This window comes from Stenotrophomonas sp., assembly GCF_032066555.1.
Lineage (GTDB): Bacteria > Pseudomonadota > Gammaproteobacteria > Xanthomonadales > Xanthomonadaceae > Stenotrophomonas.
The window spans coordinates 1-115343 of sequence record NZ_DAMBKV010000006.1; the positions used below are offsets into that span (position 1 = coordinate 1).

88 protein-coding genes, 1 other RNA gene, 1 pseudogene and 1 riboswitch (1 of these 91 running past the window's edge) are annotated in these 115343 nt (G+C 64.7%); of the genes and pseudogenes, 16 read left to right on the forward strand and 74 right to left on the reverse strand.

Annotated elements, in window-relative coordinates; all coding sequences use genetic code 11:
• A pseudogene (locus RT131_RS09355) lies at positions 1–282 on the reverse strand (M23 family peptidase); the annotation flags it as partial.
• A 12-nt stretch (positions 283–294) separates the two neighbouring features.
• On the opposite strand from RT131_RS09355, the gene RT131_RS09360 reads away from it, so the two are divergent.
• Positions 295–729, forward strand: a complete 435-nt coding sequence (locus tag RT131_RS09360) for a DciA family protein (protein WP_313172309.1) — start codon at positions 295–297, stop codon at positions 727–729.
• 225 nt (positions 730–954) lie between these two features.
• Here the strand turns inward: RT131_RS09360 and lpxC are convergent, their stop codons facing one another.
• From lpxC to mraZ, 14 genes are all read right to left on the reverse strand, one after another.
• Entirely contained in the window at positions 955–1866 is a 912-nt protein-coding gene (gene lpxC / locus RT131_RS09365; RefSeq protein ID WP_313172311.1) for a UDP-3-O-acyl-N-acetylglucosamine deacetylase, read from the reverse strand.
• Positions 1867–2148: 282 nt separating this feature from the next.
• Entirely contained in the window at positions 2149–3375 is a 1227-nt protein-coding gene (gene ftsZ / locus RT131_RS09370) for a cell division protein FtsZ (protein WP_313172313.1), read from the reverse strand.
• A gap of 217 nt (positions 3376–3592) precedes the next feature.
• On the reverse strand, positions 3593–4828 hold the full coding sequence (gene ftsA, locus RT131_RS09375; RefSeq protein WP_282266374.1) for a cell division protein FtsA: 1236 nt from the start codon (positions 4826–4828) through the stop codon (positions 3593–3595).
• On the reverse strand, positions 4825–5553 hold the full coding sequence (locus RT131_RS09380; protein WP_313172315.1) for a cell division protein FtsQ/DivIB: 729 nt from the start codon (positions 5551–5553) through the stop codon (positions 4825–4827). Before RT131_RS09380 ends, ftsA begins: the two co-directional genes overlap by 4 nt.
• Positions 5554–5644: 91 nt before the next feature.
• Positions 5645–7081 (reverse strand): UDP-N-acetylmuramate--L-alanine ligase, encoded by a 1437-nt coding sequence (murC, locus tag RT131_RS09385; protein ID WP_313172317.1) that lies wholly within the window; start codon positions 7079–7081, stop codon positions 5645–5647.
• 43 nt (positions 7082–7124) lie between these two features.
• A complete protein-coding gene (murG, locus tag RT131_RS09390) occupies positions 7125–8222 on the reverse strand; it encodes an undecaprenyldiphospho-muramoylpentapeptide beta-N-acetylglucosaminyltransferase (RefSeq protein WP_313172319.1) in 1098 nt (365 codons plus the stop codon).
• On the reverse strand, positions 8222–9541 hold the full coding sequence (ftsW, locus tag RT131_RS09395; protein ID WP_313172321.1) for a putative lipid II flippase FtsW: 1320 nt from the start codon (positions 9539–9541) through the stop codon (positions 8222–8224). Before ftsW ends, murG begins: the two co-directional genes overlap by 1 nt.
• A complete protein-coding gene (gene mraY, locus RT131_RS09400) occupies positions 9541–10626 on the reverse strand; it encodes a phospho-N-acetylmuramoyl-pentapeptide-transferase (protein ID WP_282266363.1) in 1086 nt (361 codons plus the stop codon). Before mraY ends, ftsW begins: the two co-directional genes overlap by 1 nt.
• On the reverse strand, positions 10616–11998 hold the full coding sequence (gene murF, locus RT131_RS09405; protein ID WP_313172323.1) for a UDP-N-acetylmuramoyl-tripeptide--D-alanyl-D-alanine ligase: 1383 nt from the start codon (positions 11996–11998) through the stop codon (positions 10616–10618). The genes mraY and murF overlap by 11 nt, the downstream gene beginning before the upstream one ends.
• Positions 11995–13473, reverse strand: a complete 1479-nt coding sequence (locus tag RT131_RS09410) for a UDP-N-acetylmuramoyl-L-alanyl-D-glutamate--2,6-diaminopimelate ligase (RefSeq protein WP_313172325.1) — start codon at positions 13471–13473, stop codon at positions 11995–11997. Before RT131_RS09410 ends, murF begins: the two co-directional genes overlap by 4 nt.
• Positions 13474–13481: 8 nt before the next feature.
• Entirely contained in the window at positions 13482–15344 is a 1863-nt protein-coding gene (locus RT131_RS09415) for a penicillin-binding transpeptidase domain-containing protein (RefSeq protein ID WP_313172327.1), read from the reverse strand.
• On the reverse strand, positions 15341–15604 hold the full coding sequence (gene ftsL / locus RT131_RS09420; RefSeq protein ID WP_057633384.1) for a cell division protein FtsL: 264 nt from the start codon (positions 15602–15604) through the stop codon (positions 15341–15343). The genes RT131_RS09415 and ftsL overlap by 4 nt, the downstream gene beginning before the upstream one ends.
• A complete protein-coding gene (gene rsmH / locus RT131_RS09425) occupies positions 15601–16569 on the reverse strand; it encodes a 16S rRNA (cytosine(1402)-N(4))-methyltransferase RsmH (protein WP_313172648.1) in 969 nt (322 codons plus the stop codon). The genes ftsL and rsmH overlap by 4 nt, the downstream gene beginning before the upstream one ends.
• Before the next feature lie 14 nt (positions 16570–16583).
• Entirely contained in the window at positions 16584–17030 is a 447-nt protein-coding gene (gene mraZ / locus RT131_RS09430) for a division/cell wall cluster transcriptional repressor MraZ (protein WP_057627453.1), read from the reverse strand.
• Positions 17031–17358: 328 nt separating this feature from the next.
• Between mraZ and RT131_RS09435 the strand changes: the two genes are divergently transcribed.
• Positions 17359–18135: an NRDE family protein gene (locus tag RT131_RS09435; RefSeq protein WP_313172331.1), complete on the forward strand. Its 777-nt coding sequence runs from the start codon at positions 17359–17361 to the stop codon at positions 18133–18135.
• A gap of 75 nt (positions 18136–18210) precedes the next feature.
• Here the strand turns inward: RT131_RS09435 and RT131_RS09440 are convergent, their stop codons facing one another.
• From RT131_RS09440 to rsmI, 4 genes are all read right to left on the reverse strand, one after another.
• The gene (locus RT131_RS09440) at positions 18211–18432 is read right to left on the reverse strand and encodes a hypothetical protein (protein WP_313172333.1); all 222 of its coding nucleotides are present in this window, start codon (positions 18430–18432) and stop codon (positions 18211–18213) included.
• 179 nt (positions 18433–18611) lie between these two features.
• An RNA gene (rnpB, locus tag RT131_RS09445) (RNase P RNA component class A) lies at positions 18612–18962 on the reverse strand.
• Positions 18963–19007: 45 nt separating this feature from the next.
• Positions 19008–19772, reverse strand: a complete 765-nt coding sequence (locus RT131_RS09450) for a hypothetical protein (RefSeq protein ID WP_313172335.1) — start codon at positions 19770–19772, stop codon at positions 19008–19010.
• Complete coding sequence (gene rsmI / locus RT131_RS09455; RefSeq protein WP_313172336.1) at positions 19750–20586, reverse strand: 16S rRNA (cytidine(1402)-2'-O)-methyltransferase; 837 nt, start codon at positions 20584–20586, stop codon at positions 19750–19752. Before rsmI ends, RT131_RS09450 begins: the two co-directional genes overlap by 23 nt.
• An 82-nt stretch (positions 20587–20668) precedes the next feature.
• On the opposite strand from rsmI, the gene RT131_RS09460 reads away from it, so the two are divergent.
• From RT131_RS09460 to RT131_RS09475, 4 genes are read left to right on the forward strand one after another with little or no spacing between them, the layout of a single operon-like run.
• Positions 20669–22393: a penicillin-binding protein activator gene (locus tag RT131_RS09460; RefSeq protein ID WP_313172338.1), complete on the forward strand. Its 1725-nt coding sequence runs from the start codon at positions 20669–20671 to the stop codon at positions 22391–22393.
• Positions 22383–22757, forward strand: a complete 375-nt coding sequence (locus RT131_RS09465; protein ID WP_313172340.1) for a YraN family protein — start codon at positions 22383–22385, stop codon at positions 22755–22757. Before RT131_RS09460 ends, RT131_RS09465 begins: the two co-directional genes overlap by 11 nt.
• Positions 22757–23299 (forward strand): metal-dependent hydrolase, encoded by a 543-nt coding sequence (locus tag RT131_RS09470; protein WP_313172341.1) that lies wholly within the window; start codon positions 22757–22759, stop codon positions 23297–23299. Before RT131_RS09465 ends, RT131_RS09470 begins: the two co-directional genes overlap by 1 nt.
• Positions 23296–24675, forward strand: coding sequence for an FAD-linked oxidase C-terminal domain-containing protein (locus RT131_RS09475; protein WP_313172343.1), 1380 nt, complete (start codon positions 23296–23298; stop codon positions 24673–24675). Before RT131_RS09470 ends, RT131_RS09475 begins: the two co-directional genes overlap by 4 nt.
• Before the next feature lie 115 nt (positions 24676–24790).
• On the opposite strand, the gene RT131_RS09480 is transcribed toward RT131_RS09475, so the two are convergent.
• The 9 genes from RT131_RS09480 to RT131_RS09520 all read right to left on the reverse strand — a co-directional run bounded on the left by RT131_RS09480 (position 24791) and on the right by RT131_RS09520 (position 31408).
• Positions 24791–25345, reverse strand: a complete 555-nt coding sequence (locus tag RT131_RS09480) for a GTPase (protein WP_313172650.1) — start codon at positions 25343–25345, stop codon at positions 24791–24793.
• Positions 25342–26298, reverse strand: a complete 957-nt coding sequence (locus RT131_RS09485; protein WP_313172346.1) for a hypothetical protein — start codon at positions 26296–26298, stop codon at positions 25342–25344. Before RT131_RS09485 ends, RT131_RS09480 begins: the two co-directional genes overlap by 4 nt.
• A 77-nt stretch (positions 26299–26375) precedes the next feature.
• Complete coding sequence (locus RT131_RS09490; RefSeq protein ID WP_313172347.1) at positions 26376–26738, reverse strand: roadblock/LC7 domain-containing protein; 363 nt, start codon at positions 26736–26738, stop codon at positions 26376–26378.
• A 163-nt stretch (positions 26739–26901) separates the two neighbouring features.
• On the reverse strand, positions 26902–27300 hold the full coding sequence (locus RT131_RS09495; RefSeq protein ID WP_313172349.1) for a roadblock/LC7 domain-containing protein: 399 nt from the start codon (positions 27298–27300) through the stop codon (positions 26902–26904).
• 179 nt (positions 27301–27479) lie between these two features.
• Positions 27480–28472, reverse strand: coding sequence for a thiamine-phosphate kinase (thiL, locus tag RT131_RS09500; protein WP_313172351.1), 993 nt, complete (start codon positions 28470–28472; stop codon positions 27480–27482).
• A gap of 91 nt (positions 28473–28563) precedes the next feature.
• Complete coding sequence (gene nusB, locus RT131_RS09505) at positions 28564–29043, reverse strand: transcription antitermination factor NusB (protein WP_313172353.1); 480 nt, start codon at positions 29041–29043, stop codon at positions 28564–28566.
• Positions 29040–29507 carry a 6,7-dimethyl-8-ribityllumazine synthase gene (gene ribH / locus RT131_RS09510; protein ID WP_313172355.1) on the reverse strand — a complete coding sequence of 156 codons (468 nt, stop codon included), beginning with the start codon at positions 29505–29507 and terminating at the stop codon, positions 29040–29042. Before ribH ends, nusB begins: the two co-directional genes overlap by 4 nt.
• A 201-nt stretch (positions 29508–29708) precedes the next feature.
• Entirely contained in the window at positions 29709–30809 is a 1101-nt protein-coding gene (gene ribB, locus RT131_RS09515; RefSeq protein ID WP_313172358.1) for a 3,4-dihydroxy-2-butanone-4-phosphate synthase, read from the reverse strand.
• Positions 30806–31408: a riboflavin synthase gene (locus RT131_RS09520; RefSeq protein WP_313172360.1), complete on the reverse strand. Its 603-nt coding sequence runs from the start codon at positions 31406–31408 to the stop codon at positions 30806–30808. The genes ribB and RT131_RS09520 overlap by 4 nt, the downstream gene beginning before the upstream one ends.
• A 75-nt stretch (positions 31409–31483) precedes the next feature.
• Positions 31484–31666: riboswitch (FMN riboswitch) on the reverse strand.
• 455 nt (positions 31667–32121) lie between these two features.
• On the opposite strand from RT131_RS09520, the gene RT131_RS09525 reads away from it, so the two are divergent.
• The gene (locus RT131_RS09525) at positions 32122–32745 is read left to right on the forward strand and encodes an outer membrane beta-barrel protein (RefSeq protein WP_313172362.1); all 624 of its coding nucleotides are present in this window, start codon (positions 32122–32124) and stop codon (positions 32743–32745) included.
• 451 nt (positions 32746–33196) lie between these two features.
• Here the strand turns inward: RT131_RS09525 and ribD are convergent, their stop codons facing one another.
• From ribD to RT131_RS09560, 7 genes are all read right to left on the reverse strand, one after another.
• Positions 33197–34294 carry a bifunctional diaminohydroxyphosphoribosylaminopyrimidine deaminase/5-amino-6-(5-phosphoribosylamino)uracil reductase RibD gene (gene ribD, locus RT131_RS09530; RefSeq protein WP_313172364.1) on the reverse strand — a complete coding sequence of 366 codons (1098 nt, stop codon included), beginning with the start codon at positions 34292–34294 and terminating at the stop codon, positions 33197–33199.
• A gap of 93 nt (positions 34295–34387) precedes the next feature.
• Positions 34388–34855 carry a GNAT family N-acetyltransferase gene (locus tag RT131_RS09535; protein ID WP_313172366.1) on the reverse strand — a complete coding sequence of 156 codons (468 nt, stop codon included), beginning with the start codon at positions 34853–34855 and terminating at the stop codon, positions 34388–34390.
• 48 nt (positions 34856–34903) lie between these two features.
• Entirely contained in the window at positions 34904–35830 is a 927-nt protein-coding gene (locus tag RT131_RS09540) for a hypothetical protein (RefSeq protein WP_313172368.1), read from the reverse strand.
• Positions 35831–35863: 33 nt separating this feature from the next.
• Positions 35864–36397, reverse strand: coding sequence for a transcriptional regulator NrdR (gene nrdR / locus RT131_RS09545; RefSeq protein ID WP_313172370.1), 534 nt, complete (start codon positions 36395–36397; stop codon positions 35864–35866).
• 7 nt (positions 36398–36404) lie between these two features.
• Positions 36405–36965 carry a hypothetical protein gene (locus RT131_RS09550; protein ID WP_313172372.1) on the reverse strand — a complete coding sequence of 187 codons (561 nt, stop codon included), beginning with the start codon at positions 36963–36965 and terminating at the stop codon, positions 36405–36407.
• Between the two features lie 16 nt (positions 36966–36981).
• Positions 36982–38235 (reverse strand): serine hydroxymethyltransferase, encoded by a 1254-nt coding sequence (gene glyA, locus RT131_RS09555; protein WP_313172374.1) that lies wholly within the window; start codon positions 38233–38235, stop codon positions 36982–36984.
• Positions 38236–38404: 169 nt separating this feature from the next.
• On the reverse strand, positions 38405–38875 hold the full coding sequence (locus RT131_RS09560) for an RcnB family protein (RefSeq protein ID WP_313172376.1): 471 nt from the start codon (positions 38873–38875) through the stop codon (positions 38405–38407).
• Positions 38876–39092: 217 nt separating this feature from the next.
• Between RT131_RS09560 and ettA the strand changes: the two genes are divergently transcribed.
• A complete protein-coding gene (gene ettA, locus RT131_RS09565; protein ID WP_192286702.1) occupies positions 39093–40757 on the forward strand; it encodes an energy-dependent translational throttle protein EttA in 1665 nt (554 codons plus the stop codon).
• 348 nt (positions 40758–41105) lie between these two features.
• Entirely contained in the window at positions 41106–42422 is a 1317-nt protein-coding gene (locus RT131_RS09570) for an NCS2 family permease (RefSeq protein ID WP_313172379.1), read from the forward strand.
• 33 nt (positions 42423–42455) lie between these two features.
• Here the strand turns inward: RT131_RS09570 and RT131_RS09575 are convergent, their stop codons facing one another.
• From RT131_RS09575 to RT131_RS09595, 5 genes are all read right to left on the reverse strand, one after another.
• Positions 42456–43241 carry a DUF3667 domain-containing protein gene (locus tag RT131_RS09575; RefSeq protein ID WP_313172381.1) on the reverse strand — a complete coding sequence of 262 codons (786 nt, stop codon included), beginning with the start codon at positions 43239–43241 and terminating at the stop codon, positions 42456–42458.
• 160 nt (positions 43242–43401) lie between these two features.
• A complete protein-coding gene (locus RT131_RS09580) occupies positions 43402–44433 on the reverse strand; it encodes a fimbrial protein (protein WP_313172383.1) in 1032 nt (343 codons plus the stop codon).
• The gene (locus RT131_RS09585; protein ID WP_313172385.1) at positions 44424–47054 is read right to left on the reverse strand and encodes a fimbria/pilus outer membrane usher protein; all 2631 of its coding nucleotides are present in this window, start codon (positions 47052–47054) and stop codon (positions 44424–44426) included. The genes RT131_RS09580 and RT131_RS09585 overlap by 10 nt, the downstream gene beginning before the upstream one ends.
• Positions 47055–47123: 69 nt before the next feature.
• Positions 47124–47822, reverse strand: coding sequence for a molecular chaperone (locus tag RT131_RS09590; protein ID WP_313172652.1), 699 nt, complete (start codon positions 47820–47822; stop codon positions 47124–47126).
• An 85-nt stretch (positions 47823–47907) separates the two neighbouring features.
• Entirely contained in the window at positions 47908–48447 is a 540-nt protein-coding gene (locus tag RT131_RS09595) for a fimbrial protein (RefSeq protein WP_313172387.1), read from the reverse strand.
• A gap of 438 nt (positions 48448–48885) precedes the next feature.
• Here RT131_RS09595 and RT131_RS09600 point away from each other — a divergent pair, with 438 nt between their 5' ends.
• Positions 48886–49248, forward strand: coding sequence for a hypothetical protein (locus RT131_RS09600; RefSeq protein ID WP_313172390.1), 363 nt, complete (start codon positions 48886–48888; stop codon positions 49246–49248).
• A 68-nt stretch (positions 49249–49316) separates the two neighbouring features.
• On the opposite strand, the gene RT131_RS09605 is transcribed toward RT131_RS09600, so the two are convergent.
• The 30 genes from RT131_RS09605 to purL all read right to left on the reverse strand — a co-directional run bounded on the left by RT131_RS09605 (position 49317) and on the right by purL (position 104153).
• Positions 49317–50747, reverse strand: a complete 1431-nt coding sequence (locus RT131_RS09605; RefSeq protein ID WP_313172392.1) for a lipid II flippase MurJ — start codon at positions 50745–50747, stop codon at positions 49317–49319.
• A 3-nt stretch (positions 50748–50750) separates the two neighbouring features.
• Positions 50751–51572, reverse strand: a complete 822-nt coding sequence (locus RT131_RS09610) for an acyltransferase (protein ID WP_313172394.1) — start codon at positions 51570–51572, stop codon at positions 50751–50753.
• Positions 51569–52966, reverse strand: a complete 1398-nt coding sequence (locus RT131_RS09615; RefSeq protein ID WP_313172396.1) for an O-antigen ligase family protein — start codon at positions 52964–52966, stop codon at positions 51569–51571. Before RT131_RS09615 ends, RT131_RS09610 begins: the two co-directional genes overlap by 4 nt.
• Positions 52963–54066 carry a glycosyltransferase family 1 protein gene (locus tag RT131_RS09620; protein WP_313172398.1) on the reverse strand — a complete coding sequence of 368 codons (1104 nt, stop codon included), beginning with the start codon at positions 54064–54066 and terminating at the stop codon, positions 52963–52965. The genes RT131_RS09615 and RT131_RS09620 overlap by 4 nt, the downstream gene beginning before the upstream one ends.
• Positions 54057–55259 (reverse strand): glycosyltransferase family 4 protein, encoded by a 1203-nt coding sequence (locus RT131_RS09625; protein WP_313172400.1) that lies wholly within the window; start codon positions 55257–55259, stop codon positions 54057–54059. The genes RT131_RS09620 and RT131_RS09625 overlap by 10 nt, the downstream gene beginning before the upstream one ends.
• Complete coding sequence (locus RT131_RS09630; RefSeq protein ID WP_313172402.1) at positions 55259–56608, reverse strand: beta-galactosidase; 1350 nt, start codon at positions 56606–56608, stop codon at positions 55259–55261. Before RT131_RS09630 ends, RT131_RS09625 begins: the two co-directional genes overlap by 1 nt.
• Positions 56605–57771 carry a glycosyltransferase gene (locus RT131_RS09635; RefSeq protein WP_313172403.1) on the reverse strand — a complete coding sequence of 389 codons (1167 nt, stop codon included), beginning with the start codon at positions 57769–57771 and terminating at the stop codon, positions 56605–56607. The genes RT131_RS09630 and RT131_RS09635 overlap by 4 nt, the downstream gene beginning before the upstream one ends.
• On the reverse strand, positions 57772–59754 hold the full coding sequence (locus RT131_RS09640; protein WP_313172405.1) for a hypothetical protein: 1983 nt from the start codon (positions 59752–59754) through the stop codon (positions 57772–57774).
• Entirely contained in the window at positions 59751–60536 is a 786-nt protein-coding gene (locus RT131_RS09645; protein ID WP_313172407.1) for a polysaccharide biosynthesis/export family protein, read from the reverse strand. Before RT131_RS09645 ends, RT131_RS09640 begins: the two co-directional genes overlap by 4 nt.
• Positions 60533–61459, reverse strand: coding sequence for a glycosyltransferase (locus RT131_RS09650; RefSeq protein WP_313172409.1), 927 nt, complete (start codon positions 61457–61459; stop codon positions 60533–60535). The genes RT131_RS09645 and RT131_RS09650 overlap by 4 nt, the downstream gene beginning before the upstream one ends.
• Positions 61459–62829, reverse strand: a complete 1371-nt coding sequence (locus tag RT131_RS09655; protein ID WP_313172411.1) for an undecaprenyl-phosphate glucose phosphotransferase — start codon at positions 62827–62829, stop codon at positions 61459–61461. The genes RT131_RS09650 and RT131_RS09655 overlap by 1 nt, the downstream gene beginning before the upstream one ends.
• A gap of 357 nt (positions 62830–63186) precedes the next feature.
• On the reverse strand, positions 63187–64356 hold the full coding sequence (gene pncB / locus RT131_RS09660) for a nicotinate phosphoribosyltransferase (protein WP_313172413.1): 1170 nt from the start codon (positions 64354–64356) through the stop codon (positions 63187–63189).
• 244 nt (positions 64357–64600) lie between these two features.
• Positions 64601–65434: a glycosyltransferase family 2 protein gene (locus RT131_RS09665; RefSeq protein WP_313172415.1), complete on the reverse strand. Its 834-nt coding sequence runs from the start codon at positions 65432–65434 to the stop codon at positions 64601–64603.
• On the reverse strand, positions 65431–66300 hold the full coding sequence (locus RT131_RS09670) for a glycosyltransferase (RefSeq protein ID WP_313172654.1): 870 nt from the start codon (positions 66298–66300) through the stop codon (positions 65431–65433). Before RT131_RS09670 ends, RT131_RS09665 begins: the two co-directional genes overlap by 4 nt.
• Positions 66297–68534: a type II secretion system secretin GspD gene (gene gspD / locus RT131_RS09675; RefSeq protein WP_313172417.1), complete on the reverse strand. Its 2238-nt coding sequence runs from the start codon at positions 68532–68534 to the stop codon at positions 66297–66299. Before gspD ends, RT131_RS09670 begins: the two co-directional genes overlap by 4 nt.
• Positions 68535–68543: 9 nt before the next feature.
• Positions 68544–69221, reverse strand: a complete 678-nt coding sequence (locus RT131_RS09680) for a hypothetical protein (protein ID WP_313172419.1) — start codon at positions 69219–69221, stop codon at positions 68544–68546.
• Positions 69211–69819, reverse strand: a complete 609-nt coding sequence (gspM, locus tag RT131_RS09685; protein ID WP_313172421.1) for a type II secretion system protein GspM — start codon at positions 69817–69819, stop codon at positions 69211–69213. Before gspM ends, RT131_RS09680 begins: the two co-directional genes overlap by 11 nt.
• Complete coding sequence (locus tag RT131_RS09690; RefSeq protein WP_313172423.1) at positions 69794–70921, reverse strand: PilN domain-containing protein; 1128 nt, start codon at positions 70919–70921, stop codon at positions 69794–69796. The genes gspM and RT131_RS09690 overlap by 26 nt, the downstream gene beginning before the upstream one ends.
• Positions 70918–71772 carry a type II secretion system protein GspK gene (locus RT131_RS09695; RefSeq protein WP_313172425.1) on the reverse strand — a complete coding sequence of 285 codons (855 nt, stop codon included), beginning with the start codon at positions 71770–71772 and terminating at the stop codon, positions 70918–70920. The genes RT131_RS09690 and RT131_RS09695 overlap by 4 nt, the downstream gene beginning before the upstream one ends.
• Positions 71769–72398 carry a prepilin-type N-terminal cleavage/methylation domain-containing protein gene (locus RT131_RS09700; protein ID WP_313172656.1) on the reverse strand — a complete coding sequence of 210 codons (630 nt, stop codon included), beginning with the start codon at positions 72396–72398 and terminating at the stop codon, positions 71769–71771. Before RT131_RS09700 ends, RT131_RS09695 begins: the two co-directional genes overlap by 4 nt.
• A gap of 17 nt (positions 72399–72415) precedes the next feature.
• The gene (locus RT131_RS09705) at positions 72416–72808 is read right to left on the reverse strand and encodes a prepilin-type N-terminal cleavage/methylation domain-containing protein (RefSeq protein ID WP_313172427.1); all 393 of its coding nucleotides are present in this window, start codon (positions 72806–72808) and stop codon (positions 72416–72418) included.
• Complete coding sequence (locus RT131_RS09710) at positions 72805–73251, reverse strand: GspH/FimT family pseudopilin (RefSeq protein WP_313172658.1); 447 nt, start codon at positions 73249–73251, stop codon at positions 72805–72807. The genes RT131_RS09705 and RT131_RS09710 overlap by 4 nt, the downstream gene beginning before the upstream one ends.
• 72 nt (positions 73252–73323) lie before the next feature.
• Complete coding sequence (gspG, locus tag RT131_RS09715) at positions 73324–73752, reverse strand: type II secretion system major pseudopilin GspG (protein ID WP_313172429.1); 429 nt, start codon at positions 73750–73752, stop codon at positions 73324–73326.
• A gap of 27 nt (positions 73753–73779) precedes the next feature.
• Positions 73780–74997: a type II secretion system F family protein gene (locus RT131_RS09720; protein ID WP_313172431.1), complete on the reverse strand. Its 1218-nt coding sequence runs from the start codon at positions 74995–74997 to the stop codon at positions 73780–73782.
• Between the two features lie 31 nt (positions 74998–75028).
• Positions 75029–76756, reverse strand: coding sequence for a type II secretion system ATPase GspE (gene gspE / locus RT131_RS09725; RefSeq protein ID WP_313172435.1), 1728 nt, complete (start codon positions 76754–76756; stop codon positions 75029–75031).
• A 123-nt stretch (positions 76757–76879) separates the two neighbouring features.
• Positions 76880–78763, reverse strand: a complete 1884-nt coding sequence (locus RT131_RS09730) for a S8 family peptidase (protein ID WP_313172437.1) — start codon at positions 78761–78763, stop codon at positions 76880–76882.
• A gap of 155 nt (positions 78764–78918) precedes the next feature.
• Positions 78919–87300, reverse strand: a complete 8382-nt coding sequence (locus tag RT131_RS09735) for an ESPR-type extended signal peptide-containing protein (RefSeq protein ID WP_313172439.1) — start codon at positions 87298–87300, stop codon at positions 78919–78921.
• Between the two features lie 1904 nt (positions 87301–89204).
• Complete coding sequence (locus tag RT131_RS09740; RefSeq protein WP_313172441.1) at positions 89205–91082, reverse strand: S8 family serine peptidase; 1878 nt, start codon at positions 91080–91082, stop codon at positions 89205–89207.
• Between the two features lie 127 nt (positions 91083–91209).
• Complete coding sequence (locus tag RT131_RS09745; protein WP_313172443.1) at positions 91210–99831, reverse strand: ESPR-type extended signal peptide-containing protein; 8622 nt, start codon at positions 99829–99831, stop codon at positions 91210–91212.
• Positions 99832–100271: 440 nt separating this feature from the next.
• On the reverse strand, positions 100272–104153 hold the full coding sequence (purL, locus tag RT131_RS09750; RefSeq protein ID WP_313172445.1) for a phosphoribosylformylglycinamidine synthase: 3882 nt from the start codon (positions 104151–104153) through the stop codon (positions 100272–100274).
• Positions 104154–104472: 319 nt separating this feature from the next.
• On the opposite strand from purL, the gene RT131_RS09755 reads away from it, so the two are divergent.
• The gene (locus RT131_RS09755) at positions 104473–106626 is read left to right on the forward strand and encodes a glycosyl hydrolase family 18 protein (RefSeq protein WP_313172448.1); all 2154 of its coding nucleotides are present in this window, start codon (positions 104473–104475) and stop codon (positions 106624–106626) included.
• Between the two features lie 76 nt (positions 106627–106702).
• Here RT131_RS09755 and RT131_RS09760 read toward each other — a convergent pair whose 3' ends face one another.
• Positions 106703–107482 carry a DsbC family protein gene (locus tag RT131_RS09760; RefSeq protein WP_313172450.1) on the reverse strand — a complete coding sequence of 260 codons (780 nt, stop codon included), beginning with the start codon at positions 107480–107482 and terminating at the stop codon, positions 106703–106705.
• 174 nt (positions 107483–107656) lie between these two features.
• Positions 107657–108634 (reverse strand): site-specific tyrosine recombinase XerD, encoded by a 978-nt coding sequence (xerD, locus tag RT131_RS09765; RefSeq protein WP_313172452.1) that lies wholly within the window; start codon positions 108632–108634, stop codon positions 107657–107659.
• Between the two features lie 70 nt (positions 108635–108704).
• Here xerD and RT131_RS09770 point away from each other — a divergent pair, with 70 nt between their 5' ends.
• On the forward strand, positions 108705–109166 hold the full coding sequence (locus RT131_RS09770; protein ID WP_313172454.1) for an RDD family protein: 462 nt from the start codon (positions 108705–108707) through the stop codon (positions 109164–109166).
• Positions 109167–109337: 171 nt separating this feature from the next.
• Here RT131_RS09770 and lptG read toward each other — a convergent pair whose 3' ends face one another.
• Complete coding sequence (lptG, locus tag RT131_RS09775) at positions 109338–110444, reverse strand: LPS export ABC transporter permease LptG (RefSeq protein WP_313172456.1); 1107 nt, start codon at positions 110442–110444, stop codon at positions 109338–109340.
• Positions 110441–111526, reverse strand: coding sequence for an LPS export ABC transporter permease LptF (lptF, locus tag RT131_RS09780; RefSeq protein WP_313172458.1), 1086 nt, complete (start codon positions 111524–111526; stop codon positions 110441–110443). The genes lptG and lptF overlap by 4 nt, the downstream gene beginning before the upstream one ends.
• Before the next feature lie 105 nt (positions 111527–111631).
• Here lptF and RT131_RS09785 point away from each other — a divergent pair, with 105 nt between their 5' ends.
• The 4 genes from RT131_RS09785 to RT131_RS09800 form a co-directional block, all read left to right on the forward strand.
• Positions 111632–113104 carry a leucyl aminopeptidase gene (locus RT131_RS09785; protein ID WP_313172460.1) on the forward strand — a complete coding sequence of 491 codons (1473 nt, stop codon included), beginning with the start codon at positions 111632–111634 and terminating at the stop codon, positions 113102–113104.
• Between the two features lie 100 nt (positions 113105–113204).
• On the forward strand, positions 113205–113630 hold the full coding sequence (locus RT131_RS09790) for a DNA polymerase III subunit chi (RefSeq protein WP_313172661.1): 426 nt from the start codon (positions 113205–113207) through the stop codon (positions 113628–113630).
• Positions 113631–113642: 12 nt separating this feature from the next.
• Entirely contained in the window at positions 113643–113831 is a 189-nt protein-coding gene (locus RT131_RS09795; protein WP_313172462.1) for a YqaE/Pmp3 family membrane protein, read from the forward strand.
• Between the two features lie 33 nt (positions 113832–113864).
• Positions 113865–115343, forward strand: the 5' portion of a protein-coding gene (locus RT131_RS09800) for a valine--tRNA ligase (protein WP_313172464.1). Its footprint extends 1377 nt past the window's final position; the window shows 1479 of its 2856 coding nt (coding positions 1–1479); the start codon lies at positions 113865–113867; its stop codon lies off the right edge, out of view.

Genomic DNA, 115343 nt, shown 5'->3' on the forward strand with positions numbered 1-115343 from the left:
CGCCTGCAGCTCGCCGAGGCGGGCAGCCAGCGCGTTGACCTGGGTCTGCGCATCGGCGCGGACCTTGGCCAGTTCCTGCTGCTGGTGGTCGACCTTGGACTGCAGCGCCGCGTCGCCGGCCATGCCGATGGCGAAGCTCAGCGCCACACCCATCAGGCAGCCCAGGCCAAGTACGCTACCCAGCAAGGCTTGAGGACGATCCTCGAAGAACATCTGAACACGTGATAACGGCGTCTTGGCCTTCTGTTCACGCGTTTTGATTACGATCTTTTTAAATGTCATTGAAGAATTCTTATGTCAGAGCCGAAATCCAGTGTTCGTTCCCGTTCCGCGCCCAAACAGGCGCTGGAAGCGGCAATGGCGGACAAAGCAGGAAATCCGCTGCGCCGGGCCCTGTGGCTCGATGCGATGGACCGGCAATTGCGCCCCCATTTGCCGCCGGCGCTGGCTAACCGTTGCCGGTTGGCCAATGTGGACGGCGAACACCTCGTTTTTCTCGTCGAATCACCGGTGTGGCACGCCAAAGTGAGGCTTGCCGAAGACCAGTTGCTCGACGCGGCCCGATCCATCGGGCTGAAGGCCACCCGGGTGACCGTCAAGACTGCGACCGCGTCCGCGCACTCCCCAGTGCGTAACGACCAACGCAGTACCGCAGTAAGCCAAGCCACGCATAAAGGACTGCGCGACGCCTTGGCAGCCCTGCAGGATGTGAAATCCACAAAATCCTGAAGGCCACCGGGAACCTGATCGGCCCCGGTCTCCACCTGGCCGTCTTGCGGGCCGGATTGGAGGCAGCAGGAATCCTAGCCGCGGAATGCAGCGAAGGAGTTAGTCTTTTGTTAATTAATAGTTAAATTCAGACTGGAACCCGGATCGGGTTCACACAATGACGACAATTAGGACTAGTCGTAGTTTGTGAAGGCCGTGTCTCTTACGACCTGACCAATATTTAACTTAGGCGTAGGCCGGGACGCCGTACAGCACCGGCTCCGCTGCCACCGGCGAGTCGTAACTGGCCCATTCCCAGGCACTCTGGTCAGCCAGCAAGGCACGCACCAGCTTGTTGTTGAGCGCGTGGCCGGACTTGAAACCCTCATAGGCACCGAGCACCTGGCCGCCGGCCAGGTACAGGTCACCGATGGCGTCCAGGATCTTGTGGCGGACGAATTCGTCGGTGTAGCGCAGGCCGTCATCATTCAATACGCGGAACTCGTCGAGCACGATGGCATTGTCCATCGAGCCGCCCAGGCCCAGGTTGCGCTCACGCATGTATTCGAGGTCACGCATGAAGCCGAAGGTACGGGCGCGCGAGATTTCCTTGATATAGGCCGCAGAGGAGAACTCGATCTCCACCCGCGACTGCTTGGCCGGGATCATCGGGTGGTCGAACTGGATGGTGAAACCCAGCTTGTAGCCTTCGTACGGCTCGAACCGGGCGATCTTGTCGCCGTCGCGCACTTCCACCGTCTTGAGGATGCGCAGGAAACGCTTGGCCGCGCCCTGCTCGACGATGCCCGCCGACTGCAGCAGGAACACGAACGGACCCGACGAACCGTCCATGATCGGCAGTTCGGCCGAAGACAGTTCGACGATGACGTTGTCCACGCCGAGACCGGCCAGGGCCGACATCAGGTGTTCGACGGTCTGGATCTTGGCGCCTTCACAGGTCAAACCGGTGCACAGGGTGACTTCGGTGACCAGATCGGCACGGGCCGGGACTTCCACCACCGGATCCAGGTCCACCCGTCGGAACACGATGCCATGGTCAACCGGTGCCGGGCGCAGGGTCATATAGACCTTGTCACCGCTGTGCAGGCCGACGCCGGTGGCGCGGATCGTGTTCTTGAGAGTGCGTTGCTGGATCATGTGTGTAAGGCCGGAGGGGCCGCGCAGGCGCAGCCAGGGGGACAAACAAGAATAACACGCGTTAACACGCGCCCTTCGCGGTGCAAAAACCGCCCGTCAGCTGCCGTCCAGTACCGAAAATATCGCCGGGCCGGCCTTGGCCCGGCGATAAAGGACATGGTCTTTCCATCGGGGTGGACAGCCCCGACGTATCAGCTCTGCATCCAGAGGCCGACCAGTCCGACCCGCGGCGCCGTTGCCGGCGCAAGCGCTGATCGGGCCTGGATGGCCCCTGCTACCGCATCAGTCGGCCTGGCGGCGCAGGAACGCCGGGATGTCCAGGTAGTCATTCGGCAGCTCTGCAGCCGCCGGCGACGCCGACGCGGTGGAAGCAGACACGGTGTCCGAGCTCGGACGACGCAGGCCCATGCCCATGGTGTGACCCACGGCCTTGGCCACGGCATCGGCCGGGCTCTCGTACTCGTCGAACTCGGCCTGGCCGGTGGTGGCGTTGCGCACCAGCTTGATCGGGCCGCGCTCACCCGGGCGCTGCGCGTTCTTGGCAACGGCACGGTTCAGGCCGGTGGCAACCACGGTCACCTTGATCTCGTCACCCAGATCCGGATCGATCACGGTGCCGATCACAACAGTGGCGTCTTCCGAAGCGAAGGCATGCACGGTGCGGCCGATTTCGTCGAACTCGCTCATGGTGATGTCGGTGCCAGCGCTGATGTTGACCAGCACGCCATTGGCGCCGGCCAGGTTCACGTCGTCCAGCAGCGGGTTCTGGATCGCGGCTTCGGCAGCGGCCTGGGCGCGGTCATCACCACGTGCGGTGCCGGTGCCCATCATCGCCAGGCCCATTTCCGACATCACGGTACGCACGTCGGCGAAGTCGACGTTGATCAGGCCCGGACGCACGATCAGATCGGCGATGCCCTGCACGGCGCCTTGCAGCACGTCATTGGCAGCACGGAAAGCCTGCACCATGGTGGCGTTGCGGCCGAGCACGGTGATCAGCTTTTCGTTCGGGATGGTGATCAGCGAATCGACGTGCTGGCTCAGCTCCTCGATGCCCTTCAGCGCCACCTGCATGCGGCGACGGCCTTCGAACGGGAACGGCTTGGTGACCACGGCCACGGTCAGGATGCCCATTTCCTTGGCCAGCTGTGCCACCACCGGTGCCGCACCGGTGCCGGTGCCGCCACCCATGCCGGCGGTGATGAACACCATGTCCGCACCCTGCAGGGCGTCCATGATGCGCTCACGGTCTTCCAGTGCGGCCTGGCGGCCGACTTCCGGGTTGGCGCCTGCGCCCAGACCCTTGGTTACGTTGGTGCCCAGCTGCAGCTGCAGCTTGGCGCCACAATTCTTGATGGCCTGCGAGTCGGTGTTGGCGGTGATGAATTCCACGCCATCCACGCTGCTGTTGACCATGTGCGCCACGGCGTTACCACCGCCGCCGCCCACGCCAACGACCTTGATCACCGCGTTCGGTGCCATCTTTTCAATCAGTTCGAAATGCGCCATGTCCATGTCCTCTCTATTGCCGTGATTGGTTCGGGCATCCGGGAAGAATCCTTCTCCTTCTGCGCCCGCCCGCACCGGCGAGTTGTTTTAGGTGTACCGCATCGGGTTGCCCCTGCGCGGTGGTTGTTGCTTGCTTCAATGACTGCGTTACTGCACTTCGTCTTGCCTTACTGCTTGCCCTTCTGACTGCCTCACTGCCCTACCACCGGTGCCGCGCTCAGAACTCGCCGCGGAACCAATTCTTCAACTTGTTGAACATGCTGCCGGCGCGCCCGGTGGGCAGCGACGGGCGGCGCGGGTGTTCGATCTGGCTGCCCATCAGCAGCAGGCCCACGCCGGTGGCATGCACCGGATTGCCGACCACTTCGCCCAGGCCGGTGACGTGCTGCGGAATGCCCACACGTACCGGCATCTGCAGCATTTCCTCGGCCAGCTCGACCACGCCTTCCATCTTCGAGGCGCCACCGCTGAGCACCAGGCCGGCACGCACCATTTCCTCGAAGCCCGAGCGGCGCAGTTCGGCCTGCACCATCTCGAAGATTTCCTCGTAACGCCCCTGCACCGCCTGCGCCAGCGAATGACGCGGCATGCGACGCGGCGGACGGTCGCCGACCGACGGCACCTGGATGCTTTCCTCGGCGGTCGCCATCTGCGCCAACGCGCAGGCGTAACGCACCTTGATCTGCTCCGCTTCCGGGGTCGGCGTGCGCAGCATGTGGGCAATGTCGTTGGTGACGTGGTCACCGGCGATCGGCAGCGAGGCGGTGTGGCAGATCGCGCCCTGCACGAACACCGCGATATCGGTGGTGCCGGCGCCGATGTCGACCATCACCACGCCGAGCTCGCGCTCGTCGGCGGTCAGCACTGCCACGCTGGAAGCCAGCGAGGACAGCACCAGGTCGTCGACCTGCAGGCCGCAGCGCTGCACGCACTTGCTGACATTGGCGGCGGCCGACTGCGCGCACACCACCAGGTGCGCATGCACTTCCAGGCGCACGCCGGTCATGCCGACCGGGTTGCGGATGCCTTCCTGCGAATCATCCAGCACATATTCGCGCGGGATCGCATGCAGGATCTTCTGGTCGGCGGGGATGGCCACGGCCTTGGCCGCCTCCAGCACGCGGTCCAGGTCGCCCCAGCTCACCTCGCCTTCGCGGATCGGGGTGATGCCCTGCGAATTGCGGCACTGCACGTGGTTGCCGGAGATCGAGGCGTACACCGAACGGATCTCGCAGCCGGCCATCAGTTCGGCTTCTTCGATGGCGCGCTGGATCGACTGCACGGTGGATTCGATGTCCACCACCACGCCGCGCTTGAGACCGCGCGACTCGTGCGAGCCAATGCCGATGACCTCGATCGGGCTACCCGGCGAGTACTCGCCGACCAACGCCACCACCTTGGAGGTGCCGATATCCAGGCCAACGATCAGTGATTTGTCTCCCTTGCGGTTCATGTCCTGTCCTGCGTCTGCTTTGTTGCCGGCGGCGGGGTTCCCCAGCTCAGCGTGAATCCATTGGTATAGCGAAGGTCGGCGCGCACGATCGGCACCTGGGTGCGGGTCAGCTGCGGCAACACGCGCACGAAGCGACTCAGGCGTGAGCGTGCATCGTTGCGGCCGATGACCACTTCGGTGCCGTTGTCCAGTGCCAGCGACCAGCTGCCGCGCGCGTCCATCGCGACTTTGCGTACGTCCACACCGGCCGGTGCGAACAGTGCGCGTGAATCGTTGTACAGCTCCACCACTTCGGTGGTCATGCCATCGGGGCCATCGAGTTCGGGCAGCGGCGCGTTCTCCAGACCGTGCGGCACCGCGAACAAGCGGCCTTGCTCGGACAGCAGGCGATCCTTGCCCCAGCGTGCAAACGGACGGTGCTCGACGATGCTCACCTCCAGCACATCCGGCCACTGCTTGCGGACCTGCGCGCTTTCCACCCACGGCAGCTTTTCCACTGCCGCCTGCGCGTCCTGCAACTTCACTGCGAAGAAGCCGGAGCGTGCATAGGGCAGCAAGGTCTTCTGCAGTTCTTCCGCCGGCACCCGCTTGAACTCGCCGTGCACGCGCAGCTTGGCCAACGGCCAGCGTTCGGCACCGACCCAACCGTTGACCACGGCCACGACCGGCAACACCACCAAGGCGATGGCCAGCAGCCAGGCAAGCATGCGCAGGAGGGCATTCATCGCGCGCCCTCCCCTGCAGCGCGGCCGCAGGCAGCCGTCGCAGCCCGCATCGCGGTTGCGTGGGTACGGCGCAGCAGCAGCGCGGCAAACATCATTCGCCCTTGCTCTCCTTGAAGCCCTCGGTGATCACCTGCTGGGCAACGGCACCGATGTCGCCGGCGCCCATCATCAGCAGCAGATCGCCGTCCTGCAGTACGTCCGGCAGCACCGAGCCCAGGTCGGCGGCATGCCCCACCACCACCGGCTCACTGCGGCCGCGCGCGCGGATGGCACGTGCCAACGACTTGGAATCGGCACCGGGAATCGGCGCTTCGCCGGCCGGATAGACTTCGCTCAGCACCAGTGCGTCCACTTCCGACAACACGGCAGCGAACGCATCGAACTGATCGCGGGTACGGCTGTAACGGTGCGGCTGGAAAGCCACCACCAGGCGCTTGTCCGGCCAGCCGCCACGGGCAGCGGCGAACACCGCTTCCAGCTCACGTGGGTGGTGACCATAGTCGTCGATCACGCGCACCTTGGCGCCCTTGTGGGTGGTGACTTCGCCAAGATCGTTGAAGCGACGACCAACGCCTTCGAACTTCTCCAGCGCGGTGGCGATGTCTTCCGGCGACACGCCCAACTGCCAGGCAACCGCAGCAGCGGCCAGCGCATTGAGCACGTTGTGCTTGCCCGGCAGTGCCAGCGTGACCGGCACGCTGGTGCCTTCCGGCAGGCGCAGGGTGAAGCGCATGCGCGGACCATCCTGCACCACGTCTTCGGCGCGTACGTCGGCATTGCTGCTCAGGCCGTAGCTCATCACGTGACGTGGGGTCTTGGCGGCCAGCGCAGCCACTTCCGGATCATCGATGCACAGCACCGCCAGACCATAGAACGGCAAGCGCTGCAGGAACTCGGCGAACGCTGCCTGCACACGGGCGAAGTCGTTGCCGTAGTTCTCAAGATGGTCGGCGTCGATGTTGGTGATCACCGCCACCAGCGGGTTCAGGCGCAGGAAGCTGCCGTCGCTTTCATCGGCCTCGGCCACCAGCCACTGGCCGCCACCGAGCTTGGCATTGGCACCGGCCGCCAGCAGCTGGCCGCCAATCACGAAGGTCGGGTCCAGCTTGCCTTCGCTCAGGATGGCGGCGGTCAGCGAGGTGGTGGTGGTCTTGCCATGGGTACCGGCGACGGCGATGCCGCGACGGAAACGCATCAGTTCAGCCAGCATCGCCGCGCGCGGCATGATCGGAATGCGCTGGCTGCGCGCTTCCATCAGCTCGGGGTTGTCTTCGCGGATGGCACTGGAGACCACGATGCAATCGGTGCCCAGCACGTTGGCCGCGGAATGGCCGCGCATGACGCGCGCGCCCAACCGCGCCAGTCGGCGGGTGGCTGCGTTGTCGGCGTTGTCGGAACCGGAGACTTCATAGCCCAGGGTCAGCATCACTTCGGCGATGCCGCTCATTCCGGTGCCGCCGATGCCGACGAAATGCACGCGCGGGAAGGCGCGAACCAGGTCGGTGGTGTCGTTGAGGCGGCGGATCATGCCTGGCCTCCGGTGTGGCTGGCGCGGGTGCGCGGTGCCGTGTTCATGCTGCTTCCTCAAGAATGATGTCTGCGATGCGTTCGGCCGCATCGACCTTGGCCAACCCACGCGCGGCTTGCGCCATCTGCATGCGGTGGCCGGGATTGTTTGCCAGCGTGCGCAGCACGCCTTCCAGGTTGGTTGCCAATGCGTCGTCCTGCTTGAGCAGTTCGGCGGCACCGCGCTCGACCAGGTATTCGGCATTGCGGGTCTGGTGGTCGTCGACCGCAGCGGCGAACGGCACCAGCACGCTGCCGATACCGACCGCGCACAACTCGCCCAGGGTCGAAGCGCCGGAACGGCACACCACCAGATCGGCCCAGCTGTAGGCGGCGGCCATGTCCTTGATGAACATGTCGACGCGACCTTCCACGCCAGCGGCACGGTAGGCCTGCAGCGCTTCTTCGTGCAGCTTCTCGCCGCACTGGTGCCAGACCTCGATGGCGACGTTGTCGCCCAGCGCGGCCAGGGCCTTGGGCATGGCATTGTTCAACGCGCGAGCGCCCTGGCTACCGCCCAGCACCAACACCCGCATCGGGCCACTACGACCGGCCAGACGCTGCTCGGGTGCCGGCAATGCGGCGATCTCGGCACGTACCGGGTTGCCAACCACTTCTTCCTTGCCACCGGCGAAGCTGCCCGGGAAACCGGACAGCACACGGCGCGCAAAGCGCGACAGGATGCGGTTGGTCATGCCTGGCGCGCGGTTCTGTTCGTGCACCAGCAGCGGCAGGCCAAGCAGGCGCGCGGCCATGCCACCGGGGCCAGAGGCGAAGCCACCAAAGGCCACCACTGCGCGTGGCTTGCGATCACGCAGCACATAGCCGGCACTACGGATCGCCCGCATCACCCGGATCGGCGCGCCCAGCAAGGCCAGTTTGCCCTTGCCGCGCAGGCCGGAGATGGCCAGCGTATCGACGTGGATGTCATGCTGCGGCACCAGACGGGTTTCCATCGCGCCATCGGCTCCCAGCCAGGTGACCGGGATGCCGCGCTCACGCAGCACCTTGGCCACGGCCAGGCCCGGGAAGATATGGCCGCCGGTACCACCGGCCATGATCATCACCGGACGCAGGTCCTTGTTGCTGTTCGCCAAGGCCATTACGCGATCCTCCCGAAGGTCGGCTCGACGCGCTGCTGCATGCGGCTGGTGCCACGTGCGGCACTGCTCTGCGCTGCTGCGGCAACCGCGGTGGCGGTGTCCATGCGCGGCTCGGCCGGTGCGGCATCACGCACTTCGACCACATCCAGTTCGGCGCCCTCGAGGTCCTCGCGCACTTCCTGGCGGCGCACCGCACGGTTGTATTCGTAGGACACGCGCAGCAGCAGGCCCATTGCCACGCAGGTCATCATCACACTGGAGCCACCGGAGGAAATCAGCGGCAGGGTCAGGCCCTTGGTCGGCAGCATGCCCAGGTTCACGCCAATCGAGACGAAGGTCTGCAGGCTGATCCACAGGGCGATGCCGAAGGCGATGTAGCCGGCAAAATGGCGGCGCATCTCGATGCAGCGCAGGCCCAGCCAGAACGCACGGCCGACCAGCAGCACGTACAGGCTGATGATGCCGCACACGCCAAGGAAACCCAGCTCTTCGGCAATCACCGAGAAGATGAAGTCGGTATGCGATTCGGGCAGGTAGTTGAGCTTCTGGATCGATGCACCCAGACCCACGCCGGTCCACTCACCGCGGCCGATCGCCATCAGCGCATTGGACAGCTGGTAGCCCGAACCCAGCTGGTCCTGCCACGGATCCATGAACGAGGTGACACGGCGCATGCGGTAGGGCTCGAAGATCACCAGCGCGACCAGGCCCGGCAGCAGCAACAGCACCGGCAGGATGATGCGCTTGATCTGCGCACCACCCAACACCAGCATGCAGGTGGTGATGCCCAGCAGCAGCATCGACGAACCAAAATCAGGCTGCAGCAGCAGCAGCACGACCAGCACGCCGACCACGCCGACCGGCTTGAGCATGGCCTGCCAGGTGGCATTGACCTCGTCGCGGAAACGCACCAGGTAACTGGACAACCAGACGATGTACAGCACCTTGACCGCTTCCACGGTCTGGAACTTGGAGAAGCCCAGGTTGATCCAGCGCTGTGCGCCGTTGACGCTGCTGCCCAGGCCCGGCACGAACACCACGATCAGCAGGGCGAAACAGCCCAGCAACAGCAGCTGGTTGTACTTCTCGATTTCCTTGAGCTCCACCCGCATCGTCACCGCGGCGAGGATCACGCCGATGGCGATGAACACCAGGTGGCGGGTGAGGTAGTAGAACGGACTCTGCGTCAGCGCGATGGAGCTGGAAGCCACCATCACGATCCCGATCGAAGCCAGCGCCACGGCGGCGCCGAGCAGCCACTTGTCGTAGCTGCCACCAATGGCTTCAAGCCGGGTTGCCTGACGCGAGTAGTCGTCCATCAGCGCACCTTGAGGGTTGCCAGGCCGATCAGCACCAGCACCACCGAGATGATCCAGAAGCGCACGATCACGCGCGGCTCCGGCCAGCCCTTCAGCTCGAAGTGGTGATGGATCGGCGCCATCCGGAACACGCGCTTGCCGGTGAGCTTGAACGACGCCACCTGGATCATCACCGACAGGGTTTCGATCACGAACACGCCGCCCATGATCACCAGCACCAGTTCCTGGCGCACGATCACCGCGATGGTGCCGAGCACCGCGCCCAGCGCCAGCGCGCCGACGTCGCCCATGAACACCATGGCCGGATAGGTGTTGAACCAGAGGAAGCCCAGGCCCGCACCGGCAATCGCCGCGCAGATGATGACCAGTTCACCGGCACCGGGAATCTGCGGGATCTGCAGGTAGCTGGAAAACACCGCGTTGCCCGAGGCATAGGCGAACACGCCCAGCGCACAGGCCACCAGCACCGTCGGCATGATCGCCAGACCGTCCAGACCATCGGTCAGGTTGACCGCATTGGAGAAGCCGACGATCCAGAAGTAGGCAATCGCGACGAAGCTGATGCCCGCCAGCGGCAAGGCGATCGACTTGAACATCGGGATGTAGAAGGTCAATTCGGCCGGCACCACCGCGGTCTTGTACAGGAACAGACCAGCCGCCAGGCCGAAGATCGACTGCAGCAGGTACTTCCAGCGCGACTTCAGGCCATTCGGGTCGCGCTTGGCGATCTTCAACCAGTCGTCGTACCAGCCGATCGCACCGAAGCACAGCATCACCACCAGCACCAGCCACACGTAGCGGTTGCGCAGGTCACCCCACAGCAGCACCGACACCAGTACCGTGGTCAGGATCAAGCCGCCGCCCATGGTCGGCGTGCCGGCCTTGGAGAAATGCGACTGCGGGCCGTCCTTGCGGATCGGCTGGCCGCCCTTGAGCTGGGCCAGGCGGCGGATCGCCATCGGGCCCAACCACAACGACAGCGACAAGGCAGTCAGCGCGGCGAGGATGCCGCGGAAGGTGATGTAGTTGAACAACCGGAACAGGCCGTCCAACTGCTGTAGCCATCGGGCCAATTCAAGCAACATGTGTAGTGTCCTCGCCGCGCTTCAACAGCGCGGTCACGATCTTGTCCATGGCGCTGCCGCGCGAGCCTTTGACCAGGCAACGCACACCAGCATGAAGTTCGGTTTCCAGTGCAGCGGCCAGCGCGGCATGGGAGTCGAAATGGCGCCCTCCTTCGCCGAACGCCGCCGATGCCGCTGCGCTCAGCGGACCCAGCGAATACAGTCGCTTCAGCCCCGCCTCACGGGCGCGCTTACCAGCCTGCGCGTGCAGCGACTGTGCGTCCGGGCCCAGCTCACGCATATCACCCAGCACCAGCCAGCCTTCACCCTTGCCAGCGGCCAGCGCGGTGATCGCCGCAGCCAGTGAACCCGGGTTGGCGTTGTAGCTGTCGTCGATCAGCACCGCGCCATTGTCCAGCACGTGGGCGACCTGGCGGCCGGCGACCGGGCGCGCCTGCGCCAGGCCTTCGACCACCAGCGGCAACGCAATACCGGCGGCCAGTGCCATCGAGGCGGCGGCCAGTGCGTTCAGTACGTTGTGCCGACCCGGCAACTGCAGCGCGACCTCCGCATCGCCCTGCGGCGTCCGCAACTGGAAGCGCGAACCCGCCTCGTCCAGCACGATGCCGGTCGCGGTGACGTCGGCGCTGACGTCCAGACCGAAGCGGATCACCTGATGGTCACCAGCACGCGCAGCGAAGTAGGGAGAGAACGCGTCGTCGGCGTTGACCACCGCAACACCGCCATCGCGCAGATCGTCGTAGACGGCTGCCTTGGTATTGGCGATCTCCAGCAGGCTGCCCATGCGCTCCAGGTGCGCCGGGGCGACATTGTTGACGATGGACACGTCCGGTGCGGCGATGGCGGTCAGGTAGGCGATATCGCCCGGCTTGCCGGTACCCATCTCATAGATGGCGAAGTCGGCATCTTCCGGCGCATCGATCACCGCCAGCGGCAGGCCGATCTCGTTGTTGCGATTGCCCGGCGTGGCGTAGACATGCTGGCCCAGCACCGCAGCAGCGTGCTGCATCACGGCCAACAGCAGGTTCTTCACGCTGGTCTTGCCGTTGCTGCCGGTGATGGCGAACACGCGGGTAGCGCGCTGCGCCTGCATCGCCGCGGCAATCTTTGCCAGCGCCAGCTCGGTGTTGGCAACCACGATCTGCGGCACTTCCAGCGGCAACAGGCGATCCACCAACAAGGCGCTTGCGCCCTGCTCGACCGCGTTGGCGGCAAAGTCGTGTCCGTCGAAGCGCTCGCCGCGCAGGGCGACATACAGGCTGCCCACTGCCAGCGTACGCGTGTCGTTGCTGACCACATCGATGCTGGCGTCGTCGCCATGGATTTCGCCACCGGCCCAATGGGCAATCAGCGACAACGGCGTGCGCTTCATGGACGCACCTCCGCAGCAGCGGAACGGCGCGCCTGCAGCGCACGCGATGCCACATCGGTGTCATCGAAAGGATGTTTGATACCTGCAATCTCCTGGTAGGGCTCATGGCCCTTGCCGGCGATCAACACGATGTCGCCAGCCCCTGCCTGTGCGACCGCGGCGTCGATGGCGCGGGCGCGATCGCGCACCACGTTCACCTGCGCAGGCGTCACGAACCCGGCCATGATGTCGGCGACGATCACGTCGCCATTCTCGCCGCGCGGATTGTCGTCAGTGACGAACACCACGTCGGCCAATTCCTCGGCAATTGCCGCCATCTGCGGGCGCTTGCCGGTGTCACGCTCGCCACCGCAGCCGAACACGCACAGCAGGCGGCCATCCAGATGGCCGTGCAGGCTGCGCAGCGCCTGTTCCAGCGCGTCGGGCGTGTGCGCGTAATCGATGACCACGGTCGGTTCACCCTGACCGCCGAGGCGGTTCATGCGACCCCGGATCGGCTGCAGCTGACCCAGCACCTTGGCGATGCTGGCGCTGGTTTCGCCCAGGCCATGCAGCGCACCGGCCACGGCCAGCAGGTTGTCGACGTTGAAGCGGCCCAGCAGCGGCGAGCGCAGCGCGTGGCGTTCATCACCGATGACCAGATCGAAACCCAGGCCCTGCCCGTCCAGCACCAGCTTCTCGGCGCGGATGGTGGCGCCAGCCTGGCCGGTCGAGCTCAGGCCAATCCCCTGCACGTCGGCTGCCAGCGTGGTGATCAGCTCGCGGCCAAACGCATCGTCCAGATTGATCGCCGCTGCCTTCAGGCCCGGACGGTGGAACAACTTGGCCTTGGCCGCGCCATAGGCCTGCATGTCGCCGTGGTAATCAAGATGGTCACGGGTGAGGTTGGTAAACACCGCCACGTCGTAGTGCACGGCATCAACGCGGCCCTGGTCCAGTGCGTGCGAGCTGACTTCCATCGCCACCGCCTTGGCGCCGCCATCGCGCAGCTGGGCCAGCACTTCATGCATCTGCAGCACCAGCGGCGTGGTGAAGCCGGTCGGCACCACATCGCCGTACAGGCCAACACCCAGCGTGCCGATCGAGCCACTGGGCTTGCCCAGCAGATGCCAGGCCTGACCAAGCAACTGCACGGTCGAGGTCTTGCCGTTGGTGCCGGTGACGCCAACCATGGTCATCGCCCGCGACGGCTGGCCGTGGAACTGGTCGGCCATCGCGCCCATGCGCGAACGCAGACCGGGCACGGCGATGGCATCGACCGGTGCCGGCAGCTCCGCCGGAGCCGGCGGATCAAACAGGATTGCGGCCGCGCCGGCAGCCTTGGCCTGCTCGACAAAGCCCAGGCCATGCGCGCCAAAGCCGGCGATTGCGACGAACGCATCACCGGCGCGCACATGCCGTGAATCCAGAACCAGGCCGCCGATCTGCGGATCCTGCGGCAGGACCAGATCCGGCAGCAGCTGTGACAATTTCATTGTGTGGCTCACTGGCGCACCTCCGTGGCGGCAGGCGTCGGAGCGACGGCCGTCGGCAGTGCGGCATCAAATTCGGCCGTGGCATTGGGCGCCTCGTCCGGGTCCTGCGGAATCGGCAGCGGCGCAGCACTGCTGCCCGGCTTGCCGCCCACCTTGCCTGCGGCCTGCGCGGCCAGCCACGACTGAATGTCGTCCGGCGGCACGTCCATCAAACGCAGCGTGCCTTCCATCACGTGATGGAACACCGGTGCGGAGACCAGGCCGCCGTACTGCAGCGAGCCCTGCGGGTCGTTGACCACGATCACCGCGGCGTAGCGCGGGTTGGTTGCCGGCACCACACCCGCGAACAGCAGGTTGTAGTGGCCGCGCTCGTAACCATTGGGGCCGTTCTTGCGCGCGGTGCCGGTCTTGCCGGCTACGTGATAGCCGAGGATCGCCGCCTGCTTGGCACCGCCATTGGTGACCACGGTTTCCATCATGCGCACGACCTCGCGCGCCACTTCCGGGTCGATGACCTGGCGCGCTTCGTTGCGCTGGCCCTTGATGAAGGTCGGCTGGATCACCTGCCCGCCATTGGCCAGCGCCGAGTACGCCTGGGCGATCTGCAGCGGCGTCACCGACAAGCCGTAGCCGTAGGACATGGTGGTCTTGGTGGTGCCATACCAGCTCGGGCTGCCCGGGCGCGCGACCACACCCGACGATTCGCCAGGGAAGCCGCTGTTCGGGGCGACGCCGTAGCCGAAGCCACGCACCGAGTCATAGAAGGTCTGGTCCGGGATGCGCGCCACGATCTTGGCCGCGCCGATGTTCGAGCTGCGGGTGATCACGCCGGTGACATTCAGCACACCGTTGTTACGCGGTACGTCACGGATGGTGTAGCGGCCCAGCGACATATAACCCGGGTTGGTATCGATGATCGTGTCCGGGGTGACCACATGGTTCTGCAACGCAGTGGCAATGGTCAGCGGCTTCATCGTCGAGCCGGGCTCGACCAGATCGGTGACCGCGCGGTTGCGGCGGGTGTCCGGGGTCGCGCCACTGACCGAATTCGGGTTGTAGGTCGGCAGGTTGGCCATGGCCATCACTTCGCCGGTGGCCACGTCCATGATCACGATGGAGCCACCGGCCGCCTTGTTGGTGGTGACCGCATTGCGCAGCTCGCGCATCGCCAGGAACTGGATGCGGCGGTCGATGCTCAGGGTCAGGTCCTTGCCCGGCTCGGCAGGACGCACCAGATCGATGCTCTCGACGATCGCGCCCTTGCGGTCGCGGATGACGCGCTTGGCACCGGGCTTGCCACGCAGCCATTCGTCGAAGGCCAGCTCCAGCCCTTCCTGGCCGAGATCATCGATGTTGGTGAAGCCGAGCACGTGTGCCATCGCCTCACCCTGCGGGTAATAGCGACGGAACTCGCGCTGCGAGAACACGCCCGGAATCTTCAGCGCGACCACCTGCTCGGCCACGTCCGGATTGATCCGGCGGCGCAGGTACATGAATTCCTTGTCGGCCTTCTGGGTCAGCTTGGTGGTCAGCTCATCCACCGGCAGCGACAGCGCGCGCGCCAACTCAGGAATACGCTCCGGCGCGCGCAGCAGTTCCTGCGGATTGACCCAGATCGATGCCACCGGCGTGGACACCGCCACCGGCTCGCCATTGCGGTCGGTGATCATGCCGCGCGAGGTCGGGATCGGCACATCGCGCAGGAAGCGGGCTTCGCCCTCGCGCTGGTAGAAATCGTTGTTGATCAGCTGCACGTAAGCCGCACGACCGACCAGCGTCACCGCACACAGACCCAGCCCCACGCCAACCATCAGCATGCGGTTACGCAGGTTGAACTGCGTGCGGGTACGGTTGCGGCTGGGCTTGTTCATGGCCGGATCACCACGATGTCAGCAGCCTCGGGGAACTTCATGCCGAGGCGGCCACGGGCTTCCTGGTCCACGCGCGTGGCCTGGGCCAGGGTGGCCTGTTCCAGTTGCAGGCGGCCGAACTCGATGTTGAGTTCGTCACGCGCGTGCTCCAGCTTGGACAGCTCGACGAACAGCTGGCGGTGGCGGTGGCGCATGAACACCACGCCGATTGCCGAGGCAATCGTGCATGCCAGCAGGACAATCAACAGCAGGCGGCTCATCCGGCCACCTCGCACTTCTGCGCCACGCGCAGCACGGCGCTGCGCGAGCGCGGGTTCATCGCCAGCTCGTCGTCATCGGCCTTGATGGCGCCGCCGATCAGTTCCAGCGTCGGCACGAAGACCTGCAGTTCCGGCAGCCGGCGATTGGTCGGCGGCGCCTTGGCATGGCGGTTCATGAACTGCTTGACGATGCGGTCTTCCAGCGAGTGGAAGCTGATCACGGCCAGACGGCCACCGGGCTTGAGCCGAGCCATCGCCGCGTCGAGACCGGCTTCAAGGTCGGCCAGCTCGCGGTTGATGTGGATGCGGATGGCCTGGAAGCTGCGCGTCGCCGGATGGATCTTGTCCTTGCCACGCGGCATCACCGAGGCGATCAGCTCGGCCAGTTCAGCGGTACGTGTGAACGGCTGCTTCTCACGACGGGCAACGATGGCGCGGGCGATGCGACGGCTCTGCCGCTCATCGCCATAGGTGAACAGCACGTCGGCGATTTCGCGGTCTTCGGCGCGGTTCAACCAATCCGCAGCGCTTTCACCCGAGTCCGGGTCCATGCGCATGTCCAGCGGGCCGTCCTTGCCGAAGCTGAAACCACGCTCGGCCACATCCAGCTGGGGCGAGGACACACCCAGGTCGAACAGAACGCCATCCAGACCGGCAGCGGTCTCGCTCCAGTCCAGCAGATCGGCAAAGCTGCCGCGATAGATCGAGACACGGCCGTCCGGCGCGAAATCGCGCTGGGCCACGGCAATGGCCTCGGGGTCCTTGTCCATCACCAGCAGGCGCCCTTCCGGGCCGAGTTGGCGCAGCACGCCGCCAGCGTGACCGCCACGACCGAACGTGCCATCCAGATAAGTACCGTTTTCGATCACCCTCAGGCCGTCAAGGACCTGGGTGTACAGCACCGGCAGGTGAGCCGCCGGCGGCTGCGACACCGGAGGGTGACCGGCCTGCGCTTCACCGCGCACCCGGGCACCCCGGCTCACAACTTCAGATCGAGAAGCCCATCGCCCAGATCCTCGTCAGACAACGTCTGCTGGATCAGTGCGCGATGCGCTTGCTCGCTCCACAATTCGAACTTCTCACCCATGCCCATCAGCACTGCTTTCTTCTCGATGCCCACCGCGCTGCGGTGACTGGACGGCAGGCTGATACGGCCATTGCCATCCAGTTCCAGATGGGCGGCCGAGCCGACAAGCTTCTGCTGCAGGGTGCGTACTACACGCTGGGTATTGGGCTTTGCCATTACGTCGTCCCGCACCCGCTCCCACTCCTGCTCTGAGTACAACCACAGGCAACCGGCTTCGAACGGGTTGTAGGTCAGCACAAGGCGATTACCACTGGCGCGCGCAACCAGGTCGCGGTAGGCGGTTGGCACCGCCATGCGTCCCTTGTCGTCAACCGTGATGGCAGTCTCACCCTGAAACACGCCTGAGGCACCCGTTCGTTCGTTTTGCTTGGGAAGTCATTGAACCACGAAAAACCACAAAAAACCCGGTTTTCCCTCTGATGCCCACCTTAGCAGCGACCTTAGGGTTGTCAACAACTTTCCGCGCACAAAATCACGTGCCGCATCAATGGTTTGCGCCAATGTTTAGAGAGTTGTTCAAGGTTTATCCACAAGTTACTGTTTCGTCTCAAATTTTGAGATTTGTATGAAATTCAGTGGTGTAGAGGCCGCGTGAAAAGCGGGCCATGGCCCAGCCGCCATTCAGCCGCTGATGGCTGACACGCGCGCAAAACGGCACACTCCGTGCATGTGTCTCGTCGCCCTCGCCTGGAAAACCCACCCGCACTGGCGCCTGTTCATGGTCGGCAACCGTGACGAGTTCCATGCCCGCCCCACCGCCCCCTTGCAGCGCTGGCCTCCCCCTCACGACAACGTGATTGCCGGCCGCGACCTGCGTTCGGGCGGCAGTTGGATGGGGGTGAATCTGCGCGGGCAAGCCGCCGTGGTCACCAATGTGCGTGACCCGGGCGCAGCTACAGGCGGACCTTCGCGCGGCGAACTGATCGCCAGCTACCTGGCTGGCGGACAGGGGGCCAAGGACTATGCCGACAACCTGGCCAGCCGGGCGCCAGCGTTTGCCCCCTTCAATCTATTGGTTGCCGACGCCGGGAATTGCAGCTATCTGGGCAACCACCCGTCCGCCCGGCAGGACCTGCCTCCGGGTGTGCATGGCATGTCCAACGGCGCCCTGGATGCACCCTGGCCCAAGACCCGCCGCCTGATGGGCGTGCTTGAGGGTTGGCTGGCTGCAGGCAGTGACAACCTGGAGCCGCTTTGGCTGGCGCTGGCCGATGAGCAACAGGCAGCGGACGCACAACTACCGGCTACCGGCGTTCCACTGGAGTTGGAGCGATTGCTATCGAGCGCCTTCATACGCGGAACCGACTACGGCACCCGCGCCAGCACCATCGTGGCGATCGGCCAGGATGGTGGCGGTTTCATCCACGAACGCCGTTTCGGCCCGGATGGTGTGTATCTGGGGGAGACACGCATGGAGATTGGGAAAGAAGGCTTTGGCTCCTAGTCCCCTCCCTTTCGCCGCAGGCGAAGGGGAGGGTTAGGGAGGGGTGCTTTGGCTTGACCCACAGCCAAAGCAACATCAAAAGCTCCCCCCATCCGCCCTTCGGGCACCTTCCCCCGCAGGCGGGAGAAGGGAAAGAAAAAACAGCAAGGCAAGAGCAACAGCCAAAGCCGCAACAAAAGCCAAAGCCAGCGCCAAAGCCAAAGCCAAAGCCAGCGCCAGCGCCAGAGCCAGAGCCAGAGCAAAAGCAAAAGCCACAATCAGAGCCAGAGCAGGAGCGGAAACCAGAGCAAAAGCCACAGCCACGCTCCTCCCCACCACGATGCGCAGCGAGCCAAGCACTAAATCCGAAGAGCAACAGCCCCCTTTAGTAAAGGGGGCGCGCCGACAGGCGCAGGGAATTGGAGGGCAGAGGCCCGGGGCCCAAAGTTTTGCGCTGCAAAACTTTGGGGCTTTCATCGCCCGCCAGGCGATGAAAGCGGCGGAGCCGGCCGATAAGCCGGGTTTTGTCGTGGACAGTCATTCCTCTAGGCGCTACGTCACCGCAACGCTCAAGCAACCTACCCGGACCCGACGCGGGCCACGCCATTAGGTCCCTATTTGGTCTTGCTCCAGGTGGGGTTTGCCGTACCGGTCTGTTGCCAGACTCGCGGTGCGCTCTTACCGCACCATTTCACCCTTACCACGCACCCGAAGGCCGTTCGGCGGTATCTTTCTGTTGCACTTTCCGTCGGCTCGCGCCGCCCAGGCGTTACCTGGCACCTTGCCCTGTGGAGCCCGGACTTTCCTCGGCATTCCCGAAGGAATGACGCGACTGTCTGGCCGACTCCGCCGCGCGCATTGTCGCACGTCCAGCAGCTGACCGGCCGATCATTTCATTCAGCTGCATCCAGTTGGTAACGCAACGGTCGTACCCCCGCCTCTGTAAAAGAGAGGAGCCAGCCTTCATGCAGGATATCGACCTGTTGGAAGTCAGCATGCGCGCCGCCCTCCTGCAGTTGCCGCGACAGTTCATCCAGGGCCGCCAGCGCCCAACTGCGCAACACCGCTGGATCGGCATCTTCAACAAAGGCCACCCGCGGCAACGGCCAGTTGTCGTACAACAGCAACACATTGCGCGACTGCCGCGCGAAGCCAGGCTTGTGCAGCACCTGACGCTTCTTCTCCACCGCCCAGCGCATCACATCCACCCATAACCGCTCCGGCTCATCCCCCGACCACGGGCTGCCCTCATAGGTGTCGGCCAGCAACTGACGCAGCAGCGGGCTGTCCCACTCAGCCCGCGCCTCCTCGGCGCGCCGCTGCGGTACCGGCCGCACCCAACCAGAATTGACGCCGTGCAACTTGGCCTGTACCTGCTTGAAGGCCTCGGGTACCACCTCCATGCATTCCACGCCGACCCGGACATCGCCGGCGTCCACCATGAAGTCAGGGCTTTCGCGCTTGGCCACCCGTAGCGGATAAACCAGCTCCGACGCCCAGGCATTCAACCAGCGCACCATCATCCAGCGTTCGCGCTGGACCTTGATCTCACCGCCGGTCCCGCCCGCCAGCGGGTGCTCGCGCAGGTCCAGTTGCTGGCGCAGGCTGGCAGCATCGGCCGCCGCCCACATCGCCTCAGTCGTTGCTGCCCTGTCCATACAAGGCCTTGCGCGGCGCGCCGCTCAGTTCGGCCGCCAGCTTGGCGGCAGTGGAAGGCGGCAGGTGCTCGTTCAATTTGGCGTAAAGGCGACGGCCTTCGGCAATCCTGGCCTGCTCATCGTCGCCAGCACCCTGCACCATCACCACGAACTCGCCCTTGCGCTGGTTGTCATCGGCCAGCACCTTGGCCAGCAATTGCTCCAGGCTGCCATCGAGCACGGTCTCGAACAGCTTGGTCAGCTCACGCGCCACCACCGCCGGCCGCTCGGCACCGAACGCAGCCACCATGTCGGCCAGCGATTCGGCGATTCGGTGCGAGGACTCGTAGAACACCAGGGTGCCGGTCTCGGCCGCCAGTTTGTTGAGACGCTCGCGGCGGGCCGCGCCCTTGGCCGGCAGGAAGCCTTCAAATACGAAGCGATCGCTGGGCAATCCGGCCACACTCAAGGCAGCAATTGCCGCGCAGGCACCTGGGATTGGACTGACTCTGACCCCCGCCGCACGCGCCGCACGCACCAGGCGAAAGCCCGGGTCGCTGACCAGCGGCGTGCCGGCATCGCTGACCACCGCCAACGACTCGCCGCCCAGCAGGCGTGCCACGACACGTTCGGCCATCGCCTCTTCGTTGTGGTCATGCAGGGCCACCAAGGGTTTGCTGATGCCGAAATGCGAGAGCAACTGACCGGTATGGCGGGTGTCTTCCGCGCAGATGGCGGCCACCGAACGCAGCACCTCCTGCGCGCGCGGGCTCAGATCGGCAAGGTTGCCGATCGGCGTGGCAACGACATACAAGGTGGCAGCAGCAGTACTCATCATCGGTATTTCCGTGGGCCAAGGGTAGAATCGTACCGTTTCCCCCGCCCGGCACTGCCGCGCCCTGTCGAACGGACCTTAAATGAACAAGCCAGTCGCACGGATTTCCGCCCTGTCATTGTCGATGCTGCTGTTCGTCGGCTGCGCCACCACCAGCGTTGCCCCGACCAGCTCGCCCGCCCAGCAGGCAGCCATCGCCCTGCTCGAGCAGGGCAAACCGCGCGATGCCGCGCAGCAACTCGAAGCCCAGGCAGCACTGGTACGCGGTGCCGGCAAGAGCCCATTGCTGGCCGACGCCGCCTTTGCCTGGCACGAAGCCGGTGACAGCGCCCGCGCACGGATGCTGATGGCACAGGTGCAACCGCGCCAGCTGTCCGCTGCGACCCGCCAGCGCTTCAACCTGCTGCAGGCCGAGCTGGCGCTGGGCGACAAGCAGCCGGCCACGGTGCTGCAGGTACTGACCGAGAACCCGGCATCGCTGCCGGCACCCTTGCAGGCGCGCTGGTACCTGGCCCGGGCGCAGGCACTGGAAACCACGGGCGATGCCTTTGCCGCGGCTGCCGAGCGCGCCCGTGCCGGCACCCTGCTCAATGGCACCGAGCGCAATGACAACCAGCGCGCCATCACCCGCCTACTGGCCGGCCTGAACGACGCCACCCTCAGCAGCCGTGCTGCTGCGCTGCCAGTCGGCGATCCGCTCTACAACCACGCCGGTCGCGCCATGATCGGCCGCGGCTTGCCGCTGCCGCGGCCGTTCGACCGCGATAGCGCCGCGCAGCTGGATACCAGCAAGCGCCCGGCCGCCGATCCCGATGGCTATCGTCCGCCGGTGAAGATGGCGGTACTGCTGCCGCTCAGCGGCAACCTGGCCGCTGCCGGTGCCTCGGTCCGTGACGGCCTGCTGGCCGGCTACTACGGCGAAAGCCGTCGTCGCCCGCCCATCGACTTCATCGATACCAAGGGCACGGCCAGCGGTGCTGGCGCGGCCTACGACAAGGCGGTCGGCAACGGTGTCGACTTCATTGTCGGCCCACTCGGCCGCGACGAGGTGGATGCGCTGTTCCACCGCAGCGAACTGCCGGTGCCACTGCTGGCCCTGAATCGCGGCAAGGACGCGCCGCCGCCAGGCAACGCCGCCTTCTCGCTGGCACCCGAGGACGATGGCCTGATGGCCGCCGAGTACCTGCTCGGTCGCGAGCGCCGCAACGTGCTGGTGATCGCCAGCAGTGACGATGCGGGGCGTCGCTCGAGTGGTGCCTTCAAGGAACGCTTCAGCGAGCGTGGCGGCAAGATCGCAACCACCATCACTGTCGGCGACGTGCCTGCCGACATCACCGCGCAGCTGCGCCAGGCAACCGGCGTCGACGCGATCCTGCTCGCAGTCAAGGGCAACCAGGCGCGCGTACTGGCGCCGCAGTTGGCCTTGGCCGGATTGGCCGGCGTCAGCCGTGTCGGCACCTCGCAGTTGACCGCAGGCACTGGCAAGGCCGAAGACGACGTCGCCCTGGATGGCATCGCCTTCCCGACCGAAGCCTGGAACAGCCGTGGCGTGGCCGGCCTGCCGGCCGCTGCCAGCGTCGCCACCACCCTGCCAACCGCACGCGGCGGTGCGGGTCGCCTGTTCGCCTTCGGCTACGACGCCTGGAAGATCACCGCTTATATGGAAAAGCTGGCCACCAGCACCAGTGGCGGCCTCAGCGGTGCCACCGGCACCCTGCATCTGGACGGTTTCGGCAACGTGTTGCGCACGCCGGCCTGGTCCACCTTCAGTGCCGGCCGCCCGGTCGCTATCGGTGATGGCCGCTGAGCAGAGTGAACGCGGCGCAGCGGTGGAAGCCGCTGCCCGTGTGCTGCTGGAGAACGCTGGCCTGCAGTGGCGGGCCAGCAACGTTCGCTTTCGCGGCGGCGAGCTCGACCTGGTGATGTACGACCGCAGCACCGCCAGCCTGGTTTTTGTCGAAGTGCGCTATCGGCGCTCGCTCGGCTTTGGCGGCGGCGCAGCCTCCGTCGACATCAACAAACGCCGCAAGCTGATTCGCGCCGCGCAGCTTTACCTGAGCCAACACCCTGCACTGGCCAACAGCCCCTGCCGCTTCGATGTGGTCGAAGCCAGCGGCGAGCCTCCCCGCCTGAACTGGATACGCGACGCCTTCCGCGCCGACGACTGTTGATGCCAAGCATATTCACCCACGCCGCGGTCCCGCTTGCACTGTGGTGCGCCAGCGAACGCGGACGTATTTCCACCCGGCTGCTGGTCACCGGCGTTGTCGCAGCGATGCTGCCCGATGCCGATGTACTGGCCTTCGCCCTGCATGTCCCCTATGCCGATGCCTTTGGTCATCGCGGCGCCAGTCACTCACTGTTGTTCGCCACGCTGTTGGCGGCCTTGGCAACCGCCTTTGCCAGCACGCTGCGCGCAAGCCGCCTGCAGGCTGCCGCGTTCGTCTTCATCTGCGCGTTGTCGCACCCGTTGCTGGATGCGTTGACGTCGGGCGGCCTTGGTGTCGCGCTGTGGTGGCCATGGAATGATCAACGCCTGTTCGCGCCTTGGCGGCCCATCCGCGTGTCACCGTTCGCCAACAACTTCTTCAGCGCCCGTGGCCTGCAGACCGTGCTGTCGGAACTGCGCTGGGTGTGGCTACCACTGCTGGTCGCCGTCATCGGCTGGCGCTCGATCCAGCACCGTACCTCCGAGGCACGCCAAACCCCATGACCCTCCTGCCCACGGCTTTCGCACAAACCCTGTCGCAACTGCTCGGTGACGACTGGCGCACCGACGCCGCAGCGCTGAAAGCGCACGCGCAGGACAACTCCTGGCGGCACGCCTTGCCACAGGGCGTAGCCATGCCCAGCACGCGCGAACAGGTGCAGGCCATCGTCCGCGCCTGTCGCGCGCACGGGGTGCCGTTGGTCGGACGCGGCACCGGCACCGGCACCACCGGTGCCGCGGTAGCCACGGCCGGCGGCATCGTGTTGTCGTTCGCGCGCATGAACCGCATCGTCGCGATACGGCCGGGTGATCGCTGCGCGGTGGTCGAGCCCGGCGTGCTCAATGGCGACCTGCAACACGCCCTGATGCCGCATGGCCTGTTCTGGCCCCCGGACCCGTCCAGCGCCGACATCTGCAGCATCGGCGGCAACCTGGCCTGCAATGCCGGCGGCCCGCGCGCGGTGAAGTACGGCACCAGCCGCGACAATGTACTGGGGCTGGTCGCGGTTACCGGTACCGGCGAGTTGATCCACTGCGGCGGACCCTATACCAAGGACTCGACCGGCTACGACCTCACCCACCTGCTGGTGGGCAGCGAAGGCACGCTGGCGCTGATCGTCGAAGCCACACTCAAGCTCACTCCCCGCCCACGCAGCCAAGCCGGCCTGCGCGTGCTGTATCGCGACGCGGAGGCGGCGGCCGCAGCGGTATCACGGGTGATGGCGCAACCGGTGACGCCAACCACATTGGAGTTCATGGACGCACGCAGCCTGCAGCTGCTGCGCCACAACGGCGCACAGGTGCCCGACGCCGGCGCGATGCTGCTGATCGATGCCGACGGCGATGAGGACACCCTGCCCTACCTGCTCAATGCACTGGCCGAAGCCGCCGAAGGCGACGGCATGCTGGCGCTGGATGTGGCCACCGATGGCAGTGCACGTGACAAGCTGTGGGCGGCACGGCGTGCACTGTCGCCAGCGCTGAAGACCATCGCGCCGGGCAAGATCAACGAAGACGTGGTGGTGCCGGTATCGCAGATTCCCGCCCTGGTGGAAGGCGTGCAGCAATTGTCGGCACAGGCCCGGCTGCCGATCGTCACCTTTGGCCATGCCGGCAACGGCAACCTGCACGTCAACATCCTCTATCACCCGGACGACGCCGACGAAAACGCACGCGCGCATGCAGCCCTGCCCAAGGTATTTGCGCTGGCCCTGCAGCTGGGTGGCACTTTGTCTGGAGAGCATGGCATTGGCCTGGCCAAACGCGACTTCATGGCGCAGGCATTTTCGGCAAGCACGCTGGCAACCATGCGCGCCATCAAGCAGGCGCTGGACCCGGACGGCATCCTCAATCCGGGCAAGGTGTTGCCGGAGGCGTAGCGCTGGGCTGGCTGTAGTGCCGAGCCATGCTCGGCAGGGGTCTCACAAGCGCAACGTCGGAAGATTCACTGGCTTCGCGGCTTACCCCGCTCCCACAACCAACACCATCGCAGGCTCAGGCAATTGCTTCGGCGTAACGGCAGGACAGCAATGCCTTGATCAGGAAATCGACCTGGCTGGTCTCGCGGGCGTCCACCCACATCACCGGCAGGCGGTGGCCTTCGCCGGCCAGGGCATTGCGGAATTCACTGAAACTGAAATCGGGCTCGCGGTCCTGGCAGGTCACGCCCACCGCGAAACAGGCTTCCGGTGCCAGGCCACGGAAGCGCTCCAGCAGTGTCAACGTACTTGGCAGCGCGCGCGGGTTGAGTGCGCTCACAAGTACGATCACGCCAATGGCCCCTTCCGCCACGATAGGCCACATGAAGTCCAGATAGGCCTGCCCCGGCACGCCATAGACATGCAGCAACTCGCCGTCGCCCAGTTCAATGGAACTGTAATCCAGCGCCACTGTGGTGTGGGACTTGTCCTCGAATGCCTCCAGCGCTGCCTCGTCGCTGATCGGCATTTCGGTGCTGATCGGTTCCATGTCCGAGATCGACCGGATCGCAGTCGTTTTACCCGCACCCATTTCACCGACAAAAACCAACTTGGTTGCCATAGCCGTCAGACCTGAAGCCCCTTGGAAAAGTTGAGCCCGAATCGCTTGGCGATACGTGTGAAGAAGCCGGACACCTTGTTGCCGGCACTACGCGCCGGTGCCGGGGCGGCGCCACTGCCATCCAGCAATCCGGTACACGCCGCCGCCGCCATGATACGGGCAATATCGTCCAACGACGTGCCCGTCGCCTGGGCCAGTTCGCCCGGTTGCCATGGCCGTATCATCATCGCCGCCATCGGCAGCAGCCATTGCATTGGCAATTTGCCGGTCTCCACCTCGGGCCAGCCGCGCAGCTGGCAGGGGTTGGTGGTCTCGCGCTGCAACAGCGGTTCGGGCGAAAGAGCGGCCGCCTGCCAGCAGAAGTCCTCGAAGGCATGGGTGCTGACTGCGTCAGCCATTCCTTCATCCAGCGCCTCGTCGCTGCCCAGCACCGACACGGTCCAACCTGGCTCAGCGGCGGCCTTCAGGCAGTTCTCATAGGGCAGATCACGCAGCAGCGTCACCCGCGTGTGCGAGGCATCCACCAGTACCTTGACCAGGCCCATATGCAGCAAGCAGGGTTTGCCGCGGGTGTCCCCGAGGCTACGGAACAGCGTGCGCGGCTGGAAACGCTCGCCACTGCTGTCCGATGCCAGCAGTATCTGCCGCAACTGCTGGAAAATATCGCGAACGCTGGCGCCGTAAGCCACGCCGGGAATGGTGAGGCCCGACAGCATCCTGCGTGTCACCGCCAGCACTGGCAGCCCCTGCTGGCTTGCCTCGCGCAACAACTGCTGGCCGTTGCTGTCATCGATACAGGCCACCAGCAGATCCACCTGCTGGTGATTCCACTCCTGCACCTCCGCCTGGATGTACTCGGCCATCAGCAGCGAGCTGGCAACCTTCAGTCGCATCATGTGCAGGACATCCAGGCCCTGACAGCCAATCACGGCGGCGGAAATCTTGCGGACAGGTGCAGTCATGGTGTCGATGACGTCTGTGAGTCGAAGCGCTAGCGACATCCCGCTGCTCCATCATGGAGCAGCGACATGTCATCGCATCACTTGAAATCGAGCGTCTGTTCGAACGACTTCAACTCATGACGTGCCAGCGCCAGGTTGGCGCGCGAACGGTCCAGCACCACGTACAGGAACAGGTCCGCGTTGCTTTCCAGCGGGCGGATCAGGTGGTACTGCTTGGTCAGGGTGATCAGGATGTCTTCGATCGCATCGGTGATGCCCAGCGAGGCGGCAACGCGGCGCTTGGCGCGCACCACTTCGGTATTGCCGGCAGCAGCAACTTCCAGATTGACCGGGCCACCACCCAGCATGCCCAGGGCCATGCCGCTGTCACTGTCGACCAATGCCGCACCGACGAAACCCGCAATTTCATTCAACTTGTCCAGCTTGACGTTCCCAGCCATGTGATTCTCCGTTCCTGATCGATTGTTATCCAAGTGTCGCGTGCAGCCAGGCCGTTGTGCGGCACTGGCAACACGTCTGATTGTCTTACCCGAACTTACTCACCCGCGCCGACTCCCTGGCATGCCAGGTGAACCGCGACGCAGTTGATTTACAGCAAGAGAGTTACAACAACACCTTGATCCGCGCCGCGGCATCGCGAGCGGCATACAGCAGGATGGCAAGGGAGGTATCGGCATGGCCGAGCGCGGCCAGCGTATAGGGACGGTCCGCGGCAACGCGGACCAGCACCATGCTGCCCTGCGAGGTGGACATGGTCACGTAGTCGGCCGCTGTCAGGCCGAGTTCGCGCGACAAGGTTTCCCCTAGCGTCAGGAAAGAATTGCTCATCGCCGACAAGCGTCGTGGATCAAGCTTGTTCAACGAACGGTGAGCAATGGCACGGCCATCTGCCGTGGAGACCAGCAGCATGGAAATGCCGGCGTTGCTGTTGATGACGGTATCGAGTGCTGTGTCCAAGGCACGGCTGTCCACCGTGACCGAGGGCGTACCTACATCACTCATCTTCGCCCTCACTTTTTCCAACGTTGCCGATTCCACCACCGCTTCCCCTGTTTGCCGTCGCTGGATGCAACTCTCGATTGCATCAAACCGCGACTTCCATCACGAATGAGATGGTAAATATGAATACGTGGACGCCGCGTGAACACTGAAATCCAGCTTACTGCGAGCGGGGCTCCCCCTCAGGCCCCGAAGCTTGAAAAGTGGTTGTAGCCTTGTCTTGATGCCACCAGCACACCGCCCTCCTGGTTGATCACCTGTACCCCCGTTCCGGCTCGAATATAGCCAATCCGGGTAAGCGGAACTGCTACGGATGCCATGGTTTCGTGCAGCACCTGGCGCAGCGCCGGCGGTGCGGTGAAACACAGCTCGTAATCGTCGCCAGCACCGATACGCAAGGTAGTGAAGCTCTTACACAAGCCTGCCTGCTCTGCCGCCGGTGAGGCTGGCAGCGCCGCCTCCAACACGTCCGCGGCAACCCCGCTGCGTGCGCAGATGTGGCCCAGGTCGGCCAGCAGCCCATCGGACACGTCAACCGCCGCAGTCGCCAAACCCTGCAAAGCAAGGCCAAGTTCAACCCGTGGCGTCGGCCGCGCAAGACGCAGGCGCAGATGCTCCAGCGCCGCATCACCCGCGCTGCGACTGACATCCAGCGCCTGTTGTTGCCACAACGCCAGGGCCAGCCCAGCCTCACCGGGCACGCCACTGACCCAGATATCGTCGCCAACCTGTGCACCATCGCGGCGCAGCGCCTGCCCTGCAGTCACCTGGCCCATCGCGGTGATCGAGATCGACAAGGGTCCACGGGTGGTGTCGCCGCCGATCAAGGCGATACCGTGAAGGTCGGCAAGCGGGAAGAAACCTTCAGCAAACTGGTCCACCCATTGCGCACTGGCATCCGGCAGTGACAGCGACAAACTGCACCAGGCCGGTTGCGCGCCCATCGACGCCAGATCGGACAGATTCACCGCCAGGGCTTTCCAACCGATATCGGCTGGCGGGGTTTCCGCAGGAAAGTGCACACCGCTGTTGAGGGTATCGGTGGTCACCACCAGTTGCTGGCCGGCAGCCGGCTGCAGCAGCGCGGCGTCATCGCCGATCCCCAAGACGATGTCCGCGCGCGCAGCGGTACGCCGGCGGATACGCTCGATCAGGCCAAACTCATCAAGACTCATGATCGCACTCCCCAAAAAACGACAGCGCCGGTGCCGATGATGCCGGCCCGGCGCTGCAGAAAATCCGTCGTAGCAAAGCCGCCGTCGGCGGTTACTGGCTGGATTCGGTCTTGCGCCACTCCAGCGCAGCACGGTCAAGCACGCCGTTGACGTAGGTGTGACCGTGCTCGGAGCCGAAACGCTTGGCGGTTTCGATGGCTTCGTTGATCACCACGCGGTAAGGCACATCCTGGCGATAGCGCAGCTCGTAGGCGGCCACGCGCAGCACCGCGCGCTCGATGGCATCCACTTCTTCCACCGCACGGTCGACGAACGGGGCCAAGGCCTCGTCCAGGTCACGGCGGTTGTCCAGCACACCACGCAGCAGGCTTTCAAAGTAGGCCAGATCGGCGATCTCGTGGGCCTGTTCGTGGGCGAACTGGGCCAGCAGCGACTCGGCGTTGCCGCCGGAGATCTGCCAAGCGTAGATCGCCTGCAGGGCGCGGCGGCGTGCGCGCGAGCGCAAGACCGGGTCGATGCCGTCACGGCGGACGGGTTTTCCGGCAGGCTTGCCGTTGTTCTTGTTGCTCACGGCAACTTCTCCAGAAGATTGACCATTTCCAAGGCCGCCTTCGCGGCCTCCGTACCCTTGTTGCCATGGCTGCCGCCCGCACGCGCGTCGGCATCCTCCTCACGCTCCACCGCCAGCACACCGTTGAGCACCGGCACGCCGAAATCCAGCTGCGCGCGCATCAGGCCTTCGGCACAGCAATCGGATACATGCTCGTAATGACGGGTGTCGCCGCGGATCACGCAGCCCAGGGTGATGATTGCCGAATGATGGCCAGCCGCAGCCAGGCGGGCCGCTACCAGCGGGATCTCCCAGGCGCCCGGCACACGCACCACATCGATGGCCTCCTCACTGACACCGCTGCCGGCCAGGAATTCGCGGGCACCAATGACCAAGGTATCGGTGATACGCGGGTTCCACATGCTGGCAACGATGGCGAAACGGGCCGAATCCGGCGGGAGGAGATAGCCTTCGTAGTGGCTCATAGGGGGCAGGACTCCAAAAGGTGGGTAAGTTTACCGCGCGCGGGCTTTACAGGAGCGGCACGAAAGCAGCGGAAGGGCTGACGCCTGCGGGAACGCGCCATGCGACCTCTCCTCTCCTCGCCCCTTCCCTGCGCCTTTGACGCCGGGAAGGGGAACAAGGGCGATGGGACAGGATGCGTGCACAACCTGTCCGCGACCGCCTCAGACCTGGACGGTCTCGACGATCTCCAGGCCGTAACCGGCCAGGCCGATCTGCCGGCGCGGGGTCCCGAGCACACGCAGCTTGCCCAGGCCCAGGTCCGACAGGATCTGGGCGCCGGCACCGTTGCGGCGCCACTGGCCCACATCCTTGTCCTTGCCCGGGATGACCGGCGCCGGCTGCTGGCGCAGGCGGGCCAGCAGCGCGTTGGTATCGCGCGGTGCCGACAGCACCACCATCACGCCAGCACCCGCGGCATCAATGGCGCGCAGCGCATCGGTACTGGCCACGCCGAAGTCATCACGCCGCCAATGCAGCAGGTCGGCCAAGGGATTCTCCACCTGCACCCGTACCAGGGTCGGCGTGTCCTTGTCCGGGGTGCCGCGGACCAGCGCGAAATGCAGGTCGTTGGCGATGCGGTCACGGTAGGTAACCAGCTTGAAAGCGCCGAACTCGGTGTCGATCTCGCGCTCGTCCACACGCTCTACGGTGTGCTCGGTGGCCAGTCGGTAGGCGATCAGATCTGCGATGGAGCCCATCTTCAAGCCGTGCTCGCGGGCGAACACTTCCAGCTCGGGGCGGCGCGCCATGCTGCCATCGGGATTGAGGATCTCCACCAGCACGCCGGCCGGCTCCAGCCCGGCCAGCATGGCCAGGTCGACGCCGGCTTCGGTGTGGCCGGCGCGGGTCAGCACGCCGCCCGGCTGGGCGATCAGCGGGAAGATATGGCCCGGCTGGTGCAGGTCGGACGGCTTGGCATTGGCCTTCACCGCGGTGCGGATGGTGTGGGCCCGGTCATGCGCGGAGATGCCGGTGGTCACGCCTTCGGCGGCTTCGATGCTGACCGTGAAATTGGTCTGGAACTGCGCGGTATTGGCCTGCACCATCGGCGCCAGGCCGAGGTCGGCGGCACGGGTGCGGGTCAGCGGCAGGCACACCAGGCCGCGGCCATGGGTGACCATGAAGTTGATGTCCGACGGCTTGACCAGCTCGGCGGCCATGATCAGGTCGCCTTCGTTCTCGCGGTCCTCGTCATCGACGATGACCACCATGCGACCGGCGCGGATCTCTTCCAGCAATTCGGGGACGGGGGCGAAATTCATTGTGCGGCTCCTTGGCCCAGCAGGCGCTCGACATAACGGGCGACCAGATCGATTTCCAGGTTCACCGCGCTGCCGACGCCGGTGGCGGAGAACGCGGTATTGGCGACGGTGTGCGGGATCAGCGCGACCTCGAAGCCCTCGTCATCGGCGTCGTTGACGGTGAGGCTGACGCCATCCACGCAGATCGAGCCTTTCTTGGCGATGTACTTCAACAGCGGCTTGGGTGCGGCAAAGCGCCAGCGCAGCGCGCGCGCATCCTCATGGATGGACAGCACCTTGCCGAGGCCATCGACATGGCCGCTGACCAGGTGGCCGCCGAGACGGTCGGTCGGGCGCATGGCGCGTTCCAGGTTGATCACCGCATCCTCGGCGAGGTCGCCGAGCGTGGTCAGGGCCAGGGTTTCGGTTGAGGCATCGGCCTTGAAGCTGCTGCCGTCAAAGTCGATGACGGTCAGGCAGACACCGTTGACGGCGATGCTCTCGCCCATCTGCACCTGTTCGAACGGCAGGTTGCCGACATTGAAGGTGAAGCGGACATCGCCGCCGATGGGTTCGCGTGCAGCCAGACGGCCGACGCCTTCGATGATTCCAGTAAACACTAACGTTCTCCGCGATATGTGAGCGAAAAACGCCGCAAGGCAAACAGGCGCACGGACCCCGCAAGAGGCCCGAGACACCGTCTTCTTTCATCCGGACTATGACCGTCGGCTCCGGTATCTGACCGGATCTGCTGACCTCCGGCCGGGCATCCGTACATGTACGGCCCTTGCTGGAGCGCTCGCGGGCTCATGCAGCACCGCTATCGCGGACCTGCACCTACCGCCGGTGGGGAATTGCACCCCGCCCTGAAGACGTTTGTGAGTGCCGGCGAACCGGCCCGTCGATTGTACCAGCGCCACTTCAGGCTGGCCCTTGGCCGGGCTGAACAAGTGCTTCCCATCCGTGGAACACGGTGGCGGGAGCCTTCGCACCGAGGAGCAGGCAGCCCCAGGCTTTGCGATCACGCCCTGCCGCGGGACAGCAGGCAAACAGGCAGGATCAGCCGATGAACATTGGGATCGTTCTGAAAATGACCACGTATCCAGAACAGGGCTGAGATGACTCAACAGCGGCTTCATCGCCAAAAGAAGCGCTAATATCGCCAAAAATCCGACAAAACAATCAGTTCTCTGCGGAGCCTCAAAAAGCATAGCGCGGCGACACGACTTGCCATATGTGAAAATTTCGTTAGACTGCGCCCGCCGTTACATGACGTGACGGTCCCGGCCCGCAATGGGCTGGTCGACACGGATATCGCACCGAAGAGGATTCCATGCGCAAGACCCTGATTCTGGCCGCCATGCTGGCAGCCGCACCTGTTGCCGCCTCCGCTGACGAGCTGAGCTACACCTACGCCGAAGCAGGCTGGACCCAGGTCCAGATCAACGACAACGACCTGAACGACCCGAGCCTGGACGGCGCCTACCTGCGCGGTTCGTACGATATCGCCGACAAGGTCAACCTGTTCGCCGGTTATTCGCAGGTCCGCAAGTCGGTGAACTGGGGCAATGGCGTGCGTTCGAAGTTCCAGCTGGGCCAGCCGGAGCTGGGTGCCGGTTACCACATGAACATGAGCGAGCGCGTCGACTTCACCGCCGACATCGCCTGGCTGCGTCTGAGCCTTGAAGAAAAGGTCAGTGGCGCCGGCGAGTTCAATGGCACCTACAAGGACCACACCAACGCCGGTCGTGTGACCATCGGCCTGCGTGGCAAGCCGTCGGCACGGACCGAAGCCTGGATCAAGGGCGGCGCCCTTGATGGCAGCGACATGGACACCGAGTTCGTCGGCGTGCTGGGCGGCCAGGTCAAGTTCAACAAGACCTGGGGCGTGGTTGCTGAAGGCCAATGGCAGGGCGACTTCGCCCAGTATTCGGTCGGCGTGCGCGCCAGCTTCTGATCCGGCCTTACCGGGTTTAATGCAGCGGGGGCCGAAAGGCCCCCGTTTTTATTGCCCGGCTTACAGCCTGCGTGGTTCACGTAGTGCCGAGCCATGCTCGGCAAGGCATTCCCGGTAAAGCCCCCTGCCGAGCATGGCTCGGCACTACAGACGTTCGCATTGATGGCTGCAGGCCCTGGCCCTTGCAGGAGCGGTGCTTACTGGCTACACGCGCTGTCTCATCGGTGTAGTGCCGAGCCATGCTCGGCAGGGGCATTGCCGGTAGGGCCCATTGCCGAGCATGGCTCGGCACTACAGACGTTCGCATTGATGGCTGCAGGCCCAGGCCCTTGCACGAGCGGTGCTTGCTGGCTACACGCGCTGTCTCATCGGTGTAGTGCCGAGCCATGCTCGGCAAGCGGCATTCCCGGCAAGGCCCCCTGCCGAGCATGGCTCGGCACTACAGGTGCGCTCAGTTGTTCGTCGTCGGCCGCAACTGCAGGCGCAGGTCCTTGCCGAGCATGCGGGCGTCATGCAGCTCCAACGACAGGGCCTGGGCCATATGCTCAATGCCCAGGCCCGCCAACAGCGGCCGCGCGCCATCGCCCATCAGCAAGGGCGCCATGTACAGCAATAGTTCGTCGACCAATCCGGCCTTGAGCAAGGCACCACACAAGGTTGGCCCTGCTTCGACATGCACTTCGTTGATGCCACGCGCCGCCAGCATCGCCATCACCCCGGCCAGATCAAGCCGGCCATCGTCCTGCACACCCACCCCGGCAAATTCGGCATCCTCCAGCGCGGGCGGCGGTACCGACGGATCGTGCAGATACAAGGTCGCCGCATCACCTTCGCGCACACGTCTGCATTCCAATGTGCGCAAGCGGGCATCCAGCACCACCCGCATTGGCGGCAGGAATTCGCCAGCCTCCGGGCGTGCTGTCAGCAGCGGATCATCTGCCAACACCGTGGCCGCGCCCGTCAGGATGGCGCCCGCGCGGGCACGCCACTGCTGCACGTCGGCGCGCGCCGCCTCACCGGTGATCCACTTGGATTCGCCATTGGCCATTGCCGTGCGCCCATCCAGGCTGCCGGCCAGTTTCACCCGCACAAACGGCCGGCCACGCTCGATGCGCGATAGAAAGCCGTGGTTGAGTTCACGCGACTGCGCGGCCATCAAACCCACCTCGACGGAGATACCGGCCTGGCGCAGCAGCGCAAAGCCGCCGCCGTCCACATCGGGGAAGGGATCGGCCATCGCCGCCACCACCCGGCCCACGCCCGCATCGATCAACGCCAATGCGCAGGGCGGCGTGCGGCCATAGTGCGCGCAGGGCTCCAGGGTGACGTAAGCGGTAGCGCCACGCGCGCGCTCACCGGCCTGGCGCAACGCAAACACTTCGGCATGCGGGCCGCCAGCGCGCTGATGCCAGCCCTCGCCCACCACCTCATCGCCCTGGGCAATGACACAACCCACCATGGGATTGGGGCGGGTGGTCCAGGCCGCGCGTTCGGCCAGGCGCAGCGCGCGAGCCATCAGCAGGTGATCGGTGGCGGTGAACTGACTCATCGGTAAAACCTCATTGCGAATGTGCTGCCCGTTCGGCAGTAGCCGTGCGCCAAGTGTATGCGCACCGGTGCCAGCACCCGCCTTTCCGGCAAATCAGGGAGATCCGGTATCGGTTGCCATCACCGTGATCGCCAACGGCCCCAATTGCAGCTCGGCATGCACACGCCAACCCAGGCTGCGGTACCACACCACCATCGGTGTTTCGCAATACAGATACAGCACCGGCACACCCAGCGCCGCCGCCTGCGCCACGCAGTGGGCCACCAGCGTTGCGCCGACGCCTTTGCCGCGCGCGGCTTCGTCTACATACAGCGAGGCCAGCCAGGGCGACCAGCCGCGGATCTGTTCGTGATCGTCATGCAACAGGCTGACCGAGCCCAGCCAGCCACTGTCATCTTCGGCCAGCCAGGTGCAGGGAATGCCGTCGCGCTGCTGCGCACGCAGCTCGGCCTCGGCCTGGGCCAGCGTCCAGTCCGGCAGCAGCATGCCGAAAGCCTGCACATGGGCAAGCGCGATCGCCGGCAGCAGTTCGGGCCGGTCCTGCAGATTGATGATCTTCATCGGATTCAACTCACGCGGCCACGCTCGGCGGCCTGCACATCCAAACAACTAGTCGTTCACACGCTGGAACACGCCAACGCCCCAGGCAGCAAAGCGCACACCCCCCTCCGCCTGCTCCAGCACCATGCCCATCGTCTCCGACTCGCACATTCCTACCGCGCAGCCATCGAACAGCACCTGGTAGCTGGGCCGCAGCGGCGGTTGTAACGGCAAACGCAGCGTCGCCCCGATGCCAGAGAAGTGCAAACGCAGGCCAGTCACCAGCTGCCCCGGTGCCGGCGACGGGAAACGATAGGTATTTCCCCCGGCCAACCCGCCTTCAGCAGCCAGCTCGCCCTGGGCCAGCTCCAATACCACCTGCACGCCGTCGCTGGCTACGCCGCTCATTGGATCGAGCAGATTCACGTACAGCGGCCTGCCTGCTACGTGCGTGTCTGCCAGTTGCGCCTGCAGCTCCTCGAGCTCGCCCTGGCCGCTGCGATCAGCCGGATCCGGACGCGCCTGTTGCAGGTCGGCAAGCAGCTGCTGCAACTGCGCGCGCTCGGCTGACCTGGCTTCATACGGCACCAGCTGCACGGTGCTGGCGAGGTCATCGCGCGGATGCAGCAACAGCATGCCGTCCTCCAGCGACCATTGCCCTTTCGAGCTCCGCGGCAAGGGTGACAACGCCAGCTGCAACGCATAGTTCCCGCCGACACCCAACTCCAGCAGCGAGCCTGCAAATGCGTCTTCGACGACACGATAACGCCCTGCCAGCATCGCTGGCGTACAGGCATCCCCCACACAGGAAGTTGGGTCGCGCTGCGTTTGATCCAGCGCGGCAACAGCCTTGAAAGCCTGCTGCGCGGCCAACCGGGCGCGCTCAGCCGGATCCGCAGGACTGGACCGCTCCTGCGCATGCGCAGTCGTGGCCAGCCACAACGCGGCCACGACCAACCCATTGCGTGAGAACCGCCGGCCCGTTGATTGCATCACCACTTCGGCCTCCCTACCGAGCCAACCAACCCGTCAGCGCTTGCCGCCCTTGCCTGCCCGTGCCGCTTCCGCCCGCGCATGCGCCAACAGAGGCAGCTGATCCTCGTCACTGGAATGATCACGCTCGAGCTTTTCGATCTCGTCGCGGAAATCGGCCACGTCCTCGAAGCTGCGGTAGACCGAGGCGAAGCGCACATAGCCGACATGGTCGAGCTTGCGGAGCTCATCCATCACGAAACCGCCGACCTTGATCGACGGCACCTCGCGTTCGCCGCACATACGCAGCTGGTGCACCACCGCGCGTACTGCCGCCTCGATGCGTTCTTCGGACACTGGCCGCTTCTGCAGCGCGCGGTCAAAGCCAACCCGCAGCTTGCGCGCATCGAAGGCTTCGCGGCCGCCATCACTCTTCACGATGACCGGCAACTTGAGCTCGATCGTTTCCAACGTACTGAAGCGCTCGCCACAGGCTTCGCAGCCACGGCGGCGGCGGATGGTGGCGCCATCTTCGGAAACGCGTGAATCAATCACGCGTGTGTCAGTGTGCTGGCAGAAAGGGCAGTACATCGCAGACTCAGCGTAAAAAAGTTCGTTGGTAGTGAACATCGTACGACACCGGCAAGATAATCACGCTCTTTACCGGGAGCTTGTCAATGCCGCAGCGTGCCGGGACAAACTGCATCGCGCGGATGACATTTTCGGCCAACGCCGCAAAACCAGCTTCACTGACACACACGGCATCCGCCGTCATCACGTGCCCGCCTTCATCGATAAGCGCCACCACCTGTGCGCTACCAGACTTATTGGCCTCGATCATCTCCACCGGATACTCGGCCTGACGGGGATTTGACAAAGGCTGCACGGGATCACAGTCGGTGACGACCGGCGGCCTCGCCGCGATCTTCCGCACCTCATCCCCTCTCAACAACTGCACTGCCCCAACACTGCACACACCCCAGTCGGAGTCGTATGTAACGCCAAGAGGCTGCCCGCTATCCGAAGTATCGATTTTTAGTTCGACCAGGTTCGGCGCGGGCTTTAGCTCCGTTGACTTGGCAGGATCAGAAGCAAAAACGTTGCCGCCAGACATCAGCGGCAACAACAACGGGAATACGAGCAATCGTTTGTTCGTCATTCCCGTTATCTCCGCGTCAGCCGTAAACCGGGTACTTGCGGCACTGCGCACTGACTGCATCACGCACGCGGGCGATGACGGCTTCGTCGGCCGGGGCGTCCAGCACGTCGGCAATCCAGTTGGCCAGTGCCACGCAGTCGGCTTCCTGGTAACCGCGGGTGGTGATGGCCGGGGTGCCCAGGCGCAGGCCCGAGGTCACGAACGGCGAACGCGGGTCGTTCGGCACCGAGTTCTTGTTGACGGTGATGTGGGCCTTGCCCAGCGCGGCTTCCGCATCCTTGCCGGACACATCCTTGCCGATCATGTCGACCAGCATCAGGTGGTTCTGGGTGCCACCGGAGACGATCTTGTAGCCGCGCGCGATCAACGTGGTGGCCATGGCCTGGGCGTTCTTCACCACCTGCTGCTGGTAGGCCTTGAATTCCGGCTCCAGTGCTTCCTTGAAGGCCACGGCCTTGGCGGCGATGACGTGCATCAGCGGACCGCCCTGGATGCCCGGGAACACGATCGACTGCAGCTTCTTCTCGATCTCTTCGCCAGCGCCCTTGGCGATGATGATGCCGCCGCGCGGACCGCGCAGGGTCTTGTGGGTGGTGGAGGTGACCACGTGCGCGTGTTCGATCGGGCTCGGGTACACGCCAGCAGCGACCAGGCCGGCAACGTGCGCCATGTCCACGAACAGATAGGCGCCAACCTTGTCGGCGATGGCGCGGAAGCGCGCCCAGTCGACGACCTGCGAATAGGCGGAGAAACCAGCCACCACCATCTTCGGCTTGTGCTCCAGCGCCAGGCGCTCGACTTCGTCATAGTCGATCAGGCCGGCTTCGTTCACGCCGTACTGGATCGCATTGAAGATCTTGCCCGAGGCATTGACCTTGGCACCGTGGGTCAGGTGACCGCCATGGGCCAGGCTCATGCCCAGGATGGTGTCGCCCGGCTGCAGCAGTGCGAAGTAGACGGCCTGGTTGGCCTGCGAGCCGCTGTGCGGCTGCACGTTGGCGTAATCGGCGCCGAACAGCTGCTTCAGACGGTCGATGGCCAGCTTCTCGGCGATGTCCACGTACTCGCAGCCACCGTAGTAGCGCTTGCCCGGGTAGCCCTCGGCGTACTTGTTGGTCAGCTGGCTGCCCTGGGCTTCCATCACCATCGGGCTGGCGTAGTTCTCGCTGGCAATCAGCTCGACATGGTCTTCCTGACGCTGGCACTCATCGGCAATGGCCTTGGCCAACTCGGGATCGTAGGACTCGATACGGGCTTCACGCGGGAACATCACAGCTCCTGGTACGGGGGCGAGGGAGCTGTCGATTGTAACCCGTCCTTCCGCCACAGAACCCGGCCCGGCGGTGGCGTTTGAAACCTTCGAGCTGGCCCACAAACGCGGAAGGCGCCCCGGGGGGGCGCCTTCCTTGACCATTGGTCCGGGCTTATTACCCCCGGCCTCAATGATTGAACACGATGTCGGCGATGATGCCGGTGGCGATGGCCACCATCAGCATGTTGCCGCGGTCATCGCGGATCCAGCGGTGGCCGTAGGGCGGGCGGCGCACGTGGTAACGGTCGTAGTCATTGACCACATAGACCGGGCCGCCGTAGTAATTGCTGTACCGGTGGCCACGTTCGAAGCCATACGGGCGATACACCACGCGCGGCGGCGCGTAGTAGCGGCGGTCGTTGTAGCGGGCATCGCGGTAGCCCTCGCGGTAACCATTGCTGTAATGACGACGGTCGTCACGGCGGTCGTGGCGATCATGGCCGTGGCCACGGCCGCGATCATGGCCCCTGCCACGGTCATCCCAGCCATGGCGGCCGCGGTCGTGGTCGTCGCGGTCACCTGCCGCAAAGGCCGGCGCGGTGGCACCAAATGCCAGCAGGGTGGTCATCGCTGCAACAGCTAAGCGGTTCATCTTCATGGGTGGCCCTCACTGGGTTGGTGGACGGTTTCCATAATGCTCACTTCATCTGAACAGTTTCCGGCTGGAAACGGTTACGGCCTTTCCCATTCATAAATCAGCAAGGGCAGCCACCGTCAAGCCGGGCATCAGGGGTTGCGGTTATAATGAGCGATTCCCTTTTGCTTTGCGCCCTGTCCCCCCCGGACCGGGTGCAGGCGTGCGCTACGGAGACGTCATGTCCTCGCAATACATCTACACCATGAACCGCGTCAGCAAGGTGGTCCCGCCCAAGCGGCAGATCATCAAGGACATCTCGCTGTCGTTCTTCCCGGGCGCCAAGATCGGCCTGTTGGGCCTGAACGGCGCCGGCAAGTCCACCGTCCTGAAGATCATGGCCGGCGTGGACACCGATTTCGAGGGCGAGGCCCGCCCGCAGGCCGGCATCAAGGTCGGCTATCTGGAGCAGGAACCGCGCCTGGACCCGGCCCAGACCGTGCGTGAAGCGGTTGAAGAAGGCGTGGGCGAAGTGCTGCAGGCCCAGGCCGCGCTGGACAAGATCTACGACGCTTATGCCGAGGAAGGCGCCGACTTTGATGCACTGGCCAAGGAACAGGAACGGCTGGAAGCCATCCTGGCCGCCGGCGATGCCCACACCCTGGAAAACCAGCTGGACGTGGCCGCCGACGCGCTGCGCCTGCCGCCGTGGGATGCGGTGATCGGCAACCTGTCCGGTGGTGAAAAGCGCCGCGTAGCCCTGTGCCGCCTGCTGCTGCAGAAGCCGGACATGCTGCTGCTCGACGAACCGACCAACCATCTGGACGCCGAGTCGGTGGAATGGCTGGAACAGTTCCTGGCGCGCTACACCGGCACCGTGGTGGCCGTCACCCATGATCGCTACTTCCTGGACAACGCCGCCGAGTGGATCCTGGAACTGGACCGCGGTCGCGGCATTCCGTGGAAGGGCAACTACACCGAATGGTTGATGCAGAAGGACGAGCGCCTGAAGCAGGAAGACAACCAGGAAAAGGCTCGCCAGAAGGCGATCCAGAAGGAACTGGAGTGGTCGCGGCAGAACGCCAAGGGTGGCCGTACCAAGGGCAAGGCCCGTCTGGCCCGCCTGGAAGAACTGCAGAGCGTTGACTACCAGAAGCGCAACGAGACCAATGAAATCTTCATCCCGCCGGGCGAGCGCCTGGGCAACTCGGTGATGGAGTTCAAGAACGTCTCCAAGAAGTTCGGCGAGCGCCTGCTGATCGACAACCTGTCGATGATCATCCCGCCGGGTGCCATCGTCGGCATCATCGGCCCGAACGGTGCCGGTAAGTCGACCCTGTTCAAGATGATCACCGGCCAGGAAAAGCCGGATTCGGGCGAGATCGTGGTCGGCCCGACCGTCAAGCTGTCCTACGTCGACCAGAGCCGCGACGCGCTGACCGGCAACCATAATGTGTTCCAGGAAATCGCTGGCGGCCTGGACATCCTCAACATCAACGGTGTCGAGATCCAGTCGCGTGCCTACATCGGCCGCTTCAACTTCAAGGGCCAGGACCAGCAGAAGCTGGTTGGCTCGCTGTCCGGTGGTGAGCGCGGTCGCCTGCACATGGCCAAGACCCTGCTGCAGGGTGGCAACGTGCTGCTGCTCGACGAACCGTCCAACGACCTGGACATCGAAACCCTGCGTGCGCTGGAAGATGCGTTGCTGGAGTTCCCGGGCAACACCTTCGTCATCTCGCATGACCGCTGGTTCCTGGATCGCATCGCCACGCACATCATTGCCTTTGAAGGTGACTCGCACGTGGAGTTCTTCCAGGGCAACTACCGCGAGTACGAAGAGGACAAGAAGCGTCGCCTCGGCGACGATGCCGGTCCCAAGCGCCTGCGTTTCAAGGCACTGAAGTAATACCCGACAGACGGCCGCCCAGTGCGGCCGTCTGCTTTTGCGGTGCCCAAAGCAGGCGCGGGACACCGCTTTAGCCCCTCTCCCGCCTGCGGGAGAGGGGTTGGGGTGAGGGCAAGCTCTGCGCAAGAAACTGGCATCGCTTGTTTTTGTCAGAAAAGCTCAAAGAGCTGAAGAACGGGTGAAGCTCCCCCTCATCCGCCCCTTCGGGGCACCTTCTCCCGCACGCGGGAGAAGAAAAGACAGGACTCCGCCTTCCGTTCCCGCAACGGACGGGCCCAAGCCCCGCTCCCGCCTCCGGCACCCTCTTCCACCCAGCCAGAGGCAATGCCTGCAATCCACGGAATCACCATGTCCCTGCTAGACCGAATCTTCAAACTGCAACAGCACGGCACCAGCGTCCGCACCGAGGTGCTGGCCGGCATCACCACCTTCCTGACGATGTCCTACATCGTCTTCGTCAACCCGGAGATCCTCGGCACCACCGGCATGGATCCTGGCGCGGTGTTTGTGGCGACCTGCCTGGCGGCCGCAATCGGCTCGGCAGTGATGGCGCTGGCCGCCAACTACCCGGTCGGCATGGCCCCAGGCATGGGCTTGAATGCGTTCTTCGCCTTCACCGTGGTGGGTGCCGCCGGCCTTCCCTGGCAGCAGGCGCTGGCTGCGGTATTCATTTCCGGGGTGGTGTTCTGGGTGTTGTCGCTGACCGGCATCCGCGCCTGGCTGGTGGCCGGCATTCCCGCCTCGTTACGCTCGGCCATCGTGGCCGGCATCGGTCTGTTCCTGGCCATCATCGCGTTGCAGAAATCCAATGTGATTGTCGCCAATGAAGACACCATGCTCACGCTCGGCCCGCTCAATACCGCGCCGCCGCTGCTCGCCCTGGCCGGTTTCCTGCTGATCGCCATCCTGGAAGCGCGCAAGGTGCGCGGTGCGATCCTGATCGGCATCCTCGCCGTCACCGGCATTGGTTGGGCAATCGGCTCGGTGCAGTACCAGGGCATCGTCTCGCTGCCGCCGAGTCTGGCCCCGACCTTCCTGCAGCTGGACCTGCCAGGGCTGCTGCACCACGACGACGGCGCGCCGCTGGCGGTGCTGCTGCAGGTGGTGCTGGTATTCGTGCTGGTGGAAGTCTTCGACGCGACCGGCACGCTGTATGGCGTGCTCGGACGCGCCGGCCTGTTGAAGCTGGCGGACGGCAAGAAGCGTTTCAGCCGCGCCTTGCTGGCAGACAGCAGCGCGATTGTCGCCGGCTCCCTGCTGGGCACCAGCTCCACCACCGCCTTTGCCGAAAGCGCCTCCGGCGTGCAGGTCGGCGGTCGAACCGGCCTGACCGCATTGGTGGTTGCCGCGCTGTTCCTGGCTGCGCTGCTGTTCTCGCCGCTGGCGGCAATGGTGCCGTCCTATGCCACCGCACCGGCACTGCTGTTCGTCGCCGGGCTGATGCTGCGCGAGCTGGTGGAAGTGAAGTGGGATGACCTGACCGAGTCGGTGCCCGCCGCATTGTGTGCGCTGGCGATGCCGTTCACCTACTCCATCGCCAATGGTTTGGCCTTCGGCTTCATCGCCTATGCGGCGCTGAAGGCAGGCACCGGCCGCTGGCGCGAAGTACACCCGGCGGTATGGCTGGTGGCGAGCCTGTTCGTGCTGCGCTACGCGCTGGAATGATCGCGGCCGCGGCTCAACCCGAACTTGCGCGGGTCATCCGACCCGCATCACAACCAACGCAGCTGCCATGACCGCAAACGAACTGATCAGCGAGAACAAGGCCAGCGATACCGCGGTTCGCCATATCGTCGACCACACCGCTCGGTCCTGGAAGAACTGCACCAGCGAGACGGCGGCGTAGATCATCCCCAGCAACGCCGCCATCAGCTGCGCATGCGGCAGCCAACGGTGCAGCAGCACCAGAACCGACCAGATGACGAATGTCTGCACGGTCAGCAGCGTGATCATCACCAGCCATTCGGGGTAATTCAGCTGGCTGTAGCGGCGGAACACCTGCCAGAACACCAGCGCTTCAATGGGCAGCAACATCAATGTGAACGCGGCAAAATGGGAGTCGATCCACGCCCCGACCGTGCGATAGGCGGCCATCACCCGCAGTACCTCGGCAGGCACTGCCTGCGCGGTCGCCATTGCTTCACTTGCACCGGTATCCATCATGCTGCCGCCGGTAATCAGCCGATTCAACAGCACCACCGCCGCCGCCATCATCGTGATCAGCAGCAGCGGCTTGACCTGGTTGCCACGCCGCCCTTCGATGTAATCGCGCAGCAACCTGCCCGGCTGCAGCATCAGCTGCTTCAGCGAATACAGAATGCCCCGGTCCATGTGCAGCACGCTGTGCTCCAGCTCATGGCCCAGGAAATGCCAGTCGATGCGGTGCGCCGGCGTCGGCTGGCCGCAGTTCGGGCAGTACTTCTGCTCAGGACCGCCGGTGGCGCGATCACAATTGATGCAACTGGTATCGACGTGCATCCCCATGCAGCGCCCCCGTTCATGGCAAGTCAGCATTCTAGAACGAGGCGAAGAATCTACGCCATCGCCCAGCTGCCGGCAGCCCAATGCCAGCTGCGCGCACTACCACCGTAACCCGGCCGCTCCCGCCGCCGGCCGGCATCGATGCAGTCCTGCCCGGCACGACCTAGTTGTATTGGATGGTGAACGTCGCCGTGCCGTTGGCCTTGCCGGGCGTCACCCTGCCGGCCCGGGTCTGGATGTAACGGGCACGCAGCGGCAGGCTGAAGCTGCTGCTACCCGCCACGCTGGCCCCCAGGTCGATGTTCTCGGCAAACCGCACTGTTTTCTCCGCGCTGCCATTGCGCTGCACCAGTTCGATGGCGATGCCGCCTGCCGCGTCCGCGACGGCAGCCAAGGGCAGGACACCCGGCAGATTGGAGCTGTCCTGGATCGCATCCAAGCGAATGCCGATCCTGCTCTGGTACTGGGCGACATTGCTGCCCTGGCATTCCAGGTGGATATCGAAATCGCGATCGACCGCACGCGTACCAACCCCGTTGAAGGTGCTGGCGGGTACCGATCCAAACTCGACCACGATGTTCCGGCTTCCTGCCTGCACCACGCAGGTGGGGTTGACCACGGTGGTTCCGGAACCCCTGAAGGTTGAGACCAGCACCGGTTTGATCGGGCCATCCCCATCGAAGTAATACGTGGTGAACCTGCCACTGGGAGCAATCAACCCCGAGCCGGTGATGGCTGCGGTCTTGATCAGTTCCACCCGGAACGTACCACCGACCAGACTCACCGCCCCGTTGGTATTCAGCGCCAACGTATGTGGATAAAAGGTCTGGATGGTGCCGGAGTCACGGTAGACACGAATACCCACGCCAGCAACATCGGTCGCATGGACGTTGCTGAAGCCCGCCAGCAAGGTCTGCTGCGCGGCGTTGATGTATCGCCCATTGGCGCTGCCGGAGCCGGTGCATTGTGCGACACGATCGCGCTGATCGATGTTGACCACCAGTTCCTTGATCACGCCACCTACCGGTAGACCCGGCAGTATCACCACCTGCCCCATATCCATCTGCACGTCCTGCGGCACGAAAGCACCGGAGTTCAACGCGCATGCGGCTTGCGCTGTCGGCACCAGCAACGCCCCTGCAAGACCCAGGGCCACCGCCGCGTGATTGCGGCAAATTCCACGGATCAACGGCATATTGCCTCCACCTTGACGAACCCCATGGGCTCGGCCTCATCCACCGCAGGCAGCTGATAGTCGATACCGCAGCTCTGAGTGGCACCTTCACCCCAGACAAGCTGCAGATGGCCGGCATCCTGTTCGCTACGCACATACAGACGCCCGGCCTGCCCGACCATGCCCACCGGCTGGCCCTGCGCGTCACGGGCCTGTGCCCCAAACGGCAGCAGTTGGCCATCACCATCACGCAGCTGCATCAATACCGCCCGGCCCTTGCGGGTTTCAAAACGGAGGAAGCTGATCGCACCGGCATACGGCGCCACCGACTGGCTGCTGCTCTCCAGCTCCACCCCGCGCGACATATCCTGCGGATCAAGCGTTACCGTGGTGAGCCGGTACGGTGCGGCATACGGCACAACCGCAAAACCGCGGCCATCGATGCGCACACCACTGGCATTGGTCAGGCGCGCATCGCGTGCGCCATCGGCCTGTACCACGACCATGGTGTCACCGCGCTGCGGGGTCAGCGTTACCCCGCCTGCATGGGCAACCAGGCTGCCGGTCGCCCCCACAGAAAACTGCCGGAAATCGCTGGACTGACCGTAGGAAGCAGTCAAGGCAGCATAGCGGCCCTGATAACTGGCATTGGCGATGCTGCTGCCACCGCCATCGCGACTGTCCGACAGCGCCAGGCCATAGCTGAAGCTGTTGTCCACGCCCAGGCTACCGGTGATGCCGAGTCGACTGCTGTCATAGCGACCACGGTCGCCCATGCCCAGATCGGCACTGACAGCCAACGGCCCTGCCTTGCGGCCCAGCGGCATGCTCACGCTCAACAGGTAGTGGGTATCTTTCTCAGCGTTCGGCCCCTGTTCGCTGCGCAACGCGGAGAAACCGAAGTTCAGTGATCGCCAGGTGTTGTTGTAGCCCAACTGATATTGCGTGCTCGTTCCCGCCACGTCATAGAAATCACGCACTGCGCCGGTCAGGTACAAGGCCCCCCAGCGCTGTCCCAAAGGCTGATTCAGGGTCAGCTGGAGCTGGCTGCGTTGGCGTCCGCCCGGCAGCGCGGCGAACCCACGATCGATGACATCACGCGCGTACAAGGCATCCTGCAGGCTGTAGAAGCCACGCGTCGAGTAGCGATACGCGGCCAGGGTCAGGTTGGTGCCGGTATCAGCGAACAAGGTGCTGTAGCTCAAGCGCATACTTGCGCCTTGGCGATTGCCCAGGCGCTGCAGACGGCTGCGGGCGTGGGTGACATCGGTGGCAAACGCGCCCCATCGCGTGGCCACACCTGCGCCATACAGCGCGGACGCATAGCCTTCGCTCAGCACGCTACCTGCATAGAGCGTGAGCTGGTTGCCGATACCACGCTGGTAAGTTCCCTGCAGCAGCCACGGTTCATCCAGCAGCCGCGCGTCGCGCACCTGCCCCGCAATCAATGCATAGCGCGACACTCCCGGGCGCAGCATCTGCGGCACCGAACCGAATGGCACCTTGAATTGCCGTTGGCGACCGTCCGCCTCGGCCACCGTGACCTCAAGGTCACCGCCATAACCGGTCGGGTAGAGATCCTCGATGACGAAGCTGCCGGGTGAGACCGTCGTCGAATAGATCAGCTGCTGGTTCTGGCGGATTTCCACCCGCGCATTGGTCTCGGCAATGCCACGCACCACCGGCGCGTAGCCGCGCAGCGCATCGGGCAGCATGCGGTCATCGCTGGCCAGGCTGATACCGCGATAGCCCACCGAATCGAACAGTTCGCCATTGCTGAAGGCTTCGCCGATGGTCAGCATTCCGCGCACTTGCGGGAAGCCACGCTGCGCATACGTCGCGATCCGCTGCCAATGGCTGCCATCGGCAACGGCTTGGTTCCAGGTCAGGTTGGCATCCTGTCGCAACTGCCAGCCGCCCATGTTCAAGCCCATGTTCAAGCCGAGATAGGCCGAGCGATTGCGGTCTCCCCCCGGAAGGCGGATATCACTGTCCATCGCATTGACGCTGTAGCCGATGAAGGCCGCATTGATGCCCCGGTCCCATAGCGCAGGATTGACGTAGCCGCGCGCCTCACGACGCAGGAATGCCTGTGGAATGCTCAGGTCATAACGCAGGTCGGCGCTGTTGTAGCTGCCAAAGGCATCGGCCATGCGTTGCGCCAATTGCACGCAATCTTCCGCCGCGGCCGCGGTATCCGCCTGCGGCGCGGCCTGTAGACGCGCGCTATCGACCCCCAGCTCTTCCAGCAATGCAATGCCAAGGCACGCGTCGACGACGCCTTCCGCGTTGGCCTTGAACTGCAGGTCGCGCCGCCCCTGCCAGCGGCCGTTGACATAGATGTCCACCCGGTAGCTGCCGGCAAGCATCGGGTTGCCATGGCTGAAAGCCGACAGATCAACCCGCTGGCCTTGCCCGGACAGGAAGTCGGCGTCGAACTGTGCCGGCGCAGGCATCGGTGCTTTGCCGGTCACACCCTGCGCGAGCAGCATCTGCGCGTCAGGATTGGACGTTGCTGCTGGTGCCGCCATCGCCGCAGCGGGGCAAAGGGTGCAGACCACCAGGCACAAACGCGGCACGAACAGCATCGGCCTGCGTGTCGCGATCGGCTGGGTTGACGTGCCCCATCTGCTCTGGCTCACACTGCTATTCCTTCAGGACGATTGCGCACGACAGCGCATCCATGGCCACCTTGGCACCTGGCTCCCGCCTCAACCGCCAGCGTCGACGCTGGCGGTGTGCTCGACCCGCCCGCCGTAGTCGTTGATGCTGATGAAGCGCACCCGCTCGACCTTTTCGCTGCTGTCGAATTGCAGGTTCTGCTGCGGGCCGACCATCCTGCCTTGGCGTTCCAACACACGTTCGGCAGCCGCATCCAGCGCATAAACTTCGGCCAGGGTCACGTGATAGGCGGTGGCGTTGCTGACCCGCAGCTGCCCGTCCCGGTACTGCCAGCGCAGCGCCTGCGGCGCATCGTTGGCAGTACCCAGCAGGCCCTTTGGTCGATAGAACAACTTTATCCGCGACCGAAAGGCCACCTGCAGATAGTTCTGTTCTTCCCCACCCGCCTGTGGCGAGGGCGGCACATCCAGCACATTGAGCCAGAACACCGATTCGCGATCCGCTGGCAGATCGGCACCGGTGAACACCAGCCGCAGTGCCTGGCTGCGGCCGGATTCAACACGGCTGATCGGCGGCGTCAGCATGAAGGGCGCATCGCTGTTCTCGGCGGTCTGCGTCTGGTCGCCCGCATCCACCCAGGCCTGCACCAGCGACGGTGCGTCCCCCACATTGTCCAGCTGCACCGTGACCTCACGCGCCTGCGCCGGGTAGATCACCCGCGTACCGTTGACCACAACCCCGGCCACCAACTGCGCAGGCAGCATCAGTCCAAGGCATAGCACTACCATCGAGATAGATCTGGTCACGGAATGCACACCTCGGAAAGCCCGCAGCAGCCAACCTCCAAGCAATCGCTGCTGCAAGCGGCAACGATCAGTTGTAGATGATCGTGTACTTCACGCTGCTGCTGACCTCACCGGGCGTCGCCGCACCGGTAGCGTAGTACTCCACGAAGTAGTTCAGGTCCGCGGTACCGCCGGCATTGACCGTCACCCATTGCGAATTGGCCTGGGTGCTGCCGGCACCGGCGCTCACCACGGGCAGGAACAGGCTGTTGCTGCCCAGCAATTGCAGCTGTACCTCGGTCGCAGCACTGGTTGCGGCGGCATTGTTCAGGCGCCCGCTGCCCAGGTCGACGGTGGCGCCTGGTTCGAAGTAGGTGGCTACATTGCCCGGATTGCACTGCGACAGATTGATCGAGAACGGTGTGCGGCCCGCAACCTGGCCGGCGGCGGCAAGCGTGCTGCTGGATACCGTCGGCAGGGTGACGGTGAAATCCTTGCCCTGTGGCGTGACGATGGTGCAGGTCTTGTCGGTCACTTCACCATTGAAGGTGATGGTGCCATCGACGGCGCTGGCAGTGAATGGCGCTACAGCCAGCACCAGAAGCGGGAGAAATTTGATGGTGCGCATTGCCGGTATCCAGCCCTTGAGAAGTGATGAGCGGCGGAGACAGCAAGGAACAGCGCGGACCCAAGCCCATCCTTGCGTTGTTTCCGTGTCAAAGCCAGCGACATCGCCGTTGACTCCGGTGCGCACCTTAGCGCTGTGGAACGTGACTTGCTCCACAAAATTTGCGAATTGAAAAATCCGCTGCGGCAAAACAGCGCTTGCACTGCCCGCAGCTGTACCGTTGCAGGGAAAGGTATGGATCACGCAACTCGGGCCTGCCTTGCCGACACTGCCAAACCTGCGCTTTCGCAGCCAGCAGCGGGCACGGAAGCGACTGCGAAATCAAGATTGATGTTGATCACGATCACCGCGTGATGCCTGCGGGCAGAACCTGCATTCGCCTCTTATCGACGGTCGTCGATTGGTGCTTACTGGAGCCCCACAACGCGGAGAATCGCCATGAGCCGATATTCAATGCTGGGTGTGGCACTGCTCTCGCTCACCTCGCTCGCACATGCCAGCGCCGGCACCGTGCATTTCAGTGGTCGTATCGTCGACCCCGGCTGCAAGGCCAGCCTAGCCCTCAGCCAGCAACAACTGCGCCTGGATCACTGCCCCTTGGCCGCACTGGGCGCCCAGGTGACCGTAGCCCCGTTTGCGGCAGACAGTGGCGCAACCCGCAACGGTGTACTGGCCAGACACGCACTGACCGCGACCGCTGGTCATTCCAACGCACGCGTGTTCTCGCAGAACTACCGGCTCGACGTACAGACCTGGCACCCCTCGGCAAATGGCTACCTGGTGGTCATCGACTATCCGTGACATCCGCCGCTGCTACCGGCAGGCCCGCACAGAACGGACCTGCCGGATGCGGTGCCAGCCCGGTCCGATCACGCCCTGGCCAACGGTTCCCTGGCCGCCTTCAAACTCCAGCGTCCCAACAGCAGCAGCACAGCGAACCCGTAGAGCGCTGCTGCCATCATCTGCATCCAGACACCCGGCACGAAGGCGAACAACGGCGTCGCTCCAGCCAGCACCAGGACCGCCAGCAATGGCAGCCGCAGCATCAAGGGGTCGGCCAGCAGCGCATAGCGGCGCAGGAACAGGAAGGCGGTGAGCAGGCAACCGGCCAACGCTGCCCAGGCGATACCGGCGATGCCACTCAGCGCCGGCACCAGCAGCAAGGCGAAGGCGTTGAGTCCACTGCCCGCCAACTCGTAGCGCATTGGCAGCAGCGTGTTGCCAGCCGCGTAGGCATAGCGTGCAAGCAGTGCGTTCCATGCGCCGAATACGATCACGCAGGCGAACCACGCCAACAACATCGGCAGCGGGCCTTGCGCCATGCCGGTTGGCAGCAGCAACACCACCAACGAAGGCGCGCTGGCAATCATGCCGGCCGCGGCGGGCAAGGTCAGGGTCGCCGTCAGCAGCAGGCCCAGGCGCAGCGCGTTGCGCCGCGCGACCAGGTCCTCGCCCAGCTGTGCCATGCGCGCCAGCACCACCTGGTTGAGGCTCATCAGCGCGACCAGCGGCAGGTTGACCAGCTTGCGGGCAAGGTTGACCAGCGTGATCGCGCCTTCGCCAAGCAACGAAGCACAGATGCGCTCCAGCAGGACCAGGCCCTGGCTGGCACTGGCACTGGCGAGCAAGGGCCCAAGCCGGGCGTACAGGCCGCGGGCATCCGCGGCTTGCCAACGCCAGCGCCAGGGCCGCCAGCCGCCGTGCCACAGCAAGGGCAGCACCGAGAGCAGCATCAGCACGGCACCGACAACAAACGCCCACGCCAGGCTGCGCTCGTCGGTCGCCGAGCGGCGCAGCAACAGCAGCAGCACGGCCGGCAGGTTGTACAGAAACGAGCCCAGCCCGGCCACCAGGAAGCGCTGTTGTGCCTGCCCGACTGCCGCCGCCAAGGCATGCACCAGCAACAGCGGCACCACGCCGCTCAATACCAACAGGCTGGAGGCGGCAGTGTGCCGCGCGTCCGCCGCCAAGCCCGGCCCGATCAAACGGACCCAAAGATCCGCGCCGGTCGCCAGCACAGCGGCGATCAAACCGCCCATCAGCAACAGGCTGCTCAACTGCGTGGACACCCATGCCGGGCGTCGCATCGCCTCCAGCTGCTGGTACAAGGGCAGCGCCGCGGAAGACAACAGCCCTGCCGCCAAGGTCATGCGGATGGCCTCTGGCACGAACAGGGCCACCAGGAAGCCATCGCTGCGCGCACCGGCGCCCCAGGCATCGACCAGCAGCCATTCACGCCCGAAGCCGAGCGCGAGCCCAGCCACGGTCACCAGGGTCAGCCAGAACGTGGCGCGGAACATGGCTCAGTGCAACAGGGTCAGGATGTTCTTGCCGCCTACCCGATAGGACAGGTTGTGCGGGCGCTCGCCCATGGGTTTGGCACCGGTGCCACCAATGATCTTGTATGGCGGCACCTCCTTGGCCACCACCGTATTGGCGGTGATCACGCAGCCCTGGCCCAGGTGCGCACCATGCGCGATCAAGGCGCGGCTGGCGATCCACACATAGTCTTCGATGACGATCGGTGCCGACACCGACCAGAATTCCGGCGCTGTCAGATCATGTGAGCCGGCAATGATCAGTACGTGCGATGCCACCGCCACATGGTCGCCGATGCGCAGCCCGGCGCGCGCGTCGATCTGGCAATGCCAGGCAATCACGCTGTCCTTGCCGATCACCAGATTATTGACGCCCAGCACCTCGGTATTGCGCCAGATGGTGGAACCCTCACCAATCCTGGCTCCACCGATGCGCAACCAGGTCAAGCGCACCCAGTGGAAAGGCACCTTGTTGATGGCGATGTTGTAGATCTGCTCCCACAGGCGCAGGCAGCGGTCCTTGAAGGTCGGCCAATTGATGCCATAGCGCGGCACCAACTGCGCCGGCACCTCGGTTTTCAGCACGTGATAGAGCTGCTTGCCCAGTGGGTGCTGCAGCTGCGCTTCGATATCGACCGAGCAGATCGACACCCGCAGCTGATCACCACTGACTTCCTCGAACACGCCTTCGTTGGCCAGCAACCAGTCATAGGCCTCGTTCAACGCAGCTGGTTCGACGCCCATGCGCGCAGCGTAATCGCCCAGGCGCGCACGCAGGTCCGCGGAATGAAAGATCCGATGTCTCATTGTTGCTTCCTCAAACTCGATAAGGGCTGGCCAGGGCTGCCCACCGGAACGGCGGCGGCACTCTGCAGCCCCAGCCCCATCACCAACCAGAACAAGGCAACCAGCACCATGGTGAAACTGTAGTAGTGATCGATCAGCCCGGTCAGCAGGGCCGCCACAAGCGCCGTCGTGCAGCCCATCCACAGCCCGTTGCGCCGATCCACCGTCAGCACCTTGCCCTGCGGCCGCACCTGTCGCCACCAGCGCCAGGTCACCACGCAGTACAGCAGCATGCCGAGCAGGCCCAGCTTGTACATGTAGTAGAGCCACAGGTTGGAGATACCCAGCAATCCGCTGCCGGGAACCGGCGGTTCGGTGCGGAAGCCTATGCCCAGGGGATAACGCGCCACCGCTTCGGGGAAGCGCTTGTACTCGTCCACGCGCACTTCGGTACTGGCGTTGTCGGAGGAGAACATGGTTGCCAGTCGGTCCTGCAGTGGTGCATAGGTCAGGGTCAATACGCCGCCCAGGAGGATGCCCGCCAGGACCATCGCCCGTGCGTACGGCACCCGTAGCCATGACAACCACAGCAGCACCACACCGATGGCGAGGATCGCGCCGCGCGAGCTGCTCAGCAGCAGTGCCGCCCCGCCAAGCACAGCCACCGCTGCTCCCAACACGCGACGCCAGCCATGTTGATACAGCCCGTAGAACGCGGCCAGCGGCACGAACATGGCCATCGCGCCGCCGGTCAGGTTGGGATGCACCCACGGCGAACCCAGGCGCGCGTTCTCGGCACTGAAGATGTCCAGCAAGGCTTCCGGGTGCGCGTAGCGCATCTTCTCCAGCACCGGGATCATGTCCAGTGCGCTGCGTGACTTCACGAACATGCCCAGCGACAGCAGCAACATCGCCAGGTTGCCCAGCAACAGCATCAGCATCAGCTGCTCGCGCTGTTTTTCCTGCGACAACATCAACGGGGCGAGCAGCAGCAAGGACAAATTGGCCAGCCAGCGCACCCAGTTGACGGGTCCATTGCCATCGGCCACCACCGTGACCTGGCCTACCAGGAACGGCAGCACGCTGAAGGCCATCAACAGCAACATGCCCCGCTCGACGTTGCCCCACTGTGGCCGCTCCAGGCGCTGGAAGAACAGCTGCAACGCAACCCCGGCCCAGGTAAGCCCGAGCATCGCCTCGGCCAGGGTGAAACGGAAACCCACCTGCAGGGTACTGAATGGCATGAAGGTGGCCGCCAGCGCGAACAGGGACAGCCCGACCACCGGCCAGCGCAACACCACCAGGGCGGCCGGCAGCCCCATCAGCACCACGAAGAACTTCGATGGCGGCAGAAACAGCAGCAGGCTGCCGAACAGCAGGCCGCAGACCACGGCGACGGTGCTGCCCAGCCTCATTGCAGCACCTCCCGCAGCAGCTGCGCGACGCGCTGCCGATATGGTCCGGCGCCAAAACGCTGTGCCGCCTTGATCAGGACATCCGCTGTTTCCTGCCCGCCCCGCCCCTCCGCCGCAACCAGCAATGCGTTGCGCAGCGATGACACCTCGCGCGGGTCGAAACGCAGCGACTGTGCTGGCGTGATCTCATCCAGCGCGCTGCCAGTGGCCACCGCAACGGGAGTACCGCAGCCCAGCGCTTCGATCACCGGCAAGCCGAAGCCCTCGGCGGTCGCCGGATGCAGCAGGCGCTCGGCATCGTGATACAGGCGCGACAATGCCGCATCACTGAGCCCTGCACGCCAATGCAGCCCTGCCAGCCCTGCCTGTGCCGTGTCTACGTCGGCGCGATCACCGACCAGCACAAGGTCCGGCAGTGCATGGCCGTCCTGGCGCAACGCATTCCACTGCTGCAACAGGAAGGGAATGTTCTTGCGTGGCTCACGGGTGCCCACCACCAGCCAGTAGCGCGCGGGCAAGTCGGTATCCGCTGCCGTGGCAGGCATGGCCAACGGCGGCACCGCATTGGGTAGTACCGAGGTCCGCGGCTGCGCGCGCGGGTACAACCGCGCAAGCTCGCCGGCACTGAACTGCGAAGGTGTCCAGATCGCATCGGCAGCGCGCACCGCATGCCCGATCAGGAAGCGATCCATGCCGCCATAGACCAGACGATGCAAGCCACTGGCATGACGGCCTGGCAAGGTCAGCTGGAACACATCGTGCAGCAGCACGATCTGCCTGCGCAGCGTCGAGGGACGGCGCAACGGCAAGCCGCTGTTGGCGGTGGCGATATACAGATCGATCCGCTGCTCCCGCAACGCAGTCGGCAGGAAGCCCAGCTCGAATGCCAGCCGCGCACGCGGACGATGCAGCCCGTTGCCCGCCACCGGGCCCGGTGGGCAGATCGCCAGTTGGCGATGCGGATGCCCGTCCGCTGCCATGCTGAAGCGCAGCACCTCGCAGCCTTCGGCCAACAGTGCCTGTTCCAGCGCCAGCACCTGGCGGGCAATGCCCGAATGCGGCGCGGCGGTCACCGGTCGGTAATCGATGCCTACGCGCATGTCAGCTCCGCGTATACCGCTTCCAACTGGTCGGCCGAGCGCTGCCAATCGTGTTGCGCGCGCACGTAGTCCCGCCCCGCCTCGCCGGTCGCCTGCGCCAACGCCGGATCGGCCAACACCTGCAGCACCGCTGCGATCAGCGCAGCCGCATCCGCTCCGCCCTGGTAATGCGTACCACGCTGCACATCCAGTCCGGATACCGCCTGCGGCGTGGCAACCAGCGGCAAGCCGGCCGCCATGGCTTCCAGCACCTTGAGCTTGGAGCCGCCGCCATCGCGCAACGCGGCCAGGAACAGGCTGCTCTTGGCCTGTACCGGCTGCAGGCTGGGCACGAAACCGCGCCACTCGATGCGTGGGTCCGGCCACCGCCTGGCCCACTGCGTCGGCAGGGCGTAGCCACACAGGCAAAGCCGTGTAGCCGGTGCCGCCGCCCAGACCGCAGGCATGATCTCGTCCAGCAGCCACTCCACCGCATCGATATTGGGCGCGTATTCGAAGTTGCCGACGAACAGGATCCGGCCGGCCGCAGGATCGGCCGATACATCGGAGAACGCCTCGGTGTCGGTGCCGTTGACGACCACTGCGATCGCTTGCCGGCTATAGGCCGCCAGCGCCTTCGCATCGCCCTCGGTCAAGGCCACCACCTTGCGTGCGGCACCCACGACCTGCCGCTCCCAGCGCTGGTAGCGCCAGCGATCCAAGCGCGCCAGAGGCCTGAACAACGCCGGCAATCGGCTGTAGGTCACCTCGGCCAGCGTGGATTCCACGTTGTGTTCGCTGAGCAGAAAGCCGCGTGGGTAGTGCTGCAGCGGTTGCCGGCACGGCTCGAACATATAGGAGTGTTCCAACTGCACGACATCCCAGGACTGCTGCAGCAACTGCGCCAATGTCCGGCTGAAACCCGGCGCATGGCCGTTGACCGAGGCCAGCAGCGGTATCGGCGACAGCAATCCGGCAAGCATCGTCCGCAGTGACCGCAGCGGTCGCCGCTCCAGCACGATCAGGCGTTCCAGCAACGGCTCCAGCTGTGCCTGGGTGGCGGCATCCAGCGGCACCTTGCTTTGCACCAGCAAGGTGATGCGGTGGCCACGCGCGGCCAGGCAGCGCAGCAGATGGTACTGGCGCAGCTTGCCGCCACTGGTGGTCGGCCACGGCAGGTAAGGCAGGATCCACAGGATGCGCAGCGGTCGCATCACCACTCCAACACCGACAGTGATGTCGACACCGGCACGTTGACTGCATCGCCGCTGCCGATCTCCTTGTGCGCGCCGCTCAATACATCGTGCAGCACCGCCTGCCTGAGGCCATTGACCTGTACCTGCCCGGGTTGCGCGCCCCAGAACAACCAAAGCCGACGGCCGTCCGGGCGCTCCCAGCCAATGCTGATCATGCCCGGCGTATTACCGGTGAATACTGGCGCCTTGCCCGGGACCAGACGCGGCCCGGTGATCTGCAACAGCCGCTGCACGGCGTTGTAGACCGGCTTGGCGTCACCCGCCTCGTCGAGCAGGCCATAACGGCGATCGCGTGCACCTGCACGTTGATCCAGGTCACTCAGGGCGAACAGGAAAACCTTGTCGTAATCCAGCGCACTCATCAGGGCCAGGCGGCGGGTGACGAAGTCGGCCTGCCCCTGCGCGCCGATGATCGGCTGCTCTTCCTTGGGCCCGGCATAGCTGGACCAGCCCCACTCATCGGCCCAGATGTCACGCGCGCCGGCCGCGCGCAGCGACGCGTTGCCTTGCCGGGCGCGCTGCACGAAGTCCAGCGCGTGCGCATCGTCCCCCTCCGGATACAGCGAGTACGGGTGATAGGCAGTGATCACATCCAGCGAAAATAAGCCGCCCTTGGCCAGTGCTTCGACCATCAGCGCGCCGCCGCGGGTCGGCATCTGGCTGAAGTACCCCATGCCACCCAACACGATCCGGCGCCCCGGCGCCTCCCGGCGCATGGCTTCCACCGTGGTCAGCAGCAGCTGGCCGTAGGCCGCGGGGTCTTCGCGGGGTTGCCAGAACGCCGGCAGGTTGGGTTCGTTCCAGACCTGCCACGCGGCGACCTCGGGGTAACGCTGTGCCAGTTGCACCAGCGCACGTGCATAGAGCTTCGGGTCCCGCGGCGGATATTGATCCGGGTTGGGACTGCCCGCCGGCGCGGAGGTCGCATGCGGCGCGGAACCGACCAGATACACCTCGGCCTTCAGGCCGCGACGCTTGATCTCCGCCATCAGCGGATCCAGCACATCCCAGCGGAACTGACCTTGCCGCGGTTCGATGGTGTCCCAGTGCAGGTCCACCCGCACCCACTGCAGGCCCAGCGCCTGCAGCTGATCCATCTGTTTGCGGTACTGCGCGGGCTCAAACCACAGGAAGTGCGCATTGACGCCCAGATAGTCGGACCACAGCAGCGGTCGCGGCGGCACCAGCTCCAGCGCCGGCCGTTCGCCCTTGGCGCAGGCGGTAACGCCCCAGAGCAATGACGCAACCAGCAGCACGGAAGCCAAAAGCCGCATCAGCCGTGTCTTGAACAAACCCGCTCCCTTCATCGCTTACGCTCCACCACCGCGGCAAACAATGCCGCAAATTCGTCGGCGATCTTCGTCCACTGGCGTTGCGTTCCCAACGCGGCCGCCGCCATTGCCCAGCTGCGCGTCTGCGCAGGATCGTCCAGCAGTGCAATCATGCGCCCGGCCAGGGCTTCGCTCCGACCTTGCGCGAATACCACGCCATTGCCATACGAAACCTCTTCGGCAAACGCACGCGCATCGGAAGCAATCACCCCGCGTCCACTGGCATTGGCCCAGGACAGCGCACCGCTGGTGCCACGCATCCGCCCAAGCAGGGCCAGCTTCCTGGAATCGCGATAAGGCAACACCATCACGTGATGGGCCTGCACGCACTGCAGGATGCGCTCGGCGGGCAGGTCGAGCTGCCATTCGATCCGCTCGGCGATACCCAGCCCGTTGGCCAGGTCACGCAGCTGCGACAGGTAGTTGCCGCGGCTGCCAAACGCGAGCTCGGGCGATGAGCCGCCGGCCATGGTCAAGGAAAACCGTGCCTGTGGCCGCAGGCGAAGTACGGCGGCCACGGCATCAAACAGGTCCTCGATGCCCTTGCCAGGATAGATGAAGCCGAAATACAGCAGCTTCAGCACCTCGTCCGCGGGCAGTTCGGCAGGCGCGAACAGCGGATTGCCGTGCGCGATGAAGTGCACCTTGTCCGCTGCAACCTGCATCCGCTCGACGAGACAGGCGCCACCGCTGCGGGTCAAGGCGACCATCGCGTCCAGCTCCGCCGCCAGATGGCGCTCACGGGCGAGCGTGCCGCGGTCCTGCGCCAGCGCCAGCAGTTGTGGCAGCGGTCGCGGCCAGCCGGCGATGCGGCGGGCCATGCCGCGGGCCGGCTCCGGTGACCGCCACACCAACCGCTCCGGATCATGCACCGTTGCGCTGGTCGCCAACCGCGGCCAGCGCGCGCGCAGCTGTTCCAGTGCCAGAAACTCCGGGCCACGTCCGCCGCCGAGCTGCGCATGCACGATATCCACGTGCGGCCAGAACTGCGTGTCGTCGGTGTCCCAGCTGCCATCTGCACGCTGCGGCGGCACCTGCACTTCCACGCCCGCGCCACGCAGCGCCTGCATCCACGCCTGCGCGTAGTCGGCGATGCCGTTCTGCAACGGCGGCAAGGGAGCGAGCAGCGCAACTTTCACTCAGTACGCTCCGAGCCAACGGCTGATCGGCTTCCAGAACCTGGCCGGGATCTCGAATACGCGGCGATTGAGCACGATGCCATCGACACGTCCCAGCGCATCGCGCAGCAAGGCCAGGGCGCTCTCCACCGCCGGAACGGTGGTGCTGCGTGCCTGCACAACCAGGATGATGCGCTCACAGCCACGCAGCTCGATCAGCGCATGCTCATCGCTCAAGGGCGGTGCCTGCACGATCACCAGCTCACCTGGCTGCGCCGGCAGCTGGCCGTCGCGCACCGTATAGCCCTGCTGCCGGAGCACGATGGCCAGGCGGGAGGCAATGAAGCTGACACCCTCGCCGGAGCGGCTGGAGGTCAAGCCCACCGACAGGCCACGTTCGGCGATCTGCTCCAACGGCAAGCGGCAATAGATACGGTACAAGGCGGCGCGCAGGGCCTGCGAAGTGTCCTGATCACGCTCTACCTCCGGCACGGTGGCCAGCAGCGGAACGTTGAAGGTCCTCTCGATGCGACCACCATCATGGATGCGCTGGTCCATCAGGTACAGCAGGAACACCACCACCAGGGCAACGACCAGCGCCACCGGCAGGGTCAGCAGCAGCATCAACATGCTCTTCGGGAACACCCGCGACGGGGTGAAGCTCGACTCACCGACCAACGCCACATTGCTGAGCCGGTTGCGGTTCAAGTCACGGATGACGCGCGCGCGCAGCAGATAGTCCGAGTACTGCGCAAACGTCTTTTCGGCCGAGCTCAACTCCAGGCTCAGGCGTGACAGCGATGGCTCGGCGGCCATCACTTCTTCGCGTGAGGCCTGCAGCTGCTTCAACTGTTGGTCGATCTCGGCAATGTTGGCATCGATCTTGGCAACGTTGATCCGCGCATCCTGCATGTCCTGGCGCAGGCGCGTTCCCAGTGCATTGGGGGCGACATTGCGCGAACGCACGACATTGTCGTTGACCGCGGCGATCTCGGCCTCCAGCCCGGCAATGCTCTCGTCCAGTGCACGCACCGGTGGTGCGCCTTCCTTGAAGTTGCGCAGCAGATCCAGGCGCTGCTGCTTGAGTCCATTCAACTTCAGCTTCAGGTCTTCGCGCGCAGGGTTCAGGCTGATCTCGCGCTCGGTCACCACCTCGCCGGCAACGGCCGGCAACTGCCGCCCGGCCGCACCGAGAATGCCGAGCAGGGCTTCACGCTCGGCCTGCAACTCGCGGCGTTGCCGATAGAGCTTCTGCAGTTGATCGGTCACATCTTCGATGCGCTGCTCGACGCTGGTGGCATCGATGACACGCAGGCGATCACGCAGCTGCTGCTTCAGCTTGACGATGGTGTCGTTGAGCTCGGTGTTCTGCTGCTGGTAAAAATCAAACAGCGCGTCGCCACCGGCGGCATTGGCGCGCTCATCGAAATAGGCGTCCACCCAGGCACGCGAAATGCCCTGCGCGACATGCGGGTCACCCCATGTCACGCGCATTTCCATCACGTTCGAACCCGGGTCATGGCTTACCGCCAGGCGTTTTGCCAGGCGTGCCGCCAACCTGTCTTCCGGCGGCGCCGTGTCCATCAGGCCCACGCCCACGAACACATCACGGACGAGTTCCTTGCACCAGGCCGCTGCCTTGCCCATATGGAACTTGAACCGCGCCCAGCCACCCTGCGGCGGCACCGATGACATTGCCAGATAGGCCTTGGCGACCTTCAGCATGACCGGTGCGCTGGTCGCCATCTTCTCCTCATCCAGCAGTGGATCGCGCTGCGGACTCTGCTGCACGAAGCCCGATTCGGGGCCTGGCTGCACCGGCAACTGCACGCTGGCACTCTGCGTTGGCTTGACCAGCAGGCGCGCATCGGACACGTAGCGATTGGGCAGCAGGAAGGCACCGGCCACCACCACCGCGATCGTGACCAGCAGGGTCAAACGGAACTCGCGGGCAAAGATGAACAGCAGACGCAGGGCGTCGCGAAGGCTACGGACTTCGATCACGGCACGCTCCCGGTGGGGGTATTGATCCGATAGGACGGCTCATTGATCTGGTAGTTGGCCGAGGCACCGAAGCCGCGGAACATCAGCAACTGGCCCACGTACATGTCCACGCGCTGGATGGCATTGCCAATCCGCGAGCTGGGCACGAACACCAGGTCGCCGCGCTGCAGTTGCACCCCTGGCTGGCCGTTGGTGGCCGGGCTGAGCAGGGCGGCATAGTCGAAGAAATACACCTGCTGCACGCCTTCGTCATCCTGCCGCACCAATGCAACATGATGGCTGTCAGCGGTTGGCAGCACGCCACCGGTCGCGGTGATGGCCTGCGGCACGGTCACCGCCGACATCAGGTCGAAGGTCCCCGGGTTGCGCACCGCGCCACCGACATAGACCCGGCTGCCAGGTGCCTCGGCGATATTGATCGTCACCCGCGGCTCGCGGTAGATCGCATCAAGCCGTTGGCTGATCTCTTCACCGATCGCCTCCGGCGTGCGTCCGCCGGCCTTGACGATGCCGATGAACGGATAGGCGATGCTGCCATCGGGGCGGACCCGGTACAGCGTTGCCTCGTCTTTCTCGGCCGGGGTCTGTGCGTCTCGCACGATCCGCAGCACATCACCGGTATGCACCTTGAGTACCGGCTTGGGCAGCTGCTCCGGGCTGAAATTGCTGATCTGGCGCTCGCGTACCACCTTGCCGGCAGGCAACTGGACGACATTGGACATCGCGCAGGCGGTGAACAACAGGGTAAGCAGCGCCGGCAGCGCCAATCGCAAGGGCTTCATGATTGCCTCCAGTAGCCGGTAAACATTCCAATATTCCGCTTCAGGCGCAACGGCAGATGCCGCTCCATGTGCCCCAGACGGTAACCAATGAACTTTGCAGCCGTACGCAGCAACGCGCCGGGTATGGCGCCAACCGCACCGGCCGTGCGCAGCGCGCGCAATTCGGACCGGACGAAGCGCCCACCCTCACCCCCAGCACCACCGAAGTTCTGCCGTATCCAGCGCTCACGTGAATAGAACACGCCGATATCGAAGTAGCGCCGGAGCTCCTCCACGACGCTGTAGTCATGCGAGTGCCAGGCCTCGGCATCGGCCACGTAATGCACCGCCCAGCCTGCCAGCAGCATCCGCGCTGCGACATGGGTGTCCTCGGTGCCGATCACATCCTCTGGAAATCCGCCCACCTCGTGCAGGACATCGGCTCGGTAGGCGCAGAACGCGTCAGAACTGAAGCAGGTCTTGATCCCAAGCTCGGCGGCGTCGCCGCGGCGCTTGATGCGCCCCTGCGCGGGATAGTTGAAGGCGCGCGCATGCCGCGCCAGCACGCCAGCCTCCGGGTGCGGAATCTGCCGGCCGTAGGCCACCCCCACGTCTTCGGCGGCGTATACGCCATCCACCAGCGCCTGCAATGCGTTGGGCGGCACCGGGATCGCATCCTGGGTCATGTAGATCAGCACATCGGCGGTGACCAGGCTGGCGGCCAGGCGGCGGGTGCCGCCGTGATTGAACGTGGCCGGGTCGATCTCCACGACCCGCGCACCGAACTCGCGCCAGCGCGCAACGCCGCCGTCGGTGGAGGCACTGTCGATCACCAGCAGCTCGTCCGGCTGCAGCGACTGTGCACGCAGCGCCGGCAGCATCCGCGCCATATGCGCTTCGCCGTTCCGCACTGGAATGATCAGGGCAACACGCGGCTTGGCCATCAGTACGCCGCCTTCATCGACAACACGGCCGGCAAGGTACGCAGCAGGATGAAGGCATCCAGGCCCAGCGACCAGTTCTCGATATAGGCCAGGTCGTACTCGACGCGCTTCTGCAGCTTCTCGACCGTATCGGTCTCGCCGCGATAGCCATGCACCTGTGCAAGCCCGGTGATACCCGGCTTCACCTTGTGCCGTGCCACGTAGTTGGCCACGGCCTCTTCGAACAGGATGTCCGCCGCCTTGGTGGCGGTGGCGTGCGGGCGCGGCCCGACCATCGACATGCTGCCGGCCAGTACATTGAACAACTGTGGCAACTCATCGATGCTGCTCTTGCGGATGAAGCGGCCAACCCGGGTCACCCGCGGATCGCCGGCGCGGGTCTGGGTCTGCGCATCCATGTCGCGCTGATCATGGAACATGGAGCGGAACTTGTAGACCTCGATCAGCTGGTGGTTGTAGCCATAGCGACGCTGCCGGAACAGCACCGGGCCGCGCGAATCCAGCTTGATGGCAAGCGCGACCAGCAGCATCAGCGGTGCCAGCAGCAGCAACGCCAGGCTGGCCAGCACCACATCCTCGGCGCGCTTGTAGGCCGGGGCCCAACCCTTCAATGGTGGCTCGGACACCACCAGCATCGGCACGTCGGAGATATCCGCCACCCGCGGCAGGGCGAAGTTGAAAGCCTGCATCTCCGGCACCAGAAAAACCTGCACCGGCATCTTCCTGAGCAGCTCCACATAGTGGTGGTTGCGGCCTTCGGCGGCCGCCGGCAACGCCATCAATACCTGGTCCACTTCGTTGTTGCGGATCAGCTGCTCGAGCAGTGCGAAATTGCCTATCAGCTGCGGGCGCAGGTGCGAGGCGATGCGGTCCGGGCTGCGGTCATCGATGAAGCCCAACAGGCCGCTGGCGATGTCCACGTTCTGCTGCATGTGCTGCGCAAGCCGGCTGCCGTTCTCGGTCGCACCGAGGATGACCGAGCGACCAACGAAGTGCCCTTCACGGATACGCCGCTGGAAGAACGCCAGCATCAGCAGCCGCCCCACCACCAGCAGCAACAGGGTCGTCAGGTACCAGAGCACCGCCATCTTGACCGGCAGGTAGGCAATCACCCGGAACACGGTATGCAACAGCAATACCAGGCCGAAGCTGGCCGACCAGGCGACGATGGTGGAGCGGATCAGCACGCGGTTGCTGAACATCTCGCGCCCGTACATGCCGAAGGCGGTGAATACCAGGATGGTCAGCAGGCCCGCCAGCAAGGCCAACACACCGTAGGTGCGTATCAGGCTGCCGTCGTGTACCCCCATCAGCAACAGCACCAGCGCCGCAGGCGAAACCGCGGCGCAGAAGTGGAAAATACGTGCCATCAGACGCGACCAGCGCATCACTATCGGACGTGTATTTGCAAACAGTGCATCTGAGAACGGTAAACGCATTAAGACGCCGGACACTTGTGCTGATGCGAACCAAACAAGCACACACAGGCGCAAACCGACGTGATCGCCTACAACGCGACGCCACTGGCTTGACCCTGTGAGCCACCTGCCCCCCTGCAGACAACCGCCGAACCCATTCAACGACGAGTACGGCTGTACCTGGTCATCTGTTCCATGGGCAATACAATAACGTGATGGCACTCACGTTTATAGGGGTATAGGCACAGTGATGCGCTGCGTTAAGGAAGCAACCGCAGTTGTCAAGACGAAGTGACAGATATTTGACGCTTACTGGAGCTCGAAGACCTGCCGCAGATAGGACAGATAGCCGGGGTCATCGCACATGCTCTTGCCCGGCGAATCACTGAGCTTGGCAACCGGCTGGCCGTTGCAGCGAACCATCTTGATGACGATGTTCAGCGGCGTCGGCCCCAGATCGTTGGTCAGATGGGTGCCCACACCGAAGGCGACCTGGCAGCGCCCACGGAAGTAGTCATACAGCTGCATCACCTTCTCGATGTTCAAGCCGTCGCTGAAGACCAGCACCTTGCTGGTCGGGTCGACCCGGTTGGCCTTGAAATGCGCCAGCATGCGGTCGCCCCAGCTGAACGGGTCGCCGGAATCGTGGCGCACGCCGTCGAACAGCTTGCAGAAGTACATGTCGAAATCGCGCAGGAAGGCATCCAGCCCGACCACGTCCGACAAGGCGATCCCCAGGTCGCCGCGGTACTCGCGCGCCCACGACTCCAGCGCGGCCACCTGCGAATCGCGCAGGCGCGGACCCAGTGCCTGGAAGGCCTGCAGGTACTCATGCGCCATCGTGCCATGCGGGGTCATGCCGTACATGCGCGCGAAATAGACGTTGCTGGTACCGACAAACTGGGAGCCCAACGCATCGCGCAGCAACGGCAGCATCGTGCCGTGCCACTGCCGCGAGTAACGGCGACGGCTGCCGTAGTCGGCGATACGGCAGTTCTCGAAGCCGGGGGTGTCGCGCAGCAGGGCGGTCTTGGCCTGCAGGCGACGTTCGCCCTCGGCGAAATCCGCGCTGCTGGTATTGCGGAACCAGACCTCGTTGATGATCGCCAGCAGCGGCACTTCGAACATGATGGTGTGCAGCCACGGGCCGGTGATATCCAGCTCGATCTCGCCGGGCACGGTTTCCGATGCGCGCAGATCGATGTACTTGCGGTCCAGGTGGAACAGGCCGAGGAAGTCGGCGAAATCCGGCTTCACGAAGCGCAGCCGGCGCATGTATTCCAGCTCGTCCACGGTGAAACGCAGGCTGCACAGATGATCGATCTCGGCACTGATCTCATCCAGATGCGCGGCCAGGTCAATCCCCGGCGTACGGCATTTGAACCGGTACTGGACGATGGCGCCCGGGTACTGGTGCAGTACCGCCTGCATCATCGTGAACTTGTAGAGGTCGGTGTCGAGCAGGGATTGGATGATCATGTCCCGCATTATGCGCTGGCTGGCGGCTCGGATTCAGGCTGGCGCGGAGGCTTGTTCATGGTCTGTGGCGGGCAAGGGGCTTAGGGCTGATGGCGTCTTCTCGAAGAGCCCCCCTCCCCAACCCTCCCCTTGGCTACGCCAAAGGGAGGGAGCAATGCACGGTCCTGCCCCCTCCCTTGCGCCCCGCGCAGGGGGAGGGTTGGGGAGGGGTGCTCTTCGAGCCCCACCAGCCCAGGGAACGAATCTACTTCAGCAACAGCCGCGGCACCTGCAACGCCGCATGCGCCCAGATCGCACACCACACCCCTGCCCTCACCGGCAGGCTGCGCTGGCTGGCTTCAAACTTGCGGAAGTAACGCCACAGGCCACGATGCTTGTGCCATTCCACGAAGAATGGCCGCGAGCGGCTGGAGACCCCACGCACATGCACCACCTGCAAATCATTGGCAATGGCCACCACCGCACCGGCCTGCCGCGCACGACGGCACAGATCCAGGTCTTCGGCATGCAGCCGGTAGCCAGCATCCCAACCTTGCAGGCGATCGAACAATGATCGCGGCATCAACAACAAGGCACCCGACAAGGCCTGCACCTGCTGCAATGCCGTGGAATGGTCCACCTCCACCGCCAGCCGCGAACCGGCACCGGGGCGGCGCAGCATCGCGGCGAAATCCGGATCGCGGCGGCGTACCGCCGGGTCAGCGACGCCGTCCTCGTCCACCTGCTCCACGCCGAGCAGGCAATCGCCCAGCGATCGGCCAAGGTCGCGCAACTGCGACAAGGTCTGCGGTTCTACCATCAGGTCCGGATTGACGAAGGCCAGCCACGGCATATGGGACGCGTATGCCCCCTGGTTGCAGGCGGTGGCGAAACCGGGGTTATCCGGATTGGCGATGAAACGCACCCGCGCATCAGCCAGGGCATGGCGTTGTGCGATGGCCACCGAGCCGTCACGTGAGTCATTGTCCACCACCCGGATCTCGGCCACACCCTCGGCCGCACGCAGCCGCTGCAGGCACTCATCCAGCGTACTCGCACTCTCGTAACTGACCACCACTACTGCAATCGAATCGCTCACACCGGCTCCGCGCCTGGAAGGGAACCACAGGCGTCGAACAGGTCGGGCTGGGCTTGCGGCATTATCGCCTGCTCGCACAACTGCTGCAGTTGCCGCCGGTGCGCATGCAGCGGGTCGTTCATCAGGAACGCGGCCAGGCGCGCCGTCCATACCGGCCAGCGGTTGGCCAACACTTCCATGTCGCCTTCGGCCGGCCGGCCCTCGCCCTGGCGGCCGACGAAGGCGTTGTCACACAGCACGTTGCGCCAGCCCAGGCCACTCATGCGCAGGCTCAGGTCCACCAGGGCCGCATACCAGGAGCCGTAACTGTGGATATCCAGGCCGCCGGCACGGCGTCGCGCACTGCCGCGTATCAATACCGCATGGGTGACCGCCGAAGGCAGCTCGGGCTGCAACAAGGGCATCATCGCCAAGGCCTGCAGCAGCCGCGCCGGATCGGCAGGCAAGGGATTGAGTTCGCCCGCACGCGGCCACGATACGGCTTCGCCGGCGTTGCTCCACGGCGTGGCGGTGGCAATGGAGGCATCACGCGCCAGGCAATCACTGAGTTGCTGCAACCAACCGGCCATCGGCAAGGCATCCGGCGCCAGCACCGCCACATCGGCGTCGCCACAGGCCTTGAGCATCTCGTCCAGATGCGCCGCCTCACCAATCGCGCGCGGGCGCCGCGTGTACTCGGCCTGCAGCCGGGTGCTGGCAAGCCAGTGCTCGATCACCACCTGCCCGCGCGGGCCGCTCTGGCCATCGTCGGCCAGCCACACCGGCGTTCCGGCCGGCGTGTGCTTCTCCAATGCCGCCAGGCAGGCATCAAGCGCCGCGTCGTCCACCCCCACCGGCAGCAGGATGACCGGCAGCGTCATGCTCAGCGGCCCTTCGGGGCGTTGATTGGATCCAGCGCACGGAACTTGCTGCCGTACTCGTCGGTAAGATTGCGTGCTTCCTGCGGATTGCGAACGATGGTCGGGGTCAGCAGCACGATTACTTCGCTGCGTCGGCTGCTTTGGGTCTTGCGCCCGAACAGGCCACCGATCACCGGTAGCCGGCTCAAGCCGGGCAAGCCGGAAGAACCCTTGATGGCACTGTCCTCGATCAGGCCGGCCAGCATCACCGTGTCGCCGGCATTGACCGCCGCTTCGGTCTTCATGCGGCGGGTGTTGATGCGTACGTTGCCGTTGTCATCAGGCTCACCTTCAGGCGAGCTGACTTCCTGCACGATGTCCAGGAACACCATGCCGTCACGGGTGACACGTGGACGCACCTTGAGGATGGTGCCGGTTTCCAGGTACTGCACCTGCGAGTACTGGTTGTCGCTGATGCCCGATACCGACACCGAGTACACCGGAATCTTGCTGCCCACGTTCAAAGTGGCCACCGCGTTGTTGCGCACGAACAGCGACGGGGTCTGCAGCAGGCGGACATCCGTGACCTGGTCCAGTGCGGTGATCACCGCGGCGGCGTTCTTGCCGAGGAAGGTCCAGCTCAGCCCGCCGCCCCCTTTGCCGTCACCAGGAATCAACGAGCCAGCGATATCACCCCAGATGCCGCGCCCGAGGGCTGACGGCAGGCCGGCGCCGCCCTTGTCGACGGCGGCGTTGACCGCCTGTTCGAAGTACCAGTTGACGCCATAGCTCAGGTCGCCGCTCAAGGCGACCTCGGCTACCTGCGCCTCGATATGCACCTGCATCGGCATCACATCGAGTTTTTCCACCACTTCGCGGATTGAACGCCATGCCTGCGGCGTGCTGCGCACCAACAAGGCATTGGTTTCCTCGACGGCGGAAACACCGACGCGGTCGCCTTCCACTTCCAGGGTCACGCTGCCATTGCCCGAGCTGCGCTGCGGCAAGGCCATGCCCTCGCCCATGCCGCTGCTGCCGCTAGCACCGCCCACGCCATCGCTTTTACCGAACGAACCGCCGCCGTCACCGAGGTTGTCGTCGGCGCTGGCCGATGGATCGACGGTGCCCCCGCCTTGCAGGCTGACTGCACTGGCCCCCGGGGCCAGCGAAGCGCCACCATTCTCGCCGCCACGCGAACCACTGCCAGCCCCAAACACTTCGGCCAAGCGGTCCGCCAGGTCCTTGGCCTTGATGTACTTCAGCTCATAGGAGAACAGACGGGCGCTGCCGCCGGCACTGTCGATGCGGTCCAGCCATTGCTGGATCTGGTCCAGGTAACGCGCCTGCGGGGTGATCACCAGTACCGCATTGGCGTTGTCCAGCGGCATGAAGCGGAACATGCCGGCACTGGGTGTCTTGCTGGCTTCGCCAAATACCTTCTCAAGATCACTGGCCACCTGCGAGGCACGCCCGGACTGGATCGGGAAAACGCCCACCGACATGCCCGACAGCCAATCCACGTCGAAGATCTCGACCGTGCGCAGGTAGTTTTCCAGTTCGGTACGGGTGCCGCCCAGGGTAATGACATTGCGTGAGCCGTCGACGCCGACGATCGCGTTGGGCCGCGCATAAGGTTCCAGCACCTTTTTCATCTCGCTGGCCGAGATGTACTGCAGCGGCACCACCCGCACCTCATAACCACGTGCGGCCGAAGCCGGTGCAGTGCTCGGCGCGACCGTGCCTGCCAGCGCCTGATCGGCCGGCACCACGTTGTAGCGACCGCCGCTGTAGATCAGCCGGGCGTTGTTCCAGCCCAGCACCATCTCCAGCAGGTTCAGCGCCTGCGCCGGCGACACCGGCTTGGGCGTGGCCAGGGTTACCGTGCCCTGCACGGTCGGGGCGATGACGTAGTTCTGGCCGAGCATGTCACCGAGGATGGCCTTGGTGACCGCCTGTACCGACTCGCCCTCGAAGTTGAACACCGCCGTGCCATTGCCAGCGGCGGTCAGGGCAGGAGCCGGAGCCGAGGCAGCCGCGCGGTTGATCACCGTGCCGTTGCCACGACGGATCACCGCCCTGCCCTGGACATCATCGGCCTTGGGGGCATCTTCGGCGCCGAGCGGACTGGTGCGCGCTGCCTCACCGGGTGCCGGCGTACTGGTATCCGTCGCAGCATTGCGACGGATGTCCGGTGCCGGCGTGGTAACGCAGCCACTCAGGGCACCGATCAGCAGGCTGACTGCAACTATGCGTGATGTCATACGCTCACTCTACGGGTTCTGGCGGCCGGAGCTGCCGTTCTGATTCTGTTGTGCCTGCCGACGGCGGGCCTGGATGCGATCGCGGATCGCCTTGATCTGGTCTGCCGAAGGCGTCACCGGGTCGGCTGCTGGCGGCGGTGGCACGCTGACGTTTGCAGCAGTCGCCTGCGCGGCGGTTGCGGCAGGCACGCCCGCAGCGTCAACGGGTGGCCTCGGCCCGCCACTGAATACCTGCAACTCCAGATTCAACGTGCCGGCCGGCCCGCTGACCACTGCGCTGCGCGGCTGCAGCGACAGCAACTGCCAACCCTCCTGTACCTCGCCACCCAGACGCAGGCGCAACGACTTGCCCTGCTCCGTGGTCAAGGTGGCCATGTCCAAACCTGGCGTCATCAAGACGCCGGTCAAGCGCACACTGGCCGCTGCCGGCTCACCCGCTTCGCCGATGAAGAATGGGTGCGGGCGCCGATCGCTGGCAAACAGAGGACGGTTCAAGGCTTCGGCATTGTCTGCAACCGCCAGCCGCGCTGCTTGCGGCACCGCCGGCAAGGGCGGCACCTCCAGCACGGTAGCGGTGCCGCCAATCCTGCTACCCAGGCCGAACAGGCATGCTGCCCATACCAGCAGTGCCCAGGCCGCGAACGCGCCCAGCAACCAGGTGCGCAGACCTGCTACGTCATTGCGCATTGGCAACCTCCGCCGTTGGCGCGACCACGCCGGGGCGCAGATAGCCACTGAGTTCGAAACTCACATCCAGGCCGCCCCCCCCTTCGCCCAGGCCCGCGGACAGGATATCGAGCCGATCCACGCGCAGTTGCGGCGTGCCGGTCTCCAGTGTCTGCAGCACGCTCATCCATTCATTCATGCCACAGCGCAGCCGTGCCTGCACCGCAACCCGCGGGAAGCGGCCACTGTTGTCGGCCGGCAGTGGCGAACGATCACTGATCGCGCAACTGCGCTGGTCCGGGCTGGCCAGGCGCGCGGCCTCTTCCAGTCGCTGCACCAGCTTGGAGGTCGCCAGCTCCACCGAATTCTCCGCCATGAAGCCGGGCTGGTCGGCCAAGGCCTGTTGTGCCTGCTGCAGCCGTTGCGCGACCTGCGGTGCCTGCCGCAGCTGGAGGCCAATGCGCTGCTGGCGCTCCTGCAAGGCCGCGATCTCGGCCTCCACCGCCTGCATCGGCCGGATCCACAGCGGTTGCACCACCAACAGGCAGACCACGGCCACGACGGCCAACAACAGCGCCAGGGCCAGCCAACGGTCACGGTGCGCGCGGTGCGTTGCCATCGGCAGCCTCCGGGTTGGGCCCACGCAGTTCCGCGGTCAAGGTGAAGCGCTCCCGCGCGGCGCCCTGGCCGGCCTGCAGCACGCCGGTCAATGACGGGGTCTTCCACAGCCTGGAACCTTCCAGCTTGGAGACCAGCGATGAGGCACTGCTGCTCATGCCGATCAATTGCATGCGACCGCCTTCGATGGAGAGTTTCTCCAGCGAGGTGTCATCGCCCAGGCGCAGGCTGAGTTCGTTGATGATCTCAGTGGCCGAAGCCTGCTCGGCGCGCTGCGCGGTGAAAAACTGATGTCCATCGACCAGATCCTGCAACTGCTGCCGCTGCGTGGCCACCGCGCGTGCGCGCACCGCGGCGGCATCCACCTGCGCCGACAACTGCGCGGCCGCAGCACGGCGGTTGTCGAGCAACTGCCATGCCGCCAGCACCACCATCACCATACCGGCGATCAACAACAGTCGGTTGAGCCGCCGCATCGGGTCATGGCGTTGCCTGCGCATTGCCGGTGGCAACAGGTTCACGCCCAGCGGCTGGGCCTGTGCATCGACCGCGTCCACGCCGTCGAGTTGCTGCTTCCAGGCTTCTGCCTGGCCCAGCAACGCCTCGACCAGCGGTCGCGGCGCGACCACCAGTTCGACATCCAACTGCCCGTCTTCGCGGCGCTGCAGCAGGCGTACGTCGTAATACACCTGGGCGGCGCTGAACGGGGTCTGCCGGTCTATCTCGAAGCCCACTACTTCGCGCAGGCGTGCCTCGGCCGCGGCCGGCATGCGCAGGGGCTTGCGCAGCACCGCACGGGCTGGCAACAACGCGTGGCGTGGCAGGCCCAGCATGCGCGGCGGCAACGCCGCTTCGACCGCAGTGGGTACCGCGCCAGCGGGCAAGGTCTGCAGCAGCTGTTGCTGCCCACCCTGCAGTAGAGACACCCGCAACTGGGCATCGGCAACGTCCAGCAGCAGGCGCGCGTCCGATACCCCGAGCAGGCTCCGCCAACGTGCCGGCAGCCATGCCAGCAAGCCCTGCGTCCACCATGCCCAGAAGCCACCGGCACCCGGCACGATGCGCGCAGTCGCCAGCCCCAGTCGTTCACGCAACCCCGTCATCTGGACATCGCTCCCTGTTCCCACTGCAGCACCGTATACGGTGCACCGGCCATCGCACCGGGATTAAGACGTACCACGGCGCGGATGACCGCTTGCCGCTCGGCCACCAGCTGCACCGTGCTTTCCACACTATAAGTGCCGCTGTCACCTCCCGTGGGGGAAGTTTCGCCCATCCCGGCACCGCCGTCTGCACGCTCACGCTGCGCCATGATCAGCGCCGCATCCATCCCCATGGCGGTCAATACCGGTGCGGGCGCGAAACGCGGGCTGGGCCGCCCGCTACCGTAAACCGTCAGCAAGGGAGCCAACTGTGCATAAAGTGCGGGCTCCATACCGAGCACGCGCTGCACCTCGCTGACACTGTCAAATGGCGCGTTCTTGGCACCATAGGGCAGTCCGGCGGCCTGGTAATCCGCGGTTTCCGCGCCGCCCGAGACCTGCAGCAACGCATCGACGTCGCGCCAGTCAACGATGGCGCCAGCCAGCCGGGCGGCCTTGTCAGGGGCCACATTGAGCGCACGCAACAGCGCTTGCAGCAGGTTCAGGTCAGCCTGGTTCAGATCGACCTTGCCGGTCTCATCAACGATCCGCAGCGTCACTGCATGACCGTCGAACTGCCAGCGATAAGGGCGCCCGTCAGCGTGCCAGCTGGGCTGGGTCGACGTGGCTCGCATGCGCGACAACGCGTAATCGATACCGGCATGGGCCACCTGTTCACCACCGGCCAGGTCGCCGCTGACCCGTCCCTGCAGATGCTCGACCCGCGCCGTCATCGCGAACGCCGCGATGGTGGTGGCCAGCAAGGCCACCACCCATAGCACCAGCACCAGGGCCGCGCCGCGCATCGTCATCGCCAGCTCCCGGCGACGCCATGCTGCGGCAGCGCAACCACCAGCGGCGGCCACGCGCCGCCGCGCGCCGGGGTGATCTCGATGGCGACCAAGGCCGGCATGCGCCCGGGCGAATCCCAGCTGTCCTGCCAACGCCCCATTGCACCGGTGTTCGGATCGGTACCGCGATAACGCAGCTTGACCTGCTTGAGATCCTCCGCCAGCAGTTCGCTGTCGCGCGGAGGATTTTCTTCCAGCAGCTCTCCGTTCTGCAGCAGGGTCAGGCCAATCCGCAGCTCCTGCCTGTCACCGCTGCCACTGACCTGGAGCGTGTGCAGGTAGGGGCCACCCCGGCCCAGATAGTCCGGTACATTGGCCACGAATCGCAGCTGCTGTGGCGTGCCAGTGAACACGCTGGCATTGCCACTCAGCGCATCACGTTGCAGCGGCAACGGCATCGCCGAGACCAGCCGCCTGCGCAGGAAGCCCTCGACCGCACGCATGCGCTCGTTGCCACTGGCAATCGCCTCACCACGACTGCTGATGGCCAGGGTGGAACGCACCGCGGCAAATGCCAGCGCCATGCCGGCTGCCAGCAGCACCGTCGCCAGCAACACCTCGATCAGGGTGAAGCCGCGGGCACGCATTCGCAGGGAGGGATGTCTCACGGCTGCGCCTCCAGCGGCGCGTTGCCACGCAGGCGCAGCGTGCGCCAACGCAGCTGTTCCTGCGCGCTGTCACCCCAGCGCACCTGCAGGTCCAGCAACCACAGCCGCGACTGTTGCTGGCGCGGCTCAACGTACGGCGAAACCTGCAGGTTCCAGTGGTAGCGGCCCTGCTCCCACTCGCCCTGCTGACGACCCGCCTGCAGCGGCGCTTCAACCCCGGCAACCGCCAGCAGCGATTGCGCATGCAGGGCGGCACGACCATAGCCATCGGCCAAGCTGACCTGGCGTGCGGCGCCGGACAGACTGCCCAGCAGCAGTGTCATCGCCAAGGCCAACAACGCGAAGGCGACAATCACTTCAATCAGCGAGTAACCGCGCTGACGCCTCATCCGGCGCCCTCGTGCAGCGGACCGGCCTTGACCTCGCCGGTGATCCACGCCACGTCGATGCGCCACACCGCCTTGCCTGCGCGCAGTTCGATACGGCCACCACTGGAGGCGCCATCTTCAAAGAAGCGTATGACGCCTTCATCCCTGCGCGTCTGCAATTGGCCAGCGCCGGTGAAGCGCACCGTCAGCGCCTGCGGCAGCTCTCCATGATGACCATCCGCACCCTGCCAGCGCCGACTGCCCGGATTGATCTGCAATTGCTGGACGGTGCCGGTGCTGATCGCGCGGGTGCGGGTGTAGCGCAGCTCGGCCGCCAGGGCCTTGCCCGCCGAACGCAGGCGCAGGCCATCCATGCCGCCATTCATGGCCATGGCCGCCATCATCGCCAGCGCGGCCACCAACGCCAGTACCAGCACCATCTCCAGCAACGACATGCCGAGCATCACGCCATGCCGCGCGGGTACGGTACGCGCGGTGGCAAACGGAAGTGGAGAACGCGGCGCGACCATCAAGGCTTATTCGTAACGGATGTCGGCGTTGTAGCTTTCGCCACCGGGCTGGCCATCGGCGCCCAGGCTGATCAGGTCGAACGGACGTCCTTCACCTGGCACCCGGTACTGCACCGGATTGCCCCACGGGTCATTGAACTCCGCCGGTTTGGAGTACGGTCCCAGCCAGCCCGCCACACCTGCGGGCTGGGTGGCCAGATCCTCCAGCTTGCCCGGCAGGCGGCCGGTGTCGAGCTTGTAGTTCTCCACCTTGCTGGCCAAGGTCTGGATCTGTGTCTTGCCGAGGTTGGCCTTGCCGCGGTCGGCACCGCCGAGCACACGGCTGCCCACCAAGGTCAGCACCGCACCGATCAGCACGATGACGATGATGATTTCCAACAGGCTCATGCCGGCCTGGCGTGCGCGTGACAGCGGTTGTTTCAGGGTTCGCCTCATTTCTTCTTCCTTTCCGAAATCCAGGGATTAGCCGATGGCATTGGTGAGGTCGTACAGCGGCACCAGCACCGCGATGATGACCACGCCCACCACCGACGCCAACAACAAGGTGATCACCGGCACCAGCGCCGCCAACATGCGGTCGATGGCGCGGGCACTTTCCTGTTCAAAGGTGTCGGCGGTCTTGAGCAGCATGCTTTCCAGCGTGCCCGACTCCTCGCCAACCTGGATCATCTGCAGGGCCAGCCGCGGGAAACGGCCATTGCGACCCAGCGACGACGCCAGCCCGGCACCATTCTTCACCGCCTCGGCGGCTTCACTGACATCCGCGACCAGGGCACGGTTGCCGAGCACGTTGCGGGCAATGCCCAGCCCGGCCAGCAGCGGCACGCCATTGCGCAGCAAGGTGCCAAGCGTGCGCGCGAGTCGCGCGCTCTCCAGCTTGGCGACCAGCCCGCCAATCATCGGCCGTTTCAACAGCCAGGTATCAAATGCCAGACGGAAAACCGGATCGCGCCGCTTGCGTTCCACCCACAGCAGCAGCAATGCAGGCACCACGATGAAAACCAACCAGCCCTTGCGTACCAGCAGGCCGACTTCCAGCACCGCGCGGGTGAACCAAGGCAAGGTCACATCGAGGCTCTGGTACATCAGCGAGAACTGCGGCACCACGTAGCCGAGCAGGAACAGCAGCGCCAACCCAACCACCACCAGCAGGATAGCCGGATAGATCAGGGCATTGATCACCCTGCCCTTCAACTCCTGGCTGCGCTCCAGGTAATCGGCCAAGCGCTGCAGGGTTTCATGCAGGCTGCCGCCGGCTTCGCCGGCACGCACCATGTTGACGTACAGCCGCGAGAACAGGCCGTGCTGGCGCTCCAGCGCCTGCGACAGCGGCGCACCGCCACGTACGCTGTCGCGGATGTCGGCAATCACCCGCTGAGAACGCGGGTCTTCCGGCGTTTCCATCAGGATCGACAAGGCGCGATCCAGCGGCTGCCCTGCCCCCAACAAGGTCGCCAGCTGTTGGGTGAACTGGACCAGCGTCGCACCGGCAAACGGGCGTTGCCGCCATTGCTTCCAGCTGCCACCCTCGAACGCCGAACCGGTCGCAGGCCTGGCTTCCACCGGCAGATGCCCCTGCTCCTGCAGGCGCGCGATCACCTCGCCTTCGCTGGCCGCATCCATCTGCCCTTCCAGCAGGTCGCCACGGGCATCCAGCGCCTTGTAGCGGTAACGCGGCATCAGCAGCACCGCTCCAGGCGAACGCGATGGCTCATGCGTCCTCCGTTACCCGCAGCACTTCTTCCAGCGTGGTCTCGCCACGCAGTGCCTTGCCGATGCCGTCTTCGTACATGGTGCGCATGCCGGCCTTGCGTGCGATCTGTTCGATCTCGCCCATGCCGGCCTTGCGCATCACCGCAGTGCGCAGCGCGTCATCCATCACCAGGAACTCGACGATGGTCGTGCGGCCGAGATAGCCGGTGGGTGCGTGCGGCGAGGGCTGCGCGCGATAGAGATGGATGTCGCCCTGCGGCTGGAAACGGCGCAGGCCGAAGCGCTGGATTTCCTCGTCCGACGCGCGGTAACGCAGCGCATGGGTCGGCTCCAACCTGCGCACCAGGCGCTGGGCGAGGATGCCGTTGATGGTGGAGGTGAGCAGGTAGTCTTCCACCCCCATGTCCAGCAAGCGGGTGATGCCGCCGGCGGCATTGTTGGTGTGCAGGGTGGACAGCACCAGGTGGCCGGTCAGCGCCGACTGGATGGCGATGCGCGCAGTCTCCAGATCGCGCATTTCGCCGATCATGATGATGTCCGGGTCCTGGCGCACGATGCTGCGCAGGGCGTTGGCGAAATCCAGCCCGATCTGCGGCTTGGCCTGGATCTGGTTGATGCCTTCCAGCTGGTATTCCACCGGGTCTTCAACGGTGATGATCTTGACCTTGTCGGTATTGAGCTGGTTCAACGCGGTGTACAACGTAGTGGTCTTGCCCGAGCCGGTGGGGCCGGTGACCAGCAGGATGCCGTGCGGCTGCTCCAGCACCTTGCGGAACTGTGGCAGGAAATCCTCGCTGAAACCCAGCCGCTGGAAATCAAACACCACGGCCTCGCGGTCCAGCAGGCGCATCACCACGCTCTCCCCGTGCGCGGTGGGCATGGTGCTCACGCGCAGGTCCAGCTCCTTGCCCTGTACCCGCAGCATGATGCGGCCATCCTGCGGCAGGCGGCGCTCGGCGATATTGAGCTTGGCCATGATCTTGATGCGGCTGATCACCGCCGCGGTGAGGTTGACCGGCGGGCTCTCGCCATCAACCAATACGCCATCAACGCGGTAGCGCACCTTCAGTCGGTTCTCGAACGGTTCGACGTGGATGTCCGACGCACGCAGCTCCACCGCACGCTGGATCAACAGATTGACCAGGCGGATGACCGGTGCTTCGGAAGCGAGGTCGCGCAGGTGCTCGATATCGTCCAGCGGCGCAAGCTCGCCATCGGTGGTTTCCAGGATGGTGCCCATCGCACTGCGACCCTGCCCGTACCAGCGCTCGATCAGCTCATCCACTTCGCTGCGCACGCCAACCACCGGCGCCACCTCGCAGCCAGTCGCCAGACGGATCGCATCGATCGCATAGCCATCCTGTGGATCAGCCATCCACAGCAGGATGCGGCCACGCTGCTCGCCCAGCGGCAGCACCAGAAACTGCTTGAGGAAGCGCAGCGGCACCGGCTCGGCGCCTTCCACCAGTTCTGGCGGATGTTCGGGCAGGTCGCGGGCGGCCAGCAGCCTCAGCCCCAGCACCTTGGCACAGGCCTCGGCGTGGTCACGTTCGGAAACCAGGCCCAGCCGGGCCAGCAACACCAGCAGATCACCCCCGGATTCGCGTTGCAGTTGGCGGGCACGCTGGAGGTCCGCCTCTTTCAGCCGGCCCTGCGCCAACAGTTCGGTGACGATGCGGTCGGCAGGTGATGGCGCAAGTTGGGCGTCGTGGGCTACCGCGTTCACGCAATCCTCCTGGGTTGCCCGAACTTTAGCAGTTCGTACCCGCCGGTCGTGCACATGAACCTGCATTACAGGCAAAAAGAACCCCGGCAATGCCGGGGTTCCAAGCTCGTGCAGAAGTCAGGTTTACTGACGGGCAACCAGGCTCACGCCGCTGAAGGAACCCGCCCCCACCAGGGTGACGTAATAGGTGCCTGCCTGCGGCTTGTTCACGCGCACGGTCTCGCTGTTGCCCGCGCGGGTGGACTTGGCATCGAACGCGGTGCTGCTGGCAACCGCGTCGTAGCGCACATACACCGATACATCGCCAGCACCGCCATAGGTCATGAAGGTCAGCACCTTGCCGGCCTCGGCCTGGAAGCTGTAGACGGTCTCGCTGCCCGCGCTGCCGGCCAGCCCGGTCACTGCCACCTTGTTGACCAGCGGGGTTGCCTCGGGACCGCACTGCTCCACGTTGGGATCGCAAGGCGGCTCGGTGGCCTTGACCAGGGCAGCGTTGATGTTGAGGATGCCGGCGCCGATCGACGTGGAGGCCGGGATCGCCACCGGGAACGGCGTGGCGGTCTTCTTCAGCAGGTCGCGCATCTGGTTCAGGGTCAGCGGCGTATCCACCACGCTCTGCACCATCGCCACCGCCGCGGCCACATGCGGCGATGCCATCGATGTGCCGCCCATGCCGCCCAGGATCCAGTTGCTCGGCTCCGGCCCCTTCTCACCGCCGTTCATCACCTGCCAGATATAGCCGTTCGGATTGCCGTCTACCGAACCGCCCCCCCCCGGCGCCGACAGATCCACCCGCGCACCGTAGTTGGAGTAGTAGGCGCGCGCACCGGTAATGCCGGTAGCGCCGACGCTGATCACGTTGTTGCAGGAAGACATGGTGTAGCTGGCGGCATTGGCATTGTCGTTACCCGCCGCCACCACCACGATGGCACCCTTGCTGTTGGCCAGATCGATGGCTTCCTGGTACTCGGTCGGGCAGGTCGAGGGCGACACACTGCCCAGGCTCATGTTGATGACTTCGGCGGGATTGGTGTTGAGCGGCAGCCCCGGCACCTCGCCGCCTGCGGCCCAGACGATGCCGTCGGCAATATCACTGCCAAAGCCACCGCAGGAACCCAGCACGCGTATCGGCATCACCTTGGCCTTGTAGGCCAGGCCCGCCAGGCCACGGCCGTTGTTGGTTTCCTGGGCGATGGTGCCGGACACATGGCTGCCGTGCCAGGAGCTGACATCGGCGGCGTGCGAGCCGCCGGTCGCCCAGCCGGTGCAGTAGTTGGCTTCCACCCAGTCGCCGATATCCCAGCCACCCGGCGCACGCCCATCCGTATCGCGGCGCGACACGCGCTTGTCGCTGATCATGTCGTAACCGGGAATGACGTTGTTCTGCAGGTCCGGATTGCCCTGTGTGATGCCGGTATCGATCACCGCCACCACCACACCCTCGCCCTGCGACAGATCCCAGGCCTGCGGCGCACGCACGCCGGCGGTCGGGTTGAAGAAGTTCCATTGGTACTGTGCATAGTTGGGGTCGGTCGGGGTCATCGACGGTGCCACGTCGACCATGCGCTGGTACATGCGATCGATATCGGCGCGTTCCACCGCCGGATTGGCCTTGAGCTCACGCACGAAGTCCGCGGCTTCCTGCGCGTTGAGCGCACGCGAGGTCTTGATCACGCTCCAGCCCGGTGCACCCATGCGACGCAGCAACGCAGCCTCGACGGCCGGCCGCGCGGCGGCACGGGAGGTCTTCGCCACGGCGCGATCCAAGCCGGCGCGCGCCGCCGCGGCACCCAGGCCACGATTGAGGGTGGCCGCATCACGCAGCTCGCTGGTACCGGCACGGTACTTGACCACGAACCGATAGCCACCGCTGGTATCCACCGTGGGCGCACTCAGGCCAACGACTTTTGCAGGTCCAATTTCTGCAGCGGATACGGCGGGCGCGCCGATCGAAGCCATCAGTACGACACCGGTGATCGCCAAACCAAGCTGGGTCTTCTTCTTCATGTCGGATCTCTCGTCTTGATAGAACAGGGATGGAACTTCAACGCTGCATCGCTTTGCCGTCCTGGCTCGCAACAGCCGCACTGCGGGGGCAGCACGGCCACTGGCGATGAACCTGGAAGCCCCCGCCGCAGCAGGCGGGGGCGAAACCAAACCGCTTACCAGCCGAAGCCGGCGCCCACGCCCACCGAGCTGTCGTCACTGGTGAAGGCACCGCCGAAGGTGACGGTGGCACGCTCACTGATGGCGCGCTGGTAGCCCAGCGACAGCGCCGATTCGCCGCCCTGGTAGCCGACACCGACGCCGACCCGGTTCTGCGTGCGCACGCCCGCAGCACTCGTGGCCATGTTCAACATGGCCGCGCTCATCGCGCCCTGGCGATCCAGGCGGCGGTCGACATGGCGCAGACGCTTGTCGATATCGCCACGGAAGATGTCGAAGCTGTCGGCCATGCTGCTGAACTTGGTATCGGTATAGGTATTGGCCGCGGTGATACCGCTGTCCAGCTGCGCCTTGTTGACCGCATCGGTGGCCTGCGTGCCTGCGGCAACACTGGTGATCTGCCGCTCATGGCCGATGCTGCCAACCGATACGCTGTTGGCACGGTCCGCGATCGAGCCCTGTCCCAGGGCAACGGCACCGGTTGCGGTGACGCTGGAGCCCTGACCGATCGCGGTACCCGAGGCGACACTGACCGTGGCACCTTCACCCATCGCCACTGCATTCGTGGCAACAGCGGCAATGCTGGTGTTGGCCCCTACCGCGGTACTGCCATCCGCGTTGACACGGGCATTGCTGCCGATCGCCGTGTCATTCGGACCATGCGCGTAGCTGTTGTTGCCGACGGCGCTGCCAGCCACGTTGTTGGCCTTGGCCTGCTCGCCCAGAGCTACGCCGCTGCTCGCGGCGGGTGCCGCGGTCTCCGAGCGCGGACCATTGCCATTGCCATTGCCGTTGCCGTTGCCGTTGCCATTGCCATTGCCGTGACCGTTCCCATTGCCGTTGCCATTGCCGTGACCGTTCCCATTGCCGTTGTTGGCAATACGGTTGTTGAGCGAGGTGACCTGGCCATCAAGTGCCGACAGTGCTGCACCGACATTGTTGTAGCTGGCACCCTGGATGACATAGGTCGGGGCGACAAACATGCCTTGCATGCCAATGCCTGCACCGCCACCGAGGAAGCTGGCCATATTGCCCAGCGACTGGAACAACTGCCCGCCATTGATGGCCTGCATGCTGCCCGCAGCAATCGCGCCGGCAGCCACGTTGTCCAGCGTGGTGCCTTGGATCCCGGCCAGGCTCAGCTTGTCGCGGCTGGCATCGTCATAGGTCACCGCATTGGCGGTGACGCCCTCGATGCTGCCGATGCGACCATCGATGTCGGTGACGCGGGTTTCCACCGCACCGACCCGCTGGTTGGTGACATGCAGCTGGCCGCCGGTCACCGCATCGCTGCTGCCTTCGGCGATGCGTCCTGCACCAACGTTGACGATGCGACGCGTTACCGGGCCGTTGGTACCGTCGCCGCCACCCACCGATACCACGTTGGCTTCGACCGCACGCGAACCCGCACCCAGCGCCACCGAATTGGCACCGGAGACGCCTGCGCCCGCGCCGATCGCCACGCTGTTGGCACCATTGTTGGCGAAGGCACCGTAACCAATGGCGACGCCATTGGTGGCGGTGATCGAGGTCTGCCGGCCCAATGCGGTGCTGTTGCTGGCACGTGCCGATGCATCGGCACCGACCGCCGTGGCGCCATTGGCGTTCGCGGTACTTGACGCACCCAGCGCCGTGCTGCGCTCGGCACTGGCAACCGCCCCCGAACCGGAAGCGACCGCGTTGGTACCGCTGGCAGTTGCCACACCATCGCCGGAGGCCTGGAAGTACTTGTTGGTCTCGCCTGCGATATCCGCCACGGCATCCAACTGCGACTTGTTCACCGCATCGGTTGCCTCGGTACCGGCAGCGACATTGGTGATCTGCCGTTCGGCGCCCACATCACCCACCGACACGCTGTTGGCACGGCCGGCAATGGAGCCTGCACCCAGCGCAACCGAGTTGGTGGCACCAGCTTCGGCACCAGTACCAACGGCGGTGCTCTGTTGGCCGAAGGCCCAGGCATTGGCACCCACCGCGGTTGCATCATCACCGAAGGCCCAGCTGCCACTGCCGATCGCTACCGCATTGGTCGCGCCGATGCCGAAGAAGCCAAAGCCAGTCTCGGCACCATCACCAATCGCCAGGCTGCCCTCACCCAAGGCCGATGCATTGCGTCCCACGGCGACATTGCCATCTTCATAGGCGGCAGCGTTGTAGCCGACTGCAGTGGTGCCGACGCCTTCGGCGTAGCTCTGCGAGCCGGTCGCGGTGCTGTAGTTGCCCAGTGCATTGGCCACCGCACCACTGGCGGTGGATTGATCGCCCTTGGCATACGCACCAACACCGGTTGCCGTTGCGGCGAAGCCTTCGGCATTGGCGCTGGCACCGAGTGCGGTACCACCAACGCCGGCACTGGTGGCACCGGTCTGCACCGGCTCACCGCCGACGTTGATCAGCGGATCACCGTTTGCATCTACCGCATTGCCGCCCACCGCCACTGCACCGGGGCCCATCGCCTGTGCGTTCTGGCCGAATGCGGCTGCGTTCTGGCCACTGGCCAAGGCGTTCATGCCGACTGCGGTTGCGCCGTCAGCCACTGCATTGGCGCCACTGCCGAACGCCGATGCGCCGTTGCCAATCGCATTGGTCGCCTCACCGGAGGCCGTGGCGTTGTCGCCTTCAGCATAGGCACCGGCATCGCTGTCGGCGCTGCCGGTGGCCTTGAAGTACTTCGCCGTGGTCTGGCCTTCCGCCGCCACCGCAGCCACTTCATCGAGCTGATCCTTGTTGACGGCATCGGTTCCCTCGGTGCCGGCGGCAACATTGGTGATCTGCCGTTCGGCACCCACATCACCCACCGACACGCTGTTGGCGCGATCGGCAATCGAACCTGCACCAAGCGCCACCGAGTTGGTCGCACCGGCTTCGGCACCGGTACCAACGGCGGTGCTCTGCTGGCCAAAGGCCCAGGCGTTGGCACCTACTGCGGTCGCGTCATCACCGAAGGCCCAGCTGCCGCTACCGATGGCGACGGCATTGGTTGCGCCGATGCCGAAGAAGCCGAAGCCGGTCTCAGCGCCATCACCGATTGCCAGGCTGCCTGCGCCCAAGGCCGAGGCGTTGCGGCCAACGGCGACGTTGCCGTCTTCATAGGCGGCGGCGTTGTAGCCCACCGCCGTGGTTCCAACTCCTTCCGCATACGACTGCGAACCGCTGGCGGTGCTGAAGTCGCCAACCGCATTGGCGACCGCGCCACTGGCAGTGGATTGGTCGCCCTGCGCCCATGCCCCGACACCGCTGGCAGTGGCGGCGAAGCCCGATGCATTGGCACTGGCACCGAGCGCGGTACCACCGACGCCGGCACTGGTGGCACCGGTCTGCACCGGCTCACCATTGGAGGTGATCAGCGGATCGCCATTTTCGTCCACGGCATTGCCACCCACGGCCACCGCTCCGGGACCGGTGGCCTGTGCGTTCTGGCCAAACGCCGCAGCGTTCTGGCCACTGGCCACTGCATTCATGCCGATGGCTGCGGCCCCACTGGCCAAGGCACTGGCACCGTTGCCGATCACGATGGCGCTTTCACCGCTGGCCACGCTGTTGCTACCCAGTGCGATGGCGTTGTCACCATCGACCAGGTTGGCGAAGCCAAACGCACTGCTGTTCTCGCCATCCACCTGGTTGAAGTTGCCGAACGCCGAACTGTTCGTGCCGTTGGCGGTGTTCACATAGCCGACGGCGCTGGCGTAATCACCGGCGGCGACGTTGTAGCTACCCACCGCCGTGCTCTGTGCGCCCGACGCCTCCGAGCCAACACCTGCAGCAGTTGCGCCGTCACCGCTGGCGACAGCGTCGTCACTGCCATCGGCCGCACCGTTTGCCTTGAAGTAACGCCCTGCCAGCAGCGCACCTTCGGCTGCGGTGTTGAGCTGATCGACGTTGACAGCATCGGTGCCTTCGGTACCGGCGGCCACATTGGTGATCTGTCGTTCGGCGCCTGCATCGCCCACCGACACCGTATTGTCGCGGCCAGCTATCGAACCTGCGCCCAGCGCCACCGAATTGGTGGCACCGGCTTCGGCGCCGGTACCAACGGCGGTGCTCTGCTGACCGAAGGCCCAGGCATTGGCGCCAACCGCCGTAGCGTCATCACCGAAGGCCCAGCTGCCGCTGCCGATCGCTACCGCATTGGTCGCGCCGATGCCGAAGAAGCCAAAGCCGGTCTCGGCACCATCACCGATTGCCAGGCTGCCTGCGCCGAGTGCGGAGGCGTTGCGGCCTACGGCGACGTTGCCGTCTTCATAGGCGGCCGCGTTGTAGCCGACCGCGGTGGTACCCGCACCCTCCGCATAACTCTGCGAGCCGGTGGCAGTGCTGTAGTTGCCCAGTGCATTGGCCACCGCACCATTGGCGGTGGACTGATCGCCCTTGGCATACGCACCGACACCGCTGGCGGTAGCGGCGAAGCCTTCGGCATTGGCGCTTGCACCCAGCGCCGTGCCGCCGACGCCGGCACTGGTGGCGCCGGTCTGCACCGGCGCACCGCCCACGTTGATCAGCGGATCACCGTTCGCGTCCACCGCATTGCCGCCCACGGCCACTGCGCCGGGACCCATCGCCTGCGCGTTCTGGCCGAAAGCGGCGGCGTTCTGGCCGCTGGCCAAGGCGTTCATGCCGACCGCAGTCGCACCGTCGGCCACGGCGGTGGCGCCGCTGCCGAACGCCGATGCACCATTGCCGATCGCATTGGTGGCCTCACCCGCCGCAGTGGCGTTGTCGCCCTCCGCATACGCACCGGCATCGCTGTCGTCGCTGCCGGTGGCGGTGAAGTACTTGCTGGTGTTGCCGGCTACCGCAGCCACTTCGTCCAGCTGGTTCTTGTTGACCGCATCGGTACCCTCGGTACCGGCGGCGACATTGGTGATCTGGCGTTCGCTGCCCACGACACCCACCGACACACTGTTCTCACGATCGGCCCAGGAATTGGCACCGATGGCGATGCTGTTGGCCGCTTCGGCCACCGCGCTCTGGCCCAGTGCGGTGGAGTTGTCCGCATCGGCCCAGCTGTTGAAACCAATGGCGGTCGCGTATTCGCCCACGGCCCACGCGCCGTTGCCGAATGCCGCCGCCCCGGTGCCCGACGCCTTGGTGCTGATCAGGCCACCGAAGGTGGTGCCGCCGACTGCAGTCGACTCCTCGCCCGAGGCAATTGCCGATTCACCCACAGCCGTGGTGCTGACGCCGGATGCGGCCGCGCCCAGACCCATCGCGACGCCGTAGTCGCCACTGGCTTCGGCCCCGTAGCCAACGGCCGAGGCGAGGTCACCGGAGGCAACGCTGTAACTGCCAACCGCCGTGGTGCCGCGACCGCTGGCCTCGGCACGGAAACCGCTGGCCAAGGCCTGCTGTCCGGAGGCCACTGCCTGCGCACCCTGCGCCGTGGCGAACGCGCCCGAAGCTTCCGCACCCGCGCCCAGGGCGCTGCTGCCGTCGCCACTGGCGACGCTGCCCGAGCCCACGGCGACGGCATCATCGGCATCTGCCAATGCGCCATCGCCGATCACCACGCTGCCGTCACCACTGGCGACGCTGTTGCTGCCCAGCGCGATGGCATTGGCACCGTCGACCAGATTGGCCATGCCGAATGCACTGCTGTTTTCGCCGTCCACCTGGTTGAAGTTGCCAACCGCCGAACTGTTCATGCCGTTGGCGGTATTCACATAGCCAAGGGCGCTGGCGTAATCACCGGCAGCGACGTTGTAGCTGCCAACCGCGGTGCTCTGCGCACCGCTGGCCAACGAGCCAACACCGGCGGCGGTAGCGCCATCGCCGCTGGCGACCGCGTCATCACTGCCATCGGCGGCGCCGTTGGCCTTGAAGTAGCGCGCGGTCAGTTCCGCACCTTCGGCAACCGCAGTGAGCTGATCGACGTTGACCGCATCGCTGCCTTCGGTACCGGCAGCAACATGGGTGATCTGCCGCTCGGCACCTGCCGCCCCGACCGACACGCTGTCGGCACGATCGGCCACCGAGCTCGCGCCCAGGGCAACACTGTTGGCGGCGGTAGCGGTGGCGTTGGCCCCCAGCGCGGTGCTGTCCGCACCGCGGCTGGTACTGTAGAAACCGACCGCCGTGCTGTTGGCACCGCTGGCCCAGCTCTCGGCGCCCAGCGCACTGGCATTGTCACCGGGCGCATAGGCGAAGTAGCCGACTGCGGTGGATTCGGCACCCGCGGCTTCGCTCAAGGCACCTGATGCCAACGCATAGTCACCGGAGGCAATCGCACCCGCACCCAACGCCGTGGACGCCTCACCGCTGGCCTGGGTATCCACGAAGAAACCCAGACCCGGGATCAGATCGATCGGACCGCCCAGCGCAACGCTGCTGGTGCCCGACGCCGCGCTCTGGCTACCCACCGAGGTGCTGTAGTCACCGATGGCATTGGCCACCGCACCAAATGCGGAGGACTGCGCGCCCTGCGCGAAGGCACCCAGGCCCGTGGCCGTAGCGGCAAAGCCCTCGGCACTGGCGCTGGCACCCAGCGCGGTACCGCCGAGGCCGGCACTGGTCGCGCCGGTCGTCACCGGCTGCCCACCGAAGGTGATCAAGGGATTGCCATCGGCATCCACCGCATTGCCGCCGACGGCCACCGCCGCCGGACCGGTCGCTTCGGCGTTCTGGCCGAAGGCGGCGCTGTTCTGGCCTGCGGCCAAGGCGTTCATGCCGACCGCGGTTGCGCCGTTGGCGACGGCATTGGCGCCGTTGCCATACGCCGACGCGCCGTTGCCGATCGCGTTGCTCGCTTCACCCGCTGCGGTGGCCGCATCACCTTCCGCATACGCACCGGCATCACTGTCAGCACTGCCGCTTGCCTTGAAATACTTGCTGGTGTTCTCGGCAACTGCCGCGACCTCATCCAGCTGCGACTTGTTCACCGCATCGGTGTCCTCGGTGCCGGCAGCGACGTTGGTGATCTGGCGTTCACTGCCCACGTCACCGACCGAAACCGTGCTCTCGCGGTCGGCCCACGAGTTCGCACCGATGGCGACGCTGTTGGCTGCCGCTGCGGTGGCACTTTGACCAAGCGCGGTGGAATCGTCTGCATCAGCCCAGCTGTTGAAGCCAATCGCGGTGGCGTACTCACCTATCGCCCACGCGCCATTGCCGAATGCCGACGCGCCGGTACCCGACGCTTCGGTGCTGATGAAGCCTCCGAAAGTGGTGCCGCCAACCGCAGTGGATTCTTCGCCAGAAGCGATCGCCGATTCGCCTACCGCCGTGGTGCTGGTCGCCGAGGCGGAAGCACCCAGGCCCATCGCAACGCCGTAATCGCCGCTGGCATCGGCGCCATAACCCACTGCCGAAGCAAGGTCGCCGGAGGCTGAGCTATAGGCGCCAAGCGCAGTGGTGCCACGACCACTGGCATCGGCACGGAAGCCGTTGGCCGTTGCCTGCTGCCCGGAAGCAAGCGCCTGACTGCCCTGCGCGCTTGCATAGGCACCGGTCGCTTCTGCACCGCTACCAACAGCAGTGCTGCCCAGCTCGCTGGCAAGACTGCCGGAGCCGACCGCAGTGGAATCATCGGCAGCCGCGTAGGCGCCATCGCCGATCACCACGCTGCCATCACCACTGGCGACGCTGTTGCTGCCCAGCGCGATTGCGTTGGCACCATCCACCAGGTTGCCGGAACCAAATGCACTGCTGTTGGCACCATCCACCTGGTTGAAATTGCCGACAGCCGAACTGCTTTCGCCGTTGGCGGTGTTCACATAACCCACCGCACTGGAATAGTCACCGGCGGCGACGTTGTAGCTGCCAACCGCGGTGCTTTCCACACCGCTTGCCAGCGAGCCAACACCTGCAGCCATCGCGCCTTCGCCGCTGGCCACGGCGTCATCGCTGCCGTCGGCAGCACCATTCGCCTTGAAATAGCGACCAGCCAACAGCGCACCGTCGGCAGCCGCATTGAGTTGATCGAGATTTACCGCATCGGTGCCCGCGGTACCGGCGGCGACATTGCTGATCTGGCGTTCGCTGCCTGCCGAGCCCACCGACACCGTGTTGGCGCGATCGGCGATGGAGCCGGCGCCCAGTGCCACGCTGCCAGCGGCAGACGCGACCGTGCCCGCACCGATGGCCACTGCATTCGTGCCCGATGCATCGGCGCTGTTGGCGATGGCGCAATCCACCAGCGTTGCACTGCCAAGTACCATGCACTGCGCGTTACCGCCCACTTCCACCGACTGTGCCTGCGCCGCGGTTACCCAGGCACTTGCTCCTAGACCCAACGCAACGGCAACCGACAAGGCTTGCAGGCGTATTCCGGCGCTATGCCGCTCATCCATGACCACACCGGCCGAGCTGGACGATGCCAACTCCGACGCCACCACCAACTGCCCCAATGCCTTGTTCCATACCTTGCGGTAGATCCGGTTCATCGCTGCTGCTCCTCAAGTGGACGGTTTTTTCCTTGCGTAAACGCGCCATCGCCGGGCCATGCGTGTGCCCAACGATCCCCCTGTGGTGTTGTGATCCCGGTCCCGCTGAAACTGGGCACGTGAGGCTCACGCCTGTCGTGGTCTACCCCCCTGGTTCCATACCTGTCGGGTGACTACGGGATGGATGGAGTCTTAATCGACGATTCATGATTCGTCAAATATTTGGCTCAAAAGTCAGGTTTTGTGAGGAACCACTCAAATCTCTCAGTTTGATGAGATTTTCGGAAAAATTACTTCTGAAACAGTTGCCTAGTCGCCGATGTCGCGAGAGACATTGATTACTTGCGCAAGCGGGCAGCTGCCACAAAAAAAAGCGGATCGCCTTGGGCTGCGGGCTTTCTGAAGATTTTCCCGAAACATCGAATGGCACTGGCTTGCTTACGCCGAAAATCAGGAAACAGCTGCATTGCAGCAACCGCATACGCGCTGCCGGATAGCATCAGCGGAGATGAATAGGCCGGATCGACGCGCCGCGCTGGTCAAACAACTGACACCAGTCGCCGTAGCCGACCGGCAAGCTCAGACGGGTGTCCGCGCACTGAACACCCACTTTCCATCAAGGGTTCAACCGACCAGGAGTTTGTCGGCATCGCTCGGCACCTGCTCCGTGACTTGATGTTCCCGGCCCGCCGCTCGTGCAAGTCCCAGGCTGCCCCATCGGAATTCCATGGGCGATATAGCCATTGAAAAGTGACTGCCACAACCCGCTGCAATTCTCATCGCTAGCGTGCTGCCAAGGGCGATGCCGATTGCGGAACCATAGCGGACCGCGTTCTCCGCTACTAAACAACGGTCGCGATCCAGCTTTTTCGACCAACAAACTGCAGTCGCCTTACCTGTTGCCAGGGACCGCGCGACCCTTGACCGAAGCAAGACGTTAGCCGATCTACACCGTGACTTTGATCCTGCCGTGATTAGTTGATCTCCGTGTGTGGTAGCGCGAGCGACGTACGGGAGGCGCTAAGCGGAAAGCACCGAAAAATTGCCGCTTCGGTGCTGCGCGAGACGGAATGTACAGCGCGCGACTGATCGTCTGTTCGGACGCCTGGCAGCTCATATCCTAGGGATGGAGGTACCCATCCAGCCAAAGTTTTGCTCTGGACTGCTGCCGTGGCAGCGTGTGAGCCGCCGTCTCCACCAAGGCTGCGACGTATGAGTCTGCAGGGCATGCGCAACTTCCCCCCAAGCGCGGTCGCTGATTCGATCTGCTCGGCGCAGCTTGCGCCCCATGATTGCGCCGCAGCGCGCGGCAGGCCTTAGACACAGCTCGGTCCAGCTAGGTTGCTATCACACGCCTCGGCTTACCCGTAGCCATACCTCTCCCGCGCTGCCAACCCCAATATCCATGTCAAATACCATAGCAATGCAGCCGAGTCCGACTGGACTCCTTCAGGATTCCCCCGGATCAGCAGTAATGTCGATCAAATCACGCTGCGAGCTGGTGCTGAGACTCCCAGGGTTGCCAGCGTCCCCACATGGTCGACTTCTAGCTGTCCGTGTAGCACATCCGCTGCCCGCACTTTTTGGGGGCAACACTCTGGCGGCCTATGACAGCCCGGGTACGTTAGATCGGTCACTTGAATCCGCAACGGTCGGTAAACACAATACTGGAGGCCCTGCAGATGCGATCTGCGTTACAGCGGCCTGACCCCCAAGCAATGGCTTTCGACAATCGGCCAGCACTGTGGTCGCGGAAACCCGACTTACAAACCTGCCTGGCAGGTACGGATTGATCATCATTCGCGGCGAGCTCAACACCGGCAATCGCATTGATCTTGCTGTGGCCATAAAAGGAAACCCCGGCAATGCCAGGGTTTCCCCAATCACAAAGAAATTGAAAGCCGCTACTGGCGCGCGGTCAAGCTAAGCCCCGCGTAGGCACTCACACCAATCACTTTGAGGTAATACGTGCCCTGCTTGGGGGCAGTGAAGCGCACCGTCTCGTTATTACCTGCTCGCACCGAAAACGCATCAGCCTGGCCAGGCTGCGGCTCCCTGTCGAAGCTCGCAAACAGCGAAACATCACCCGTACCACCGAATGTAATGAAACTGAGAACTTGGCCAGCCTGTGCCTTGAAGCTGAAAATCTGGACACTCCCCTTCTCACCGGCTAGACCTGCCCGGGTGACTTTGTTAGCAAGTGGAGTGGCATCAATCTCACACTGCTGCTGGCTGGGTTCACAAGGAGGCGTGGTTGCCTTCAGCAGTGCAGCTTCAACGTTGAGGATACCTGCCCCCATCGGCGTCGAAACCGGAACAGCAACCGGAAATGGCGTAGCGGTCTCCATCAGAAGATCACGCATCTGCGCCCAGTTCAACGGTGTTTCAACAACGCTCTGTACCATCGCTGCGGCAGCGGCGACATGAGGGGACGCCATCGAAGTTCCAACTATTCCCTCTACAAACCACTCCGAGGTTGGCCCCTCGGTCCCACCGTTGTACATCTGCCAGATCCAGCCCTGAAAATCATTCTCCGCGTTTCCACCTGGAGCGGATATATCTATCCGACTCCCATAATTGGAGTACCGCGTCGCCCTCCCACCATTGACGCCAGTGGCTCCCACACTGATCACATTCTTGCAGGATGACATTGTGTAAAGACTGGCATCCTTACTGTCGTTGCCCGCTGCCACAACGATGATGCTGCCCTTGCTGTTTGCCATGTCAAAGGCATCCTGCAGCATTGGAGAGCATTCACTTTCTTCACTACTTCCCAAACTGAGGTTGATGATTTCCGCTGGATTAGGATTGATCGGCAATCCTGGAACTTCGCCACCTGCTGCCCACACCACGGCATCGGCGATATCACCATCCCAGCCGCCACAAGAACCCAGCACCCGCAGGGGCATTACCTTAGCCTTGTGGGCCAAGCCCGCTACACCAATGTTGTTGTTGGTTTCCTGGGCGACCGTACCTGCCACATGAGTACCATGCCATGTGGTGCCCTCTGCAAGGTGGGGGCGGGATGTTGCCCAACCCAGACAATAGTTCTCATCCACCCAGTTGCCTAAATCCCATCCACCCGGAACACGCTCATCGGAGTTCCGTCGGGAGGCACGTTTGTCGGTGATCATGTCATAGCCTGGAAGCACATTACCCTGTAGATCGGGGGTACCTTCGATGATGCCAGTGTCGACTATAGCAACCACCACAGCTTCCCCTTGGGAGATATCCCACGCCTGCTCCGCCCTGACGCCGGATACCGCGTTGGAGAAGTTCCACTGCAGCCTGCCGTAGTCGGGGTCCTGCGGCGTCATCGCGCGCTTTGCCACGCCCATGTGGTGGTATATTTGCTCAATCCGTGCAGTCTCCACGGCCGGATTGGCTCTCAGTTCACGAAGGAATTTCTCTGCCTCCAGCGCATCCAACATGCGCGTTGTGGAGACAAGACGCCAACCGGGCAACGCGGTGCGCCGCAACAGCCCTGCCTTCACCGCTGCACGGGAGGAAGATCCCACGCCGGCTGCTACGGGACGATCAAGAGCCGCCCGCGACAATGCAGCAGACAAGCCCTGATTGAGCACTGCCGTACTGTTCAACTCGCTGGTTCCAGCACGGTATTTGACCAGGAAGCGTTGACCACCGCTCAACGGCGCCAACTCTTTCGCCAACAGTTTCTGCGAGTTCGCGGTCCGCTCGGCTGCGGACAGTGCTGATATCCCAACGCATCCGATCGATGCTGCAGCAGCAACTGCCACACCAATATTCCTGAGTTTCTTCATCTCGAATATCTCTTCTGGTTGAAAGGAGGAAGGCCCGCTGGGCAAATCCAAGCTGGGGTCTTGCGACTGGATCACCAACAAGGGAAAGGGAACAGGCCCGGTTTGAAAAACGGGATCTACGGCTTTGCTACCAACCAAAGCCGGCGCCAAGGCCCACCGAGCTGTCATCGCTACTGAAGGCACCACCCAAAGTCACGGTCGCGCGCTCCCCAAAGGCACGCTGGTAACCAACCGACAACGCCGACTCACCGCCCTGGAAGCCAACGCCCACGCCTACCCGGTTCTCGGTTCGCACACCGGCTGCACTGGTCGCCATGTTCAACATCGCAGCACTCATCGCGCCTTGCCGGTCAATACGTTCATCAATGTGCTGCAGGCGCTTGCCCATATCGCTGCGCAACACCTCGAAGCTGTCAGCCATTGCGTTGAACTTGCCATCTGTATAGGCGTTTGCTGCCGCGGCGCTCCGGTCCAGCTGCGCCTTGTTGACTGCATCAGTTGCCTGCGTGCCTTCGGCAATATGGGTTAGCTGCCGCTCATTACCGGCACTACCAACGGACACGGTATTCGCACGATCGGCCATGGACCCCTGGCCGATGGCCACCGCCCCTTCGGCCCGGACACTGGCGCCTTGTCCAATTGCGGTACCGGCACTGGCACTGACTACGGCGCCTTGGCCAACTGCGGTACTGGACGCCGCGGTCACGCTGGCACCTTCACCCAACGCCACCGCATCGGTCGCCGTAGCGGTAACCGAGGCGTTGGCACCCACCGCCGTACTGCCATCGGCCAAGACGCTCGAGTTGCTACCCAACGCGGTGTCGTTCATCCCTGCTGCATGCGCGCCATGACCGATCCCGGTGCCGGCTTGATCCGGCGCCTTCGCATCGTCGCCAAGCGCCACCCCCCCGCTAGTACTCATGCCATCGCCTGGATCGCCGCCGCCCGGCGTTCCACCAACGCCCGCATCAATCCCCGACAGCTGCGTATTGATTACGGTTATCTGCGTATCCAGCGCTGACAGTGCGTCACCCACATTGCTGAAACTGGTACCTTGCACGACATAAGTCGGAGCAATGAATAAGCCTTGCATGCCCATTGCAGCACCACCGCCCAGAATCCCTGCGATGGAACTAAGCGACTGGTAGAGCTGCCCGCCGTTGATTGCCTTCATGCTATCAAGGGCGATGCTGCCGTCCGCCACGTTGTCCAAGATAGTGCCGTCCAGGCCTGCGAACGTCACCTTGCTACGATCACCATCATCATAGGAAACGACATTAGCGGTTATGTTCTCCACGTCACCAATGCGATCATCGATGTCATTGACTCGTGTTTCTACCACGCCCACACGCTGGTTGGTGCTGTAGAGCTGCCCCCCATTGACGGCATCGGTGCTGCCTTCGACGAGGCGCCCCGCCGCGACATTGATGACCCGACGCGTCGCTGGTCCATTGACTCCATTACCACTACCCACAGACACCACGTTGGCTTCGGTTGCACGCGAGCCCGCTCCCAGCGCGACCGAATTGGCACCCGACACCCCCGCCCCTGCACCGATCGCCACGCCATTGACGCCATTGCTCGCAAACGCGGTGTAACCGATCGCCACGCCACCAACAGCAGTAGCCGAGGCCTGCCGACCCAGCACGGAACTATTGCTTGCACGCGCCGTTGCGTCGGCGCCGATGGCGGTAGTACCTGTAGCCGCAGCGCTGCTGGCTACACCCACCGCAGTACTACGCTCGGCGCTGGCAACAGCTGCCGAACCAGCCGCGACGGAATCGGTGCCAGTCGCGCTTGCCACTCCGCCGCCGCTGCCCTGGAAATACTGGCTGCTCTTGCTGGCGCCGGTGGCGACACTGGCAACGGCGTCCAACTGCGCTTTGTTGACCGCATCGCTGCCTGCAGTACCGGCTGCAACGTTGGTGACTTGACGCTCAGCCCCGACACTGCCCACCGAGACACTACTGATCCGATCCGCGACCGAGCCCGCGCCCAATGCCACACTGTTCGCTGCGGACGCTACGGCGGAACTGCCCAGCGCCGTACTACTGATTGCGCCGGCCTGCGCCGCAGCACCAACCGCACTCGATGCATCAGCGCCGGCATTCGCCCCCTGGCCCAGGGCAATGGCAGCGGTTCCTATCGCGTTGCTAAACGCGCCCAGTGCCACAGCATCCTGGCTTCGCGCAGCAGCATCGACACCAATGGCGATGGCTCGCGCTGCGGACGCAACGCTTCCGTTGCCAAGGGATACGGTGGCTACGCCACTGGCGATGGCCCCCAAGCCGCCAGCAAAGCTCCCGTCACCACCAGCAAAGCTGCTGCTGCCGATGGCAGTTGCACCGCTGCCATCGACGAAGTTGGCGAAGCCGAAGGCATTGCCTTCCTGTCCATCCACCTGGTTGAAGTTGCCCACCGCCGTGCTGTTGGTTCCGTTGGCAGTGTTCACGTATCCCAGGGCGCTGCTGTAATTACCCGCGGCAACGTTGTAGCTGCCGATCGACGTGCTCTGTATGCCGTTCGCCAATGAACCCACACCCGCTGCAGTTGCTCCGACGCCACTCGCTTGCGCGTCATCACTGCCATCGTTCGCACCGTTGGCATCGAAGTAGCGGCTGGTCCTTTGCCCGTCCTCAGCGACGGCGTTGAGCTGATCAAGGTTGACTGCGTCGGTCGCTTCCGTGCCAGCGGCAACATTGGCGATCTGGCGTTCACCGCCCACGATGCCAACGGATACCGTATCGGCTCGATCCGCCGTCGACCCTGCCCCCAACGCTACGCTGTTGAACGCAGACGCAACTGATGAGCTGCCAATTGCGGTACTGGAAACGGCTATCGCCTTGGCCGCGGCCCCCATCGCAACGGCGGCATCACCGCCTGTTCGCGCATCATCACTGCCATCATGGGCACCATCGGCCTTGAAGTAGCGGCTCGTCCTGGCTGCATCCACAGTGAGCAGGTCAACCGCACCATCGAGCTGCGACTTGTTCACCGCATCACTATCCTCCGTCCCCGCTGCGACATTGATGACCTGTCGCTCCTCCCCGCTGGAACCAACCGATACGGCGTTGGCGCGGTCCGCCAAGGAGTTCGAGCCGAGCGCGACGCTGTTCACAGCTATCGCTTCGGCATTGCTTCCTAGCGCCGTGGCAGCTTGCCCACGACTGATACTTCCGTGCCCCAGCGCAGTGCTATCAACGCCTGCGGCCCAACTGGACGCACCTATTGCGGTGGCATCAAGGCGTGAGGCACGTGCCTGATAGCCCACGGCGGTGGCTTCAGCGCCAAGCGCCTCGCTCAGCGCACCGGCTGCCATGGTGTAGTGACCAACAGCATCGGCACCAGAGCCTAATGCGGTGGCGGCATCACCGCTGGCGCTCGTACGGACACGATCAGTGATATCTGCCGAGAGCGTTGCAGCGCCGCCAACTGCGACGCTACCCTGGCCGCTTGCCGATGCTTCCGCGCCAATGGCGGTAGCGTTGGCAGCCGTGGCCAACGCCGCTTCACCCGCGGCAACCGCACCTGCGGCAGTAACGGCGGCACCAACATCGCTATCGACCATTCCGGTCGCTTTGAAGTATTTATCCGTGGTTGCTGCCAGATGAGAAACCTCATCGAGCTGGGACTTGTTGACCGCATCAGTATCTTCGGTACCGGCAGCGACATTTGTTATCTGCCGCTCTGCCCCGACGTCACCGATGGAAACACTGTAAGCGCGTTCAGCAACGGAGTTGGCACCAAGGGCGACGCTATTTTCTGCCATCGCATTCGCGCGTTGACCTAGTGCGGTAGCCTCCTCTGCGTCCGCCCAGCTATTGAATCCAACTGCGGTACTGAGGTCTGCCAACGCCCATGCACCGTTGCCGAATGCAACTGAACCAAACCCCGAGGCTTCCGTGGCGAACTCATCCAACGCCAAACCACCAATCGCGACCGCCTGTTCACCATTCGCCCGTGTCTGGCTGCCCACGGCAATGGTGTGGTCAGCAGTTGCTTCCGCATAAGTACCCATGGCAACCGCGGCAAATCCGCTGGCCGTCGCTGCGGCGCCCGCTGCAACTGACTGCCCCCCCGTCGCGGACGCCAGCGGACCCAATGCCACGTCATAGTCGCCACCTGCGATTGCAGACCAGCCAATGGCCGCGGCGCTGTTACCGCTGGCAACGCTGGCGTGACCAATTGCCAGCGCATCAATGTTGCTAGCAGTTGCATCGACTCCGATAGCGGTAGCGTCCTGAGCAAATGCAGAGGCGCCCGCGCCATAGGCGGAGGCACCGTCGCCTACTGCATTGGATGCCTCGCCTGAAGCGGTTGCGGCATTGCCCTCCGCATAGGCACCGGCGTCGCTTTCGGTACTGTCTGTGGCGGCAAAGTACTTGGCCGTACCCTGCGCGATGGAAGCGACGTCATCCAGTTGTGCCTTGTTGACTGCATCTGTAGCTTCAGTCCCTGCTGCGAGATTGGTGATCTGTCGCTGCATGCCCGTCGTCCCAACGGAAACACTCAGATCACGATCCGTTTTGGCGCCAGATCCTATTGCAACGCTGTCCTCATGCTGTGCTATGGCCTTTATTCCAAAAGCGATCGCCCGATCTGCGCTAGCCAACGCACTTTGCCCAACAGCGATAGTGTTTGCCTTGGTACTTGTAGAAATCACCCCTATCGCAATGGAGTTATCCCCGACGGCTGCGGTGCCAGCCCCAAGTGCGACACCGTAATTCCCTGATGCGAGCGTAGGAATCGATACAATCGCATCCTCATCCACAAACACATAACTGCCACCTATTGCGACAGCCGCCTGACCCAAGGCGATTGACCCTGTTCCAACTCCAATCGCATCATCAGCTGAAGCTCGCGCTCCTGCCCCCAAAGCCATCGCGCCGTCGGCCGATGCATCGGCAAAAAATCCAAATGCCGTGCTGATCCTCCCTCTGGCTGCCGCTCCATACCCAAAGGCGAAAGAATCCTCTCCACTAGCAGATGATCGTGTTCCCAGCGCAATACTATTTACAGCTGTGGCTTGTGCCTCGGCACCAATAGCTAACGATCGAAGTCCCGAAGCAAGCGCAGCATCTCCAGCTGCCATGCTGCTTTTGCTGAGAGCAACCGAATTGCTGCCTACGGCAATCGCATTCTCACCTTCAACGAAATTGGCGAAGCCAAATGCACTGCTGTTGACACCATCAACCTGGTTGAAATTTCCGACCGCCGAACTGTTCATGCCGGCTGCGGTATTCACATAGCCAAGCGCACTTGCATAGTCGCCACTGGCAATACTGTAACTGCCGACCGCAACACTCTCCGATCCACCGGCAACTGCGCCAACACCGGCAGCGGTTGCACCGGCGCCGGCGGCCAACGCATCATCGCTACCATCATTCGCACCATTGGCGTTGAAGTAGCGGCTGGTCTGCGTCGATTCATCGGCAACGGCATTGAGCTGGGCCAGATTCACTGCATCATTGTTTTCTGTGCCAGCGGCAACATTGGCGATCTGGCGTTCACCGCCCACGATGCCAACGGATACCGTATCGGCTCGATCCGCCGTCGACCCTGCCCCCAACGCTACGCTGTTGAACGCAGACGCAACTGATGAGCTGCCAATTGCGGTACTGGAAACGGCTATCGCCTTGGCCGCGGCCCCCATCGCAACGGCGGCATCACCGCCTGTTCGCGCATCATCACTGCCATCATGGGCACCATCGGCCTTGAAGTAGCGGCTCGTCCTGGCTGCATCCACAGTGAGCAGGTCAACCGCACCATCGAGCTGCGACTTGTTCACCGCATCACTATCCTCCGTCCCCGCTGCGACATTGATGACCTGTCGCTCCTCCCCGCTGGAACCAACCGATACGGCGTTGGCGCGGTCCGCCAAGGAGTTCGAGCCGAGCGCGACGCTGTTCACAGCTATCGCTTCGGCATTGCTTCCTAGCGCCGTGGCAGCTTGCCCACGACTGATACTTCCGTGCCCCAGCGCAGTGCTATCAACGCCTGCGGCCCAACTGGACGCACCTATTGCGGTGGCATCAAGGCGTGAGGCACGTGCCTGATAGCCCACGGCGGTGGCTTCAGCGCCAAGCGCCTCGCTCAGCGCACCGGCTGCCATGGTGTAGTGACCAACAGCATCGGCACCAGAGCCTAATGCGGTGGCGGCATCACCGCTGGCGCTCGTACGGACACGATCAGTGATATCTGCCGAGAGCGTTGCAGCGCCGCCAACTGCGACGCTACCCTGGCCGCTTGCCGATGCTTCCGCGCCAATGGCGGTAGCGTTGGCAGCCGTGGCCAACGCCGCTTCACCCGCGGCAACCGCACCTGCGGCAGTAACGGCGGCACCAACATCGCTATCGACCATTCCGGTCGCTTTGAAGTATTTATCCGTGGTTGCTGCCAGATGAGAAACCTCATCGAGCTGGGACTTGTTGACCGCATCAGTATCTTCGGTACCGGCAGCGACATTTGTCATCTGCCGCTCTGCCCCGACGTCACCGATGGAGACGCTGTCAGCGCGCTCGGCAATCGAGTTGGCACCAAGCGCAACGCTGTTACTCGCCAGCGCGAGCGCACGTTGACCCACAGCGGTTGCATCATCTGCATCCGCCCAGCTACTGAATCCAACTGCCGTACTGAAGTCCGCATGGGCCCACGCACCGTTACCTAGTGCAACCGAACCAAGTCCTGTGGCTTCCGTGGCGAACACCCCCAGTGCCAGTCCACCAATGGCAGTCGCCTGCTCGGCACTCGCCAGCGCATAGCCGCCCAGAGCAGTTGCATCGTCAGCTCCCGCCTCGGCGTAGGTACCCATGGCAACTGCAGCAAAACCTCCAGCCCTAGCCGCAGCACCCGCAGCGACGGCCTGTCCACCCGTCGCAGAGGCAAGCGCCCCAAGAGCCACGTCATAGTCTCCGGCTGCGGTCGCGGACCAACCGATAGCTGCCGCACTGTTTCCACTGGCGACGCTGCCATGGCCTACTGCCAACGCATCGATATTGCTGGCGGTTGCATCTGCGCCGATGGCGGTGGCGTCCTCTCCAAAAGCGGAAGCACCGGCACCAAAGGCAGAGGAGCCGTCGCCAACCGCGTTGGACGCCTCGCCCGAGGCCGTGGCAGCGTCACCCTCGACATAGGCTCCCGCGTCGCTTTCAGCGCTGCCGGTGGCTGCAAAGTACTTGGCCGTATTCCCTGCAATAGAGGCGACCTCATCCAACTGGGCCTTGTTGACAGCATCCGTGGCCTCGGTGCCTGCAGCAACATTGGTGACCTGGCGCTGCATATCCTTGGTACCAACGGAGACGCTCAGACTGCGATCTGTGCTGGATCCCGAACCTATGGCGACGCTGTCTTGATGCAGCGCTCTGGCTTTCAAACCAAGCGCCACTGCCCTGTCCGAGAGCGCAAACGCGTTCGGCCCGATAGCAATGGCGTGGCGTGCAGTACTAGCTGACATCACACCTACCGCAACGGAGGCCTCCCCATTTCCGTCTGCGCCAGATCCCAATGCAACGCTATATTCTCCGAACGCTACTGCTGGAAGTAGCGACAGCAAGCCTGGTTCGGCGTACAGGTAGCTACCACCAATTGCTACCGAACCTTTCCCGATGCCCAAGGACTTGGATCCAATCGCAATTGCTTGCTCGCCTTCAGCGAGCGCCAAGGTGCCCAGAGCGAGTGAGTCAACGGCCAACGCCTCGGCCCGCCACCCCATGGCCGCGCTGTTGATGCCGCTGGCCACTGTCCCAGTGCCAAATGCAACAGAGTTCTCTCCGGTGGCGGATGCTCTTCTCCCAACCGCAAGGCTTTCCACCGCTGTCGCCTGGGCATCAGCACCTATTGCCTGCGACCATGATTCAGAGGCAAGGGCGCCATCTCCAACTGCCATGCTGCTTTGACCAATTGCAATGGAGTTGCTCCCCATCGCAACAGCACCATCCCCATCCACCAGATTGCTGAAACCAAACGCGCTGCTGTTCTCACCATCCACCTGGTTGAAGTTGCCGACGGCCGAACTGTTCACTCCATCGGCAGTGTTCACATAGCCAAGTGCACTCGCATAGTCGCCATTGGCGCTGCTGTAGCTACCGACGGCAACGCTCGCCGCACCGCTGGCAACCGCCCCAACGCCGGCGGCGGTTGCACCTGCACCGCTCGCCAGCGCGTCATCGCTGCCATCATTGGCACCATTGGCGGCGAAGTAGCGGCGGGTCTTCGCGGTTTCATCGGCAACAACATTGAGCTGGGCAATATTCACTGCATCGGTATCTTCAGTGCCAGCGGCAACATTGGTGATCTGGCGTTCACCGCCGGCGTCCCCCACCGACACCACGTTGTCGCGTGCAGCTACTGCATTGGCACCCAAGGCGACACTGTTACTACCGCTGGCGATCGCACCGTTACCCACTGCGAGGCTGCCTTCGGCCGATGCAACGCTATGCGCCCCGATTGCAACCGCATTGGCACCCGCAGCGCTGGCATCACCTTGCAAGGCGCAATCAACCAGATTGGCACTACCGAGGACGATGCACTTGGCGTTCCCTCCAACGGCCACCGACTGCGCACGCAACGACGCGACAGGCACACCCAATCCAAGCCCCGTGGCAATCGCCAGCACCAGCAGCTGCACGCGATGTACGCCTGCGCTGCGCGTATCCACCACGCCGGCCAATTCCTTGGAGCTAGCCAGCTCCGAGGCAACCACCAACTGTCCCAACGCCTTGTTCCACACCTTGCGATAGATCCGATTCATCGAAACTGCTCCTGAAGTGGACTGAGTTGTTTAGCGCCGCAACCGAGCTACCATCCAGGTAGAAACGACTGCTTCCCCAACGTGTGTGCCTGTCTAATCCCCGCGCGTCCTGCCCAAAGCAGGAGAACGCATGTCGTCTACCCACACAGCGCGCTGTGACATGTGGGCTCTTGAGCGGCGCGAGTGTTGGAGGCGTGATCTCCGGGCGTCAAGTTTCTGTCTGGCTCGGAAAATATGGGGATACAGCGCTCAAAACTGACTACAGGTGACATTTCCTAAGCGGTTTTTTTTGACAAACAGCTCTGTTTGTCTGTCTTTGGATACAGTTGAGTGTCCAGTCAAAAACCGACTTTCCAGAACGGAAAAAGCCCGCAGGCGTTGGCCTGCGGGCTTCTTCGGTTTTTCATGTACTGAAACTGGCTTTCGGCGTTTTCGCCTGTTCAGCCGCACCATACTCTTGCGTTGCGGAACATCCGCAGCCACGGCGAATCTTCGCCCCAGCTCGTCGGTGCCCAGCTCAGGTTGACCGTGCGCGGGGTACGTTCCGGGTGCGGCATCAGGATGGTGACGCGGCCGTCGCTGCTGGTCAGGCCGGTGATGCCATCCGGCGAACCGTTCGGATTGAGCGGGTACTGGGTGGCCACGCGGCCATCGCCATCAACATAACGCAGGGCGATGCTGGCAGCGGCCTGGTCCACCGCGCTGTCGAACTCGGCACGGCCTTCGCCGTGTGCCACGGCAACCGGCAGGCGCGAGCCAGCCATGCCACGCAGCAGGATGGACGGCGATTCGACGACCTCGAGCAACGCCGTGCGGGCTTCGAACTGCTCGCCGGCATTGCGCAGGAACTTCGGCCAGTGCTCGGCACCGGGGATGATGTCCTTGAGCTGGCTCATCATCTGGCAGCCGTTGCACACGCCCAGCGCAAAGGTGTCCGGGCGGGCGAAGAAGGCCGCAAAGGCCTCACGCAGCACCGGGCGCTCGAGGATGGAGGTTGCCCAGCCACGGCCGGCACCCAGCACGTCGCCGTAGCTGAAGCCACCGCAGGCAGCGATGCCGCGGAAGTCGGCGAGCTGCACGCGGCCTTCGATCAGGTCGCTCATGTGCACGTCGTAGGCTTCAAAGCCGGCACGCTCGAAGATATTGGCCATTTCGATCTGGCCGTTGACGCCCTGCTCGCGCAGGATTGCCACCTTCGGACGCTTGCCGCTGGCGATGAACGGAGCGGCGACGTCGTCGGCCGGATCAAATGCCAGCTTCGGCTTCAGGCCCGGGGCGTTGAAGTTGCGCGCAATCGCACGCTCCTGGTCAGCCGCATCCGGGTTGTCACGCAGCTTCTGCATGGCGTGTGTGACCGACCACCAGGCATCGAACAGTTCTTCCCAGCGCCATTCCACCACGCTGTCGCCAGCCAGCTGCACGCGCACCACCGGCGCGGTGGTCGGGCGGGCAATGCGCTGCGCGCATTCGGTCAGGGCGTGACGCTCGACCAGGTCGGCGAAGGCGGCACGGTCCTCCTTGGCGATCTGCACCACGGCACCCAGTTCTTCGTTGAACAGGCTGCGGAACGGATCATCGCCCCAGGCATCGAGCACGATGTCCAGGCCCAGGCGCGAGGCGAAGGCCATTTCGCACAGGGCGGCAAACGCGCCGCCGTCGCTGCGGTCGTGGTAGGCCAGCAACAGGCCGGACGCACGCGCATCGCGGATCAATTCAAAGAACGCACGCAGGCGCTGCGGGTCGTCCAGGTCCGGCACTTCACCGGCAAAAGCCGGCAGTGCGCTGTGGTCGGCCTGGGTCTGCGCCAGGATCGAACCGCCCAGACGCTGCTTGCCAGCGCCCAGGCCAATCAACCACAGCTCGCTTTCGGTTTCGCGGTCGAGCAGCGGGGTCAGCTGCTGGCGGGCATCGCTGACCGGGGCAAAGGCGGAGATCACCAGCGACACCGGCGATACCGACTTCTCGGTCTGGCCATCGGCCTGCCACTGCGCCTGCATCGACAGCGAGTCCTTGCCCACCGGGATGCTGATATCCAGCTGCGGGCACAGTTCCATACCCACCGCCTTGACCGCGTCATACAGCAGCGCATCTTCGCCATTGTGGCCGCAGGCGGCCATCCAGTTGGCCGACAGCTTGATCGTATCCAGCGCGGTTACCGGTGCGGCGCACAGGTTGGTGATGGCTTCGCCCACCGCCATGCGTGCCGATGCGGCAGCGTTCAGCAGTGCCAGCGGGGTGCGCTCGCCGAGCGACATCGCCTCACCTGCATAGGTGTCAAACCCGGCCAGGGTGATGGCTACGTCGGCCATCGGCAGCTGCCATGGGCCGATCATCTGCTCGCGCGCGGTCAGGCCACCCACACTGCGGTCGCCGATGGTGACCAGGAAGTTCTTGGACGCCACGGTCGGGTGCGCCAGCACACGCAGGCCCGCCTCACGCAGGTCGATGCCGGCGGTCTTGAGCTGCGGCCACGGCGCTGCGGGCGGGTGCACGGTGTCACGGTGCATCTTCGGCGCCTTGCCGAACAGTACGTCCATCGGCAGATCGATGGGGGCATCAGCCGGGGTGTTGCCCGGGGTCGCACCATAGGCCACGACCAGGTGTTCCTCAGCCGTTGCAACGCCGACCGCGGCAAACGGGCAGCGTTCGCGCGCACAGATGGCGGCAAATTCGGCCAAACGCTCCTGCGCCACGCCGAGTACATAACGTTCCTGCGACTCGTTGCACCACAGCTCCAGCGGCGACAGCGAGGGATCGTCGGTGGGCACCTTGCCCAGGTCGATCACGCCACCGACCTTGGAGTCGTGCAGCAGTTCGGGGATGGCGTTGGACAGGCCACCGGCGCCGACGTCGTGGAAGAACTTGATCGGGTTGTTCGTGCCCATGGCCACGCAACGGTCGATCACTTCCTGGCAGCGGCGCTCCATTTCCGGGTTGTCGCGCTGCACGCTGGCGAAGTCGAGGTCTTCGGCGCTTTCGCCCGAGGCCACCGACGAGGCCGCACCACCGCCCAGGCCGATCAGCATCGCCGGGCCGCCGAGCACGATCACCGCGTCGCCCGCCTGCAGCTGCAGCTTTTCAACCTGCACGCGATCAATCGCGCCCAGGCCGCCGGCCAACATGATCGGCTTGTCGTAGGCGCGGGTGATGCCATCTTCCGGCAGCTCGAAGCTGCGGAAATAGCCCAGCAGGTTCGGCCGGCCGAATTCGTTGTTGAACGCAGCGCCGCCCAGCGGGCCGTCCAGCATGATGTCCAGGGCCGGTGCCATGCGCGGGTTCAGCGCGCGCGGCGCTTCCCACGGCTGCGGCAGGGTCGGGATGCGCAGGTGCGAGACCGAGAAACCGGTCAGGCCGGCCTTGGGCTTGCCGCCACGGCCGGTGGCACCTTCGTCGCGGATCTCGCCGCCGGCGCCGGTCGCGGCACCCGGGAACGGCGCGATCGCGGTCGGGTGGTTATGCGTTTCCACCTTGATCTGGAAGGCGCTGGGCACCACCGCTTCGCTGCGGTACTTGCCGGTGGCCGGGTCCGGGCGATAGCGCGCGGCCGGCTCGCCTTCGATCACTGCGGCATTGTCGCTGTACGCGCTGAGCGTGTGCTGCGGGGTCTGCTGGTGGGTGTTCTTGATCATCTTGAACAGCGAGCGGTCCTGCGCGTTGCCGTCGATGGTCCAGCTGGCGTTGAAGATCTTGTGCCGGCAATGCTCGGAGTTGGCCTGCGCGAACATCATCAGCTCGACGTCGGACGGATCGCGGCCGAGTTCGCTGTAACGCTGGCGCAGGTAATCGATCTCGTCATCGGCCAGGGCCAGACCGAGGCGCTTGTTGGCGCCTTCCAGGTCAGCCAGCGCGATGCGCTCCAGGCTGCCGCGGCCGACGTTGTTGAACAGCGCCTGGGCTTGGCTGATGTCGTCCAGCAGCGACTGGGTCATCGGATCGTGCAGCAGCTTGGCCAGTGCGGCCTGCTGGGCCGGATCGGCCGGCCAGCCGCTCAGGTCGATGCGGGTGCCGCGTTCGACGCGCTGGATCGGCAGGCCGGCACCGCGCACCAGCTCGGTGGCCTTGCTCGACCACGGCGACAAGGTGCCCAGGCGCGGCACCACATAGCGCGAGATGGCGCCAGCGGCGCGCTCGGCGGCCTCCGGCTGGCCCTGCAGGATGCGGCCCAGCGTGGTCTGGTCGACCGCGCCGGCATCGGCAGCTTGGGTGAAATAGACGTGCCAGGCACCGGTAATGCGCAGATCGGCGGCAATGGACTGCAGGCGGGATTCAAGACGTTCGCGGCGGAACGGCGAAAGGGCAGCTGCGCCCTCGAGGACGATCATGTCCGGGAGACCATGGTGGGAATCGGCCCGCGATTGTACCGGACTCGGCCGCCCCAAGCCTCAGCAGCCCGACTACCGGAAGTCCTCAGGGATGACGCGGTTCACACCGACAGCCCGCTGCGCATGCCAAACCGTGCCGGCTTTTTTGACAACGTTATCCTCAATCGGCCGGTACCTGCGTGCCGATTCAGCAGCCCGGATCCGGGCCCAGCAAGCATTCCCCGCCGTCCCAAGGCCGGGCGCAAGCGCGCCCGCCTTGCCGAAGGCGCGCCCAAAAGACACCGCACGAGCACTAGCCAACCGCAGAAGGAAACCCGCCATGACGGACCATCCCACCGGCCCTGCAAGGCCCCGATACACCCGCCAGCACCGCCACAGCGCGCGACTGGGCTGGACACTGGCCTTGGTATTCGCGTCAGCCAGCGTCCTGCCGGCGGCACAGGCCGCCAACTGCGCAGGGGTCAGGCCCTGGCTGGGAACCACCATCTACCAGCCCGGCGATACCCTGCAAAAGGACGGCGTGCTGTACCAGGCGCGCCAGACCATCTGGAACGCACCACCGGACCATCCCGCTGGCCGCCACTACTACGACAACCTGGGCCGCTGCGATGACACCGCACCGGCAGCCAACCAGCCGCCGCAGGTTCGCCTGACCTCGCCCAGCGCAGGCAGCACGTTCAGCGCCGGCAGCACCATCACCTTCAATGCTGCTGCCACCGACAGCGACGGCAGCATCCGCAAGGTCGAGTTCTTCCGCAACGGTCATTCCATGGGCAGCGTCGGCAACGCGCCCTACAGCCTTGCCTGGCGCAACGCCGCAGCCGGCAATTACCTGCTCAGTGCCGTCGCCACCGATGACCGCAATGCCAGCACCACCTCGGCTACGGTCAGCGTGACGGTTACCGACCCGGACAAGGACAGCACTGCCCCGTCGATCCCGGACGGACTCAGCGTGCAGGCGCGCACCCCGACCAGCATCGCGCTGCGCTGGAACACTGCCAGCGACAACCCCGGCGGCAGCGGCATCGCCGTCTATGACCTGTACCGCGACGGTACGCAGATCGCCTCGATTGCCGCCACCGGGCATACCGATACCGCGCTGACCCCAGCTACCAGTTATCGCTATGCCGTGCGCGCCCGCGACAAGGCAGGCAACGCCTCCTCGCTCAGCGCCATCGTCAGCACCAGCACCTTGACCGAGGACACCGGCGGCGGCACCGATCCAGGAAAACCAGGCGGGCCCGGCACCCCGGGCACCAGCGGCAAGCGGGTGATCGGTTACTTCACCCAATGGGGCATCTATGGCCGCAACTACCGGGTCAAGAACATCGACAGCAGCGGTTCGGCGGCACGCCTGACCCATATCAACTATGCCTTCGGCAACGTCCGCAACAACCGCTGCGAAGTCGGCATCACCCAGGCCGCCGATCCGGCCAGCGGCGCCGGCGGCGACGCCTATGCCGATTACACCCGCAGCTTTGGCGCCAGCGAAAGCGTCAGCGGTGTCGCCGACCAATGGAACCAGCCGCTGCGCGGCAACTGGAACCAGCTCAAGCAGCTCAAGGCCAAGTACCCGCAGCTGAAGACGCTGATCTCGCTGGGCGGCTGGACCTGGTCACGCGGTTTCTCCAGTGCCGCACGCCCGGAGAACCGCCAGGCCTTTGTCGCCTCCTGCATTGACGCCTACATCAAGGGCAATCTGCCGTTCACCGACCATGCCGGCGGCAATGGGGTAGCTGCAGGCGTGTTCGATGGCATCGACATCGATTGGGAGTATCCGGCCGCCTGCGGCCTGGGCTGCGGCACCCCGGCCGACCGCGACAACTTCATCGCCCTGTTGGCCGAGTTCCGCCGACAATTGGACGCCGTGCGCCCTGGCCTGCTGCTGACCGTGGCGGTCGGCGCCGGCATCGACAAGATCCGCCCAACCAATCCGGCCGCATATCACCGGCACCTGGATTTCATCAATGTGATGACCTACGACTTCCATGGCGCTTGGGCAGGCATCACCAATCACCACACTGCCCTGTTCCACTCCCCGGCAGATCCTTCAACCGGTGACGCCGCCCTGTACAACAGCAACGACGCCATCGAGGCCTACCTGCAACGCGGCGTCCCGGCCGCCAAGCTGAATCTCGGCGTCGGCTTCTACGGCCGCGGCTGGACGGGCGTGGCGCGAACCAACAACGGTTTGTACCAGAGCGGGCGGCCAGCGGCAGGCAAGTACGAAGCCGGCATCGAGGACTGGAACGTGCTCAAGAACCTCGGCTGGCCGGTGTATACCGACCCGCTTGCACAGGCCACCTGGCTGTATGACGGCAATACCTTCTGGAGCGTGGATACGCCGGAGATGCTCGGCCGCAAGATGGCCTACGTCAAAGCCCAAGGGCTGGGCGGCGCGTTCTTCTGGGAATTCAGCGGTGACGATGCCCAGGGCACCCTGGTCAACAGCGTCAGCAGCGGCCTGAAGTAAGCCGCTGCCAAAACCACAACGCCCCTCGCGTTAGCGGGAGGGGCGTTGTCTGTTCAAACCTTGGCGGGCAGTGCTATCAGCGGCTGCCGCCAGCTTCGATACGGTCCAGCGCGGCCTTCAGCTGTGCTGGCGGCAGGTAGCCACCGAGCTGGCTGCCATCGGCAGCAAAGATTGCCGGGGTACCGTTGATGCCCAGCTGCTGGCCGAGGTTGTACTGCATGGCCACCGGATTGGTGCAATTCCTGGCCGGGACCGGCTGGCCGGTCTTGGCGGCGGTCAGCGCGGCCTTGCGGTCGCTGGCACACCAGACCGAGATCATGTCGGTGGCGTCCTTGCTGGCCAGGCCCATGCGCGGGAACGCCAGGTATTCGACCGCAATGCCATTGCGGTTCAGCTCGGCGATGTCCTGGTGCAGCTTGCGGCAGTAACCACACTCGATATCCGTGAACACACTGATGGTGTGCTTGGCGTTCGGCGGCGCGAAAACGATGCGGTCAGCGTGCGGCAGGGTTTCCAGCAGGCCGCGGCGATAGGCCAGCAGGCCCGGGCTGGTGGCCTGGGTCTTGTTGGCGATGTCATACGGCGTGGTCTGCAGCAGGTAGCGGCCGTCGTCGGTGACATACAGCACCTGCCCGGACACGATGACCTCGCGGAAGCCGGCAAACGGCGCCGCGCCGATGTAATCCGGCTTGAAGTTCGGATCCAGTTCCTTGAGCGCGTCACGCACCCGCTTTTCGACTGCAGCATCGGTGGCCGGAGCTGCGGCGGTAGCAGCGGCCTTGGATGCTGCGGGCTGCTGCGCGCAGGCGGTAAGACTGAGCGCGCCAAACAGCGCGGCAATAGCAAATCGGAACATGGCGACCCATCGAAAGAGAACAGCCGGATTCTCGCACACCGCCCGAATCAGTGTGGGAGCGGCGTCAGCCGCGAAACCCGGACTGCCTGAATACAGGCACCCACCGCAATCTCATGGCCCTTCGGCTTCGCGGCTGACGCCGCTCCCACAAAACAGCCCCCGCGCCGGGGAGACTCAGCCGCGCGGATGGTGGTTGCGGTGCAACTTCTGCAGGTGTTCGCGGGCCACCAGGGTGTAGATCTGGGTGGTGGACAGCGAGCTGTGGCCCAGCAACATCTGCAGCGCGCGCAGATCGGCGCCGTGGTTGAGCAGATGGGTGGCAAAACTGTGGCGCAGGCCGTGCGGGCTGATCTTGCCAGGGTCGATACCCGCTACTGCGGCACAGACCTTCACCAGCGCCCAGAACTGCTGGCGGCTCAACGGAGTACGGTCCACGTCGACAAACAGCGGCACCTGCCCATCCGGTGTGGCGGCAACCGCCTTGCCACCAGCCAGCAGCGGTCGCGCGGAGGCCAGATAGCGTTCCAGCCAGTACTGCGACTCTTCTCCCAGTGGCACCAGCCGTTCCTTGCTGCCCTTGCCGGTCACCCGCAGCACGCCTTGGCGCAGGTTGACCGCGTTTGCTGGCAGATTGACCAGTTCGCTGACGCGCAGGCCGGCGGCATACATCAGCTCCAGCATCGCACGGTCACGCAGGCCGACCGGGATGTCCACGTCCGGCGCCGCCAGCAGGGCCTCGACCTGGCTTTCGGCCAGCGCCTTGGGCAGCGAGCGCGGCAGTTTCGGCGATTCCAGCAAGGCCGCAGGGTCTTCGCTGCGCTCACCGCGCTTGAGCGCCTGGGCAAAGAAGGCCCGCAGCACCGATAGCAGGCGCGCGTTGCTGCGGGCGGTCCAGCCGTGGCGGGTGCGCCAGGCCAGATAATCAAACAGACCGGCACGATCCACTCCGGCCAAGCCACCTTTGGCCCCGTCGCGCCAGCGCGCCAGGCCTTCCAGATCACGCCGATAACTGTCCAGCGAAGCCCGCGCCAAGCCATGCTCGGCCCAGATCGCGTTCAGGAAGCGCTGGATCACCCGCTCATCGTCCGCCCGCAGCGGTGGCAGTTGCTGTACCAGTTGGCGGCGTTCGGCGGGGGTCAGGGCGGCGGACATCGTCGCAAGGATAAGCCTTGCATCCCTGCCTGCCCATGCACGCCGGCAGCCACAATCGTATGCTCGGCGCATGAGCCCACCCGCCGCTGCCCCGATGCCCCGCCCCTCCGCACTGCTGCTGCGCCGCCTGGCCGCACTGTTCTACGACCTGTGGCCGGTACTGGCCTTGTGGATGCTGGTCTCGGCACTGTTCACGGTGGGCTACACCTTGGCTGGCCACGCCAGCCGCGACAACATCCACCCATTCAGCGCCCTGCAATGGCTGTTGTGGCTGAGCTGCTGGCTGGTTGCAGGGCTCTACGCCACCGAAAGCTGGAGACGCGGCGGCCAGACCCTGGGCATGCGCCCATGGCGGCTGCGCCTGCAGGCCGCCGACGGACAGGCACCCAGCCGTGCATTGCTGTGGAAACGCTATGCACTGGGCACGCTGTCATTGTTGCTGGCCGGTGTCGGCTTCATCTGGGCGCTGTTCGATCGCGAACGGCTGACCCTGCACGACCGCCTCAGCGGCACAAGGCTAACCAAACTGTAGTGCCGAGCCATGCTCGGCAGGGCCTTTCCGAACAAACCCACCACCGGTAGTGCCGAGCCATGCTCGGCAAGGGGCTTTCCAAACAAACCAACCGCCCTGTAGTGCCGAGCCATGCTCGGCAAGGGCATTACCGGTAAAGCGTCTGCCGAGCAGGGCTCGGCACTGCCACACTCAGCCTACCCGTCGTCGCGATAGCCACGCGGAGATCCCCAGCATCATGATCGGTGGCAAGGCATAGGCAATGCGGTAATCAAACTTCAACGCACCTGCCATGCGCCCGAAGAACATCTGCAGCAGCAGGAAGCCCAACGCGAACAACATACCCAGGAACAAGCGCTTGCCCATGCCGCCACTGCGCAGCGAGCCGAACGCGAACGGCACTGCCGCCAGGCACAGCGCCAGCACGTTCAAGGGGTAGAACCAGCGGCTCCAGTAGGTATCTTCGTACTCGCGTGCATCCAACCCGTTGCGCTTGCGGTAGTCGATGCTGGTCTTCAGCTCACCGGCACTGAGGTTGCGCGGCTTGGCCAGGCCCGATGCCAGGGCAGCGGCATCCAACTTGGAGGCCCACTGCTCGCTGGCCAGTTCCTGACGGGTTACCGAGCGTTCGCCGAAGGTATCGCGACGCACACCTTCCAGCACCCAGCCCTGGGTGTCGTGGCGTGCGGCCTTGGCATAGGTCAGGCTCAACAGTCGGCCGTCTTCGCCCAGCTGGTACAGCCGCACATCGTGCAGCAGCAAGGTCGACTGGCCGTCCGCCGCGAGCTGTTCTTCGCCGGTCTGTGCATTGAGGAAGGTATCGCCTTCACGTGCCCACAGACCCGAGTAGCGTGCGGTGGCGATGTCGGTGTTGTAGCGGGCGCTGGTCTTCAGCGCGTCGGCGCGCCCCTGCGCCCACGGCGACAGGGTTTCGCCGTTGATCACCATCAACGCGGTCAGCAGCGACAGCGAGATCGCCACCGATACCGCAATCCGCCGACGCGACAGGCCGACCGCACGCAATGCCGTCAGTTCCGAAGTCGCCGCCAGTTGGCCCAGGCCCATCAGCGCGCCGATCACCGCCGCCATCGGGAACACGGTATAGGCCCGGCGCGGCAAGGTATAGGCCACCCACGCCAGCGCATGGCCGAAACTGTAATGCCCCTGGCCGATCTTCCCGGCCTCGCCGGACAAGGCCATGATGGCATCCAGGCCGAGCAGCACCATCCACACCACCAGCACCGTGAACAACACGGTCCGGCCTACGTAGATGTCATGAATCCGCGGCAGCAGCCTCATGCTGTCGCCCCCGCCCGGCGACGGCCCAGGCGCCCGTCACGGAAGTACAGCCACACCGCCAGCAACAGCAACGGCAAGGTCAACCACCACATGCCGGCCTCCACCGGCAGCTTGCCCGCCGCCAGCCACTGGCGGCCGAGGATGCTCAGGCTTACCCCCACCGTGTAGGCCAGGAAGGCCACCATGATGCGGCCGTAGCGCTGCTGCCGCGGTGCGCTGCGCGCAAGCGGCAGGGTCAGCAGGGCAAAGGCCAGCGCCAGCAACGGTGGGGTGATGCGCCAGTGCAGTTGGGCCTTGGCCTCGGGCCGCCCATCGCCAAGCAGTTGGCGGGTGGACAGCATTTCCGGATCATTCTGGTCACGTACTTCGTCACGGTCCGGCAGCGCCACTTCGTTACGGGCATAGCGCATCAAACGGTAATCCAGGGTGCCGCTCTCCGGGCCTTCAACCCGATAGCCGTCTTCCAGCCGAAGGTAGCGCTGGCGCTCGCCCTCGAAGAACATCGCCCCGCTATTGGCCGATACCACGTCGATACGCCCTTCCTTCTGCCGCTGCATGAACACCTTGCCCATCCGGGTGCCGTCGCCGGCCAGCGACGACAGGTAGACCACGCCACCACCGGCCAGCGGGGTGAACTGGCCCGGTTCCAGCCCGGCGACGACCATGCTGCGGCTGGCGTCCTGCAACATGCGCTCGGCGTTGCGATCAGCCCAGGGGCCCAGCCACAGCGAACAGGCCGCGACCAGCGCCACGATAGGCACGGTGAGCAGCAGGATCGGCTTGAGCAGGCGCTTGGGGCCGACGCCGACGCCGGTCAGCACTGCCATTTCCGAATCGCGGTACAGCCGCGCGATCGACAGCGCCAGACCCAGCATCAGGGCCAGGGGCAGGATGATGGGCAGATAGACGATGAACTGCAGTCCCAGCTGGGACAGCATCAAGCCGGCCGGGATGCGCCCGTCGGCAATGCGGCCGAGGATATCGACCAGCACACCACCCATGCTGACGACCAGGAGTACGGTCAAAGTGGCCAGAAAGCTCTGGAGGAAGTCACTCAGAAGGTAGCGGTCAAGCTTCGCCATAGGGTCGGTGGTTTAAACTCTCGGTTTAGTCCGCAGAACGCCCGGCCTCGATGGCCCCGCGTATACAGCCTGCGATTGTACGGATTTGGCAACGGAATCTGATCAATGTCTCTGGAATTCACCCTGAACCACGCCGCCCCGGTCTCCGCCGAGGTGGATTGCGTCATTGTTGGCGCCTACTCTGACAAGACGCTGAGCCCGGCTGCACAGGCCCTGGACGCCGCTTCCGGTGGCCGTCTGGCCGCCCTGGTCGAGCGCGGCGATGTTGGCGGCAAGACCGGCAACACCACCCTGCTGCACGACCTGGCCGGCGTCAGCGCCGCCCGCGTGCTGGTGGTTGGCCTCGGCGACCCGGCCAAGTTCGGCGTGGCCCAGTACCTGAAGGCCGCCGGTGACGCCGCCCGCGCCCTGAAGAGCGGCAATACCCGTAGCGCGCTGTTCACCCTGAACGAACTGCCGATCAAGGACCGCGACGCCGCCTGGAACGTCCGTCAGGCCGTGATCACCGCCAACCACGCCAGCTACCGCTATACCGCCACCCTGGGCAAGAAGAAGCCGGAAGCCCCGGGCCTGGAATCGCTGGCCATCGCCAGCAACGACGAAACCGCGCTGCTGCAGGGCCAGGCCATTGCCGCCGGCGTGGAATACGCCCGCGAGCTGGGCAACCTGCCGCCGAACTACTGCACCCCGGCCTACCTGGCCGAATCCTCGGTCAAGTTTGCCGCCGAGCACGAAGGCGCCGAGGCCGAGATCCTGGACGAGGCGCAGATGGAAGCGCTGGGCATGGGCTCGCTGCTGGCCGTGGCCCGTGGCTCGGCCAACCGCCCCAAGCTGGTGGTGCTGAAGTGGAACAACGGCGGTGACGCCAAGCCCTACGTGCTGGTCGGCAAGGGCATCACCTTCGACACCGGTGGCGTCAACCTGAAGACCCAGGGCGGCATCGAGGAAATGAAGTACGACATGTGCGGTGGCGCCAACGTCATCGGTACCTTCGTCGCCACGGTCAAGGCCAAGCTGCCGTTGAACCTGGTGGTGGTGGTGCCGGCGGTGGAAAACGCCATCGACGGCAACGCCTACCGCCCGTCCGACGTGATCACCTCGATGTCGGGCAAGACCATCGAAGTGGGCAATACCGACGCCGAAGGCCGCCTGATCCTGTGCGATGCGCTGACCTATGCGCAGCGCTTCGAGCCGGCCGCACTGATCGACGTGGCCACCCTCACCGGTGCCTGCATGGTGGCCCTGGGCCACCAGACCGCCGGCCTGATGAGCAAGCACGACGACCTGGCCAACGAGCTGACCGCCGCCGGCGAGCACGTGTTCGACCGCGCCTGGCGCCTGCCGCTGTGGGACGAGTACCAGGGCATGCTGGATTCCAGCTTCGCCGACGTCTACAACATCGGCGGCCGCTGGGCCGGTGCCATCACCGCAGGCTGCTTCCTGTCGCGCTTCACCGAAGGCCAGCGCTGGGCGCACCTGGATATCGCCGGCGTTGCCAGCGACGAAGGCAAGCGCGGCATGGCCACCGGTCGCCCGGTGGGCCTGCTGACCCAGTGGCTGCTGGATCGCGTTGCCTGAGTTATATCCGGGGTTGGAAAACCGGGGTCAGAGTCGGGTTTTGCCCGGCAAAACCCGACTCTGACCCCGGTTTTCCAATCCCCTTCTACTTTCTTGTGACCTGATGCGTGCCGACTTCTACCTGATCGCCAAGCCGCGTTTTCTCACCGAACCGTTGAAACTGGTGTGCGAGCTTGCCCGCAAGGCCAATGACGGCGGTCTGTACACGCTGGTGCTGGCCCGCGACCAGGCCCAGGCCGAGGAGCTGGACGAGCTGCTGTGGTCGTTCGACCCGGACGCCTACATCCCGCACCAGATCATCGGCGAGGACGTGGACGAGGAAGAGGCCATCGTGCTGATCGCCACGCCCGGTGCCGACGCGCCGGAGCGACCGCTGGTGATCAACCTGCGCGACGAACCCTACCTGGGTGCCTGCGAGCGGGTGCTGGAAGTGGTGCCGGCCGCCCCGGCCGCACGCGAACCGCTGCGTGAACGCTGGCGCCAGTACAAGGCCGCCAACTACACGCTCAACAAGTACGACATGTAAAGGAAGACACGCATGCGCCTGCTGATTGCCATCCTGCTGCCGTGGCTGGCCTTTTTCACCATTGGTCGTCCGATTTCCGGCATTGTCTGTCTCATCCTGCAGATCACCTTGATCGGTTGGCTGCCAGGCGCCATCTGGGCTGCATACGCGGTCAGCCAGTACCACACCGACCAGAAGATCAAGCGCGCACTGGCGCGCTGATCCCCTCCTCCCGCACTTTCCGGTTTTCCCCGCATGACCCAACTCGCCTCCAGCTACGACCCCAAATCCTTTGAAACCGCGCTCTATGAGTCGTGGGAGAAAGCCGGCCTGTTCAAGCCGTCCGGCAAGGGCGAGCCCTACACCATCCTGCTGCCGCCGCCAAACGTCACCGGCACCCTGCACATGGGCCACGCCTTCCAGCAGACGCTGATGGATGCGCTGATCCGTTACCACCGCATGCGTGGCTACGACACGCTGTGGCAGGTGGGTACCGACCACGCCGGCATCGCCACCGAGATGGTCGTCAGCCGTAACCTGGCGCTGGAAGGCAAGGGTGAGACCCGCGACTCGCTGGGCCGCGATGGCTTCATCGGCAAGGTGTGGGAGTGGAAGGCACATTCGGGCAACGTGATCGAAGGCCAGATGCGCCGCCTCGGCACCTCCGCCGACTGGTCGCGCAGCACCTTCACCATGGACCCGGGCCCGAGCGAGGCGGTGATCGAGTCCTTCATCCGCTGGCACGAGCAGGGCCTGATCTACCGTGGCCAGCGTCTGGTCAATTGGGACCCGGTGCTGAAGACCGCCATTTCCGACCTGGAAGTGGAGAGCGTGGAAGAAGACGGCTTCATGTGGTCGATTGCCTACGCGCTGGAAGACGGCGCCAGCTACGAGCACGTCGAGGTGGATGCCGACGGCAACGAGACCCTGCGCGAAACCCGCACCTCCCTGGTCGTGGCCACCACCCGCCCGGAAACCCTGCTGGGCGACACCGCGGTGATGGTGCACCCGGAAGACAGCCGCTACGCGCACCTGATCGGCAAGCGCGTGACTCTGCCGCTGACCGGCCGCAGCGTGCCGGTGATCGGCGACGACTACGTCGACAAGGCCTTCGGCACCGGCGTGGTCAAGGTAACCCCGGCGCATGACTTCAACGATTACCAGGTCGGCGTGCGTCACAGCCTGCCGATGATCAACCTGTTCACCACCACCGCCACGCTCAACGAGAACGCCCCGGAAAAATACCGTGGCCTGGACCGTTACGAGGCGCGCAAGCTGATCCTGGCCGAACTGGAAGACCTGGGCATCCTGGTCGAAACCAAGGCGCACAAGCTGCAGGTGCCGCGCGGCGACCGCACCGGCCAGGTGATCGAGCCCTACCTCACCGACCAGTGGTTCGTGAAGATGGACGGGCTGGCCAAGCGCGGCCTGGAATTGGTTGAGAACGGCAGCATCAAGTTCGTGCCGGGCAACTGGATCAACACCTACCGCCATTGGATGGAGAACATCCAGGATTGGTGCATCAGCCGCCAGCTGTGGTGGGGCCATCGCATCCCGGCGTGGTTCGACGAAGCGGGCAACTGCTACGTGGGCCGCAACGAAGCCGAGGCCCGCGCCAAGGCCGGGCTGGGCGCCGACGTGGTGCTGACCCAGGACAGCGACGTGCTGGAGACCTGGTTCTCCTCGCAGCTGTGGCCGTTCTCCACCCTGGGTTGGCCGAATGAAGCGGCGATG

What these genes read in the sequence shown, in the direction of transcription:
- RT131_RS09735 (WP_313172439.1), bottom strand. Translation starts at nt 87,300, where the DNA reads ATGAACCGGATCTACCGCAAGGTATGGAACAAGGCATTGGGGCAGTTG.
- gspG (WP_313172429.1), bottom strand. Translation starts at nt 73,752, where the DNA reads ATGAGGCGAACCCTGAAACAACCGCTGTCACGCGCACGCCAGGCCGGC.
- RT131_RS09590 (WP_313172652.1), bottom strand. Translation starts at nt 47,822, where the DNA reads ATGGTAGTGCTATGCCTTGGACTGATGCTGCCTGCGCAGTTGGTGGCC.
- RT131_RS09755 (WP_313172448.1), top strand. Translation starts at nt 104,473, where the DNA reads ATGACGGACCATCCCACCGGCCCTGCAAGGCCCCGATACACCCGCCAG.
- RT131_RS09525 (WP_313172362.1), top strand. Translation starts at nt 32,122, where the DNA reads ATGCGCAAGACCCTGATTCTGGCCGCCATGCTGGCAGCCGCACCTGTT.
- ftsW (WP_313172321.1), bottom strand. Translation starts at nt 9,541, where the DNA reads ATGGACGACTACTCGCGTCAGGCAACCCGGCTTGAAGCCATTGGTGGC.
- rsmI (WP_313172336.1), bottom strand. Translation starts at nt 20,586, where the DNA reads ATGAGTACTGCTGCTGCCACCTTGTATGTCGTTGCCACGCCGATCGGC.
- RT131_RS09630 (WP_313172402.1), bottom strand. Translation starts at nt 56,608, where the DNA reads ATGAAGGGAGCGGGTTTGTTCAAGACACGGCTGATGCGGCTTTTGGCT.
- RT131_RS09705 (WP_313172427.1), bottom strand. Translation starts at nt 72,808, where the DNA reads ATGAGGCGTCAGCGCGGTTACTCGCTGATTGAAGTGATTGTCGCCTTC.
- RT131_RS09760 (WP_313172450.1), bottom strand. Translation starts at nt 107,482, where the DNA reads ATGTTCCGATTTGCTATTGCCGCGCTGTTTGGCGCGCTCAGTCTTACC.
- RT131_RS09740 (WP_313172441.1), bottom strand. Translation starts at nt 91,082, where the DNA reads ATGAAGAAACTCAGGAATATTGGTGTGGCAGTTGCTGCTGCAGCATCG.
- ribB (WP_313172358.1), bottom strand. Translation starts at nt 30,809, where the DNA reads ATGAATTTCGCCCCCGTCCCCGAATTGCTGGAAGAGATCCGCGCCGGT.
- gspM (WP_313172421.1), bottom strand. Translation starts at nt 69,819, where the DNA reads ATGGCAACGCACCGCGCGCACCGTGACCGTTGGCTGGCCCTGGCGCTG.
- RT131_RS09485 (WP_313172346.1), bottom strand. Translation starts at nt 26,298, where the DNA reads ATGACTGCACCTGTCCGCAAGATTTCCGCCGCCGTGATTGGCTGTCAG.
- RT131_RS09785 (WP_313172460.1), top strand. Translation starts at nt 111,632, where the DNA reads ATGTCTCTGGAATTCACCCTGAACCACGCCGCCCCGGTCTCCGCCGAG.
- RT131_RS09465 (WP_313172340.1), top strand. Translation starts at nt 22,383, where the DNA reads ATGGCCGCTGAGCAGAGTGAACGCGGCGCAGCGGTGGAAGCCGCTGCC.
- RT131_RS09645 (WP_313172407.1), bottom strand. Translation starts at nt 60,536, where the DNA reads ATGAAGCCCTTGCGATTGGCGCTGCCGGCGCTGCTTACCCTGTTGTTC.
- RT131_RS09745 (WP_313172443.1), bottom strand. Translation starts at nt 99,831, where the DNA reads ATGAATCGGATCTATCGCAAGGTGTGGAACAAGGCGTTGGGACAGTTG.
- lptG (WP_313172456.1), bottom strand. Translation starts at nt 110,444, where the DNA reads ATGAGGCTGCTGCCGCGGATTCATGACATCTACGTAGGCCGGACCGTG.
- RT131_RS09535 (WP_313172366.1), bottom strand. Translation starts at nt 34,855, where the DNA reads ATGAAGATCATCAATCTGCAGGACCGGCCCGAACTGCTGCCGGCGATC.
- ettA (WP_192286702.1), top strand. Translation starts at nt 39,093, where the DNA reads ATGTCCTCGCAATACATCTACACCATGAACCGCGTCAGCAAGGTGGTC.
- RT131_RS09690 (WP_313172423.1), bottom strand. Translation starts at nt 70,921, where the DNA reads ATGACGGGGTTGCGTGAACGACTGGGGCTGGCGACTGCGCGCATCGTG.
- RT131_RS09550 (WP_313172372.1), bottom strand. Translation starts at nt 36,965, where the DNA reads ATGACGAACAAACGATTGCTCGTATTCCCGTTGTTGTTGCCGCTGATG.
- RT131_RS09410 (WP_313172325.1), bottom strand. Translation starts at nt 13,473, where the DNA reads ATGAAATTGTCACAGCTGCTGCCGGATCTGGTCCTGCCGCAGGATCCG.
- ftsA (WP_282266374.1), bottom strand. Translation starts at nt 4,828, where the DNA reads ATGAACCGCAAGGGAGACAAATCACTGATCGTTGGCCTGGATATCGGC.
- RT131_RS09380 (WP_313172315.1), bottom strand. Translation starts at nt 5,553, where the DNA reads ATGAATGCCCTCCTGCGCATGCTTGCCTGGCTGCTGGCCATCGCCTTG.
- RT131_RS09360 (WP_313172309.1), top strand. Translation starts at nt 295, where the DNA reads ATGTCAGAGCCGAAATCCAGTGTTCGTTCCCGTTCCGCGCCCAAACAG.
- RT131_RS09795 (WP_313172462.1), top strand. Translation starts at nt 113,643, where the DNA reads ATGCGCCTGCTGATTGCCATCCTGCTGCCGTGGCTGGCCTTTTTCACC.
- lpxC (WP_313172311.1), bottom strand. Translation starts at nt 1,866, where the DNA reads ATGATCCAGCAACGCACTCTCAAGAACACGATCCGCGCCACCGGCGTC.
- nrdR (WP_313172370.1), bottom strand. Translation starts at nt 36,397, where the DNA reads ATGTACTGCCCTTTCTGCCAGCACACTGACACACGCGTGATTGATTCA.
- RT131_RS09495 (WP_313172349.1), bottom strand. Translation starts at nt 27,300, where the DNA reads ATGAGTGATGTAGGTACGCCCTCGGTCACGGTGGACAGCCGTGCCTTG.
- RT131_RS09680 (WP_313172419.1), bottom strand. Translation starts at nt 69,221, where the DNA reads ATGCGCAATGACGTAGCAGGTCTGCGCACCTGGTTGCTGGGCGCGTTC.
- murC (WP_313172317.1), bottom strand. Translation starts at nt 7,081, where the DNA reads ATGATCCGCCGCCTCAACGACACCACCGACCTGGTTCGCGCCTTCCCG.
- RT131_RS09720 (WP_313172431.1), bottom strand. Translation starts at nt 74,997, where the DNA reads ATGCCGCGTTACCGCTACAAGGCGCTGGATGCCCGTGGCGACCTGCTG.
- lptF (WP_313172458.1), bottom strand. Translation starts at nt 111,526, where the DNA reads ATGGCGAAGCTTGACCGCTACCTTCTGAGTGACTTCCTCCAGAGCTTT.
- RT131_RS09580 (WP_313172383.1), bottom strand. Translation starts at nt 44,433, where the DNA reads ATGCCGTTGATCCGTGGAATTTGCCGCAATCACGCGGCGGTGGCCCTG.
- xerD (WP_313172452.1), bottom strand. Translation starts at nt 108,634, where the DNA reads ATGTCCGCCGCCCTGACCCCCGCCGAACGCCGCCAACTGGTACAGCAA.
- RT131_RS09615 (WP_313172396.1), bottom strand. Translation starts at nt 52,966, where the DNA reads ATGAGGCTGGGCAGCACCGTCGCCGTGGTCTGCGGCCTGCTGTTCGGC.
- RT131_RS09650 (WP_313172409.1), bottom strand. Translation starts at nt 61,459, where the DNA reads ATGGCCAAGCCGCGTGTTGCCCTGATCATTCCAGTGCGGAACGGCGAA.
- RT131_RS09605 (WP_313172392.1), bottom strand. Translation starts at nt 50,747, where the DNA reads ATGTTCCGCGCCACGTTCTGGCTGACCCTGGTGACCGTGGCTGGGCTC.
- murF (WP_313172323.1), bottom strand. Translation starts at nt 11,998, where the DNA reads ATGAAGCGCACGCCGTTGTCGCTGATTGCCCATTGGGCCGGTGGCGAA.
- ribD (WP_313172364.1), bottom strand. Translation starts at nt 34,294, where the DNA reads ATGAGTCAGTTCACCGCCACCGATCACCTGCTGATGGCTCGCGCGCTG.
- RT131_RS09470 (WP_313172341.1), top strand. Translation starts at nt 22,757, where the DNA reads ATGCCAAGCATATTCACCCACGCCGCGGTCCCGCTTGCACTGTGGTGC.
- murG (WP_313172319.1), bottom strand. Translation starts at nt 8,222, where the DNA reads ATGGCCTTGGCGAACAGCAACAAGGACCTGCGTCCGGTGATGATCATG.
- RT131_RS09490 (WP_313172347.1), bottom strand. Translation starts at nt 26,738, where the DNA reads ATGGCTGGGAACGTCAAGCTGGACAAGTTGAATGAAATTGCGGGTTTC.
- RT131_RS09655 (WP_313172411.1), bottom strand. Translation starts at nt 62,829, where the DNA reads ATGGCACGTATTTTCCACTTCTGCGCCGCGGTTTCGCCTGCGGCGCTG.
- RT131_RS09710 (WP_313172658.1), bottom strand. Translation starts at nt 73,251, where the DNA reads ATGCTCGGCATGTCGTTGCTGGAGATGGTGCTGGTACTGGCGTTGGTG.
- RT131_RS09475 (WP_313172343.1), top strand. Translation starts at nt 23,296, where the DNA reads ATGACCCTCCTGCCCACGGCTTTCGCACAAACCCTGTCGCAACTGCTC.
- RT131_RS09700 (WP_313172656.1), bottom strand. Translation starts at nt 72,398, where the DNA reads ATGCGTGCCCGCGGCTTCACCCTGATCGAGGTGTTGCTGGCGACGGTG.
- RT131_RS09620 (WP_313172398.1), bottom strand. Translation starts at nt 54,066, where the DNA reads ATGCGCGTAGGCATCGATTACCGACCGGTGACCGCCGCGCCGCATTCG.
- RT131_RS09560 (WP_313172376.1), bottom strand. Translation starts at nt 38,875, where the DNA reads ATGAAGATGAACCGCTTAGCTGTTGCAGCGATGACCACCCTGCTGGCA.
- RT131_RS09570 (WP_313172379.1), top strand. Translation starts at nt 41,106, where the DNA reads ATGTCCCTGCTAGACCGAATCTTCAAACTGCAACAGCACGGCACCAGC.
- RT131_RS09460 (WP_313172338.1), top strand. Translation starts at nt 20,669, where the DNA reads ATGAACAAGCCAGTCGCACGGATTTCCGCCCTGTCATTGTCGATGCTG.
- RT131_RS09600 (WP_313172390.1), top strand. Translation starts at nt 48,886, where the DNA reads ATGAGCCGATATTCAATGCTGGGTGTGGCACTGCTCTCGCTCACCTCG.
- RT131_RS09415 (WP_313172327.1), bottom strand. Translation starts at nt 15,344, where the DNA reads ATGAACAAGCCCAGCCGCAACCGTACCCGCACGCAGTTCAACCTGCGT.
- mraY (WP_282266363.1), bottom strand. Translation starts at nt 10,626, where the DNA reads ATGTTGCTTGAATTGGCCCGATGGCTACAGCAGTTGGACGGCCTGTTC.
- RT131_RS09450 (WP_313172335.1), bottom strand. Translation starts at nt 19,772, where the DNA reads ATGGACAGGGCAGCAACGACTGAGGCGATGTGGGCGGCGGCCGATGCT.
- pncB (WP_313172413.1), bottom strand. Translation starts at nt 64,356, where the DNA reads ATGATCATCCAATCCCTGCTCGACACCGACCTCTACAAGTTCACGATG.
- thiL (WP_313172351.1), bottom strand. Translation starts at nt 28,472, where the DNA reads ATGAGTCTTGATGAGTTTGGCCTGATCGAGCGTATCCGCCGGCGTACC.
- RT131_RS09610 (WP_313172394.1), bottom strand. Translation starts at nt 51,572, where the DNA reads ATGAGACATCGGATCTTTCATTCCGCGGACCTGCGTGCGCGCCTGGGC.
- RT131_RS09575 (WP_313172381.1), bottom strand. Translation starts at nt 43,241, where the DNA reads ATGGGGATGCACGTCGATACCAGTTGCATCAATTGTGATCGCGCCACC.
- ftsZ (WP_313172313.1), bottom strand. Translation starts at nt 3,375, where the DNA reads ATGGCGCATTTCGAACTGATTGAAAAGATGGCACCGAACGCGGTGATC.
- ftsL (WP_057633384.1), bottom strand. Translation starts at nt 15,604, where the DNA reads ATGAGCCGCCTGCTGTTGATTGTCCTGCTGGCATGCACGATTGCCTCG.
- RT131_RS09695 (WP_313172425.1), bottom strand. Translation starts at nt 71,772, where the DNA reads ATGACGATGCGCGGCGCGGCCCTGGTGCTGGTGCTATGGGTGGTGGCC.
- RT131_RS09770 (WP_313172454.1), top strand. Translation starts at nt 108,705, where the DNA reads ATGAGCCCACCCGCCGCTGCCCCGATGCCCCGCCCCTCCGCACTGCTG.
- RT131_RS09595 (WP_313172387.1), bottom strand. Translation starts at nt 48,447, where the DNA reads ATGCGCACCATCAAATTTCTCCCGCTTCTGGTGCTGGCTGTAGCGCCA.
- glyA (WP_313172374.1), bottom strand. Translation starts at nt 38,235, where the DNA reads ATGTTCCCGCGTGAAGCCCGTATCGAGTCCTACGATCCCGAGTTGGCC.
- RT131_RS09625 (WP_313172400.1), bottom strand. Translation starts at nt 55,259, where the DNA reads ATGCGACCGCTGCGCATCCTGTGGATCCTGCCTTACCTGCCGTGGCCG.
- RT131_RS09435 (WP_313172331.1), top strand. Translation starts at nt 17,359, where the DNA reads ATGTGTCTCGTCGCCCTCGCCTGGAAAACCCACCCGCACTGGCGCCTG.
- RT131_RS09730 (WP_313172437.1), bottom strand. Translation starts at nt 78,763, where the DNA reads ATGAAGAAGAAGACCCAGCTTGGTTTGGCGATCACCGGTGTCGTACTG.
- ribH (WP_313172355.1), bottom strand. Translation starts at nt 29,507, where the DNA reads ATGAGCCACTACGAAGGCTATCTCCTCCCGCCGGATTCGGCCCGTTTC.
- gspD (WP_313172417.1), bottom strand. Translation starts at nt 68,534, where the DNA reads ATGACATCACGCATAGTTGCAGTCAGCCTGCTGATCGGTGCCCTGAGT.
- purL (WP_313172445.1), bottom strand. Translation starts at nt 104,153, where the DNA reads ATGATCGTCCTCGAGGGCGCAGCTGCCCTTTCGCCGTTCCGCCGCGAA.